We start from the raw sequence: 114,624 nt of genomic DNA on the forward strand, positions 1-114,624 counted from the left end.
GCGGGCCGGTGCTCGCGGAACATCCGCGCCGTACGCCGGAAGAACTCGGCCTTGTCGGCGGGCGGCAGCCGGTCCGGCTTGGCCAGGATGTCCAGACAGTGCTCGCCCATCTTGCGGTGCAGGTAGGGCAGCCAGCCGGAGAGCTCCGGTCGCCGGTCCACGAAGGCGAAGACCCGCTCGTACTGGTCGTGGATGTCGAAGTGCTTGCGGCTGGTGGTGGACAGGATGTTGCCCTGCCGGCGCTGCCGGTAGTTCAGGCAGATCCGGTCCAGGGTGGCGATCCGCCCGGCGCTGAGCATGACCGGGAAGGTCCAGGGGGTGTCCTCGTAGTAGCCGGGCGGGAACTCGAATCCGTTCTCGGCGACGAACTCCCGCCGGTAGACCTTGTTCCACACCACCATCAGCAGGTCGAGGATCCGCGGGTACTGCGCGGCCGTGAACGTGTCGTCCCCGGCCTCGGCGAGGACGTCGGCGAGCGCGTTGCGCCGCGTACCGCCCCACCAGTAGGTGCGCGCGTAGTCGAAGACCAGCACATCGGGGTCCCGCGCCTCGGCCAGCCGGTCGGCGACGGCCCGCAGCGCGCCCGGGGTGAGGGTGTCGTCGCTGTCCAGGAAGAACAGGTAGTCACCCCTGGCCCCGGGCATACCCGCGTTACGGGCCCGGCCGAGGCCCACGTTCTCCGGCAGGTGCAGCACCCGCACGCGCCGGTCCCGGGCGGCGTACTCGTCGAGGATCGCGCCGCAGCCGTCCGGGGAGCAGTCGTCCACGGCGATCAGCTCGAAGTCGTCGAAGGACTGGGCCAGCACCGAGTCCAGACACTCGCGCAGGAAGCCCTGCACCTTGAAGCAGGGCACGATCACACTGAAGCGGGGCACGGCGGGTCAGCTCCTGACGAGAGTCGCGGCGGCGGGGGCGGGGACGCGTTCGGCGAGCGGGATCACCGGCGGGAGCGCCTCCGGCGGCTCGCCGAGCAGTACCCGCCGTACCACGCGCTCGGCGGCCCGCCCGTCGTCGAACGCGCAGAACCGCTCGCGGAACGCGGCCCGCAGCGCGGCGGCCTCCGGGCCGGCGTAGGAGCCGTCGCGGAAGACGGCCGCCAGCTCCTCGGGGGTGCGGGCGACGGGACCCGGAGGCTCGGCCGGCAGGTCGAAGTACACGCCCCGGGTCTCCCGGTAGACGTCCCAGTCGTCGGCGTACACGACGATCGGCCGGTCCAGGTTGGCGTAGTCGAACATGATCGACGAGTAGTCCGTGACCAGCGCGTCCGCGGCCAGGCACACGTCCTCCGAGGAGCGGTGCGCGGTCACGTCGATGATCCGGTCCGAGCTTTGGGAACAGCCCAGGTCGTAGAAGTAGTGGGCCCGCAGCAGCACGACGACGTCCTCCCCGGCCGCCGCGCAGAACGCCTCCAGGTCCAGGCCGGCCTCGAAGCCGGTGTGGTGGTCGCGGTGGGTCGGCGCGTACAGGACGGCCGTCTTACCCTCCGGGACGCCCAGCTCGCGCCGGATGCGCAGGACGTCCTCGGCGGTCGCCGTGCAGTAGACGTCGTTGCGCGGATAGCCGTACTCCAGCTGCTCGTAGGAGCCGGGGAAGGCGCGCTCCCACATCTGGGTGGAGTGGGGGTTGGACGACAGATTGAAGTCCCAGCGGTCCACCCGGCCCAGCAGCTTGGTGAAACTGCCGGACTGCGCCGCGACCACCGGGTACGTCGACTGGTCCACGCCCATCGTCTTCAGCGGGGTGCCGTGCTGGGTCTGCAGATGCACGCTGCCGGGCCGTTTGACGACGCCCTCGGCGAAGTTGGCGTTGTTGATCAGGTATCTCGCGCGGGCCAGCACCTCCCAGTAGCGGCGGGAGCCGATCACCGCGTGCTCGACGTCCTTCGGCAGCGCGGCGACCTGGTCGGCCTCCACCAGGAACACCGACCGGATGTGCGGGGCCAGCTCACGGGCCTTGGCGTGGATCGCGGCCGGGTTGCAGGCGTAGCCGCGGCCCCAGTAGGCGCAGTACACCGCGAGCTGCGGATCGAGGGGGCGGCGCAGGTCACGGGCGTAGCGCAGCCGGGTGCGCAGCATGCGCGGGCGGCTCGGCAGCGCGGCCCGGCGCCCGGCCGCCCGGTTGACTCCGCGCAGCGCGCGGAAGGCGGTGTACGCGCCCGTCGCCAGCAGCCGGTGCTGCACGCCCAGACTGCCGCCCGGCGCCCGGTGGCCGCTCGGCCGGTGCTGGCGGTAGAGCCGGCCGGCCCGGCGGAAGAACGCCCGGTGCCGGGACGGCAGCCGCTCCGGCCGGGACGCCGTCTTCAGCACCACGGCGAACAGCTGCTCGAACAGCGGCCCGGTCCGCTGGCTGGGCAGGCCCCGCTCGGCCGCCCGCGTCAGCACCAGGTCCACCTGGTCCAGCAGGGCGTGCTGGTGCGGCCCCGGCAGATTGAGCCGGCTGCCCTGCCGGCGCAGCCGATGCCGTACGACGACCCGGCGCAGCACCGCGATCCGCTCGGCGGCGAGCGTGGTCAGCCCGCCCCAGCCGAGGTCGGTGAAGTGGCTCTCGGGAAAAGCCAGTTCGTGCTCGGTGAGGAAGCCGCGGCGGTAGACGGCGCTCCACGCCGGCAGCTGCACACCGGTCAGCCCCGGCAGCTCGCCAGGGGCGAACGGGCCCTTGGGGGCCTTGGCGAGCAGTGGGGCGGCCGGGTTCGTCGTCTCGCCTTCCCACCAGGGGACGCGCTCGTGCTCGACGTACAGCACGTCCACGCCGCCGGTCTCGGTCAGCCGGATGTCCAGTGCCGCGAGCGCGCCCGGCAGCAGCAGGTCGTCACCGTCGAGGAACAGCAGATAGGTGCCGGTCGCCGCCCGCATCCCGGCGTTGCGTGCCCCGCTCAGACCGGCGGACGGCGGGGAGTGGACCGGTGTCACCCGGGAGTCCCGCTCGGCGTACCCGGCGGCGAGCGCGGCGGCCGGGGCGTCGGGGGCGTCGCAGACCGGGATCAGCTGCAGGTCGGCGAAGGACTGGCCGAGGACCGAGTCCAGCGCCTGGGACAGCCGGCCGGTGACCCCGTGGGACGGGACGATGATGCTGAAGCGGGGCATTCTGTTCTTTCTGTCGTCTTGCGGACGCGGCCGGGCCGTCCCGCCGGACGCCAGGTGGACGGCCGGCTCGGGGTGGGCCGCGTCGAGCCGATGGGCATGGGAACTCCCGGAAGGACCAACGGTGTTCAGCGGCTGTCGGTGACGGGGCGGGGGCGGGAAGGTTGCGGCACGGTGGCCGACGGGGCGCGCACCGCCGCCGGCGCGGCCGGGGGCACCGGCCCGGGTCCGGCCGGCGGCACGACCTTCGCCGGTCCCTCCGTCCCGCCCGGCACCACCCGCCGTACGACCCGCTCGGCGGCGTGGCCGTCGTCGTACGGGCAGAACCGCTCCCGGAACACCGCCCGCAGCCGGGCCGAGCCCGGGCCGCACCAGTGACCGCCGGTGAAGATGTCGACCAGTTCGTCCTCGTCGCGCGCCACCGCGCCCGGCGGGAAGGCCCGCACGTCGAAGTAGGTGCCACGGGAGACCTCGTACGCCTCCCAGTCCGCGCAGTGCACGACGATCGGCCGGTCCAGGGCGGCGTAGTCGAACATGATCGAGGCGTAGTCGGTGAGCAGCGCGTCGGAGGCCAGGCACAGCGACTCCACGTTCGGCCGGTCGCCGACGTCGATGATCCGCGGACCCGCGCCGAGCCATCCGCCCTGCCCGGGGTGGGGGCGGGCCAGGATCACGAAGCGCGGGCCCAGACGGTCCGAGACCCGCTCCAGGTCCAGCGGCGGCAGCTGGGTCCTGCGGTGGTCGCGGTACGTGGGCGCGTACAGGATCGCCACCGCCCCCTCGGGGACGCCGAGCGACTCGCGCAGCCGGGCCACGTCCGCCTGCGTCGCCCGCCGGAAGACGTCGTTGCGCGGGGAGCCGTACTCCAGGGTCGTGTAGCCGCCCGGGAAGACCCGCTCCCAGACGAGGGTGGAGTGCCGGTTGCCGGACAGGACGTAGTCCCACTGGTCCACCTCCCGCAGCAGCGCCCCGAAGTCGGTGTCCCGGGCGGCGGCCGGACGCTCCAGCAGGTCGAGGCCCATGTGCTTGAGCGGGGTGCCCTGCCGGGTCTGGACGAAGACCTGGCCGGGGCGCTTGCGCAGCGCGCGCCCGAAGCCGGCGTCGCTCACCAGGTACCTGGAGCGGGCCAGCGCCGTCCAGTAGGCCGCCGTGCCGGAGCGCAGCCGCCGCGAGTCCGGCAGGGCGGTGTCCCGCTGCCCGGAGCCGGCGACCCAGGCGGTGCGGATGTGCGGGGCGTGCGCGTGGAACGCCTCCTCCAGCGCGCCCGGATCACCGCGTCCCCAGGAGGCGGCGAACACCGCCCGGTCGGCGCGCACCGGAAGCCGCGACTGGACGCGGTAGTGCAGCCGGAGCGCGCCCGCGCGCAGGGCGCGGGCCAGCTTCACCGCCGCCCTCCCCACGCGGCGGCGGACGGCCGAGGCCAGCCGGAGCACCCGGAACGTGCGGTGCAGTCCGTGGCGGACCAGGGCGTGCCGCGGCCGCAGGCGCGTCCCCGGCACCCGGTGGCGCCGGCAGTGGGCGCGGGCCCGGCGCAGGAAGGCGCGGTGGCTGCCGCGCGGCAACCGGCCCCGCCGGGTGAACACCACGGCGAAGTGGTCGACCATGCGGCGGTACAACTCCCCTCGCCAACAGTGCAGTTCGGGACGCTCCTCGACGTACGCGAACACCCGGTCGTACTGCTCGAAGAGGTCGAAGTGCCGGGTGCTGGTGGTGCCCAGGATGTTTCCCTGCCGGCGTTGCCGGTAGTGCACGCACACCCGGTCCAGGGTGGCGATCGACTCCGCCGTCAGCAGCACCGGGAAGGTCCAGGGGGTGTCCTCGTAGTAGCCGGGCGGGAAGGCGAAGCCGTGCTCCTCGACGAACTCCCGCCGGCAGGCCTTGTTCCACGCCACCATCAGCACCCCGAGCAGCTCCGGCCGGTCCGCCAGCCGGAAGGGTGCCGGGCCCCGCTCGGCGAGCCGTCCGGCGAGCTGGTTGCGGACCGTCCGGCCGTCCCAGTAGGTGCGCGCGTAGTCGTAGACCAGGACGTCCGGCTCGCCGGTCTCCTCGATCCGGTCGGCGATGGCCCGCAGCGCGCCGGGTGCGAGCGTGTCGTCGCTGTCGAGGAAGACCAGGTAGTCGCCACCCGCCTCGGCCAGCCCCGCGTTCCTGGCCCGGCCGAGCCCCAGGTTCTGATCCAGGTGCAGGGGCTTCACACGCGCGTCCCGGGCCGCGAACTCGTCGATGATCACCCCGCACGCGTCCGGCGAGCAGTCGTCCACGGCGATCAGTTCGAGATCGGCACACGACTGCGTGAGCACCGACTCCAGGCACTCGGAGAGATACGCCTGGACCTTGTACGCGGGGACGATGACACTGAACCGGGGCATGGTGCATCCATGGGTCGGCCGACGCGGGCGTTCTGCCCGGGAACGGCCGATGGAGTGAATTGGTTACGCCCCGTACGGCATGTGGGGGACGCCCGGTGAACGCCGGGGGGCGGGCCGTCACCGCCCGCCCCCCGAGGTTCCCTGCGCGCCTCGCCTACTTGACCGCGCCCGCCATCACTCCCGACACGAACTGCCGCTGGAACGCGAAGAACACCGCCAGCGGGATCACCATCGAGATGAACGCGCCCGGCGCCAGCACGTCGATGTTGTTGCCGAACTGCCGTACCTGCGTCTGCAGGGCGACCGTGATCGGCTGGGTGCCCGACTTGGTGAACACCAGCGCGACCAGCATGTCGTTCCACACCCACAGGAACTGGAAGATGCCGAGGCTGGCGATCGCCGGGCCGCCCAGCGGCAGCACCACCCGGGCGAACAAGCGCAGTTCACCGGCGCCGTCCAGCCGGGCCGCCTCCAGCAGCTCCCGGGGGATCTCCGCGAAGAAGTTCCGCAGCAGGAACACCGCGAACGGCAGACCGAAGCCGGTGTGGAACAGGATCACCCCGAGGATCGTCCCGAACAGGCCGACCTTGCCGAACAGTTCGGCGATCGGGATCAGCGCCACCTGCACCGGCACCACCAGCAGGCTCACCACGCCGAGGAACCACCAGTCGCGGCCCGGGAACTCCATCCACGCGAACGCGTAGCCCGCGAGGGCGCCGATCGCGACGACCAGGACGGTGGCCGGCACCGTGATCAGTACCGTGTTCACCAGGGAGTGGGTGATGTCACCGTTCTCCAGCAGCTTGCGGTAGCTGTCGACGGTGAGCTCGGACGGCTTCGAGAACACCGTCCACCAGCCGTGCGCGCTCATGTCCTCGGGCGTGCGCAGCGAGGAGATGAGCAGGCCGATGGTCGGCACCAGCCAGAACAGGCCCACCAGGACGAGGAACACACGGACCAGCCCGCCGTTCAGCGCACCGGTGATCCTCGCGCCGAGCGACCGACCGGTCCTCGCCGTCGACCCGGCGGGCGACGCCTTCCCGACCCTCGACACGGTCGCCGTCATCGCCGCACCTCCCGCCTGAGCCTACGGATGTTGAACAGCATCACCGGGATCACCAGCAGCAGCAGGAACACCGCGATCGCGCTCGCGACACCGGGCCGCCCCTCCGCGAAGCCCTTGCGGTACAGCTCCAGGGCGAGCACGTTAGCGTCGTCCTGCGAGGAACCGGGCGCGATGATGTAGACCAGGTCGAACACCTTCAGCACATTGATCATCAGCGTGACGGTGACCACCGCCAGGACCGGGGCGAGCAGCGGCACGGTGACCTTCCGGAACACCTGCCACTCGCTGGCGCCGTCCACCCGGGCCGCCTCCAGCAGTTCCCGGGGCACACCCGCGAGCCCGGCCGCGATCAGCACCATCGCGAAGCCCGCCCACATCCACACGTACGCCCCGATGACGGCCGGGGTGACCAGCGTCGGGCCGAGCCAGTCGAGACCGTGGTACGGCTCCGCGAAATTGCTCCCCGGAAGCCTGAGCCGGGCCCCGTCCGCCGCAGCGGGGAGGCTGAAGGTTCCGTCACCGGCCGCCTGTGTCGAGGCCACGACCCTGCCGTCCTTCACCGCCTCGATCCGCATCCCGGCATAACCCGGTTCGGACGGATCGGGGGCGCCCAGCCTTCCGACGCCCTTGCCGCGGGTGAAGTCCTGCCAGGTGGTGCCCGTGACCCTGCCCGGCTCCGCCCGGGCGGCCACCGCCTTGCGCACGCCGTCCGGCAGCTGGTCCGGCGCGACGCCGACGAGCGGCAGCGCGACCGGATGTCCGGCGTGCACCGTCGCCCTGGTGACGAAGCCCCCGCCCTGTGCCACGAGCGGCGAGTCACGGCCCGGGTGGGCCTTCGGGAACGCCGACGACCGCGCGAAGGTGTCGTGGACGCCCACCCACACGGCGTTGGCGACACCCTTGTCCGGGTCCTGGTCGTACACCAGCCGGAAGATGATCCCGGCCGCCAGCATCGAGATCGCCATCGGCATGAAGACGACCAGCTTGAACGCCGTGCCCCAGCGCACCCGTTCGGTCAGCACCGCGAAGATCAGGCCCAGCGCGGTGGAGACCGTGGGCGCGAACACCACCCAGATCACGTTGTTCTTCAGCGCGGTGCGGATGCCGTCGTCGGTGAAGAGGGTCTTGTAGTTGTCGACCCCCGCGAATCCGTCACCCGAGTTGTCGTAGAGACTGCGGACGACGGAGTACCCGATCGGGTAGACCACGAGCGCGCCGAGCAGCACCAGGGCGGGCAGCAGGAAGAGGGCTGCCACCACCTTGCGGGTGCCGGTCACGCTCTTGCGGCTCCTCGGTGCGGCGGGGCCCGGCGGGGCCCCGGCCGCCGCTGCCGACGTCATCGCCGGATCAGCTTCCGTTCCCGTAGGCCGCCGCCGCGTCCTTCTCCAGCCTGGCCTGGGCGCCCGCCACGTCCTTCGGGTTCTTCAGGAAGTCCTGGAGGTCCTTCCACTCGCCCTTGCCGGGGGTGCCGCCGAAGGCCTGCGGGGCCTGGTCGGACATGTCGAAGCGGAAGTCGTCGCCGGAGGAGATCAGCGCCTTGGCGATGGTGCGCTGCACCGCGTTCGGATAGGCCGAGTCCGGCACGTTCTTGTTCGGCGAGAGGTAGCCGCCCAGCTTCGCCTGGATGGTCGCCGCGTCCGGGGAGGCCAGGAAGGTGGCCAGGGCCTGCGCCGCCTTGGAGTCCTTCAGGATCACCGCCGCGTCACCACCGGAGACCACCGGCGCGGACGAGCCCACCGCCGGGAACGGGAACACCTTCGCGTCCGTGCCCACCTTCGCCTTGGTGTCGCCGATGTTGACCTGCGCGAAGTCGCCCTCGTAGACCATCGCGGCCTTCGGCTGCTCGCCGCCGGTGAAGGTCTGCGTGACCGAGGCCGGGAACTCCGTCTGCAGCGCGCCGTCCGCACCGCCCGCCACGAAATTCTTCTTGCCCCAGACCTGGGCGAGCGTCGTCAGGGCCCGCTTCACCGACGGATCGGTCCACTTGATCTTGTGCTGGGCGAGCTGGTCGTACTTCTCCGGACCGGCCTGGGACAGATAGACGTTCTCGAACCAGTCCGTCAGCGTCCAGCCGTCGGCGCCGCCGACCGAGAACGGGGTGACCCCGGAGTCGTACACCGCCTGCGCGGCGCTCAGCAGCTCCGGCCAGCTCTTGGGCTCCTTGGCGCCCGCGTTCTCGAACGCCTTGGCGTTGTACCAGATCAGCGACTTGTTGGCCGCCTTGTAGTAGACGCCGTACTGCTTGCCGCCGACGCTGCCGATGTCCTGCCAGCCCTGCGAGTAGTTCTTCCGCAGCTCCGCCAGCGCGTCCGCGCCGAGCGGCTTGGCCCACTTCTTCTCCACGGCCTGCTTGATCGCGCCCGGCTGGGGCAGCAGCGCCACGTCCGGCGGCTGACCGCCCGCGATCTTCGAGCCGAGGAAGTTGATGATCGGGTCCTGGGCGGGCACGAACGTCACCTTCGCGCCGGTGCGCTTCTCGAACTCGGCCAGGACCTTCTTGAAGTTCGCCTGTTCGGTGCCGGTCCAGACGGCGGCGACCTCCAGGTGCGCGCCGTCCAGCTTCGGCAGGGTGACGGTGGAGCCGGTCGGACCGGTGCTCTTGTCCCCGGTCTCCTTCTTGTCGTTGTCGCCGCTGGAGCAGGCGGAGAGCGCGAGCGCCCCCGTGAGCAGGGCGGCGAGCGCGGTGACGCCCCTGTGGGTTCGAATGGTGCCGCACTTGCTGTGCATCACTTCCCCGTTCGTCGTTCTCCGTTGAACGCTGTTGAACGTCAGAACTCTGTCCCGTGCGGTCCGGTCTACGCCGGGCCGTGCGAGGGCGGCAAGAGCGCCTGCGCCGTCCGACGGGCGATCGTGACCGGCTCGTGATCGAGGAGGTATGCGGCCCGGAAAACACGCGCCGCGGGGCGTGTGCCGAGGGGCGCGGCGGGTACCTGTGCCGGAACGCGCTTGTGCCGTCGGCCGGGTCGGCCGGGTCGGCGCCAAGGCCTTTCCCTCGGATCGGGCCGGCCGGGATCGTGGCGCCGCGACCCGGTGAGGTGCGGAAGAAAGGCCCTGGAGCAGGCCGGAAGAGAGGCCCTAGAGCAGGGAGGGCACCTCCACCGCCGAGACCTGCCGGGCCGCGCGCTCCACCGCGCTCGCCAGCAGGGCCAGGTCGGTCGGTCCGTTGCCCAGCTCCCGCACGGGCCGGCGGGTCGGGGGGTCGCCCATGCGCTGCCACTCCAGCGGGACGACCGTGGGCCGCTGGGTCGCGGTGCGCGGGATACGGCCCGCGACCCGGCCCGCCTGGAAGTCGGTGACCCGGCCGTCCGCGCAACGCAACCGCCCACGCCCCGGCGCCGGTTCGTCCGGCCCCGGCCCGGGGACGTCCAGGGTGACCCGCAGACCGGCCCGGCGCGCCGGTTCCGACTCGTCCGTATGGCCGCCGCTGCCGGCCGCCGCCACCAGGTGCACGCCGAGCCGGGCGCCCTCCCGGGCGACCGCCTCCAGCGCCCGCATCACGGACCCTGCGGCGGGCCGGCCCGGTGAGCCGAGCGGCGGGGACACCAGCGCGTCCAGATCGTCGACGACGACCACGAGCCGGGGCAGCGGCGGCGTTGCCTCGGCCCGCTGCCGGGCCGCCGCGCCCGGCCGCAGCCGCAGGGTGGAGCTGGGCGGGGTCTCTATGTCCCCGGTGGCGGACGTGCGCTGGGCGACGATCCGGCCGGGCACCGTCCGCCCGGCGTGCCACTCGGCGAAGTCCGCACGGCCCAGCAGTTCGGCCCGCCGCTTCAGCTCGGCGCTCAGCGACTGCGCGAACTCCCGCATCCGCACCGGGTCGTTGGCGGCCAGGTGGGTGGTGACATGCGGTATGTCGGTGCATACCCGCAGGCCTTCGTCGCGTCCGGCGCCGGCGCCCACCCCGTCCCGGCCGTCGATCAGCACGATGCCCAGCCGGTCGGGCCGTTCGGCGGCGGCCAGCGAGGCGACCACGGCCCGCAGCAGTTCGGTACGACCGCTGCCCGCCGGGCCCTCGACCAGCAGATGCGGGCCGTCGGCCACCAGATCGGCGGTGAGCGGCCCGCGCGGACCGGCCCCCAGCACCGCCCGGGCCCGGCCGCCCAGCGCCTCGGCGTCGTCCGCCGCGTCCGCCCAGCGCGCCATCAGTGACGCCGGAGTGGCCCGGGCCAGCCCCAGCTCGTCCAGCAGCCGTGCCGAACGCGGCAACGGGGTGGCCACCCGCGCGTGCCGCTCGCCGGCGGGTGCGTCCGGGCGCAGCGGCGCCAGCGCCCGCGCGAACCGCTCCGCCCAGGCGGCGGAGACCGCGTCCACGGCGGCGACCGTGCCGGCACCGAAGGGACCGCTCGGCGCCACCCGCATCAGATGCACCGCGGCGGCGACGTCCCCGCCGAGCAGCGCCACGGCACCGCAGTGCCGGAACGTCGGCGTCGCCTCGCACGCGGCCTCGTACGTCCGGTCCACGGGGGACGCGGGCGAGGCCGGCTCGGTCTCGGCGAGGCACACCACATGGATCCCGGCCCGCGGCCCGGCCACGGCCAGCCGCGCGAGGGCGTCCCGCAGCGCGGCCCCACCGGGGTCGCCGTCCACCACGACCACGACGTAGGGCCCGGCGAACCCGCCGCCCGGGACGCCGGCCGCGTCGTCTCTGGCCCAGGAGGGGCGTCGGCCGGGCGCGGCGGACGGGTCGGCGCCGCCCGGGGCGGGCGTGACGGGGTGCTGCGGTGCGGCGGCCGCGGCCGACCGGTCCGGGACGGAGGCCGGGGCGGGACGGGCCGCGCTCCTGCCCGTGGCCGCGTGGTCGTCTATCCGGCGCAGCAGCTCCTCCGCGCGGGCCGCCGCCTGTTCACGGTCGTAGGCGAGCAGCAGGCGGCAACCCTGGCCGTGGTTCGGCCTGACGTGCGGGAGCCAGCCCAGCCAGGACCACTCGGCCGCGCGCTCCTCCACCGGACGCGTGCGGTCCGCGCTGATCAGCACGATCTCCAGCAGATCGGGGGAGTGCAGCGCGGCGAGCTGGGCCAGCACCGCGCGGGCCAGCCCGGACAGCCGGGGGCGCGGTCCGGCCAGGCCCAGCGAGCCCGCCTCGCGCAGCGCCGCCGTCACCGGTACGGCGGGCAGCGGGCCCGAGCCGTCCGGCGCGCCCCGGTCGGCCGTGCCGAGCCGCACGGTCAGCGCTTCGGGGTGGCCGGGCTCCCGCTCCCACAGCCGGGGCCCGGGGCCCAGCGCGGTCAGCAGCAGCGCCGCCGGGTCCGGCCAGGTCTCCGGCTGGCGCGCGAGGCCGGGCGCCGGCGCCTCGGCGACGCGGGCCGACTCGTCCTCGTACCCCTCCTCGCCGGCCGGGTGCTCCGCGCGCCCTCCGGCCAGCCGCCGTGCCCACGCGCCGAGCCCGCGCCGGCGCGGGCCCTGCGCGGCCTCGGCCTCGCCGCTCCCGGCCGCCGTGCGGCGCTGGTCCCCGGGCAGCCCACCGACCCCGAAACGCCCCGCGTGGGTATCCCCACCGAAGGCCTCCGTGCCTGCCGGGCGCCGCTCGATACTGGGCGCCACGGCCTGCCCCGGCACCACCGAGGCGAGCCCCCGCGGCCCCTCGGCACCACCGGAGCCGATCCCGCCCCGCCCCTCGAAGGCCCCTCCGGCTTCCTCCGCGCGGGCCATCGGGGCTCGGGCCGCACCGCCACCACCCGCAACCGCCGACGGCGCTTGCGCCCCGCCGGGGCCACCCGCACCGGACGACGGCGGCCGCACGGGCGGTGCGGGCGGCGCGGGCGGAAACCCGGACCCGGCCGGAGGCCGGCCACCCCCCAGCGCACCCGGACCCGAACCGGCACCCGGACCGGCCTCGCCGCCCCGGGTCCCCCCGCCGCCCGCAAGGGCGACCCGCACGCTCCCCTCCCCGTCCGCCACCGTCCGCACCCGCGCCCCGGGCCCCCCGGACGGAGTAACGCGCAACGCGGACTCGCCGATCCGCAACAGCGCCCCCGCGGGGAACCACACCGCCCGCTCGCCCACGCGCGTGCCGTCGAGGACCGTCCCGTTGGTCGAGCCCAGGTCGGCCACCGAGACGCGCCCGTCGGCGGCGACGGTGACCGCGCAGTGCAGCCGGGACACGTCGGGATCGTCCAGCGGGACGTCGGCCTCGGCGGAGCGGCCCACGGTGATGCGGCCGCCGTGCAGCAGATGGACCCCGCCCGCGTCCGGACCGGCGACCACGTGCAGCTGGGTCGGCGCGTCGTCAAGCTCGGGGTGCGGCTCGGGGGCGGCGGGGGCGCCGAGGGACAGGACGGCGCCGTCGACCAGCGGGGGCTCGCCGAGGGTGCTGCGGCGCGGATCCAGCCGGTCCGCGCCGGCGTACAGCACCACGGGGGCGCCGCCCGCGTCACGGCCGGTGCCGCCCTCGCCGGCGCCGGTGACCGCCCCGGCCAGTGCCGAGGCGACCGCGGCCAGGTCCGTGCCCGTGGGCGCCGTGACCAGCACGTCGCGGCTCGCGGCGCGGCCCCGCTGCGGGGGCTGGCCGAGCGGGTCTACGACGGTCAGCCGGATCTGCATCGGCGTCAGCGGTCCCTTCTGCGCGGGTCTGCGCGGGCGCGGACTTCCCCCCACCCCACACGAGCACGTCGGCCAGTACTGGGAGGCATCCTTGCACCTGCCACCGACAACGCGCCCGGCACCCGGTGACAAGTGATCTTGATTGGTCGGCTCTGCCCCCAAAAGTGCCTGACAGGTGCGGCCCGCGCGATCAGTTGAGATCGGTCACGTCCGCCCCCGGCAACCACGGGACCGGACCCAGCGTCTTTCCTTCGAACATGCTCGGGAACGCATACGTAGTGCTCTGAGGCACGGCACTACAGTGGGTCGGAACACCGGAATGCGGAAAAGCAAGCATCAGCAAGCAGCAGGGAGCGCGTGACGTGCGGCCAGTCGGCAGCAAGTACCTGCTTGAGGAGCCGCTCGGACGCGGCGCCACAGGCACCGTCTGGCGTGCCCGCCAGCGCGAGGCCGCGGGCGCGGAGGCGGCCGTGGCGGGCCAGCCCGGGGAGACGGTCGCGATCAAGGTCCTCAAGGAGGAGCTGGCGAGCGACCCGGACATCGTGATGCGCTTCCTGCGCGAGCGCTCCGTCCTGCTGCGCCTCACCCACCCGAACATCGTCCGGGTCCGCGACCTGGTCGTCGAGGGTGATCTGCTGGCCCTGGTCATGGACCTCGTCGACGGCCCCGACCTGCACCGCTACCTGCGCGAGAACGGCCCCTTCAGCCCCGTCGCGGCCGCGCTGCTGACCGCGCAGATCGCCGACGCGCTCGCCGCGAGCCACGCCGACGGCGTGGTCCACCGCGATCTGAAGCCCGCCAACGTGCTGCTGCGGCAGTACGACGGCCGGATGCACCCGATGCTGACCGACTTCGGCATCGCCCGCCTCGCCGACTCCCCGGGCCTGACCCGCACCCACGAGTTCGTCGGCACGCCCGCGTACATCGCGCCCGAATCCGCGGAGGGCCGCCCGCAGACCTCCGCCGTCGACATCTACGGCGCCGGCATCCTGCTCTACGAGCTGGTCACCGGCCGCCCGCCGTTCTCCGGCGGCACCGCGCTCGAGGTCCTGCACCAGCACCTGAGCGCCGAGCCGCGCCGGCCCTCCACCGTGCCGGACCCGCTGTGGACGGTCATAGAGCGCTGTCTGCGCAAGTCGCCGGAGCAGCGGCCCAGCGCCGAGAACCTGGCGCGCGGCCTGCGGGTCGTCGCCGAGGGCGTCGGGGTGCACGCCAACGCCGCCCAGATCGCCGCCGCCGAGGGGGTTGGCGCCCTGCTCGCCCCGGACCCCGACCCGGCTGCCGTACCGGGCGTGCCCGGCGCCGCCGACCCCACCCAGGTGCTGCCGACGAACGCGCCGCCCGGGGGATACGACCCGAACGCCGCCACCAGCTTCCTGCCGCACACCGGCGGCCCGGCCGGCGCCGCCGACCCCACCGCCGTCCTGCCGAACACCGGCGCCGCGGACCCCACCGCGGTCCTGCCGCCGATGCCGCAGGGACAGCCCGGCGCTCAGGGGCAGCCCGACCAGCCGCACCCCTGGCAGTCCCAGCTGCGCGCCGCCCGCGACCGCAACGAGCAGACGCAGATCCAGTACCTCGACCCGAACGAGGACCCGCTGCGCCGCCGCCCCCAGCGGCAGGTGGCCCGGCCCCAGCAGCAACCGCGCCAGACCCCGCAGGGCCACCCCCGGCAGGCGCAGCCGCGTGGCCGGCAGCAGCAGGCCCCGGCCGGGTACGGCTATCCACAGCAGCAGCAGCCCCAGCAGTACGCCCCGCGGCAGCAGCCCCAGCGGTACGCGCCGCCCGCCCCGGAGCCGCAGCGGCCCGCGCGGGAGCCCCGGGAGCCCCGGCGGCGCAGCGCCAGCCCGATGAAGATCCCCGGCCTCGGCTGTCTCAAGGGCTGCCTGTTCACGATCGTCATCCTGATCGTGGCCGGCTGGCTGGTCTGGGAGCTGACCCCGTTGCAGCACTGGATCGGCACGGGCAAGGGCTACTGGGACCAGCTGAGCGAGTGGGGCGGCAAGGCGGCCCACTGGATCAAGAACCTGGCCGGCTCTTCCGGCAACTGAAACCGATCGGGCGAAGTACCGGAAACCGCTCGCCGGTTTGGGGATTTGTCGACATCTGGCGGGTGATTTCCGTCTCCGCGGTGAAGGTTGGCTCGTCGGACGCGTAGTTTTAACGACAACACGCGTCTGTAGGAGCAGCCTTGGCACGGAAGATCGGCAGCCGGTACACCGCGAACCAGATCCTGGGGCGGGGCAGTGCCGGCACGGTGTGGCTGGGCGAGGGGCCGGAGGGCCCCGTCGCCGTCAAGCTGCTGCGCGAGGACCTCGCCTCCGACCAGGAACTCGTCGGACGCTTCGTCCAGGAGCGCACCGCCCTGCTCGGCCTGGAGCACCCGCACATCGTCTCCGTGCGCGACCTGGTCGTCGACGGCAACGACCTCGCCCTGGTCATGGACCTGGTCCGGGGCACCGACCTGCGCACTCGGCTGGAGCGGGAGCGGCGCCTCGCCCCCGAGGCGGCCGTGGCGATCGTCGCCGACGTCGCCGACGCGCTCGCCGCGGCCCACGCGGCCGGGGTCGTCCACCGGGACGTCAAGCCGGAGAACGTGCTGCTGGACATGCAGGGCCCGCTCGGACCCGGTGGCGCGCACCCGGCGCTGCTGACCGACTTCGGGGTCGCCAAGCTGATCGACTCGCCGAAGCGGACGCGCGCCACGAAGATCATCGGAACGCCGGACTACCTCGCCCCGGAGATCGTCGAGGGGCTGCCGCCGCGCGCCGCCGTGGACATCTACGCCCTGGCGACGGTCCTGTACGAGCTGCTGGCCGGCTTCACGCCGTTCGGCGGCGGACACCCGGGCGCGGTGCTGCGCCGGCACGTCACGGAGACCGTCGTCCCGCTCCCCGGCATCCCCGAGGAGCTGTGGCAGCTGCTCGTGCAGTGCCTCGCCAAGGCGCCCGCCTCCCGGCTGCGGGCCTCGGAGCTGGCGGCGCGGCTGCGGGAGCAGCTGCCGACGCTGACCGGCATACCGCCGCTGGACGTGGACGAGCCGGACGTCTCCGAGGAGGCGGCGGACCAGCCTGCGCCGTCCGCCCCGGCCGGCGCCGAGCCGGTACGCCGGCGCGGGGCCGTCTCCCTGGTCCCGGGCGCCAAGCCGGACTCCAACCGGGACACGCACACCTCGATGCGGGTTCCGGGGCCCGACGAGCTGGCGGGCGGCGCCCACGGGACCGCTCGCGTCCCCCGGGCCGCCGGTGAGCCCCGGCCGGGCTCGGCACGGCACCGGGCGGTCGTGCGGCGCCGCCGGATCACGCTGGGCGTGGCCGGGGTGGCCCTGGCGGCGGCCGTGGGCGTAGGCGCCTGGCTGGCCTCCTCCGACGGCGGCGACCAGCCGGCCCAGGACACCCACAGCACGTCCGCGCCCTGACCGCCCGGGCGGCCCGCCCGCCGCGGGCTCGGCGCACCCTGCTCTCGCCGCCCGGCGGAGCCGTTACGCTGGACGCGTGGCAGTCGTCGATGTATCCGAAGAGCTGAAGTCCCTCTCCTCGACCATGGAGTCGATCGAGGCCGTCCTGGACCTCGACAGGCTGAGGGCAGACATCGCCGTGCTCGAGGAGCAGGCGGCCGCGCCGTCCCTGTGGGACAACCCGGACGAGGCGCAGAAGATCACCAGCAAGCTCTCCCACCTCCAGGCCGAGGTCAGGAAGGCGGAGACGCTGCGCGGTCGGATCGATGATCTCGCGGTCCTCTTCGAGATGGCCGAGGAGGAGGACGACCCGGACACCCGCGCCGAGGCCGAGACCGAGCTGGTCTCCGTGCGCAAGGCGCTGGACGAGATGGAGGTCCGGACGCTGCTCAGCGGTGAGTACGACTCCCGCGAGGCCCTCGTGAACATCCGCGCCGAGGCCGGTGGCGTCGACGCCGCGGACTTCGCCGAGAAGCTCCAGCGCATGTATCTGCGCTGGGCCGAGCAGCGCGGCTACAAGACCGAGGTCTACGAGACGTCGTACGCGGAAGAGGCCGGCATCAAGTCGACCACCTTCGCGGTGCAGGTGCCGTACGCCTACGGCACCCTCTCCGTCGAGCAGGGCACGCACCGTCTCGTGCGCATCTCGCCCTACGACAACCAGGGCCGGCGCCAGACGTCCTTCGCCGGTGTCGAGGTGCTCCCCGTGGTCGAACAGTCCGACCACGTGGAGATCGACGAGTCCGAGCTGCGCATCGACGTCTACCGGTCCTCCGGTCCGGGCGGCCAGGGCGTGAACACGACCGACTCCGCGGTCCGCATCACCCACCTGCCCACCGGCATCGTGGTCTCCTGCCAGAACGAGCGGTCGCAGATCCAGAACAAGGCCACCGCGATGAACGTCCTGCAGGCCAAGCTGCTGGAGCGGCGCCGCCAGGAGGAGCAGGCCAGGATGGACGCCCTCAAGGGCGACGGCGGCAACTCCTGGGGCAACCAGATGCGTTCGTACGTGCTGCACCCCTACCAGATGGTCAAGGACCTGCGCACCGAGCACGAGGTGGGCAACCCGGAGGCCGTGTTCAACGGCGAGATCGACGGATTCCTGGAGGCCGGCATTCGCTGGCGCAAGCAGCAGGAGAAGTAATTTTGTCGATATGACAACTGCCGTCCATGGGGCGGCAGTTGTCGTATGTCTGGGTTCTACATCACACTCACACGCTCCAACTCCCCCCAAACGCCCTCCCGGCGGACATTGCGCCCGCAACGACCTTGACGTTGCTCTGAAAAATCGCAAGGGTGAGGTTCGGCATGCGTACTTGCGGGGCGCATGTGAACCGGGGGATCGAGCCGACGTGTACGTCGTCATCAGCCGCCCCCCGTCGATCACGGCAAGCCCCACGCGACGCCTCTTTGACGAACAGCTACTGGGGGTAGCAAACACATGACGAAGAAGACGCGGATCCGGGTCGCGCGGATAGCCGCCGGCGCCGTGATCGCGGCCGGTGCGTCACTCACCGCGGCCGGCGCGGCTTCCGCCCTGGACCTCGGCGTCCAGGCGGGCCCGGTCAGCATCGGAGTGACCACGGACGGCGCCGACACCGACGGCACGACCGACGGCGGCACGGAGGGCTCCACCGAGGGCTCGATCGTCGGTGTGACCGAGGGCGGCACCGACGGTGGCACGACCACCGACGGCGGCACCACCACCGACGGTGGCACCACCACCGACGGTGGCACCACGACCGATGGCGGGACCACGACCGACGGTGGCACGACCACCACGGACGGTGGCACCACCACCGACGGCGGGACCACCACGGACGGTGGCACCACGACCGATGGCGGGACCACGACCGACGGTGGCACGACCACCGACGGCGGGACCACCACGGACGGTGGCACCACCACCGACGGCGGGACCACGACCGACGGTGGCACCACGACCGACGGCGGGACCACCACGGGCGGCGGCTCCGGCAACGGCGGCAACTCCGGCGGCGGCGACACCGGCAGCACCGGTGGTTCCGGCAGCACCGGCGGTTCCGGCAACACGGGTGGTTCCGGCAGCAGCGGCGGCGGTACCGGTGGCAACCACACCACCCCCGACGGCGGCAACGGCAAGACCGCTCAGGAGGAGGGCTCCTCGGCCCTCACCGACACCGGTTCCGACACCACCGCCCAGGGCGGCGGCAAGCAGCTGGCCGAGACCGGTGCCGGTCAGACCGCCTTCCTGCTCATCGGTGCCGCGACGATGATCGCGGGTGGCATCGGCTTCCGCGTCCTGCCGCGACTGGCCGGCGGACGGGGCGGCGCCGCCGCGTAGCGTTACGGTCACGCGCCGCGCGCGACGACCGCGAAGGGCCCGGAGCTCAGTGCTCCGGGCCCTCTCGTCGTCTTCAAGCCCGGCGGCGACGCGCTAGGCGGTCTGGTGCGCCAGCAGCGCCACCGCGGCGATCAGCATCGCCACCAGCGCGATCAGCGCCATCGGGTTCAGACCCGCGAGGAAGCCCTCCTGCTGCATCCGCTCGCGGTTGGCACGGCACACCGGGCACCGGCCCTCGCTCACGGGCGCCGCGCAGTTCGCGCACACCAAACGGTCGTACGTCATGCGCTCGCCCTCCTTGCACCGGCCATCACCCACTACAACGTTCACGGAAACGAGAACGTTCCCCCTCCACTGTGCCAGGTTCGGGTGGAGCGTGCGCGGGGCCCTGGAAGGACGGGGCGAGAAGCCGGCGGCGAAGGCGGCGCGGTACAAAAACGTACAAGTCTTGCCCAACCTCAACCCGCGACTGCACTTGCGCACCCGGTTCGCGTATGGTCACGCTCAACTACCCCCGGCGACCCGTGGTGCATCCGTGATCCGATTCGACAACGTCTCCAAGGTCTACCCCAAGCAGACCCGCCCCGCCCTGAGGGATGTCTCCCTTGAGGTGGAGAAGGGCGAGTTCGTCTTCCTCGTGGGATCCTCCGGCTCCGGAAAGTCCACCTTCCTGCGGCTCGTCCTCCGCGAGGAGCGGTGCAGCCACGGTCAGGTGCACGTGCTGGGCAAGGATCTCGCGCGTCTGTCCAACTGGAAGGTGCCGCAGATGCGCCGCCAGCTGGGGACCGTCTTCCAGGACTTCCGGCTGCTGCCGAACAAGACGGTCGCGGAGAACGTGGCCTTCGCCCAGGAGGTCATCGGCAAGTCCCGCGGCGAGATCCGCAAGTCCGTGCCGCAGGTGCTCGACCTCGTCGGCCTCGGCGGCAAGGAGGACCGCAGGCCCGGCGAGCTGTCCGGTGGTGAACAGCAGCGCGTCGCCATCGCGCGGGCCTTCGTCAACCGGCCCAAGCTGCTCATCGCCGACGAGCCCACCGGCAACCTCGACCCGCAGACCTCCGTCGGCATCATGAAGCTGCTCGACCGCATCAACCGGACGGGCACCACGGTCATCATGGCGACGCACGACCAGAACATCGTGGACCAGATGCGCAAGCGCGTCATCGAGCTGGAGAAGGGCCGCCTCGTCCGCGACCAGGCCCGCGGCGTCTACGGCTACCAGCACTGAAGCAAGTTCACGACGGAAAGGCTTGACCAGACGCCATGCGCGCCCAGTTCGTCCTGTCGGAGATCGGTGTCGGTCTCCGCCGCAATCTGACGATGACCTTCGCCGTCATCGTCTCCGTAGCCCTCTCCCTGGCGCTGTTCGGCGGCTCCCTGCTGATGAGCGACCAGGTCAGCACCATGAAGGGCTACTGGTACGACAAGGTCAACGTCTCGATCTTCCTGTGCAACAAGCACGACGCCGATTCGGACGTCAACTGCGCCAAGGGAGCGGTCACCGAGGACCAGAAGAAGCAGATCCTCACCGATCTGCACAAGATGACCTCCATCGTCGAGAAGGTCAACTACGAGTCCCAGGATGAGGCGTACAAGCACTACAAGCAGCAGTTCGGCAACTCCCCCCTGGCCGGCTCGCTGACGCCGGACCAGATGCAGGAGTCGTACCGGATCAAGCTCAAGGACCCGCAGAAGTACCAGGTGATCGCTTCCGCGTTCAACGGGCGGGGCGGTGTGCAGTCCGTGCAGGACCAGAAGGGCATCCTGGACAACCTCTTCCAGCTGCTGAACCTGATGAACCGGGCGGCGCTCGGCGTGATGGCGCTGATGCTTCTCGTGGCGCTGCTGCTGATCGTCAACACCGTGCGCGTGTCCGCGTTCAGCCGGCGGCGTGAGACCGGGATCATGCGCCTGGTCGGTGCCTCGGGCTTCTACATCCAGGCGCCGTTCATCGCCGAGGCGGCCGTCGCCGGTCTTATCGGCGGCAGCCTCGCCTGTGTCTTCCTCGTGGCCGGCCGGTACTTCACCATCGACCACGGGATGGCCCTGTCCACCAAGCTCACGCTCATCAACTTCGTGGGCTGGGACGCGGTGTTGACCAAGCTCCCGCTGATCCTCGCCACGAGCGTGCTGATGCCCGCGCTGGCCGCGTTCTTCGCGTTGCGCAAGTACCTGAAGGTGTGACGCATACCAAGAGGGGCCGTACGGGCATCCGACCGTACGGCCCTTCGCGTTGTCCTAGACTCACCGCCATGTCAGGCCGAGACCTGTTCTGTCAGCCCCGTCGCATCCGCCGCGGGGCCGCCCTGACATTGGTCTTCGCCGGGGCGCTGGTCACCGGCGCGGCCACCGGCTCCCTCCCGGAGCCCGAACCCCCCGCGCGCGCGAGCGTCGTCCGCCCCTCGGACACCGCGACCCGGCACGAGGCCGTGCGGCGGGCCGCCGCCGAGGCGATGGCCGACGGCAAGTCCGCGACGGAGGCCGCCGAGCGCGCCGTCAGCCGCAGCGGGGACCGGTGGGGCGCCGTCTACTCCGAGGACGAGTACGCGGAGTTCCAGCAGGCCCTCGACGGCCGCTACACCGGCGTCGGCCTGTGGGCCCGGCTGGAGCCGGACGGCCGGATCGGGGTGACCCGGGTGCTGCCCGGGTCGCCGGCGGCCGACGCCGGTGTCCGCCGGGGCGACAGGTTGCGCAGCGTCGACGGCGACCGGGTCGACGGCCGGCCGGTCACCGAGGTGCTCTCCTTACTGCGCGGCGACCCCGAGGACGCACCGGCCGGTACGACGGTCACCCTCGGTCTGCAGCGCGGCACGCGCGTGTGGACCGAGAAACTGCGCCGGGCCCGGCTGTCCACCGACCCCGTGACCGACCGCAAGGTGACCGCCGACGTCACCGTCATCAAGATCGCCGCGTTCACCAAGGGCTCCGCCGGCGCCGTCCGTGCCGCCCTGCGCGCGGCCCCGCCCGGCGACGGGATCGTCCTCGACCTGCGGGGCAACTCCGGTGGCCTGGTCACCGAGGCCGTGGACACCGCGTCGTCCTTCCTCGACGGCGGCCTGGTCGCCACCTACGACGTCGACGGCGCCCAGCGCTCCCTGCACGCCGCCCCCGGCGGGGACACCGCCCGGCCCCTGGTCGCCCTCGTCGACGGAGGCACGATGAGCGCGGCCGAGCTGCTCACCGGCGCCCTTCAGGACCGGGGCCGCGCGGTGGTGGTCGGCTCCCGCACCTTCGGCAAGGGCTCCATCCAGATGCCGACGAGACTCCCCGACGGCTCGGTGGCCGAGCTGACCGTCGGCCACTACCGCACCCCCTCCGGTCACGCCGTCGACGGCCGCGGCATCACCCCGGACCTGGAGGCGGCCTCCGGGGCCCTGCGGCGGGCCGAGACGGTCCTCACGGGACTGGGCGACGCCTCGTAGGACTTCGCAGGCCCCCGTTAATGCGCTTCCCCCGCACCCCCTCCGTGGTGCGAAAATGGGCGGCACTATGAGCAAGGGAATGTACGTACCGAAGGAGTCCCAGCCCAAGCAGGGCGGAGGGGCCGCGAAGGCCAAGGACGGCAAGCGCAAGATCGTCGCGCAGAACAAGAAGGCACGGCACGACTACGCGATCATCGACACCTACGAGGCCGGTCTTGTGCTCACCGGCACCGAGGTGAAGTCGCTGCGGCAGGGGCGCGCCTCGCTGACCGACGGCTTCGTCCAGATCGACGGGAACGAGGCGTGGCTGCACAACGCCCACATCCCCGAGTACAGCCAGGGCACCTGGACCAACCACTCCGTGCGCCGCAAGCGCAAGCTGCTCCTGCACCGCGAGGAGATCGACAAGCTGGAGTCCAAGGCGCAGGAGACCGGTCATACGATCGTGCCGCTCGCCCTGTACTTCAAGGACGGCCGGGCCAAGGCCGAGATCGCCCTCGCGCGCGGCAAGAAGGAGTACGACAAGCGGCAGACCCTGCGGGAGAAGCAGGACCGGCGCGAGTCGGACCGCGCCATCGCGGCGGCGAAGCGCAAGCAGCGGGACGCCTGACCGGGCCGCCGGGAATAGGCTGGCACTCGCGTGCGTTGGTCACGTACGATGGCACTGCACCCCACAGCGGGTGCGCGCCCCCTCTCCGGAGGGGATTGAAAAAACAACATGGGGATGATCGGTTTCGACAGCGGCTGTCGAAGCAGGGGAAGCGTGTCGAGGAAGCGGCCATGATCTCGTAAACCACAGGCCGAAAAAAATAATCGCCAACACCAAGCGCGATTCCTTCGCCCTCGCTGCCTAAGTAGCGACTTGCGAAGTGTCAGCCCGGGGCTGTTCCCGACCCGGATCCTGGCATCAGCTAGGGAACTAAACCTTGATCCCGGTCACGGGGTGAAGAGGGAAATCTAACAGTGACTGAGCCCGTCGGAGACTTGTCCGCGTGATCTCCGGGGCCGAGAAAATCGAAGCGGACTGCGCACGGAGAAGCCCTGTTTCCGCACCGGTGGACGCGGGTTCGATTCCCGCCATCTCCACTCATCCCATGTGACCGCAAGGCCCCGCCACACCAGTGGCGGGGCCTTGCGTCGTAATGATCCCGGCCGGCCTGATCCGAGAGGACGGCCCTAGGAACCGTGCCTGCCGTCGCCCGCCGTCGTCCGGATGAGCAGGGCCAGGCAGGCGGCGGCCGCCGGGGTGGTGAAGGCGGCGGTGGGGGAGAGGTGCTCGGCCGCCCAGCCGCCCGTCGCCGTGCCGCAGGCGATACCGGTCAGCAGGCCGGTCACCATCAGGCTCATGCCCTCGTTGAGCCGGTCGGCCGGGGTGCGCCGCTGGACCAGGGTCATCGCCGTCACCATGGTCGGCGCGGTCGCCATGCCCGCCACCAGCAGCGCCCCCGCCAGCACCGGCAGGGAACCGGTGAGCACGGCCGACAGCCAGGGCAGCGTCATCAGCGCGGCCATCACCGCCAGGCACCGGGTCAGTCCGAGGCCGGCCGGCTTCAGCGCCCCGTACCCCAGCCCCGCCGCGCACGAGCCCGCCGCCTGCAGCGCGAGCACCGCACCGGCCGCCGCCCGGTGGCCCTGCGCGTCGGCGTAGGCGATGGTGACGACCTCCATCGAGCCGAACACCGCGCCGGTGGCCGTGCAGCAGGCCAGCAGCGGCAGGATGCCGGGGGCGCGCAGCGGCGACGGCGCCTTCGAGCGGGCCCGGGGCGGCGGCTCGGTGGCCCGCCGCGCGGTGAACAGCAGCATGCCCGACAGCAGCAGCACCGCCCCGGCGAGCGTGCCCGCCTCCGGGAAGAGCGCGCCGGTCAGGAAGGACGCGAGGACCGGCCCGAGCATGAAGCACAGCTCGTCGGCGGCCTGTTCGAAAGCGTTCGCGGTGTGCAGCGCACCCGGGTCGTCGCGCAGCACATGGGCCCAGCGGGCGCGGGACAGACCGCCGACGTTGGGCGTCGCTGCGGTCGCCGCGTAGGCCGCGAACAGGGTCCAGTCGGGGGCGGCGTAGCGCACGCAGAGCAGCAGCGCGAGGCTGCCGAGCACGGAGACGAGCGTCGCCGGCACGGCGATCCGGGCCTGCCCGTGCCGGTCGACGAGCCGCGCGATCCACGGCCCGGCCAGCGCGGTCGCGGCGAGTCCGGTCGCGGTGACGGCACCGGCCAGGGCGTACGAGCCGCGGGCACCGGCGATCATCACGACCGCGCTCACGCTGAACATGCCCATCGGCAGGCGGGCGAGGAGATTTCCGGCGGTGAAGGCGCGGGTGCCGGGGAGGGCGAACAGACGGCGGTATCCGGTCGTCCGCCTCCCGCGCGCGGGTGGGTCCGCTGCGGGACGGTCGTCGGTGATCTGATGCGGCATGGCTCCACCGTCGCCCGGAGCGGACCGCGGGGTCCAACACCTGTTCGGCGCCGATTGACGCACCCGTGTTGTAGGTTCGCCGCCATGCCCGCCCCCGCCGACCTCGACCCCCGTCTGCTGCGCGCCTTCGTGGCCGTCGCCGAGGAGCTGCACTTCACCCGGGCCGCCGCCCGACTCCACCTCGCTCAGCAGGCGCTCAGCCGGGACATCCGCAGGCTCGAACGGGAGCTGGGCGCGGAGCTGTTCCTGCGGACCACCCGGCAGGTGACGCCGACCGCCGACGGCGAACGCCTGCTGCCGCACGCCCGTCGGGTGCTGGCCGCCCAGGACGAGCTGCTCGCCGCGTTCGGACAGCCCCGCCCGCTGTTCGTGGACCTCAACTCGCCGGGCCTGGCCACGGGCCGCCGGGTACTGCACCGGGCCCGCGAACTGGCCCCCGACTGCGAGCTCATGGCCCGCTACGAGAGCGGCCTCACCGGAGCCGCCGCCGAACTGCTGGCGGGCCGGCTGGACGCCTCCTTCGGCCGCTTCGCCGGTCTGGACGCGGCGCTGCGGTCCGGCCTGGAACAGCAGCCGGTGCGCTACGAGCCGATGGCCGTCGTCCTCCCGGAGGACCACCCCCTGGCCGCCCTTCCCCGCGTCCCGCTGGCCGCGCTGGCCGGACAGGAGGTGTACGCCAGTGCCGGCAACCCGCGCACCCCGGAGTGGACCGATCTGGCTGGCCGGCTCTTCGCGGCCCACGGCGTCCGGCTCGCGGCGCCCGGTCCCCTGGCCGTCGGGGAGGAGGAGTTCGAGCGGATCATGGCCAAGACCGGGCATCCGGTGCTGGCCGTGGTGGACTTTCCGCCGATGCCCCGGACGGTACGGCGACCCCTCGTCGACCCTGTCCCGCTCTCGCCCGTCTCCCTGGTCTGGCGCAAGGGGACGGCCCACCCGGGACTGGACGCGCTGCGGCGGGCGGCGGCCCTGATCTCCCGGGCGGAGGGCTGGCTGCGCCTCCCGGCCGACGCGTGGATCCCGGCCGCCGACGAACGGACGATGAGAGCCGGACGCTGACCTCCCGCCGACGCGGCGCGCGCGGGACGTCACACCGGCACCGGGACGAGCCGGTCGCGCCGAGACGGGCACGCGGCGGCGTACGGGGGGGTTCCGGCCGTAGGCCCGGGCGGGCACTGTGAGGGGGAGCGACGGAGCGGTTCCCTCCACGGTCCGCCGTACGTTCCCCGCACGGTTCCTGCCTAGGCGGTGACAGGCACATGGCACTGGGTACGGCCACGCCCCGGTACGAGCCCCGGTTCGATGCCGGACGGATCTGTCTGGACCTCCTCGCCACCGCGCACCCGGTCGAACGGCTGGCCGCCGTCGAGCCGTTGCGCGCCTGGCTGACCGGCGCCGCCGTGGTGCCGCCCGGTACCCCGCTGGCGCACGCCGACGCCTCCTGGCTCGTGCCGTTCCGGGAACTGCGCACCCACGTCGGGTGGTTGCTGCGCGTTCCGCGGGAGGCCGACGCGGGGCCGTACGAGCACGCGCTCGCCCGGCTCAACGAGACCGCCCGCGCCGCACCGCCGGCCCCGCGCGCCGTCCGCGGCGAGGACGGCACGCTGATCCGGGAGCTGACCGCGCCACCGCAGTGCGCGGCGCTGCTCGCCGTCCTCGCCCGGGACGCGCTGGAGTTGCTCACCGATCCCGCGGCGCGCGCGGCCGTGCGGGAGTGCGAGGGGGACAACTGCCCGCTCGTGTACCTGGACACCTCCCGGGGCCGGCGCCGGCGCTGGTGCTCCAGCGAGGTCTGCGGCAACCGGGAACGCGTCGCCCGGCACCGGCGACGGGCGGCACTCGCGCGGGCGTGATCGCCTGGACCCGCCGTCCGGAATGCCTCGTACGCGTGCGTCGCCCCTTTGCGCCCGTTCGTCGAGTCGAGTGATTTGCACAACAGTCGGTTTGTCGGCGAGGCTGCACGGGCAGTCCGGACGCTCCGCGGCGATGTGCCGGATTTGCAAAGAACATGCGGGGGGAATGTGCGCGCATGTCCCGCTCGTCACATCGGCCCCGAGAAAACTGTCACTTCGGTTTGAACACCGCGCCGCCGCCTTCCGTACCGGTGGGCGAGCGACCGACTGGGGGAACCCCCGGACACCGGAGGTGGGCGTGCGCAAGGATGCGGCCGTGGCCAATGAACGTGGATCGAGGGCCCGACATCGCATGTCCTCACAGCCCTCGGAACCTGATGAGGAGCTGATGCGTGCGCTGTACCGGGAGCACGCCGGACCCTTGCTCGCGTATGTCCTGCGCCTGGTCGCGGGTGACCGGCAGCGCGCCGAGGACGTCGTACAGGAAACGCTCATCCGTGCCTGGAAGAACGCCGGTCAGCTCAATCGGGCGACCGGATCGGTACGCCCCTGGCTGGTGACGGTCGCGCGCCGCATCGTCATCGACGGCCACCGCAGCCGGCAGGCCCGGCCGCAAGAGGTCGATCCGTCGCCGCTGGAGGTCATCCCCGCGGAGGACGAGATCGACAAGGCGCTGTGGCTGATGACGCTGTCCGACGCGCTCGACGACCTGACCCCGGCCCACCGGGAAGTCCTCGTCGAGACGTACTTCAAGGGGCGTACGGTCAACGAGGCGGCCGAGACGCTGGGCATACCGAGCGGCACGGTCCGTTCCCGGGTGTTCTACGCCCTGCGTTCGATGAAGCTGGCACTGGAGGAGCGGGGGGTGACGGCGTGATGAGCGGGTACGGGGGAATGCAAGGGTTCGGCACGGGTGGTCCGGGTATGTCTGGACCCATGAGCCCAGGTCAGGGATCTTCGGTGCCCAGCGAGCACGAGACCGTCGGCGCCTACGCCCTCGGGATTCTCGACGACGCCGAGGCAACCGCTTTCGAGGCCCATCTCGCCGGCTGCGAGTGGTGCGCCCAGCAACTGGACGAACTGGCCGGGATGGAGCCGATGCTGGCCGCGCTCGCGGACCTGCCGGGCTCCGGCAGCAATCCCGCGATCGGCGAGTCGCTGTCGGCCAGGCCCAGCCCGCGGCTGGTGGAGAGGCTGGTCGACGAGGTCGGCGAGCACCGCGCCAGGAAGCGCCGACGCGGCTTCTACCTGGTCGCGGCGGCGGCCGCGCTGATCATCGCGGGACCGCTCGCGGCGGTGGCGGTGAGCGGCGGCTCGGACGGCGGCAAGCAGGTCACCGCGTCCCCGGCCCAGGCCACGTTCCAGACCATGTCCGACAAGACCTCGGCCACGGACCCCGCCACCCACGTCAGCGCCACCGTCGGCATGGCCGGCAAGGAATGGGGCACCCAGGCGGTCCTCGAGCTGAAGAACGCCAAGGGCCCCCTGAAGTGCTCCCTGGTCCTGGTCGCCAAGAACGGCCAGCGGGTGACCATGTCCTCCTGGTCCGTCCCGAACTCGGGTTACGGCATCCAGGACGGCAAGACACCCGAGTCCAGGAAGCCGCTGTACATCGGCGGCGCGGCGGCCTTCCAGCCGAACGAGATCGACCATTTCGAGGTCGTGACGTTCGAAGGGAAGAAGCTGGTCCAGGTGAACGCGTAGTCGACGTAGCTTTGCCGGGTCCCCTTCGCGTACGGTTGACGGCTGCCCAGCACGTCAGAAGGGGGCCCGGTGGCCGCTCAGGTTCAGCAGTCCGCGGTCGGCTCGGTTCACGTACAGGATTCCGTACGTGACCGGGAGATCAGCGTCGAACAGGAACACCTGGACCGGGTGTACCAGCGGCTCGAGGAGAAGATCCACGAGGCCGAGTTCCTGATGAACGACGCGGCCAAGCGCGGCCAGGTCGGCACCCCGGGCGCGCTCGCCGAGCGCGACGCGCAGGTCTTCCGGGCGGGTGTCCACCTCAACCGGCTCAACAACGAGTTCGAGGACTTCCTCTTCGGCCGCATCGACCTGCTGCGCGGCAAGGACGGCAAGAAGGGGCCCGACGGCGCGTACACCGCGGTGGAGCCGGCCGAGGGCGCGCTGCGGGCGGACAACACCGCCGACATCGCCGAGACCCTGCACATCGGCCGCATCGGTGTCCTCGACGCGGACTACTCCCCGCTGGTCATCGACTGGCGCGCACCCGCCGCCGCGCCCTTCTACCGGGCCACGCCCGTCGACCCCGGGCGGGTCGTGCGGCGCCGGGTCATCCGCTCCAAGGGCCGCCGGGTCCTCGGCGTCGAGGACGACCTGATGCGTCCCGAGCTCACCGCCCGCCTCGACGGCCAAGAGCTGGCCGTGATCGGTGACGGCGCCCTGATGGCCGCCCTCGGCCAGGCCCGCAGCCACACCATGCGGGACATCGTCTCCTCCATCCAGGCCGAGCAGGACCTGGTCATCCGCGCCCCCGCCGCGTCCGTCACCTATGTGGAGGGCGGTCCGGGCACGGGCAAGACCGCGGTCGCCCTGCACCGCGCGGCCTATCTCCTCTACCAGGACCGCAGACGCTACGCGGGCGGCATCCTGATCGTCTCCCCGACCCCGCTGCTGGTCGCCTACACCGAGGGTGTGCTGCCCTCGCTGGGCGAGGAGGGCCAGGTCGCGATCCGCGCCATCGGCTCCCTCGTCGACGGCGTCGAGGCCACGCTGTACGACTCCCCGTCCGTGGCCCGTGCCAAGGGCTCGTACCGGATGCTCAAGGTGTTGCGCAGGGCGGCCCGGGGCGCCCTGGAGCTGGGGCCGGGCGGTGGCGCACCGGCCGGACGGCCCGCGCTGGACGGCGACACCGACACCGACGACGGCGACACCGGCGGCAGCCGGGGCGGTGTCGCGCCGCCGACCGTGACCGGGCCGCACGCCCGGCTGCGGGTGGTCGCCTTCGGGCGCCGCCTGGAACTCGAGGCCGACGAGCTGGAACGTATCCGCCGCACCGCCCTCGGCGGCACCGCGCCGGTCAACCTGCTGCGCCCGCGCGCCCGCAGACTGCTGCTGGACGCCCTGTGGGCCAGGTCCGGCGCGGGCTCCCGGCACACCGACCCCGAGCTGGCCGCCGAGCTGCGCTCCTCCTTCGACGAGGACGTCACCGGCGAGGACGCCTTCGTCGCCTTCCTCGACGCCTGGTGGCCCGAGCTGACGCCCGGATCGGTGCTCGCCGCCATGGCCGACGAGAGACGGCTGGGCCGCTGGGCCCGGAGGATCCTGAACCCCGGCGAGGTCCGCAAGGTCGCCCGCTCCCTGAAGCGGGACGGCCACTCGGTGCACGACATCGCCATGCTCGACGAGTTGCAGGCGATCCTCGGGGTGCCGGCCCGCCCGCGCAAGCGACGTGAACTCGACCCGCTGGACCAGCTCACCGGCCTCGAGGAGCTGATGCCGGTGCGCGAGGAGACCCAGCGGGAACGGGCCGAGCGGCTGGCGCAGGAACGCACCGAGTACGCGCACGTCATCGTGGACGAGGCGCAGGACCTCACCCCGATGCAGTGGCGCATGGTCGGCCGCCGTGGCCGGCACGCCACCTGGACGGTCGTCGGCGACCCGGCCCAGTCCTCGTGGTCCGACCCGGACGAGGCGGCCGAGGCCCGCGACGAGGCTCTGGGCACCCGCCCCCGGCGCCGCTTCCAGCTCACCGTGAACTACCGCAACCCGGCCGAGATCGCCGAGCTGGCCGCGCGGGTCCTCGCGCTCGCCATGCCCGGCTCCGAGGCGCCGTCCGCCGTACGGTCCACGGGGGTCGAACCGCGCTTCACGGTCGTGGCGGACACCCCGGCGGCCACCGTCCGGGCCGAGGCCGAACGGCTGCTCGGCCTGGTGGACGGCACGGTCGGCGTGGTCGTCGCGATGCACCGGCGCGAGGAGGCCCGCCGCTGGCTGGCCGGGCTCGGCGACCGGGTCGTCGCGCTGGGCAGCCTCGAGGCCAAGGGCCTGGAGTACGACGCGACGGTCGTCGTCTCGCCCGCGGAGATCGCCGACGAGTCCCCGGCGGGCCTGCGCGTGCTGTACGTGGCGCTGACCCGGGCCACCCAGCAGCTCACGGTGGTCTCCGGGGAGCGGGACGAGCCGGACGCGGCGGGAGTTCCGGACCTGCTCAGGGACTGACTTTCCACGAACATCCCGTGGGGGAATGGCTGTACGGCATCCGTTTGTTAGCCTTGAACGTGGCACCGGCCCGATCCAAGCCCCCGGGCCCAACCTTCGTCCCTCAGAGGGACCACTTGCCGCGAGGCGAGCATGGCGGGTCGGTGTCGTGAACGTAGGAGAGGCCCACGTCATCAAGTGACGTGGGCCTCTTTCTTTGGCTGATCACTTCTCGTATGGTGGAAGTCGTTTTCCGAAAGTGCACGCCGTCCGGGTCGCGCCTGTGAACAAAACGTCCGCAACCCAGGGCGACTACCACGTACTGATCGGTAGGTGCGACGATCGGACGGCACAATTCGCGACACGGTGAAAGCAGAGGAAGTCGGCCATGGCAACGGCGCCCAGCGTCTCCTACTCGATGACCATCCGGCTGGAGGTGCCGGCGAGCGGAACCTCCGTCTCCCAGCTCACCACCGCGGTGGAGTCCTCCGGGGGCTCGGTGACCGGCCTCGACGTCACCGCGTCCGGCCACGAGAGGCTCCGGATCGACGTCACCATCGCGGCCTCCTCCACCGCGCACGCCGACGAGATCGTCGAGAAGCTGCGCGGCATCGAGGGCGTCACCCTGGGCAAGGTCTCGGACCGTACCTTCCTGATGCACCTCGGCGGCAAGATCGAGATGGCGTCGAAGCACCCCATCCGCAACCGTGACGACCTCTCCATGGTCTACACGCCGGGCGTGGCGCGGGTCTGCATGGCCATCGCGCAGAACCCCGAGGACGCCCGCCGCCTCACCATCAAGCGCAACTCCGTCGCGGTCGTGACGGACGGCTCCGCCGTGCTCGGCCTCGGCAACATCGGCCCCAAGGCGGCCCTGCCGGTCATGGAGGGCAAGGCCGCCCTCTTCAAGCGCTTCGCCGGCATCGACGCCTGGCCGCTGTGCCTGGACACCCAGGACACCGACGCGATCGTGGAGATCGTCAAGGCCATCGCCCCCGGCTTCGCCGGCATCAACCTGGAGGACATCTCCGCGCCGCGCTGCTTCGAGATCGAGGCCCGGCTGCGCGAGGCCCTGGACATCCCGGTCTTCCACGACGACCAGCACGGCACCGCGATCGTCGTCCTCGCCGCCCTGACCAACGCCCTGCGGGTCACGGACAAGGCCATCGAGAACATCCGGGTCGTCATGTCCGGCGCCGGCGCGGCCGGCACGGCCATCCTCAAGCTGCTGATCGCCGCCGGGGTGAAGAACGCCGTCGTCGCCGACATCCACGGTGTCGTCCACTCCGGCCGCGAGGACCTGGTGGACGCCCCGGCCGACTCCCCGCTGCGCTGGATCGCCGACAACACCAACCCCGAGGGCCTGACGGGCACCCTGAAGGAGGCCGTGCGCGGCGCCGAGGTGTTCATCGGCGTCTCGGCCCCGAACGTCCTCGACGGCGCCGACGTGGCCGCCATGGCCGACGGTGCCATCGTGTTCGCGCTCGCGAACCCCGACCCCGAGGTCGACCCGGCGATCGCCCGGCAGACGGCGGCCGTCGTGGCCACCGGCCGCTCCGACTTCCCGAACCAGATCAACAACGTGCTGGTCTTCCCGGGTGTCTTCCGCGGTCTGCTGGACGCCCAGTCGCGGACCGTCAACACGGAGATGATGCTCGCAGCCGCGAAGGCACTCGCCGATGTGGTGACCGAGGACGAGCTGAACCCCAACTACATCATCCCCAGCGTCTTCAACGACAAGGTCGCGGGCGCGGTGGCCGGAGCGGTCCGCGAGGCCGCGAAGGCCGCCGGGGCCACGGTCTGACCACGCCGTGCCGTACGGCGCGGGGGCTGTGAGGATCACCACGGCGGCCCCCGCACCGGCGCGTCGTGGAACCACCTGATGCCGAGCGCGCTCTAGGGTGACGGCCGAGCAGGCGCTTTTCGTGTGACTCCCCAGGGTGTTCTCACGACTCCTACGGGTGCCGGATTGGCTTTCCCGCCGCAGGTAGGGGCAGGATGCTCCCCCAGGGACTCCGTCCCCGGGGGCACCCAAAGGGCGCGAGCGCATCGGCATCGCAGTGCCTCGGGCGGCACCGCCGCGTGGCACACCCCAACGGCAAGAAAAACACGGGAGTAACAACATGAACCGCAGTGAGCTGGTGGCCGCGCTGGCCGACCGCGCCGAGGTGACCCGCAAGGACGCCGACGCCGTGCTGGCCGCGTTCGCCGAGACCGTCGGCGAGATCGTCGCCAAGGGCGACGAGAAGGTCACCATCCCCGGCTTCCTGACCTTCGAGCGCACCCACCGTGCCGCTCGTACCGCGCGCAACCCGCAGACCGGCGAGCCCATCAACATCCCCGCCGGCTTCAGCGTGAAGGTCACCGCGGGCAGCAAGCTCAAGGAAGCCGCCAAGGGCAAGTAAGCGCTCCGCTTAGAGCGCCGTACGCCCGCAGCGCCGCGGGTGACTGCGGGCCGGCCCCGGCCGGCCGCGCAGTTCCCCGCGCCCCTTCCGGGCGCGCCTCGGCCGAAGACGCCGAATGGGCGGCCCCCCTGCACCAGGGGGGCCGCCCATTCGGCGTACAGCGGGTCAGCCGAGGCCGTCCATCCCGGTCAGCCGAGGGCCTTGCCGGGGAGTTCGACCTTGGCGCCGAGTTCCACCAGCTTCTCCATGAAGTTCTCGTAGCCGCGGTTGATCAGTTCGATGCCGTGCACGCGCGAGGTGCCCTCGGCCGCGAGGGCCGCGATGAGGTACGAGAAGCCACCGCGCAGGTCGGGGATGACCAGGTCGGCGCCCTGCAGCTTGGTCGGCCCGGAGACGACCGCGGAGTGCAGGAAGTTGCGCTGGCCGAAGCGGCAGTCGGAGCCGCCCAGGCACTCGCGGTAGAGCTGGATGTGCGCGCCCATCTGGTTCAGCGCGGAGGTGAAGCCCAGCCGGGACTCGTAGACCGTCTCGTGGATGATGGACAGGCCCGTGGCCTGGGTCAGGGCCACCACCAGCGGCTGCTGCCAGTCGGTCTGGAAGCCGGGGTGCACGTCCGTCTCCAGCGCGATGGACTTCAGCTGGCCGCCGGGGTGCCAGAAGCGGATGCCCTGGTCGTCGATCTCGAAGGCGCCGCCGACCTTGCGGTAGGTGTTCAGGAACGTCATCATCGAGCGCTGCTGGGCGCCGCGGATGTAGATGTTGCCGCTGGTCGCGAGCGCGGCGGAGGCCCAGGACGCGGCCTCCAGGCGGTCCGGCAGGGCCGCGTGGGTGTAGCCGCCGAGCTGGTCCACACCGGTGATGCGGATCGTGCGGTCGGTGTCCATCGCGATGATCGCGCCCATCTTCTGCAGCACGCAGATGAGGTCCTCGATCTCCGGCTCGACGGCCGCGTTGGACAACTCCGTGACACCCTCGGCGAGTACGGCCGTCAGCAGCACCTGCTCGGTCGCGCCGACGGACGGGTACGGCAGCCGGATCTTCGTACCCCGCAGCCGCTGCGGGGCCTCCAGGTACTGCCCGTCCGCGCGCTTCTCGATGGTCGCGCCGAACTGCCGCAGCACGTCGAAGTGGAAGTCGATGGGCCGGCCACCGATGTCGCAGCCGCCCAGGCCCGGGATGAAGGCGTGCCCCAGGCGGTGCAGCAGCGGACCGCAGAACAGGATCGGGATGCGGCTGGAGCCCGCGTGGGCATCGATGTCGGCCACGTTGGCGCTCTCGACGTGCGTCGGGTCGAGCACCAGCTCGCCGGGCTCCTCGCCCGGACGGACCGTCACCCCGTGCAGTTGGAGCAGGCCGCGTACGACCCGCACGTCACGGATGTCGGGAACGTTGCGCAGTCGGCTCGGCGCGCTGCCCAGCAGGGCGGCGACCATGGCCTTCGGCACGAGGTTCTTCGCACCGCGGACACGGATCTCACCCTCCAGCGGGGTTCCGCCGTGGACAAGCAGGACATCGTCGTTGACGGTCATGAATCTCGCGTTCCGATGAGTTGGGCAGGGGCCGGCCGATCACTGCGCGCAGGGGCCGGGAAGACAGGGTAATCGCCGATCACCCCCCGCCCGTAAGTCCACGGACCACTCCGTCGCGTCATGGGTGTGTCACAACACGAAACGTTCCCTTTCGGACACATGGGGTCACCGGGCGCGCCCCTGGGGCGGGCGGCGCCTGCCCGCGCCCTGAGCTGCGTTCACTCCGGTGCGCCCGATTGGCTCCCCACACCGGGGGAAGATGCGGGATCATGTCTGGCATGACCGAGGTGTCCTCGCTCACAGGGCGACTGCTCGTGGCCACGCCCGCCCTGGCGGACCCGAACTTCGACCGCGCGGTGGTGCTCCTGCTCGACCACGACGAGGAGGGCTCCCTCGGTGTCGTCCTCAACCGCCCCACGCCGGTGGGCGTCGGCGACATCCTGGAGGGCTGGGCCGAGCTCGCCGGCGAGCCGGGTGTGGTCTTCCAGGGCGGTCCGGTGTCGCTGGACTCGGCGCTCGGTGTGGCGGTCATCCCGGGCGGCGCGGACGGCGACCACGTCCCCCTCGGCTGGCGCCGGGTGCACGGCGCGATCGGCCTGGTCGACCTGGAGGCGCCGCCGGAACTGCTCGCCTCGGCCCTGGGCAGCCTGCGGATCTTCGCCGGCTACGCCGGCTGGGGGCCCGGCCAGCTGGAGGACGAGGTGACCGAAGGCGCCTGGTACGTGGTCGAGTCCGAGCCGGGCGACGTCTCCTCGCCGGCCCCGGAGCGGCTCTGGCGCGAGGTGCTGCGCCGGCAGCGCAACGAACTGGCGATGGTGGCCACGTATCCGGACGACCCTTCGCTCAACTGATGCGTGTGCGCTTCAGTACCCTGGGCGGTATGAGCACTCTTGAGCCCGAGCGCGGGACTGGTACGGGGACCCTCGTAGAGCCGACGCCGCAGGTGTCCCACGGCGACGGCGACCACGAGCGCTACGCCCACTACGTCCAGAAGGACAAGATCATGGCGAGCGCCCTCGACGGCACCCCCGTCGTGGCGCTGTGCGGCAAGGTCTGGGTGCCGGGCCGCGACCCGAAGAAGTACCCCGTGTGCCCCATGTGCAAGGAGATCTACGAGTCCATGAGCAGCGGCGGCGACAAGGGCGGCGACAAGGGCGGCAAGGGCGGCAAGTGACGGCCTCCCCGTCGACCCCCTCGGTCTGACCTCCTCGGTCTGACCTCCTCGGTCTGACCTCCTCGGTCTGACCTCCTCGGTCCGACCCCTTCGGTCCGGCTCCGCAAGGTCCGACCCCTCGGCCCGGTCTTTTCGCGAGGCCCCCGGGACGTGCGCGACACACGCGTCGTCCCGGGGGCCTTCGCGTTTCCCGGTCACAGAGTGGTGGAGACCTCTTGTCGTCATGTTCATGTACTCCGTAGCCTCCTGGGTGTTGTGCAGAGCGAAACAGTCATTGCGCATGTTGCAACGCACTTCTCCGGAGGAACGCTCCATGAAGCTGTCCGCCCCACTCGCCGCGCTGCTCACCCTCGTCGTCGCCACCGCCTGCGCCCCCCAGTCCTCCTCCAACTCCGCCTCCGACCGGGACGACACAAGCGGCACCCTGCGGGTGTGGCTCTTCCAGGAGGTCGGCAACGCGCCGAAGAAGAAGGTCGTCGACACGGTCGTCGGCGCCTTCGAGAAGGCCCACGAGGACACCGAGGTCGACGTCGAGTACATCCCCGTGGAGACCCGCGCCCAGCGCGTCAAGGCCGCCTTCAACGATCCGAAGTCCGCGCCGGACGTCATCGAGTACGGCAACACCGACACCGCCGGCTACGTCCACGACGGCGGACTCCTCGACGTCACCCGGGAGTTCGACGCCTGGGGCGAGGCCAAGGACACCGACCCGACCGCCCGGCAGTCCGTCACCGTCGACGGCAAGGTCTACGGCGCCCCCTTCTACGTCGGCGTCCGCGCCCTGTACTACCGCACCGACGTCTTCCACGACCTCGGTCTGCGGCCACCACGGACCCTGGCCGAGCTGGCCACCACGGCCCGCGCCATCCGCGCCGCGCGGCCCGGCCTGTACGGGCTGGTCGTCGGCGGCGCCTACACCTACGGCGCGCTGCCCTTCATCTGGGCGCACGGCGGCGACCTGGCGAGCGGCAAGGGCGGCGGTCACGCCTCCGCGATCGACAGCGCGGCCGCCCGCGCCGGCGTCAAGGCCTACACCTCGCTCTTCACCGACGCCAACTGTCCCCCCGCCAAGTGCGCGGGCATGGGCGGCAACGACACGGTGACCGCGTTCGCCGCGGGCAAGGCGGGCATGGCGATCGGCGGCGACTTCAGCCACGCGGCCGTGGAGGCCGGGAAGGTCAAGGGCAAGTACGCGGTCGTACCGCTGCCGGGCGTGGCCCCCGGCTCGATCGCCCCTGCGTTCGCCGGCGGCAACAACATCGGCGTCCTGAAGAGCACCACCCATCGCACACTCGCCGTGGACCTGATGGAACGCCTGGCCGCGAAGAGGACGCAGTCGGCCCTGTTCGACGCGATGGGCTTCCTGCCGACCTTCACCGACGTCCGGGACCGGGCGGCAGCGCGGCAACCGTTCGTGAAGCCCTTCGTGCGGACGCTGGCGGCCGGGGCCAGGTTCGTGCCCGCCTCACCCGCCTGGTCGCGCATCGACTCCTCGCTGGTGCTGCCGACGATGTTCCAGGAGATCGTCAGCGGCAGGAAGAGCGTGGACGCCGCCACCGAGGGAGCGGCGGCGAAGATGAACGACGCGTTCGGCTCGGCCGGATGAGGACGCGCGACGGCTCCCGGGCGCTGCCCTGGCTGTATCTCGCCCCCGCGCTCGTCGTCCTCGGCGCGCTGCTCGTCTACCCGGTCTACCAGCTCGGGCTGATCTCCCTCTTCCGGTACACCCAGGCCCAGGTCAGCGGCGGGCAGCCGGCCGCCTTCCGGGGGTTCGGCAACTACACGGACCTGTTCGCCGACGAGCGGTTCTGGCAGGTGCTGCTGGCCACCGTCGTGTTCGCGGCGGCCTGCGTCGGCTGCACCCTCGCGGTCGGCTGCGCGCTCGCCGTCCTGCTCACCCGGGTGCGCGTTCTGCCGCGGCTGGCGCTGACGCTGGCCGCGCTGGGCGCCTGGGCGACCCCCGCGGTGACCGGCTCCACGGTCTGGCTGTTCCTCTTCGACCCCGACTTCGGCCCCGTCGACCGGATCCTCGGTCTCGGCGACCACTCCTGGACGTACGGCCGGTACAGCGCCTTCCTGCTCGTCCTGCTCGAAGTGGTCTGGTGCTCCTTCCCGTTCGTGATGGTGACCGTCTACGCCGGCATCCGCGCCGTACCGGCCGAGGTGCTGGAGGCGGCCGCGCTGGACGGCGCCTCACCGTGGCGGATCTGGCGCTCGGTGCTCGCGCCGCTGCTCCGGCCGATCCTCACCGTCGTCACCATCCAGTCGGTCATCTGGGACTTCAAGGTGTTCACGCAGATCTACGTCATGACCAACGGCGGCGGTATCGCCGGCCAGAACCTGGTGCTGAACGTGTACGCCTACCAGCAGGCGTTCGCCTCCTCGCAGTACGGGCTCGGCTCGGCGATCGGCGTGGTGATGCTGCTGATCCTGCTGGCCGTGACGCTGGTGTACCTGCGGCTGCTGCGGCGGCGGGGGGAGGAGCTGTGAGGCGGCCGCGCCGGCTGTTCGCGGAAGCGGTGGCGCTGCTCGTCGCCGTCGTGGTGGCCTTCCCGCTGTACTGGATGGTGCTCAGCGCCTTCAAGCCGGCCGGGGAGATCGAGTCCGACCGGCCCCGGCCGTGGACGCTCTCCCCGTCCCTGGACGCCTTCCGGCGGGTCTTCGGGCAACAGGAATTCGGCCGGTACTTCGTCAACAGCCTGGTGGTGGCGGGCGGTGTGGTGATCGCCTCGGCGCTGATCGCCTTTCTCGCGGCCACCGCCGTCACCCGATTCCGTTTTCGCTTCCGGACGACCCTGCTGATCATGTTCCTGGTGGCCCAGATGGTGCCCGTGGAAGCCCTCACGATCCCGCTGTTCTTCCTCATGCGGGACTTCGGACTGCTCAACACCCTCGGTTCCCTGATCCTGCCTCACCTCGCTTTCTCGCTGCCCTTCGCGATCTGGATGCTGCGGGGATTCGTGAAAGCGGTCCCCGAGACCCTGGAGGAGGCCGCCTGCCTGGACGGGGCGAGCCGCGGGCGATTCCTCTGGCAGATCCTCTTCCCGCTCGTTCTGCCCGGCCTGGTGGCGACGAGCGTGTTCTCCTTCATCTCGGCCTGGAACGACTTCCTGTTCGCCAAGTCCTTCATCATCAGCGACACCGCGCGGTCGACCCTGCCGATGGCCCTGCTGGTGTTCTACAAGCCGGACGAGCCCGACTGGGGCGGCGTCATGGCCGCCTCCACGGTGATGACGGTTCCGGTGCTGGTCTTCTTCGTACTCGTACAGCGACGCCTGGTCTCCGGACTGGGCGGAGCGGTCAAGGAGTGAACATGGTGGATGTGATTCCGGCGCCCTCCGGTGGGGCGGCGTACGGCGACGGCTCCTTCGAACTGGGCCCGGACACCCGGCTCGTCGCGGGCGAGGGTGCGGCGGGGACCGAGCGCTGGCTGCGCGCCACGCTGGGCGCGGCCACCGGCCTGCCCCTCGCGCCCGGGAACGCCGGGGATGCCGGGGCCGCCGACAACGCCGGGGACGTCCGGCTCTCCATCGATCCCCAGATCACCCGGGAACTCGGCGAGGAGGGCTACCGGATGGACGTCACGCGGACCGGGGCCCACCTGGTGGGAGGCGGTCCGGCCGGCCTGTTCTGGGGCGCCCAGACGCTCCGGCAACTGCTCGGCCCGGACGCCTTCCGGCGCGCCCCGCTGCCCGGTGCCCGCTGGCGGCTGCCCCTGACGCGCGTCCAGGACTCGCCCCGGTTCCGCTGGCGCGGTCTCCTCCTCGACGTCGCCCGGCACTTCATGCCCAAGGAAGGGGTGCTGCGCTATCTGGACCTGATGGCCGCGCACAAACTCAACGTCTTCCACTTTCATCTGACGGACGACCAGGGATGGCGCATCGAGATCAAGCGCTATCCGAAACTGACCGAGACCGCCTCCTGGCGGACGCGATCGAAATTCGGACACCGCGCCTCACCCCTGTGGGACGAGAAACCGCACGGGGGTTACTACACCCAGGACGACATCCGGGAGATCGTGGCCTACGCCGCCCAGCGGCATATCACCGTCGTCCCGGAAATCGACGTACCGGGCCACTCGCAGGCCGCCATCGCCGCGTACCCCGAACTCGGCAACACCGACGTCATCGACACCACCGCCCTTACCGTCTGGGACTCCTGGGGAATCTCCTCCAACGTACTGGCACCCACCGACACCACCCTGCGCTTCTACGAGGGGGTGTTCGAGGAGGTGCTGGAGCTGTTCCCCGGACGGTTCGTCCATGTCGGCGGCGACGAGTGCCGCAAGGAGCAATGGAGCGAGTCGGTCACCGCCAAGACCCGCATCACGGAACTCGGGCTCGGCGACGAGGACGAGTTGCAGTCCTGGTTCATCGGGCACTTCGACGCCTGGCTCACCGCGCGCGGGCGCCGTCTCATCGGCTGGGACGAGATCCTGGAGGGCGGACTCGCGAGGAACGCGGCGGTCTCCTCCTGGCGCGGCTACGGAGGCGGCGTCGCGGCGGCGCGAGCCGGTCACGACGTCGTCATGTGCCCCGAGCAGTACGTCTACCTGGACCACCGTCAGGCGCCGGGCGAGGACGAGCCGGTGCCGATCGGCTTCGTGCGCACCCTGGAGGACGTCTACCGGTTCGAACCCGTTCCGCCCGGCCTCACCGCGGCGGAGGCCGAACACATCCTCGGCACCCAGGCGAACGTGTGGACCGAGGTGCTGGAGGACAGCGCGCGGGTGGATTATCAGACCTTCCCGCGGCTCGCCGCCTTCGCCGAAGTGGCCTGGAGCCGACTGCCCGCCCCGGCGGACCGGGACTTCGCGGACTTCGAGCGCCGTATGACCGCCCACTACCGGCGGCTCGACGCCCTCGGCGTCGCCTACCGGCCGCCCACCGGCCCCCATCCGTGGCAACGGCGCCCCGGCGTGCTCGGCCGCCCGATCGAGGGGCCACCCCCGAACCGGTAGGGAAAAAACGACTCAGGCTTCACCGGAGAGTGGCAATCTCCGCGCACCGGTGATGGCGTGCGAAAACGGACCATCTCCTCGGTGAGGTGGGCGAATGCCTCCTAGCGGACCCCCGCGTTCGGGCCTTGCGAAGATGTGCCAGAGTTGCCACGTCCGCCCTGTCAGCACGTACCGTACGGCAGCACAGGCGGGACCAGGTGGGGCAGCGGGAAGGGGCAGCCGGTTTGACCACGCACGCACCGCAGGCGGCGCAGGCCGTCACGCTGCCCACGACCCTGGACGAGGCCGTGGCGGCCCTGGCCGCCATGCCCGCCGCCGTCCCGGTCGCGGGCGGCACCGACCTCATGGCCGCCGTCAACAGCGGCCAGCTCCGGCCCACCGCGCTGGTGGGCCTCGGACGGATCAGCGAGATCCGGGGCTGGCAGTACCAGGACGGCCACGCCCTGCTCGGCGCGGGACTCACCCACGCCCGCATGGGCCGCCCCGACTTCGCGGCCCTCATCCCGGCGCTCGCCGCCGCCGCGCGCGCCGCCGGCCCGCCGCACATCCGCAACGCCGGCACCCTGGGCGGCAACATCGCCTCGGCCGCCCCCACCGGGGACGCGCTGCCGGTGCTGGCCGCCCTGGAAGCCACGCTGATCATCGTGGGCCCGGGTGGCTCCCGCCGGGAGATCCCGGTGTCGCACCTGCTGGCCGGCGTGGAGATGCTGCAGGGCGGCGAACTCATCGGCTACGTGCGCGTGCCGCTGCTGCACGCCCCGCAGGTCTTCCTCAAGGCCACCGGACGCACCGGCCCGGGCCGCGCGCTGGCCTCCGTGGCGCTCGTCCTCGACCCCGCCAGGCGCGGAGTGCGGTGCGCCGTCGGAGCCATAGCGCCGATGCCGCTGCGGCCGCTGGATGCCGAGCAGTGGGTCGCGCGCCTCATCGACTGGGACAACGACCGCGCGCTCGTCCCGGAGGCCCTGTCCGCCTTCGGCGAGTACGTCTCCGCGGCCTGCATCCCCGATCCGGCACCCGAGCCGGACGGCTCGGTGGCCGCGCTGCCGCCCGCCGTACTGCACCTGCGGCGCACCGTCGCCGCACTGGCCCGACGAGCACTGGGGAGGGCGCTGTCGTGACCGACGACCAGCACGGAGAGGGCACGCCCCAGGGCGGCGGACGCTGGAACCCGCTGCCCCAGGGCGACTACGACGACGGCGCCACCGCCTTCGTCAAACTCCCCGAAGGTGGCATCGACGCCCTGCTGTCCGGCGACAGCCCGCTCGCCGCGCCCGGTCACGGCTACGTGCCGCCGCAGATAACGGTCGCCCCCGGCGCCGGTGACCCCGCCGCCACCGGCACCTGGACGACACCCGTCAGCGGCGCGCAGTGGCCCGACCCGAACGCCGCGGCTCCGGCGCAGGCCGCGCAGAGCGACGACCGGTTCACCTACCGGCCGGGCGCCACCCAGCACTGGACGTTCGAGGACCCGGCGGCCGCTCCCGGCCACGACGTCACCGGGCAGTGGTCCATCCCGGTCGCCGGCGGCGACCTGCCCGACGAGTCGGGCGAGTACACCACGTCGGCACTGGTCGAGCAGTGGGGCGGCACCCCGCCGGCCACCCTGCCCGGCGGGGCGCCCGCGCCCTGGGCGACGGACGGCGCGGGCAACTCCTGGGCGCACCAGGCGGACCCGCGCACCCCGGCCCCGCCCGACCACCCCGGCGCCCACCCGGCCGACCCGGTGCCCGCGCCGGACGGAGCGGACGGACACCTCCCGGACGAGCGGTACGGACACGACCGGATCGAGCACGGCCAGGTCGACCACGGCCAGACGGACACCGGCCACGGGGACGCCGGCCACGAGGCCGCCGAACACGCGGAGGACCGGCACGCGGCGAGCGGGCTCACGGAGGCCGGCCGGGGTGACGCGCACGGCGCGGCCGTCGCTCGGGAACCTGCCGCCGGGCACGACGCGCCCCTGCCCGAGCCGCCCCACCCCGCCGCCACGCCGGAGACGGACGCCCACGGCCCCGCGGACGGCGCTGAGCGCCCCGCTGACGGCCCGGCGGGCCACGAGGAGCCCACGGAGCCGACGGCAGCGCCCCGGGCCGTCACGGCGGCGGACACGGATCGCGCGCCCGGCGCGGGCGACGCCGACTTCGACGACCGCGCGGACGACGACGCCCACGCGCGGGCATCCGAAGCGGACCCGCTCCCCGCGGCGGAGGACGCGTCCGAGGGCGTTCCCGACGGATCCCCTGACCGTGCCTCGGGCCAGGCCGCCGCGGCGGGCGCCGAACCCGACGCCGAGGACGCCGCGGACGACGCCTCCGAGGACCCGGCCGGCACCCCGCTCCCGCCGCACGACGACCACCCCCTCGCCTCGTACGTCCTGCGCGTCAACGGCGTCGACCGTCCCGTCACCGACGCCTGGATCGGCGAGTCCCTGCTCTACGTCCTGCGTGAGCGGCTCGGTCTCGCGGGCGCCAAGGACGGCTGCTCGCAGGGGGAGTGCGGAGCCTGCAACGTGCAGGTCGACGGCCGTCTCGTGGCCTCCTGCCTGGTCCCGTCGGTCACCGCGGCCGGCAGCGAGGTGCGTACGGTCGAGGGTCTGGCCGCCGACGGCCACCCCTCCGACGTGCAGCGCGCGCTCGCCCGGTGCGGTGCGGTGCAGTGCGGCTTCTGCGTGCCGGGCATGGCGATGACCCTGCACGACCTGCTGGAGGGCAACCCGGCGCCGAGCGAGCTGGAGACCCGGCAGGCGCTGTGCGGCAACCTGTGCCGCTGCTCCGGCTACCGGGGCGTACTGGAAGCCGTCAAGGAGGTCGTCGCCGAGCGCGAGGCCGGGCACGCGGACCCCGAGTCCGACGCGGACGCGGCACGCATCCCGCACCAGGCGGCCCCCGGCTCAGGCGGCGTCAACCCGTCGGCGTTCGAGGCACCCGGCGCCTTCGACCCGCCCCGGACCGCCCCCGGCGGCCCGCAGGGCGCCTACCACGAGCCACCGCGCGCGTACGACGACACCGCGGGCGCCTACGACGACACCGCGGGCCCGTACGGCGACGCCCCCGACGCCTACGGGGACGCCCCCGACGTCTACGGTGAGGCCCCCGACGTCTACGGTGACGCCCCGGACCCGTACGGCGTACCGGCGCCGCACGAGCAGCACTACGGCCAGGACGGAGGCCAGGCGTGAGCAACGAGGCCGGCATCGCGACCACCGCCACGGAACCCGCCCCGGAGGCCGAGCCGTCGCCGCACGGCATCGGCGCCTCCCTGCCGCACGCCGACGCCCGCGCCAAGACCGAGGGCACCTTCCCCTACGCGGCCGACCTGTGGGCCGAGGGCCTGCTGTGGGCGGCCGTACTGCGCTCCCCGCACGCGCACGCGCGCATCGTCTCCATCGACACCACCCACGCGCGCGAGATGCCCGGCGTACGGGCCGTCGTCACCCACGAGGACATCCCCGGCACCCCCCGCCACGGCCGGGGCACCCCCGACCGACCCGTCTTCGCCTCCGAGGTCGTACGCCACCACGGCGAACCCATCGCGGCCGTGGCCGCCGACCACCCGGACACCGCGCGGATGGCCGCGGCCGCCGTCATCGTCGAGTACGAGGTGCTGGACCCGGTCACCGACCCCGAGCACGCCTTCGAGGCCGAGCCGTTGCACCCCGACGGCAATCTGATCCGGCACATCCCGCTGCACCACGGCGACCCGGACACGGCCGGCGAGGTCGTCGTCGAGGGCCTGTACCGCATCGGCCGTCAGGACCCCGCGCCCATCGGCGCCGAGGCCGGGCTGGCCGTGCCCCGCCCCGACGGCGGGGTGGAGCTGTACCTGGCCTCCACCGACCCGCACACCGACCGCAACACGGCCGCCGCCTGCTACGGCCTGCCCGCCGACCGGGTGAAGATCGTCGTCACCGGTGTGCCGGGCGCCACCGCCGACCGCGAGGACCAGGGCTTCCAGCTCCCGCTCGGCCTGCTCGCGCTCAAGACCGGCTGCCCGGTCAAGCTCACCGCCACCCGCGAGGAGTCCTTCCTCGGCCACGCCCACCGCCACCCGACCCTGCTGAGGTACCGCCACCACGCCGACGCCGAGGGCCGGCTGGTCAAGGTCGAGGCGCAGATCCTGCTCGACGCCGGCGCGTACGCCGACACCTCGGCCGACGCCCTGGCCGCCGCCGTCTCCTTCGCGTGCGGCCCGTACGTCGTCCCGAACGCGTTCATCGAGGGCTGGGCCGTCCGCACCAACAACCCGCCCTCCGGCCACGTACGCGGCGAGGGCGCCATGCAGGTGTGCGCCGCCTACGAGGCCCAGATGGACAAGCTCGCCAAGAAGCTGGGCCTGGACCCGGCCGAGCTGCGGCTGCGCAACGTCCTCGCGACCGGTGACGTCCTGCCCATCGGCCAGACGGTGACCTGTCCGGCGCCGGTCGCCGAACTCCTCCAGGCCGTCCGGGACTTCCCGCTGCCCGCGCTGCCCAAGGACACCCCCGAGGACGAGTGGCTGCTGCCCGGCGGCCCCGAGGGAGCGGGCGAGCCGGGCGCGGTGCGCCGGGGCGTCGGCTACGGCCTGGGCATGGTGCACATGCTGGGCGGGGAGGGCGCCGACGAGGTGTCCACGGCGACCGTCAAGGTCCACGACGGCGTCGCGACCGTGCTGTGCGCGGCCGTCGAGACCGGTCAGGGCTTCACCACCCTGGCCCGGCAGATCGTCCAGGAGACCCTTGGTGTCGACGAGGTCCACGTGGCCCCCGTCGACACCGACCAGCCCCCGGCCGGCGCCGGCTGCCGCGGTCGCCACACCTGGGTGTCGGGCGGCGCGGTGGAACGCGCGGCGAAGATGGTCCGCGCCCAGCTCCTGCAGCCGCTGGCGCACAAGTTCGGCATGTCCACCGAACTGCTCCAGATCACCGACGGCAAGATCACCTCGTACGACGGTGTGCTCTCGACGACCGTCACCGAGGCGCTGGACGGCAAGGAGCTGTGGGCCACGGCCCAGTGCCGCCCGCACCCCACCGAGCCGCTGGACGCCGCCGGACAGGGCGACGCCTTCGTGGGGCTCGCCTTCTGTGCGATCCGCGCGGTGGTGGACGTCGACATCGAACTGGGCTCGGTCCGGGTGGTGGAGCTGGCCGTCGCCCAGGACGTGGGCCGGATCCTCAACCCCGCGCAGCTGACGGCACGGATCGAGGCGGGCGTCACCCAGGGCGTCGGCATCGCCCTCACCGAGAACCTGCGCACCCCGCGCGGGCTGATCCGCCACCCCGACCTGACCGGATACGCCCTCCCGACCGCCCTCGACGTGCCGGACATCCGGATCGTCAAACTGGTCGAGGAGCGGGACGTGGTGGCCCCCTTCGGCGCCAAGTCGGCCAGCGCGGTCCCCGTCGTCACGGCCCCCGCCGCCATCGCCTCCGCCGTCCGCGCGGCCACCGGCCGCCCGGTCAACCGCCTCCCGATCCGCCCGCAGGCCGCGGTGGTGACCGCCCCGTGAGCACCCCGCCCGACGACCGTCGTTACGAACCCCCGCCCAGTGTCGGCAAGCTGGCCCTGTGGATCCTGCTGTTCCTGGTGGCGGCCCTGGCCGTCGTGCTGGGCGGCATCTACTTCACCTGAGCCGCCCCGGGCCGCCCGGACGGAACGGGTCCGCGTCGTTCGGCGTCCTCGCTGATGACGGGCCGTTGTCAGTGGCGCGGCGTAGTGTGCTCGGCAATGGGAGCGCACCCATGCGAGGCCGGGCACGAGACGGCCCGAGCGCGGGCGCGCACGGGCATGCACGGGGAATCGCGGGGGAGCGATGAGCGGGACGGACGCCGGGAGCACGGCGATCACGCTGACCGAGGCGGAGCTGGACCGCCACGTCACGCACGCGCCGACCCGCGGTCTGCTCTCGGGCCCCGGCCTGCCCGACCGCACCGACGTGCTCACCTTCTCGCCGCTGCGCACGCACGGTCTGCGCACGCTGGCCGACGCCGCCGGCGGTCCCTTCCAGGTGGCGGAGGAGCTGCGCGGCCGGCTGGTGATCGGCGAACTGCTCAACCCGGCGGGCATGCGTCCCGAGTCGATCCTGCTCGACGGCGCCACGGGCGAGCTCACCACGGCCTATCTCTTCGAGCCGCCCGAGCCGCGCCCGTTCGCGGCCTCCCTGGACACGCTTCTGCGGTTCGCCGCGGTCACCGAGGAACTGACGGGCCTGCGCGGCCGTTTCGCCTCGCTGGCCGGGCAGTACGGCCCCACGACCGTGGCCGAGGCCTCCCGCCGACTCCTCGCGCTCTTCGAGCGGGGCAGTGACGGCCGGGTCCCGCCGTACTGGAAGGCGGCCGCGCTGATCCGCCCGCTCGCCCTCGTCGCGGGCCCCGGCACGGAATCAGGGCTCACCCTGGACGTCCCCGCGCGCGTCCTGGACCAGGAGTTCGGCCACGGCCGGGTGGCCCGCTTCGAGGAGGTCGACTTCCCCGCCACGCTGACCCACGAGCCGACGCGCCGCTTCCTGCGCCAGACGGGCCTGCCGGAGGAGGCGGTCCTCTTCCACGCCGACACGGACGTCCCCCTGCCGACCCTGCGCGAGTACGTCACCGACACCCGCGGCGACACCGGCCCACCGCGGGAACTCCCCGCCCACTGCGACCACTTGATCCGGCTGGGCGGTCTCGCCGAGGACACCAGCCTGATCCTCGACGGCAGAACGGGGGCGGTGCTGACGTTCAGCGAACCCGAGGCGACGCTCCACACCCTCAACACCGACGTCTCCACCCTCGCCTTCACCCTCTGGCTCCTGCACCACGAGCGCACCATCGACGAACACCTGAACCACGCGCTCACGACAGACGCCTACGACCAGTTGGCGGCGGCCATGCTCCACACCCTGAACACCCTCGACCCCACCCCCACCCTGCCCGAAACCACCTGGCACTACTGGACGGAACTCCTCCGCCAAGACCCCCACGAAACGCTCTGAGGGACCGCGGCGGACACGGCGGGCCGCCGCCACACCCGGCAGGATGGGCCCCTAGTTCACGGCCTTGCCGCCCAAGAGTCCGACCATTGCCCCGAATCCCAGATTGGCAAGTGTCGAACAAGTGTTCATTGCTGACTTGGCGGCCTCGGTGGGCTTCTCCACGAAGATGCCGATGTACAGGCTGGCCGCAAGCGCAAGCACGGTTATCACCGTGACGCAGATGAATACGAGTTTGAAGTGGACTGACACTGTGGTGACTGCTGTGGGGGTGTTGGCCACGGCTGGTACCGCAGTAGCCGCTTGAGTGGTGACACCCGAGTCCGAACCGGAGTTGGCGGCGTCTTCAGTCATCTGAGTCGCCTCCTGTGGCTCGCCGAGAGCTCTCGCCGGCGGGAGCCTGGGCGTCGCCTGTCGGCTCGCTTCTGATGCCCTCGAAGGTCGCCTTGATGAGAGCGTCCAGTTCCTCCGGGGAAGCCTTGGTTCCCTTGATTTCCAGAACCGCCTGGCGTCCATCCGGCCCTCTAACGATCAGAGACAGGTCTCTGGGGCGTCGGAAGATCGCTCGCAGGATGCTGCGCACCTTGGCACTGCTGAAGATGGCGACGGTAGTGAGTACGGACGCGGCAGTGAGTGAGATCCAGGGTTCCATCCCCCACCTTTCCCCGTGGTGTCGTGACGTTGTGCGGCGACGATGTCGGGATGTTGATTGTGCTCTCCCGCGCCCTTCATGGGGATCGTTTCGCAGTCTTCGGGGCGTAGCGCCATAGTGGCCCGCCCGTAACTGGGACGGGAACTGAGACTGACGAAGATCAGGGCGGCACCCCTCCGGGGGTGCCGCCCTGCTGTTTGGCCTGTTCGAGACGCCAGAGGCCATGGCGGGATTCGAACCCACGTAACTCGCTTTGCAGGCGAGCCCCTAAACCACTCGGGCACACGGCCGTGTCCTACTTCTCGTTCACGGCCCGGGAACCCGGCCGTGTTCGTGTGATGACCGTAGGCCCGGGGGAGCGGGGGGTTCAAGAGGGCCTCCGGGGTTGCAACGCGGCTGCCATGTGGCGTTCATGAAAGGGGGCGGGCGTACGACCAACGTCGTAGGAGGACCGGGACCTGCGACAGGAGTCAAAGCCGGTTGCGGGCCTTACCCTGACGAGCATGAGTGCCCTCGAATCCCGCGACGCCGCCGTCCTGGACCAGTCTCTAGAACCGGGAGCCGGTGTGCTGGGCCGGTCCTACCGGGCGCTCAGTGTCGGCATCGTCTCCGTCGTCCTGCTGATCGCCTTCGAGGCGACCGCCGTCGGTACCGCGATGCCCGTCGCCGCGCGGGAACTTGACGGCGTCGCCCTGTACGCCTTCGCCTTCTCCGGGTACTTCACGACCAGCCTCTTCGGGATGGTCCTCGCCGGACAGTGGTCCGACCGGCGCGGCCCCCTCGGCGCGCTGTCCACGGGCATCGGCGCCTTCGCCGCGGGACTGGTCGTCGCCGGGACCGCGCGGGTGATGTGGGTGTTCATCCTCGGCCGGGCCGTCCAAGGCCTCGGCGGCGGGCTGGTCATCGTCGCCCTGTACGTCGTCGTCGGCCGCGCCTATCCGGAGCGGCTGCGGCCCGCGATCATGGCGGCCTTCGCGGCCGGCTGGGTCGTGCCCTCGATCGTCGGCCCCCTGGCCTCCGGCGCCGTCACCGAACACCTCGGCTGGCGCTGGGTCTTCCTCGGCATCCCGGCCCTCGTCGTGTTCCCGCTCGCCCTCGCCCTGCCCCAGATACGCCGGCGCGCGGGCGGCCCGGTCGACGCGGCCGCGGGCAGCGCCTCCTTCGACCGCCGGCGCATCCGGCTGGCCCTCGCCGTCTCCCTGGGCGCAGGGCTCCTCCAGTACGCCGCCCAGGACCTGCGCCCCCTCTCCCTGCTCCCCGGACTGGCCGGCACCGCCCTGCTCGTGCCCGCCGTCCTCGGACTCCTCCCGCGCGGCACCTACCGGGCGGCCCGCGGACTGCCCTCCGTCGTGCTGCTGCGCGGCCTGTCCGCCGGGTCCTTCATCGCCGCCGAGTCCTTCGTCCCGCTGATGCTGGTCACCCAGCGCGGTCTGTCGCCGACGCTCGCCGGGTTCTCGCTGGCGGCGGGCGGCGCCACCTGGGCGCTGGGCTCCTGGCTGCAGTCCCGGCCGCGCGTGACGCCGTACCGGGAGCGGCTGATGACCGCCGGGATGGTGCTGGTCGCGGCCGCGATCCTGACCGCGCCCAGCGTGCTGCTGCCCTCGGTGCCCGTGTGGACCGTCGCCGTCGCCTGGGGTTTCGGCTGCCTGGGCATGGGTCTGGTGATGTCCTCCACCAGCGTGCTGCTGCTCCGGCTGTCCGCGCCGGAGGAGGCCGGGCACAACTCCGCCGCGCTGCAGATCTCCGACGCCCTGTCCAACGTCGTCCTGCTGGCGGTGACGGGTGCGGCGTTCGCGGCCCTGGGCGGCGGCAGCGCGTCCGCCGGCGCGGCGGACGCGGCCGGCGCGGCGTCGACGGCCGACGGTACCCATCCCGCCGCCTTCGCCGCCGTGTTCCTGCCGATGGCCGCCGTGGCGCTCGTCGGGGCCTTCGTGACCCGGCGGCTGCGGGAGCGCTGAGCGCCGGGAGCGCGAGGGCGGGTGTACGCCCTGGTCATCGTCAGGCGGGCGTACGCCCTGGTCATCGCCGGGGCGGCCGGGGAGAGGAGCCGTGCGACGGGGCGGCGGGGCGCCCGTGGCGGCTGTGACGTGGATCCCACCCGGGGGCGACCCGGGCTCGTCCGGGCGTCGACGGGAAGGCGGCGCCGGTAGGGTGGCCCGGTTGTCATACGTAGCCGCCCGACCTTGACGATCCCCGGAGACCGTGACTACCGCCCGCCCGTCACCGACCGACACCCTCTATGGAGGGCCTTCCGGGCCCACCCCTATGTCTGCTTCCTCTGCTTCCGCCACGCACTCCCACCACCTCTCTCCCGCCTTCCCCGGCCGCGCCCCCTGGGGCACCGCCAGCAAGCTGCGCGCCTGGCAGCAGGGGGCGATGGAGAAGTACCTCCAGGAGCAACCGCGTGACTTCCTCGCCGTCGCCACACCCGGCGCCGGCAAGACGACCTTCGCGCTGACCCTCGCCTCCTGGCTGCTGCACCACCACGTCGTGCAGCAGGTGACCGTGGTCGCGCCCACCGAGCACCTGAAGAAGCAGTGGGCCGAGGCCGCCGCCCGGATAGGGATCAAGCTCGACCCCGAGTACAGCGCGGGGCCGCTCGGCAGGGAGTACGACGGCGTCGCGGTCACGTACGCCGGTGTCGGCGTCCGCCCGATGCTGCACCGCAACCGGGTCGAGCAGCGCAAGACCCTGGTGATCCTCGACGAGATCCACCACGCAGGCGACTCCAAGTCCTGGGGCGAGGCGTGTCTGGAGGCGTTCGAACCGGCCACGCGTCGGCTCGCGCTGACCGGTACGCCGTTCCGGTCGGACACCAACCCCATCCCGTTCGTGACGTACGAGGAGGGGGCGGACGGCATCCGGCGGTCCTCCGCCGACTACACCTACGGCTACGGCAACGCCCTCGCCGACCACGTCGTGCGGCCCGTCATCTTCCTCTCCTACAGCGGCAACATGCGCTGGCGGACGAAGGCCGGTGACGAGATCGCCGCCCGGCTCGGCGAGCCGATGACGAAGGACGCGGTCAGCCAGGCCTGGCGGACCGCGCTCGACGCACGCGGTGAATGGATGCCCAGCGTGCTGCGCGCCGCCGACCAGCGGCTGACCGAGGTCAGGAAGGCCATCCCGGACGCGGGCGCCCTCGTCATCGCCTCCGACCAGGAGTCCGCCCGCGCCTACGCCAAGCTGATCCGGGAGATCACCGGCACGAAGGCCACCCTCGTCCTCTCCGACGACGTCGGTGCCTCGAAGAGGATCGACGACTTCAGCGCGAGCGATGACCGGTGGATGGTCGCCGTGCGCATGGTGTCCGAAGGCGTCGACGTGCCCCGGCTCGCGGTGGGGGTCTACGCCACGACCATCTCCACCCCGCTGTTCTTCGCCCAGGCCGTCGGGCGTTTCGTGCGTTCCCGGCGGCGCGGCGAGACCGCGTCCGTATTCCTGCCGACCGTCCCCGACCTGCTGACCTTCGCCAACGAGATGGAGAAGGAACGGGACCACGCCCTCGACAAGCCGAAGAAGGAGGGCGAGGAGGACCCGTACGCCGAATCCGAGAAGGAGATGGAGGAGGCGAACAAGGAGCAGGACGAGGACACCGGCGAACAGGACATGCTGCCCTTCGAGGCGCTGGAGTCCGACGCCGTCTTCGACCGGGTGCTGTACGACGGTGCCGAGTTCGGCATGCAGGCGCACCCCGGGAGCGAGGAGGAGCAGGACTACCTCGGCATCCCCGGACTGCTGGAGCCCGACCAGGTGCAGCTGCTGCTCCAGAAGCGGCAGGCCCGGCAGATCGCGCACAGCCGGAAGAAGCCGGACGAGGAGGCGGACCTGCTGGAGCTGCCGGCCGAGCGGCGCCCGGTCGTCTCCCACAAGGAGATGATGGAGCTGCGCAAGCAGCTCAACACCCTGGTCAGCGCCTACGTCCACCAGAGCGGCAAGCCGCACGGGGTCATCCACACCGAGCTGCGGCGGGTGTGCGGGGGGCCGCCGAGCGCGGAGGCGACGGCGGGGCAGCTGCGGCAGCGGATCGACAAGGTGCGGGAGTGGGCCACGCGGATGCGGTGACGTCGGGCCGCCCGCGCCGCCCCGGTGGGCGTAATCCGGACGAATGGCAGCAGGCCGGATCGAGGCTTGCCCGGATTCTGGACGGACACTTCCGCTCAGCGAACCGGCTTCGCTACTGTCCCGCTACGCACACGCCCCGTGGCAGCGCCGCCGCGGAGCGCAGCCGTGAAGCGACTCGGCCCGGCAGTTGCCGGGCCGTCCTGCCGATCGGCGGCCTCTGAAGCGCGTCGCCGACGGGACTCGGTGACGCATACGCCGCTCAGGGGCCGCCGGCCTCACCACCAAAGGAGTGGGCGTCGTGACCGCGGAGACTTCTCAGACGCTCGACCGGGGACTGCGCGTCCTCAAGCTGCTGGCCGACACCGACCACGGGCTGACCGTCACGGAGCTGTCCACCAAACTGGGCGTGAACCGTACCGTGGTGTACCGGTTGCTCGCCACGCTCGAACAGCACGCGCTCGTACGGCGTGACCTGGGCGGGCGCGCCCGGGTCGGACTCGGGGTGCTGCGGCTCGGCCGCCAGGTGCATCCGCTGGTGCGCGAGGCCGCGCTGCCCGCGCTGCGGTCGCTGGCCGAGGACATCGGGGCGACGGCGCATCTGACGCTGGTGGACGGCAGTGAGGCGCTGGCCGTCGCGGTGGTCGAGCCGACCTGGACGGACTATCACGTGGCCTACCGGGCCGGTTTCCGGCATCCCCTGGACCGCGGGGCGGCCGGCCGGGCGATACTCGCCGCACGCCAGTCGCCCTCCGCCGATCCGGGCTACACGCTCACGCACGGCGAACTGGAGGCGGGGGCCAGTGGGGCCGCGGCCCCCCTGGTCGGTGTGACGGGCGTCGAGGGCAGCGTGGGCGTGGTGATGCTGGCGGACGCGGTACCCGAACGGGTGGGGCCCCGGGTGCTGGAGGCGGCGCGGGAGGTCGCGGAGGCGCTGCGCTGACCCGGTCCCCCGGGAGGAACGAAAGTGGCGCAGGGACGGAGGGGCGAGGGGGCGTCACGTAGATTGACCTCGTGCTCTCACGTCTCACACGCTCCCAGGCCGTGGCCGTCTGCGCCCTGCCCGTCGTGGCCCTTTTCGTCACGGCCGGGTTCGCGCCGCTGCCGTTCTCGGTGGCGCAGCCCGGGATGACGGCGAACGTGCTCGGGGAGAACAAGGGCACCGCGGTGATCAGCGTGTCCGGGGCTACGACCCGCAAGACCGGCGGACAGCTGCGGATGACGACGATCGAGGCGACCGGGCCGGACGCCCGGGTGTCCCTCGCCGACGTGCTCGACAACTGGTTCCGCGGCGACCGCGCGGTCATGCCGCGCGACTCGGTCTACCCGAGCGGCGACAACGTCAAGGAGATCGAGAAGCACAACGCGGCCCAGATGCGGCAGTCCCAGGACGCCGCTGCCCAGGCGGCGTTGAGGTACCTGCACCTGAGCGGCGACAAGGTCAAGGTCACCCTGAGGCTCGCCGACGTGGGCGGACCCAGCGCCGGGCTGCTGTTCACCCTGGGGATCATCGACAAACTGGACGGCGACGGCAGCGGCGGCGACCTCACGGGCGGCCGTACCATCGCCGGTACGGGCACGATCACCGCCGACGGCAAGGTCGGCGCGGTCGGCGGGGTGGCCCTGAAGACGCAGGCCGCCCGGCGGGACGGGGCCAGTGTCTTCCTGGTGCCGAAGGCCGAGTGCTCGGACGCCAAGTCGGAGCTGCCCAAGGGGCTCAGACTGGTCCCGGTGACCACCCTGCGGGGGGCGGTCGACGCCCTGCTCGCCCTGGAGAAGGGCAAGGGACCGGTCCCGAGCTGCTAGGCCGTCACTCCCGGTCGGCCGCGTTCCTCTCGCTGTCCGCGGAGGCCTGTTCCACCAGCGGGATGACCCGCAGCGGAACGGGGTTCTCCATGACGATCGCCGTGGAGGCCCGGACGATGCCGTCGAAGCCGACAACCCGGTCGATCACCCGCTGGAGATCGGCGTTCGAGCGGGCCACCAGACGGCACAGCATGTCCCCGCCGCCGGTGGTGGTGAGAAGCTCCAGCACCTCGGGCACGGTCGCCAAGTACGCCCGCACGTCGGCGCCTTGGCCCTGCCGGATCTGGAGCGTGGCGAACGCGGTGACCGGGTAGCCCAGGGCGGCCGGATCCACCTGGGGGCCGAATCCGCGGATGACCCCATTCGACTGAAGCCGGTCCAGGCGCGCCTGGACGGTCCCGCGCGCCACTCCGAGCCTGCGCGACATCTCCAGCACGCCGACGCGCGGTTCCTGAGCCAGCAGCACGATGATCCGCCCGTCCAGCCGGTCGATCCCCATCGGAGCCCTCCCACGGTGGTCATCCTGTACAGAAAGGCCGCCGACCCGGCCGAAGCACTGAACAGATTGTCCATTGGATACGAGAACTATTGCGCACCTTGCAGAGCGGGGCCACCCTTCCGCTATGACGCAGACCACTCACCACACTCCCGACACCGCACGGCAGGCCGACCCCTTCCCGGTCAAGGGAATGGACGCGGTCGTCTTCGCCGTGGGCAACGCCAAGCAGGCGGCGCACTACTACTCCTCCGCCTTCGGCATGAAGCTGGTCGCCTACTCCGGCCCCGAGAACGGCAGCCGGGAGACCGCCAGTTACGTACTGGAGAACGGCTCCGCCCGCTTCGTGTTCACCTCGGTGATCCGGCCGAGCAGCGACTGGGGCCGCTTCCTCGCCCAGCACGTGGCCGAGCACGGCGACGGCGTCGTCGACCTGGCCATCGAGGTCCCGGACGCCCGCGCCGCGCACGCGTACGCGGTCGAGCACGGCGCCCGCTCCGTCGCCGAGCCCCACGAGGTCAAGGACGAGCACGGCACCGTCGTCCTCGCCGCCATCGCCACCTACGGCGAGACCCGCCACACCCTGGTCGAGCGCACCGGCTACGACGGCCCCTACCTGCCCGGATACACGACGGCCAAGCCGATGGTCCAGGCCCCCGCGCACCGCACCTTCCAGGCGATCGACCACTGCGTGGGCAACGTCGAACTCGGGCGTATGAACGAGTGGGTGGGCTTCTACAACAAGGTCATGGGCTTCACGAACATGAAGGAGTTCGTGGGCGACGACATCGCGACCGAGTACAGCGCGCTGATGTCCAAGGTGGTCGCGGACGGCACCCTCAAGGTCAAGTTCCCGATCAACGAGCCGGCGATCGCCAAGAAGAAGTCCCAGATCGACGAGTACCTGGAGTTCTACGGTGGCGCGGGCGTCCAGCACATCGCGCTGAACACCAACGACATCGTGCAGACCGTCCGCACGATGCGCGCGGCCGGCGTCGAGTTCCTCGACACCCCCGACTCGTACTACGACACCCTCGGCGAGTGGGTGGGCGACACCCGCGTGCCGATCGACACCCTGCGCGAACTGAAGATCCTCGCGGACCGCGACGAGGACGGCTACCTGCTGCAGATCTTCACCAAGCCGGTCCAGGACCGCCCGACCGTCTTCTTCGAGCTGATCGAGCGGCACGGCTCGATGGGCTTCGGCAAGGGCAACTTCAAGGCCCTGTTCGAGGCGATCGAGCGCGAGCAGGACCGGCGGGGCAACCTGTAGCCGAGGCGTCGCCGCTCCCGCCGGGCCCCGCTAAGGGGCCTCGGCGGGCAGCGGCTCCTCCGGTACGTCGCCCAGCGCGGCCAGCGCCTCGCGCGCCTCGGGCGCTCGCAGCGGGGAGAAGTAGGGGTTGATCCGGAGCGCCTCCTGCAGATGGCGCCGGGCCGGCCCGGACAGCTCCAGCTCGCCCTCGATGATCCCCCGGTGGAACGCGTACGGCGCGCTGCGCACCCCGCCGCCCTTCGTCTGGTCCGTGGCGACGGAGGCGTAGGTCAGCGCCTCCTTGTCGTCGCCGGCCCGGTGCAGCGCCCAGCCGAGCGCGTCGGCCACCTCGATGCCCGGCTGGCGCCGGTACTCCTCCTCCAGCCGCTCCACCGCCTCGAACGGGTCCCCGTGGTCCGCCTCGAACCGGCCGATCAGCAGCTCCTCGTCGACGCCGGCCGCCACCGCCTGCCGCACCCGCGTCCGGAACTGCGCGTACTGCGCCGTGGCGGACCGGTCCTGCCCCAGCGACTCGTACAACTCGCCCAGCTCCAGGATGTCCTCCGGGTCCGGCTGCCGGGCCAGTGCCGTCCGGTAGGCGGTCAGCGCCTCCGTCGTGCGGCCCAGCGCGGCCAGCGTCCGCCCCCGCCCGGTCAGCGCCGCCCGCCGGCCCGGTTCCAGGCGCAGGGCCGCCTCGAAGTGCCGCAACGCTTCCTTCAGGTCGCCCCGCTCCCAGGCCAGCTGCCCAAGCCCGGTCAGATAGGCGGCCTGCTCGGCGGGTGTGCGGGCGGCCGCCGCCGCGTCGGTCAGCTGGGCCACCGCGTCCTCGCGCCAGCCGCGGTCCCGGTAGACCGCCGCGGCCCGCGCCATCACGGCGGGCCGCTCCGCCGCGCCGGTGCGCAGCCCCAGCAGCTTGTCCAGGGCCTTGTGGGCCGCGTCGTAGTCGCCGAGCCCGTTGTAGGCGTCGATCACCGGCGGATACGAGGCCCACCGGCCGGGCGACGCCTTCAGCGCCTGCTCGGCGTACTGCTTCGCCGCCGGGAAGTCCCGCCGCGCCAGGGCCAGCGCCGCCAGACCGTCCAGCGCCTCGGTGTTGCGCGCGCCGCGCACCCGCAGCGAGGTCCGCAGCGCCTGTTCCGCCTTCGGAAAGCTCGCCGGGTCGGCCGCCTCGCGCCCCCGCTCGACGTACGCCGTGCCCAGCACCGCCCACGCACGTGCGTCCCGCGGCTGTGCCCGCACCCGCTGCTCCTGCTGCCCGATCAGCGCCGTCAGCTGGGGCAGCGCGGCCGGCACCCCGAAGGTCACCGCGGCCGGCGCCTGCACCCGGGGTCCCGCCGCGGGCGCCGGTGCCGTCCCGTGCCGCCGGTCCCGGGGCGACAGGGTCAGCACCGCGCCCGCGGCCACGCCGCCCGCCAGGGCGACGACCAGCACCCGGCGCGGCCACCGCAGACGGCGGCGCGGCGGAGGTGGCCCGGCGATCGGGGACGTTCCCGGCGCGCTCAGTCGGTTGTCCATGGCGCTCACTGTGCGTCAATATGACGAACGCATCCGGGCGGCCCAAGGGCGGCGCGTGTGGGGTTCACACCGATGGCCGCGAGTGCGAACCTGTGATCATGAGCCGCATCGAAGCACCTCGCGGTGAAGACACCGCGGCAGCCGCCGACCTCGTCGGCCGGCTCCTGGCCGGGCTGCCCCCCGAGGCCGTCCTGACCGACCCCGAGGTCACGTCCTCCTACGCCAACGACATGGCCAGCTTCTGCGCGGCCGGCGCCCCGTCCGTCGTGGTGCTGCCCCGCACGGTGGACCAGGTGCAACACGTCATGCGCACCGCCACCGAACTGCGGGTCCCGGTCGTGCCGCAGGGCGCGCGCACCGGACTGTCCGGCGGCGCCAACACCACGGAGGGCTGCATCGCGCTGTCCCTCACCAAGATGGACCGCATCCTGGAGATCAGCCCCGTCGACCGGATCGCCGTGGTCGAACCGGGGGTGATCAACGCGGCCCTCTCCCGCGCCGTCGAGGAGCACGGACTGTGCTACCCGCCGGACCCGTCCAGCTGGGAGATGTGCACGATCGGCGGCAACATCGGCACCGCCTCGGGCGGGCTGTGCTGCGTCAAGTACGGCGTGACCGCCGAGTACGTCCTCGGTCTGGACGTCGTCCTCGCCGACGGCCGGCTGATGTCAACCGGCCGCCGCACCGCGAAGGGCGTCGCCGGCTACGACCTCACCCGGCTGTTCGTCGGCTCCGAGGGCTCGCTGGGCATCGTCGTCCGCGCGGTCCTCGCCCTCCGCCCCAAACCGCCGCGGCAGCTGGTGCTGGCCGCCGAGTTCGCCTCCGCCACCGCCGCCTGCGACGCCGTGTGCCGGATCATGGAGGGCGGTCACGTCCCCTCCCTCCTCGAACTGATGGACCGTACGACCGTCAAGGCCGTCAACGCCCTCGCCCACATGGGCCTGCCGGAGAGCACCGAGGCACTGCTGCTGGCCGCCTTCGACACCCCGGACCCGGCCGCCGACCTCGCCGCCGTCGGCGCCCTGTGCGAGGCGGCCGGCGCCACCCAGGTCGTCCCCGCCGAGGACGCCACCGAGTCCGAGATGCTGTTGCAGGCCAGGCGGCTCTCGCTGACCGCGCTGGAGGCGGTCAAGGGCACGACGATGATCGACGACGTGTGCGTACCGCGCTCCCGGCTCGGCGCCATGCTCGACGGGGTGGAGCGGATCGCCGGCAAGTACGACCTGACCATCGGCGTCTGCGCCCACGCCGGGGACGGCAATACCCACCCCACCGTCTGCTTCGACGCCCGCGACCCCGAGGAGTCCCGGCGCGCCCGGGAGTCGTTCGACGAGATCATGGCCCTCGGCCTGGAGCTGGGCGGCACCATCACCGGCGAGCACGGCGTCGGGGTCCTGAAGAAGGAGTGGCTCGCCCGGGAGATCGGCCCCGTGGGCGTGGAGATGCAGCGGGCCGTCAAGCAGGTCTTCGACCCGCTGGGCATCCTCAACCCCGGCAAGCTGTTCTGACCCGGTGCCGGGGGCGTTCACCGGGCGAGCAGCTGGTCGAGCGCGTCGTCGATGCCCAGCCGGCCGCCCTCGGCGCCCGGCGGCACCACCCGCAGCGTCCGCTCCAGCCAGGCCGACACCTGCGGGACCGGCGCCTGGAGCAGCGCGTCCCCGTCGGGCGAGCTGAGCGCCATCAGCACGACGCCCCGCCCGTCGACCTTGGTCGGCCAGACCCGCACGTCCCCGTGCCCGCACGGCCGGAACACCCCCTCGACCAGCAGGTCGCGGGCGAACGTCCAGTCGACCGGGTGCTCGGAGTCGATGTGGAAGGTGATGTGGACGGCGTAGGGGTCCTCGGTGCGGTAGCCGAGCCGGACCGGGACCGGGATGCTGCGCTCCGGTGACAGGACGAGCCTCAACTCCAGCTCCCGTTGCACCACGGTGTGACGCATGGCCTGCGTTTCCTTTCCTCGTCGAATCGTGCCGGGCCGCCCGGTGGGTGCCCGTACCGGGGAGAGGGGGCCGGGGCCCGGCCGTTACGCGGGTTCGGAGAAGTTTTTTCGCGGACCGGCGCGTGTCGGCAACGGCGTTGCCCGGAAAGGAGTGGGTCCGGCCGGACTGGCGGTGGGGGATGCCCGCGTCTGATAGATGTGGAGGCTCCCACCCCACCCCCGAGCAGATACGGGACGACGGACATGAGCGCCCCAACCCCGGCCCCAGGTGACGACAGGCCCCGCGAGGGCTACTACCCGGACCCGTCCATCCCCGGTTACGTCCGGTACTGGAACGGCGCCTCCTGGGTGCCCGGCACCAGCCGGCCGGCGCCGCAGGACGGCGAGCAGCTCACCCCGCCCCCCGGTGTGCGCCCGGCGGCCCCGGCCGTCGAGGAGACCGGCCCCCACTTCTTCGACGAGGACCCCCAGCCGCCCTCCGCGGTCCCGGGGCACCCGGGCCCCGGCGACGCCGACCGGCCGGTCGACCCGAGGATCGCCGCCGCCGGTCCGGCCGCGGCCCGCGCCGACGGCACGGCACCGGTCCCGCCGGCGCGGGACGGCGAGCCCGATCCCGGCGGCACGTTCATCTTCAGGCGCCCGGTGCCGGGCCCGGCGGCCGTGACGGACGACGGCACGATGACCTTCCGCCCGGCGCCCGGACAACCCGGACAGCACGCGCAGGGCACCGGTTTCGGGGCGCCGGGCTCGGGCGAGGCACAGGGCACCGGCTTCGGGGCGCCCGGTTCCGGCCCGGGCACACCGGGTGGCACCGGCTTCGGAGCTCCGGGCACCGGCCCGGCGCCCGGAGCGGGCTTCGGCACGCAGGGACCGGTCGGCGTGCCGGCACCGTCCTCGCCCTCGGCCCCCGGCGCCACGCCCGGCACCCCGGCCGCCGGTCCCGGTTTCGGCGCCGGCAAGGCCGCCGCGGCCCGTGCCGCCGCACAGGCTCCGGCGGCGGCACAGCCCGGTCAGCCCGCGCCCCCGGCGCAGCACGCGCCGGCACCGCACGGCTTCCCGGCCGCCGCCCAGCAGCCACCGGCCGCCTCCGCCGTGGCGCCCTCGGTGCCGCGTCAGGGCGGCGCCGGGACGCCGCTGGCCGCTGGTGCCGGCGGCGGGCAGACCTCCTGGGCGCAGCAGGTGCACCAGCTGGCCGGGGGCGCCGACGAGCAGCCCGTGGCGCCGTGGAAGCCGCCGGTGGAGGACGTGTTCCAGGCGGCCGCGCGCCGCCAGGCGGCGGCCCGTCCCGCCGGACTCGGCAAGCGGTTCGCCGCCCGGCTGGTGGACAGCGTGGTGGTGGGCGCCGTGACGGCCGCCGCGGCCGTCCCCCTCGGTCTGCGGGCTGCCGACCACATCCAGCAGAAGATCGACGAGGCCCGGCTGTCCGGCCGTACCGTCACCGTCTGGCTGCTCGACGGCACGACCGGCACCAGCCTGGGCGTCGTCCTCGCCGTGCTGCTCGTGTCCGGGGTGGTCTTCGAGGTGCTGCCCACCGCCAGGTGGGGCCGCACCCTGGGCAAGAGGCTGTGCCGGATCGAGGTGCGTGACATCGAGGCGCACGAGCCCCCGGGTTTCGGTCCGGCGCTGCGCCGCTGGCTGGTGTACAGCGTGCCGGGGCTGCTCGGCATCGGGATCGTGGGCGTGCTGTGGTGCCTGTTCGACCGGCCCTGGCGCCAGTGCTGGCACGACAAGGCGGCCCATACCTTCGTGGCGGGCTGACCGCGGCGCCCGGCTACTCCGTACGGCGGCTCGCCGGATGCGCGGCCGTGATCTTCGGGTTCCACTCGGGCCATGAGCAGCGAACCGCCCCCCGGCTCCGGACAGCAGCCACCGGAGGACGACCCGTTCGAAAAGCGGCCCCCCTCGGAGGCGGGGTCGGGCTCGCCGTACGACGCCCCGTACGGCGGTGCCCAGCAGCCCCCGCCGCCCGGTGGCCAGCCCCCGCCTCCGGGCGGCCAGCAGCCACCTCCCTACGGAGGCGCCCAGCCCCCGCCGCCCGGCGGCGGCCCCTATGGCGGCGGTCCCTATGGGGGCAGCCCCTACGGCGGCGGTCCCTACGGGGGTGGTCCGTATGAGGGTGGCCCCCAGGGAGGCGGTCCCGGCGGCTACCCGGGTGATCCCCTGGCGGGCATGCCGCCGCTCGCCGACAGCGGCAGACGGACGCTCGCGCGGATCCTCGACATGATCCTCGTCGGCATCGTCGTCTGGCTGCTCACCTGGGCCTTCGGGGTGCGCCAGTACGACGTGAACGGCGACCACATCGAGGTCGGCAGATCGGTCGCGCAGTCCGTGATCGCGGCCGTCCTCTACGTCGCCTACGACACCCTCCTGATCGGCAGGACCGGGCAGACCCTCGGTATGAAGTGGCTGAACATGCGGGTGGCCAACCTGGAGAACGGCGCCACCCCCTCCCCCCAGACCTCGCTCATCCGCGCCCTGGTGCTGTGGGTGCCGTTCGCCTTCTGCTGCGCCTGCATCTGGACCGCGATCTGCGGCGGCTGGAGCTACTTCGACAAGCCCTACAAACAGGGTCTGCACGACAAGGCGGCCAAGACGGTGGTGGTCGGCACCCGTTGAACGAACGCGTCACGCGTGCGCGCGCGAGAGCGGCGGACCGTCACCCGACGGTTCCGCCGCTCATGTACTTCCCCTACGCGGCGAGGTCGGGCGCCGGTCACAGCCTCGTGGGCACGCGTTCCTCGTCGGTCACGGCCTCGGCGGGCGCCTGGACGGCTCGGGGAGCGGGAACCGTCATGGCCACCAGGAGCCCCAGGGCGAGTGCCGCGAGGGCGATGACGGCGATCCCCAGGCCCGAACTCGTCTGGGAGAGCAGCAGCATGGCGAGCGTCGAGAGGATCACGGTGCAGGAACCGTAGGCGATCTGTGCGGCGGTCGGACGAGGCATGGCAATCGTGTCCTCGGAAGTCTTCGGGATTCTTGAGGGGGGTGCCGTTCGACTCTCTTCGCGTGCATGCCCGAGCGAGGCGGTCGGTAAGCGTGACCTAACCCACGGTACGGATGCACAGGGGGCGCACGGAGTCATGGGCACGGCCAGCAGGTGGAACCCCGCGCCCGGCGAGGGGTGGTCCGCTGTTCGGCGGCGGGCCCCGGGGCGTTCGCAAAGCGAACGCACGCTCCGCATAGTGCACTTGTCCTGCTCAAGTCAAGGTCTGTCTTTTCTTCTAAACCTCTAGTCAAATGTCGTCACTTGATTACACGCGTTGATCGTGCGCGCACGGATTCCTCCAAGACCCGGGACCCCCTGTCCGTGTGCGCGGCGCGGGGGAGGAACTCAAGTGACCAGCAGATCCTGGATGTTCAGAACGGCCGCGATCGGTGTGACACTGGCGGCCGCGTCCGCCACGTTCGCGACGTTCGCCGTCGCCGAGGCGAGCACCACCGCCAGGCCGGCCGCCGTGAACCGGCACGACCCGGCTCCGGTGAAGCAGCAGACGCACGACCTCGACGGCCCGCTGAGCAAGACCCAGAGGGCTCAGCGTCAGGAGGCCCTGAACCAGGTCATATCGGGCAAGGCCAAGGCGAAGGAGCGCAACGGCTCCAAGGTCGTCCAGCTCAAGAGCAGGAAGGGCGACAGCAAGTACGTCGAGCTGAGTCGCGAGAAGACCGACAAGATCTTCACCATCCTGGTGGAGTTCGGGGACCAGAAGGACCCCAAGGCGGGTGGCACGGCCGGCCCGCTGCACAACCAGATCGCCGCGCCGGACCGCAAGAAGGACAACTCGACGGCCTGGCAGAAGGACTACAACAAGAAGCACTACCAGGACCTGTACTTCGGCACCGGCAAGAAGACCGAGTCGCTGAAGAAGTACTACGAGAAGCAGTCCTCGGGCCGCTACTCGGTCGACGGCGAGGTCACGGACTGGGTCAAGGTCCCCTACAACGAGGCCCGTTACGGCAACAACGCCTGTGGCGCCACCAACTGCCCGAGCGTGTGGAACGTCGTCAGCGACGGCCTGAACGCGTGGGTCGCCCAGCAGAAGGCGGCCGGCAAGTCCGACGCCGCCATCAAGGCGGACCTGGCCAAGTACGACCAGTGGGACCGCTACGACTACGACGGCGACGGCAACTTCAACGAGCCGGACGGCTACGTCGACCACTTCCAGATCGTGCACGCCGGTGAGGACGAGTCCGCGGGCGGCGGTGCCCAGGGCACCGACGCGATCTGGGCCCACCGCTGGTACGCCTTCGGCACCGACGCCGGCGCCACCGGTCCCGCGGGCAACAAGCTCGGCGGCGCGCAGGTCGGCGACACCGGTGTCTGGGTCGGCGACTACACCATCCAGCCGGAGAACGGCGGCCTCGGCGTCTTCGCCCACGAGTACGGCCACGACCTCGGTCTGCCGGACGAGTACGACACCAACGGCGGCGACAACTCCACCGGCTTCTGGACGCTCATGTCCTCCGGCTCCTGGCTGGGCACCGGCAAGGAGTCCATCGGTAACCTGCCCGGCGACATGAACGCCTGGGACAAGCTCCAGCTGGGCTGGCTGAACTACGACAGCGGCAAGGCCGGCGTCTCCTCCTGGCACAAGCTGGGCCTGGCCGAGTACAACACCAAGTACCGGCAGGCGCTGGTCGTCTCGCTGCCGGACAAGGCGGTCAAGACCGAGATCGTCGCCCCGGCGCAGGGCTCGGCCCAGTGGTGGAGCGGCAGCGGTGACAACCTCAAGAACACGCTGACCCGTTCCGTCGACCTCACCGGCAAGTCGTCGGCGGCCCTGACGCTGGACGGCTGGTACGACATCGAGAACGGCTACGACTACCTTTACACCGAGGTGTCGACCGACGGCGGTGCCAACTGGACCGCGCTGGACGGCACGGTGGACGGCCAGGCCATCCCGCGTGACGGCTCCGGCAAGCCGGCCCTGACCGGCACGGTCGACGGCTACAAGAAGCTGTCGTACTCGCTGGACGCCTACGCGGGCAAGAAGGTCGACGTCCGCTTCCGCTACCAGACCGACGGCGGTGTGGCGCAGAAGGGCTTCGCGGCCGACGAGATCGCGGTCACCGCGGACGGTTCGACGGTGTTCTCGGACGACGCCGAGAGCGCCGACGCCGGCTGGACCGCCACCGGCTTCTCCCGCATCGGCGCGTCCTTCACCAAGGACTACAAGCAGTACTACATCGCCGAGAACCGGCAGTACGTGTCGTACGACAAGACCCTCAAGGTCGGCCCGTACAACTTCGGTTCGGCCAAGCGCCCCGACTGGGTCGAGCACTACCCGTACCAGAACGGTCTGCTGATCTGGAAGTGGGACACCTCCCAGGCGGACAACAACACCAATGTCCACGACCACCCGGGTACGGGCGAGATCCTGCCGGTCGACGCGCACCCGACGGCGCTGAAGTACTCCGACGGCACGCTGCTGCGCAACCGCATCCAGGCCTACGACTCGCCGTTCAGCCTGGACCGCACGGACGCCTTCACGCTGCACAAGGCGGACAAGGCCACGAAGATCAAGTCGCAGAAGGGTGTGCCGGTCTTCAACGACCACACCAGCACCTACTACGACCCGTCCAACCCGACCGGTGGTGTCAAGATCACTGACACCAACACCAAGATCAAGATCATCAAGCAGGCCAAGGACGGCTCGACGATCGAGCTGGAAGTCGGCCCCGCGGTGAAGTAGCGGATATTTTCGCAGGTCAGAAGCGTATCGGCGGCAACCCCCTGGCGGGTTGCCGCCGATCGTGTTTAGGTGCGTCCTGTGCTTCGCTTATTGACACCGAACGAAACGGGGATGTGACCGCATGGCCGCAGGAGGCTTCTGCAAGCTGCCGAACGGCACGGTGGTGGTGGCGCTCAACCTGCCCTACGGCTCGGCCGCGGTGCGGGTGCTGGTGCACGCGCAGAACCGGGCCAGGGCCCTGACCAGGTTGCGGAACCTGGGCCTGCGGGCGATCTACCTGCGGGGCAACGCGGCGCCTCCGACGCCGGACGAGATCACCGCCGTGCTGCACCATCCCGACGGCCTGATATGGCGCACGGCGCCCGACAACGGTGTCACCGCGACGGAGCTGTGGCACCCCATACGCGCCCTGCTGCGCCGACCGGCGGTCGTCCAGGGCTGAGGGGGTGCGCGGTGCCCGTCGCTCAGCCGCCGACCATCGGCTTGCCGGTGAGTTCCACCCCGGCCTCGCGGAGCTGTTCCAGGGCTCTCTCGGTGGTTTCCGGGGCCACCCCCGCCGTCAGGTCCAGCAGGACGTGGGTGCGAAAGCCCTCGCGCGCCGCGTCCAGTGCCGTGGCCCGTACGCAGTGGTCGGTGGCGATGCCGACGACGTCGACCTCGTCGATGTGGCGGGCGCGCAGCCAGTCGGCCAGCGGGACGCCGTTCTCGTCGGCGCCCTCGAAGCCGCTGTACGCCGCCGAGTACGCCCCCTTGTCGAACACGGCGTCCACCGCGCCGGAGGCGACCGCGGGGGCGAAGTTCGGGTGGAAGCCCACGCCCTCCGTGCCCGCGACGCAGTGCGCGGGCCAGGAGCGGACGTAGTCGGGGTTGTCCGCGAAGTGGCCGCCCGGCGCGATGTGGTGATCGCGGGTGGCCACCACATGGCGGTATCCGGACCCCGCCGCCTGGCCGATCAGCTCGGTGACGGCGGCGGCCACGTCGGCGCCGCCGGCCACCGCGAGACTGCCCCCCTCGCAGAAGTCGTTCTGCACGTCTACGACGATCAAGGCGCGGCGCATGGTGGGTGTCCTTCGGCTGAGGGTTAAGTAACCGAGCCTAGACACTTACCGGCTCGTGCGGGAGGGGGCGTCGAGGGGCAGACGCGCATTGTCAGACAGGGCCTTAGCTACCCGAATCGCCCTGGACGTACTCCGTCGGAATGACGGGTTCCCCCCGGGACAGCTGGATCGCGGACAGGGGCAGGCTCGCGCGGGCGGCGATATGGCGCTCGCGCGGCACGTCCAGCGATTCGCGGGCGACCACCGCACCGCCCTTGACCAGCTGCACCAGCAGCTGCCGGTCGGCCAGCTCGTGCGGCACCGGTCCGGTGCCGACCACCTCGGCCTGCGCGATCCCCTCCTCGTCCAGCCGCCGGGCCGCCCACTTGCGGCCGCCCACGGACGTCTTGCCACTGCTGGACTTCTTCGCCACCGGCACCAGCGGCGCCCCGGGATCGGCCGTCGTCGCGCGGGCGACCAGCTTGTAGACCATCTCGGCGGTGGGGTGCCCGGAGCCGGTCACCAGCTGGGTGCCGACGCCGTACGCGTCCACGGGCGCGGCGGCCAGCGAGGCGATGGCGTACTCGTCCAGGTCCGAGGTCACGACGATCTTCGTGTTCCGCGCACCCAGCTCGTCCAGCTGCTGTCGCACCCGGTGGGCCACCAGCAGCAGGTCGCCGGAGTCGATGCGGACCGCGCCCAGCTCGGGTCCGGCCACCTCCACCGCCGTACGGACCGCCTCGGCGACGTCGTAGGTGTCGACGAGCAGGGTGGTGCCCCGGCCGAGGGCGTCCACCTGGGCCTGGAAGGCGTCCCGCTCGTTGTCGTGCAGCAGGGTGAAGGCGTGGGCGGAGGTGCCGACGGTCGGGATGCCGTAGCGGAAGCCGGCCGCCAGGTCCGAGGTGGTGGCGAAGCCGCCGACGTACGCGGCGCGCGCGGCGGCCACCGCGGCCAGCTCGTGGGTGCGGCGGGCGCCCATCTCGATCAGCGGTCGGCCGCCGGCGGCGGCGGCCATCCGGGAGGCGGCGGCCGCGATCGCGGAGTCGTGGTTGAGGATGGACAGGATCACCGTCTCCAGCAGCACGCACTCGGCGAACGTGCCCTCCACCCGCATGACCGGGGAGCCCGGGAAGTACACCTCGCCCTCGGGGTAGCCCCACACGTCCCCGCTGAAGCGGTAGCCGGCGAGCCACTCCAGGGTCGGCTCGTCGACGATCTTCCGCTCGCGCAGGAAGTCGAGGACGTCCGGGTCGAAGCGGAAGTTCTCCACCGCGTCCAGGACGCGCCCGGTGCCGGCCACCACGCCGTAGCGGCGCCCGTGCGGCAGCCGCCGGGTGAAGACTTCGAACACGCTCCGCCGTTCGGCCGTACCGGCCTTCAGCGCGGCCTGCAACATCGTCAGCTCGTACTGGTCCGTGAAGAGTGCCGTCGACGGAACATCCACCGGCAGCCCAAGGTCCGCTGTGTTCATGGCAAGGATGGTACCCCCATCTCGTCAGTGTGACGATTTATCGCGCGCGTGGCAGCATGGGCTGTGTGACGTCACCCGCGCCCGTAGAGATCGAACGCACCGAGTCGGCGGAGGAGGTCTTCGCCGTACCCGAACCCGACGTCCCCTGGGTCACCATCGTGCACAACGACCCGGTCAACCTCATGAGCTATGTGACGTACGTCTTCCAGTCGTACTTCGGCTACACCAAGGACAAGGCCACCAAGCTCATGCTCGATGTCCACCACAAGGGCCGGGCGGTCGTCTCCAGCGGTTCACGCGAGGAGATGGAGCGCGACGTGCAGGCGATGCACGGATACGGTCTGTGGGCCACCCTCCAGCAGGACCGGAAGTAGCGAACCCACTGAGATGCCCGGACATTTCGAACCGCTCCCCGGCGGCGGCGCGGCCGTCGCACTCGACGACGTCGAGGTCTCCATCATCCGCTCGCTGGCCGTCCAGCTGCTGGAGCTCATCGGTCCCGGCCCCGGCGCCGACGCGCCCGACGACCCGCTCGCCGAGCTGTTCGCCGACGGTCCGAGCGAACCGCCGGCCGACCCCGTCCTGCGCCGGCTCTTCCCGGACGCCTACATCGACCCGGAGAAGAGCCCGGACTCGGTCGAAGAGGCCGAGGAGCGGCGGGCGCACTCCGCCGAGTTCCGCCGCTACACCGAGAACGACCTCAGGGCGGGCAAGCGGGAGAGCGCGCTGGCGGTGATCCGCGCCCTGGACGCGCTCGCGCCGGTGGACGCCGGCGGGGCCGTGCTGAAGCTGACCCCGCCCGAGTCGCGGCAGTGGCTCGGCGCGCTGAACGACCTGCGGCTCGCGATCGGGGCCCGGCTCGACATCACGGACGAGGACGACTCCGATCTGCTCTTCCGGCTCCCCGACGAGGACCCGCGCAAGCCGATGGTGATGGCCTATCTGTGGCTCGGCGGCCTCCAGGAGACGCTGGTGACGACCCTTATGCCGTGATCTGCCCGGCCGTGTCCCCCCTGGGGCGCTCCCGAGTGTTCGCTCAGAGGACGCTCAAATCCGGATAACGATCCCGTCACCGTTGCGGCCTGTTTTGACGCGTTTGGGCGTTCTTTGTCCGCTTTTACCTATGCGATGCGCCACAACGGCCCCGCGTGATCAGTGTTGCGGCCGTGATAAATCTTCACGACCGCCCGGCCAACACCACCCATGTTCGGCCGGGTGCGCCACCGAGCCGGCGACCGCCGGCCAGGCACGAGCGGGCTCGCGAAAACCCGCTCAGCTCCATCATCCGGGGGGATCGAAACCCGATCCGAGGCCGACGACAGGCCCGGGTCGGCATGGAGAAAGGCGCACCACACATGACCTCAGCGCAGGTCGACCAGCATCGCGACGGCACCGAGGCCGGGACGGCCGAGGGCGGCGAGGGCGGCGAGGGTTACCAGCGCGGGCTCGGAGCCCGGCAGATCCAGATGATCGCCATCGGCGGAGCCATCGGCACGGGTCTCTTCCTCGGCGCGGGCAAGGGCATCTCCAAGGCCGGCCCCAGCCTGATCCTGGCGTACGCCGTCGCGGGCCTCGTCATCTTCCTGATCATGCGCGCCCTCGGCGAGCTGCTGATGTACCGCCCGGTGTCGGGTTCGTTCTCGGAGTACGCGCGCGAGTTCATCGGCCCCTTCGCGGGCTTCGTGACCGGGTGGACGTACTGGCTGTTCTGGGTGGTCACGGGCATCACCGAGGTCACGGCCGCGGCCGCCTACATGACGTACTGGTTCGACGTCCCGCAATGGGTCTCGGCCCTGATCTTCACGGTCGTGCTGTACGGCGCCAACCTGATCTCCGTGAAGCTCTTCGGTGAGCTGGAGTTCTGGTTCTCCATGGTCAAGGTCACCGCGATCATCGGCATGATCCTGATCTGCGTCGGCATCCTGACGGTCGGCTTCTCCGACGCCGGCGACACCGCCTCGGTGAGCCACCTGTGGAACGACGGCGGCTTCTTCCCGCACGGGGTCGGCAGCACGCTGATGACCCTGCAGATGGTCATGTTCGCCTTCCTCGCCGTCGAGCTGGTCGGTGTGACCGCGGGCGAGTCGAAGGACCCCAAGAAGGTGCTGCCCAAGGCGATCAACACCGTGCCGTGGCGCATCGCCGTCTTCTATGTCGGCGCGCTGATCATGATCCTGTCGGTCGTGCCGTGGACGCAGTTCCACCCGGGCGTGAGCCCCTTCGTGGCCGCGTTCCAGAAGATGGGCCTGGCCGCGGGCGCGGGCATCGTCAACTTCGTCGTCCTCACGGCCGCGCTGTCCTCCTGTAACTCCGGCATGTACTCCACCGGCCGCATGCTGCGCGACCTGGCGCTCAACAGCCAGGGCCCGAAGTTCTTCACCAAGCTGACACGCAGCGGTACCCCGCTCGCCGGCACGACGTTCTCCGCCGCGCTGATGCTGGTCGGCGTCTGGATCAACTACCAGTGGCCGGGCAAGGCGTTCGACTACGTCGTCTCCTTCGCGACCATCTCCGGCATGTGGGCCTGGATCGTCATCCTGGTCTGCCAGATCCGCTACCGCAGGAAGGCCGACCGGGGCGAGCTGCCGCAGAGCGAGTTCCGGGCGCCGGGAGCCCCGTACACCAGCGTGTTCGCGCTCCTGTTCATCCTCATGGTGATCGTGATGATGGGCATCGACAAGGACGCCCGCGTCTCGCTGTACTGCGCGCCGCTGTGGGGCCTGATCCTGGGCGTCGCCTACTGGGCGCTCAAGCGCCGCAACCCGGAGGCCGCGGCCTTCGCCAAGCGCTGACGCCTCCGCCGGACACCCTCCCCGGGACGTCCGGCCGCCGGGAGTACTCGTGGCACCCCCGCCGGCCGCCGCTCAGGACGTCCGCCATGTGGGCCGTCCCGTACCACACCTCGGTACGGGACGGCCCCTTTGCTTATCCTGACCCCCATGCTGACCCTCACCCAGGCCCTGTACGACCGGATCGTCGCCCACGCCCGCGAGGACCACCCCGACGAGGCGTGCGGCGTGGTCGCCGGCCCCGCGGGCACCGGGCGCCCCGAGCGCTTCATCCCCATGCTGAACGCGGCCCGCTCGCCCACCTTCTACGAGTTCGACTCGCAGGACCTGCTCAAGCTCTACCGCGAGATGGACGACCGCGACGAGGAGCCGGTGATCATCTACCACTCCCACACCGCGACCGAGGCCTACCCCTCCCGGACCGACATCGGCTACGCGGGCGAGCCCGGCGCCCACTACGTCCTCGTCTCCACCGCCGACGCCGACGGGCTCGGCGCGTTCCAGTTCCGCTCCTTCCGCATCCTCGACGGCGAGGTCACGGAGGAGGAGGTCGAGGTCGTCGAGGCCTACTGATCTCAAGGGGTGGTTGGAATCCGTCCGCGATGTGGACCTGCATTCCGGAAGGCGGACCGGGAATCGATACGATGAGCCCATGGTTCTGAACGACGTGAGCGACAAGGCGCCGGGCACGCTGCTCGTCGCGCGGCTGCACGTCGACCTGTGCAGGCTGAGCAGCGCCATCTGTTGACGTTCCCCGCCGCCGCACGGCCGTGAGCCGCGGCGCTCCCTCAGGGGCCACCGGGCCCCGGGGGTCCCCGGGCACGCACATCGAATCGACGAACCCTTCCGACAGGAGCCCGCAACCATGGCCATCGAGGTCCGCATCCCCACCATCCTTCGCACCTACACCGACGGCCGGAAGGCGGTCGAAGGCACCGGGGCCACCCTCGCCGAGCTGTTCGCCGACCTCGAGACCCGGCACGCGGGCATCCAGGCCCGCATCGTGGACGGCGACCAGCTGCGCCGCTTCGTCAACGTCTACCTGAACGACGAGGACGTCCGCTTCCTGGACGGCATCACCACCAAGCTGACCGACGGCGACAGCGTGACGATCCTGCCGGCCGTGGCCGGCGGCATGCGCTGATCGGCCGCTGAGCAGCGATGCGCTACGACTCCCCGCTGGCCGCGGTGGGCAACACCCCCCTGGTGCGCCTGCCGCGGCTGTCGCCGTCCCCCGACGTCCGGATCTGGGCCAAGCTGGAGGACCGCAATCCCACCGGCTCGGTCAAGGACCGCCCCGCCCTGCACATGGTCGAGCAGGCGGAGAAGGACGGCCGGCTGACCCCGGGCTGCACGATCCTGGAGCCCACCTCGGGCAACACCGGCATCTCCCTCGCCATGGCGGCCAAGCTCAAGGGCTACCGCATGGTGTGCGTGATGCCGGAGAACACCTCGCAGGAGCGCCGGGACCTGCTCGGCATGTGGGGCGCCGAGATCATCTCCTCCCCGGCCGCGGGCGGGTCCAACACCGCCGTGCGCGTGGCCAAGGAGCTGGCCGCCGAGCACCCCGACTGGGTGATGCTCTACCAGTACGGCAACCCGGACAACGCCGGAGCCCACTACGCCACCACCGGCCCGGAGATCCTCGCCGACCTGCCCTCCGTCACCCACTTCGTCGCGGGCCTCGGCACCACCGGCACCCTGATGGGCGTCGGCCGCTATCTGCGCGAGCACAAGCCGGACGTCCGGATCGTCGCCGCCGAGCCGCGCTACGACGACCTCGTGTACGGGCTCAGGAACCTCGACGAGGGGTTCGTACCCGAGCTGTACGACGCCTCCGTGCTCACCACCCGCTTCTCCGTCGGCTCGGCGGACGCGGTCACCCGCACCCGTGAACTCCTCCAGCAGGAGGGCATCTTCGCGGGCGTCTCCACCGGCGCCGCCCTGCACGCGGCGATCGGGGTCGGCAGGAAGGCGGTCGCGGCGGGCGAGAGCGCCGACATCGTCTTCGTGGTGGCCGACGGCGGCTGGAAGTACCTGTCCACCGGTGTGTACACGGCGGCCACCACCGAGGAGGCCATCGAGACGCTCCAGGGCCAGCTCTGGGCCTGAGGGCCCTCCCCGGCACGTCTCAAGCACGGGCCAGCCCCCTCCTATGAGGGGGCAATTCCATCCTATGGAGAGGCAAAGAATTCCCTCCGGTACTGCCGGTGCCGCGGAGGGCGGGATTACGTTCCTCCCGCACCCCTGACATGTCACGCTCAGCGCGGCATCGGGGTGCGAGTGTCATGCTCATGACTGCGCGGTCTCGCCGCCGCTACGCGCGTCACGGGCCTGCCCCACCCAGTGCGAATCCCCACTTCCGACGGAGGCAGTACCCCATGCGTGAGTCACGCCCGAGTGCGCGGAGGCGGAGTCTGCGAAGACTCGTCGCCGTCGCCTTCCCCGCCCTCGCCCTCACCGTCGCCGGACTCGTCGCGGCACCGACAGCGGGGGCCCAGCCCGCCGCCGCTGCCACGCCCCACACGACCAAGGCCACGCAGAACGCCAAGGCCCTGACCGACCCCAGGCGGCAGACCTTCCACGCGACCGGCAAGGCCGGCCAGAAGGTCCCCACGACCCGGCTGTGCGCCACCGCCGAGCCGGGCCACGCCTCGTGCTTCGCCCAGCGCCGCACCGACATCAAGCAGCGGCTCGCCTCGGCGCTCGCCGCCGCGGCACCCTCCGGCCTCTCCCCGGCCAACCTGCACAGCGCCTACGCCCTGCCCACCACGGGCGGTTCCGGTCTGACCGTCGCCATCGTCGACGCCTACAACGACCCCAACGCCGAGTCGGACCTGGCCACCTACCGCTCCACCTACGGCCTGTCCGCCTGCACCAAGGCCAACGGCTGCTTCAAGCAGGTCAGCCAGACCGGCTCCACCACCTCGCTGCCGACGAACGACAGCGGCTGGGCCGGTGAAGAGGCGCTCGACATCGACATGGTCAGCGCGGTCTGCCCGAACTGCGCCATCGACCTGGTCGAGGCCAACTCCGCGAACGACACCGACCTCGGCATCGCCGAGAACGAGGCCGTCGCGCTCGGCGCCAAGGTCGTCTCCAACAGCTGGGGCGGCTCCGAGGCCTCCACCCAGACCTCCGAGGACACCCAGTACTTCAAGCACCCGGGCGTCGCGATCACCGTCTCCTCCGGTGACTCCGCCTACGGCGCCGAGTACCCGGCGACCTCCCAGTACGTGACCGCCGTCGGCGGCACCGCGCTCACCACCGCCTCCAACTCCCGCGGCTGGAGCGAGTCGGTCTGGCACACCAACTCCACGGAGGGCACCGGCTCCGGCTGCTCGGCCTACGACCCGAAGCCGAGCTGGCAGACCGACACCGGCTGCTCCAAGCGCATGGAGGCCGACGTCTCCGCCGTAGCCGACCCGGCCACCGGCGTCGCGGTCTACGACACCTACGGCGGCTCCGGCTGGGCGGTCTACGGCGGCACCAGCGCCTCCGCCCCGATCGTCGCCGGCGTCTACGCCCTCGCGGGCACCCCGGGCGCGAGCGACTACCCGGCGAAGTACCCCTACTCCCACACCTCCAACCTGTACGACGTGACCAGCGGCAACAACGGCAGCTGCTCCCCGTCCTACTTCTGCACCGCCGGCAGCGGCTACGACGGCCCGACCGGCTGGGGCACCCCGAACGGCACCGCCGCCTTCACCGCCGGGGGCGGTGGCACCGGCAACACGGTGTCCGTCACCAACCCCGGCAGCCAGTCCACCACCACCGGCGGCTCCGTCAGCCTGCAGATCCACGCCACCGACAGCGCGGGCGCGGCCCTGACCTACAAGGCCTCCGGCCTGCCGGCCGGCCTGTCCGTCAACAGCTCCACCGGCCTGATCACCGGCACGGCGTCCACCGCGGGCACCTACCAGGTCACGGTCACCGCGACCGACTCCACCGGCGCCTCTGGCTCCACCTCCTTCACCTGGACGGTCGGCTCCGGCGGCGGCACCTGCAACTCCGCCCAGCTGCTGGCCAATCCGGGCTTCGAGTCGGGCGACACCGGCTGGACCGACAGCAGCGGCGTCATCACCAACGACTCCGGTGAGGCCGCCCACGGCGGCTCCTACAAGGCGTGGCTCGACGGCTACGGCTCCACCCACACCGACACGCTGTCCCAGTCGGTGACCGTCCCCGCCGGCTGCAAGGCCACGCTCACCTTCTACCTGCACGTCGACACCGCCGAGACCGGCAGCACCGCGTACGACAAGCTGACGGTCACCGCCGGTTCGAAGACCCTGGCCACCTACTCCAACCTCGACAAGGCCTCCGGGTACAGCCAGAAGACCTTCGACCTGTCCTCGTTCGCGGGTCAGACGGTCGCCCTGAAGTTCAGCGGGGCGGAGGACTCCTCCCTGCAGACCAGCTTCGTCGTGGACGACACCGCCCTGACGACCGGCTGAGCCCCACCCCGGTGGATCCCGCACGCGGAGCCGCTCCGCGTGCGGGATCCACGCGCGCGCGGATCCGTTAACGCCGGTGGTACGTCACATCCGTACCAGGCGGCCGACCGGCCGACCGGTCCGAAGGACGGCAGAAAGGCGGATCCCCATGCGCCGTACGACACCCCTCGCCCTCACGGCGGCAGCGCTGCTCCTCGCCGGCTGCGGCTCCCACGACGGTGGGGACAGCGGCAGCAACGGCAAGGTGTCACCGGCGCCCTCCTCCTCGGATACCGCCACCCGCTCGCCGGACCCGACCACGGGCAAGTGCGCGGACCAGGTGGAACTGAAGGCCGCCGACAACGGACGCACCGTCTGCGTGACCAAGGGCGGCGAGGTCCGGCTGACCCTGGACGGCACCAGGACCCGCCCGTGGAAGCCCGTCACCGCGAGCGGCACCGGGCTGACCGCCATCAACGCGGGCCTCGTGCTCAGGCCCGGCGACGCCACGGCCGCGTACCGGGCGGTGGCCGCCGGAACCGTACGTCTGTCGTCCTCCCGCCCCCTGTGCGCCGAGCCCACCGCCCCCGGCCAGGTCTCCTGCAAGGGCATCCAGGAGTGGCGGGCCACCGTGCGGGTGGGCTAGAGCTCGATCGTCGGGGGAGGGCCCTAACCGGCGAGGTGTCGGACCTGGTCCCACAGGACCGGGTCGACCACGCCCACCCGGCGCCGGAAGTCGCGCACCGGGACCTCGCGCAGCTCGTCGGTCTCCAGGAAGCTGGGGCGGCCGCGGGCGTCGCCGACCGAGCCGGGCGGCAACGGGATGACCCCGGCCCGCTCGTCGTGGTACTTGCTGGTGATCTTCGCGACCGTGGCCCGGTCGCCGCGCACGGTCAGCACCAGGCAGGGACGGTCCTTCACCACGGAGCGGTCCTCGTAGGGGACGTCGGCCCACCAGATGTCGCCCGGGGCCGGCCGTTCGGGGCGCGCGGCGCGCGTACCCGGCCGGCCCGGTGGCCGCAGCCGCCGCCCGCCGGGCCGGCGCCCGCGTCCCCAGCCGTCGACGAGTGTGGCGACCAGCGCGAGCAGTACCACCGCGGCGAGCGCCAGCCACCAGGACGTGTCCATACGACGACGTTACCGGCGCGCGCCGCGCATCGCGCGCCCTCTCGCTATTCGGATGCGCCCCGGGTCCAGCCGAACCGGTGACAGCACAGGTGAGTTCGCCCACAACGGCCCCTGGCGAAGGAGCGACCCGCCCTTTCGCGCCTTAGGCTCGACGCACCGCACGACCGTCGTTCAGCTCCCTTCGGAAGGCCCCGTTCCGAGGCCTCCCCGCCCGCCCACCGGTTTCCGCCAACGGAGGTTTCTGCTTCATGAAGCTCACCGTCGTCGGCTGCTCGGGGTCGTTCCCGTCCGTGGATTCGGCCTGTTCGAGCTACCTCGTCGAGGCCGACGGCTTCCGGCTGCTCCTCGACATGGGCAACGGCGCCCTGGGCGAGCTGCAGCGCCACTGCGGTCTGTACGACCTCGACGCGATCTTCCTCAGCCATCTGCACGCCGATCACTGCATCGACATGTGCGCGTACTTCGTCGCGCGCTACTACCGCCACGAGGGCGGCCGCTGCGCCCCGATCCCCGTCTACGGCCCCGAGGGCACCGAGCACCGGCTGACCACCGCCTACGCGGACACCCCCTCGGCCTCCTCCATGAGCGAGGTCTTCGACTTCCACACGATCAAGCCCTCCACGTTCGAGGTCGGACCGTTCACGGTGCACACCGAGCGGGTCTGCCACCCCGTGGAGGCGTACGCCGTCCGGATCGAGCACGCGGGGAAGTCCCTGACCTACTCGGGTGACACGGGTGTCACCGGGGTGCTGGACGAGCTGGCCCGGGACACCGACCTGTTCCTGTGCGAGGCCGCGTTCACGCACGGCAAGGAGAGCGTCCCCGACCTGCACCTCAACGGCCGTGAGGCGGGTGAGACGGCGGCCCGCGCGGGCGCCCGGCGCCTGGTCCTCACCCACATCCCGCCGTGGACCGACCCGCAGGTCAACCTCCGCGACGCCCGCGAGGCCTTCGGCGGCCCCGCACACCTGGCGGCGCCGCGACAGACGTACGAGATCTGACGCCACCGTCGCGCACGAAGGCCCCCGGAGCCACGGCTCCGGGGGCCTTCGTCATGCCGTCGCGGCCGGTCTCACGCCTTGGTGAGGTCCTCGACCTCCTCCTCGGGCTCGCGGCCCGGGGTCTTGAGGTCGAACCTGACGATGGCGAAGCGGAACGTCACGTAATAGATCGCGCCGAAGACCAGACCGATCGGGATGATCAACCAGGGCTTGGTCGCCAGGTGCCAGTTGAGCGCGTAGTCGATGAGACCGGCCGAGAAGTTGAACCCGGCGTGGACGCCCAGACCCCAGGTGACGGCCATCGACACCGCGGTGAGCAGGGCGTGCAGGACGTACAGCAGCGGCGCGACGAACATGAAGGAGAACTCGATCGGCTCGGTGACACCGGTGACGAACGAGGTCAGCGCGAGCGAGACCATCATGCCGAGCACGGCCTTGCGGCGCTCGGGGCGGGCGCAGTGGGCGATGGCGAGGGCGGCGGCCGGCAGGCCGAACATCATGATCGGGAAGAAGCCCGACTGGAAGAGACCGGCGGACGGGTCGCCGGCCAGGAACCGGGTGATGTCGCCGTGCACGACCTCGCCGGAGGAGTTCTTGAAGTCACCGATCTGGAACCAGGCCACCGTGTTGACGAACTGGTGCATGCCGACCGGGATCAGACCGCGGTTCACCGCGCCGAACAGTGCGGCACCGCCCGCCCCGAGACCGGTCATCCACTCGCCGAAGTGCGCGATGCCCTTGCCGATCGGCTCCCAGACCAGACCGAAGAAGACGCCCATCACGATGCCGACGAAGGCCGTGATGATCGGCACGAGCCGGCGGCCGTTGAAGAAGCCGAGCCAGTCGACGAGCCTGGTGCGGTGGAACCGCTGCCACAGCACCGCGGCGAGCAGACCCATGATGATGCCGCCGAGCACACCGGGGTCGTTGAACGTCGCCTCGACGATCTTGCCCTTCTCGATGTGCTGCTCGGTCAGCGGGAAGGCCTGGAGCACCTTGCTGTAGACGAGGAAGCCCACCACGGCGGCGAGGGCGGTGGAACCGTCCGCCTTCTTGGCGAAGCCGATGGCCACGCCTATGCAGAACAGCAGCGGGAGGGAGCCGGTCAGCGCGCCGCCCGCGTTGTTGAACACGGCGGCGACCTTGTCCCAGCCCAGGCCGTCCTTGCCGAAGATGTCGTCCTGGCCGAGCCGGACCATGATGCCCGCCGCCGGCAGGACGGCGATCGGCAGCTGCAGGCTGCGGCCGACCTTCTGCAGGCCCTGCAACAGGCCCGATCCCCGCTTCTTGGCCGGCTTTGCCGCCGGGGCCGCCGTCTCGGTGGCGGTGCTCATACTTCCTCCATCGGGTGGTGGTCTACACCACTCAGTGGTGTAGACCTGTTGTAGCACGATGAAGGGCGTATAAGGAACCACGAGATCCGCTACCGGGGCGCTACGCGCAGTACCCGTCCGCGGGCCCGCGCCGGAGCGTGCCGAAGGCCCCCGTTCCGGACGGTCCGAGGGCCCCGACTGCCGTGCGGCGTCAGACCTTTGTGACGTCCTCGACCTCCTCCGTGGGCTCCCGCCCCGGGGTCGTCAGGTCGAACCTCGTGATCGCGAACCGGAAGACAAAGTAGTACACCGCCGCGAAGCACAGCCCGATCGGGATGATCGCCCACGGTTTCGTCGCCAGATGCCAGTTGATGACGTAGTCGATCAGGCCGGCCGAGAAGCCGAAACCGTCGTGCACCCCGAGCGCCCAGGTCACCGCCATCGACACCCCCGTGAGCACCGCGTGGATCGCGTAGAGGAACGGGGCGATGAAGAGGAAGGAGTACTCCAGCGGTTCGGTGATGCCGGTCACGAACGAGGTCAGCGCCACCGACAGCATCAGGCCGCCGACCTCCTTGCGGCGCTCGGGCCGCGCGCAGTGCGTGATCGCCAGCGCGGCCGCCGGCAGCGCGAACATCATGATCGGGAAGAAGCCGGAGGTGAACTGGCCGGCGTGCGGGTCGCCCGCGAGGAACATGTTGATGTCGCCGTGCACCGGCTTGCCGCCCGGCGGGGTGTAGGTGCCGAACTGGAACCAGATGGGCACGTTCAGGAACTGGTGCAGGCCGATGACGAGCAGCGCCCGGTTGGCGACGCCGAAGATGCCCGCCCCCCAGGCGCCGGTGTCCCGCAGCCAGTGGCTGAAACTCTCCAGACCGCTGCCGATGGGCGGCCAGATCCACAGGCACAGCGCGGCGAAGAGGATGGCGACGAACGACATGATGATCGGCACCAGCCGGCGGCCGTTGAAGAAGCCGAGCCAGTCCACCAGCCGGGTGCGGTGGAAGCGGGCCCAGAAGAACGCGGTCAGCAGACCCATCACGATGCCGCCGAAGACACCGGGGTTCTGGAAGGTGAAGGCCGACACCGTCCCGTCCCGCACCTGGCAGCCGACGTTCGCCACCGCCCTGGAGCCGCCGGGGCAGTCCTGCGGGAACTGGTGCAGCACGCCGTAGTAGACGAGGAAGCCCGCCACCGCCGCCAGCGCCGTGGAGCCGTCCGACTTCTTGGCCATGCCGATCGCCACGCCCACGCAGAACAGCAGCGGCAGCCCCAGGGAGCCGTCGAGCAGGGCGCCGCCCGCACCCAGCATGACCTTGGAGACGGTGGTCAAGCCCAGGCCGCCCTGCCCGACCACTCCCGGCTGGGCCAGCCCGATCAGCAGGCCCGCGGCCGGCAGCACCGCGATCGGCAGCTGAAGACTGCGGCCCATCTTCTGCAGGCCCTGGAACAGCCGGCTCCAGCGGGCGCGGGCCGGACCGGCCGTCGTCTCGGTGCTGCCTGCGCTCTCGGCGCTCATGGGCGTCCTCCGGCCGCTCTACTCGGACGCGGTTTGGCGACCGTCCCCGCGGTGGTGTAGACCAGTTGCCCGGACGGTTCCGCTGTCGTGATCGCCATCATTCGGCAAGGACGGCATGACCGCTCGCGAAGATGGGCCAACTGTGGGTTACTGCGACAAAGCGGTTCGGATCAGGGAGAAGGAACATGGCCACCAAGGCTGAGAAGATCGTCGCCGGGCTCGGCGGCATCGACAACATCGAGGAGATCGAGGGCTGCATCACCCGGCTCCGCACCGAGGTGTCCGACCCCTCGCTGGTCGACGAGGCCGCCCTGAAGGCCGCCGGCGCCCACGGTGTCGTCAAGATGGGCACCGCCATCCAGGTCGTCATCGGCACCGACGCGGACCCGATCGCCGCGGAGATCGAAGACCTCATGTGAAGGCGCAGGGCCACCACCCGTGGCCCTGCGGTTCACCGGTAAGGGGCTCTTCCCGCCGCGGGAGGAGCCCCTCACGTCACTCCCGATAGGCTCGTCGCCATGTCTCGCATCGACGGCCGTACCCCCGAACAGCTCCGCCCCGTCACCATCGAACGCGGTTGGAGCAAGCACGCCGAGGGCTCCGTCCTCGTCTCCTTCGGCGACACCAAGGTCTTCTGCACCGCCTCCGTCACCGAGGGCGTCCCGCGCTGGCGCAAGGGCAGCGGCGAAGGCTGGGTCACCGCCGAGTACTCCATGCTGCCCCGCGCCACCAACACCCGCGGCGACCGCGAGTCCGTCAAGGGCAGGATCGGCGGCCGGACGCACGAGATCTCCCGGCTCATCGGCCGCTCCCTGCGCGCCGTCATCGACTACAAGGCGCTCGGCGAGAACACCATCGTCCTCGACTGCGACGTCCTCCAGGCCGACGGCGGCACCCGCACCGCCGCGATCACCGGCGCCTACGTGGCGCTGGCCGACGCCATCGCCTGGGCCCAGGGCAGGAAGCTGATCAAGGCCGGGCGGCAGCCGCTCACCGGCACCGTGAGCGCCGTCTCCGTCGGCATCGTCGACGGGGTGCCCCTGCTCGACCTGTGCTACGAGGAGGACGTGCGCGCCGAGACCGACATGAACGTCGTCTGCACCGGCGACGGCCGCTTCGTCGAGGTCCAGGGCACCGCCGAGGCCGAGCCCTTCGCCCGGGGCGAGCTGAACGCCCTGCTCGACCTCGCCGTCACCGGCTGCACCGAGCTGGCCGCCCTCCAGCGCGCCGCCCTGGAAGCCACCCTCGCCAAGTAGCGGCGGCGCACGGACCTGCCCGGGGGAGTAAAGGGACGACCAAGACAGCCCGTACACACGGGCAACCCTTCCCCCCTTTCCCGGCGTCCTAGGGATACGGGCGCCCGGCTCATCGCCGTGCGCCCGGCCAGCCGCACCAGGGGAGGACACCCACCATCATGGCCGCCAGCCGACGCAGACGCCGTGGCGTCACCACCATCGCCGCCGCCATGGCCGCCGCCGCACTCACCGTCGGACTCACCACCGGCTGCGACGCCGTGAACAAGGCCATGGACTGCGTCCAGACCGCCGACACCATCGCCGACGGCGTCACCGACCTCCAGCAGGCCGTGGAGAGCGCCGCGAACGACCCGACCCGGGCCGACGCCTCCCTCGACTCCATCGAGAAGAACCTCGCGAAGATCGGCGACAAGACCGACGACACCGACGTCAACAAGGCGGTCGACAACCTGCGCACCGCCGTCGGCAACGTCCGTACGGCCATCAAGGACGGCGACAGCACCCCCGACGTCAGCCCCGTCACGGACGCGGCCGGCGAACTCACCAAGGTCTGCACCTCGTAACGGGACGCCCCCCGCGGCCCCTCAGTACTCCTCGCCCCGCCGCCGCTCCCGCTCCGCGCGCCGCCCCCGGTGCAGTTCGTGCCGCTCCTCGCGGCGCGCCTGGTGCAACTCCTGCCGGGAAGCCCTGCGCTCCAGCTTCTCCTGGCGGCGCTGCTCCTTCAGCCGTTGCCGCTCCGCCCGGGTCGCCTTGCGCTCCACACCGACCCCGCCCCAGAACGCGAAACCGCCGATCACCACCCGCGGCGCACCCGGATCCGGCGGCCCCTCGTCCCGGGGGTGCTCGAAGGCACCCATCACACCGACACCGCGCACGACGACCTCGACGCCGGGCGGGACGACGACCTGCAACCCGCCCATGATCGCCACACAGTTGACGTGGACCTCGCGGTCCGCGAAGTCCGCCTCCCGCAGGTCGATCACCCCGCCACCCATGAAGGCGAAACAGCCGAACCGCTTCGGCATCGTCCAGCGGCCCTTGCGCTCGAACCCCGACAGAATCGCGATCCCGCCCGACGAGGACCCCTCACCCCCGACGATCCGGCCCGCCCAACCCCCCTCGGACACCGGACCCTTGACGAAGGAGACCGGAGCGGACGCCACGGCGCCGGCCACCGGCAGATCACGGGTGAGCGGCGCCAACTCGCCATACGTGCGCGCCTTGTACGCCGCCTCCAGCCGCTCCTCGAACTCGGCCATGTCCAGCCGGCCCTCGGCCACGGCGTCCCGCAGGACTTCGGCCACCTGGTCACGGTCGGCGTCGGACGCCCGGAGCTCCGGGACTGCGTCGTCGGTCATGACAGCAGCCTACGAGACGGCCTTCTCCGCGTACATCCTGGCGATGACGGCCTCGATGTCCGGCTCCCGCACCGACAGATCCACCAGTGGATAGCGCGCCGCCAGCTCCGCGACCAGCGGCGCGGCCGACTGCCCCGCCGGGAACGCCAGCCACTGCCGGGGCCCCTCCACCCGCACCACCCGCGCCGACGCCACCCGCACCGGCGGCAGTTCCCGCTCCAGGTCCACCACCAGCGTCCGTTCGCTCTCCCCGGCCTCGTGCAACCCCGCGAGCGCACCGTCGTACACCAGCCGGCCGTGGTCGATCACCATCACCCGGGAGCACAGCTGCTCGATGTCCTGCAGATCGTGCGTGGTCAACAGCACGGTCGTCGCGCGCTCGGTGTTCAACTCCCGCAGGAAACCCCGCACCTTGGCCTTCGACACGACGTCCAGACCGATCGTCGGCTCGTCCAGGTACAGCACCTCCGGATCGTGCAGCAGCGCCGCCGCGATGTCCCCGCGCATCCGCTGCCCCAGCGACAACTGCCGCACCGGCACGTCCAACAGGGCGCCCAGCTCCAGCAGTTCCACCAGCCGGTCCAGGTTCTCCCGGTACCGGTCGTCCGCGATGCGGTACATGCGGTGGGCCAGCCGGTACGAGTCGATCAGCGGCAGATCCCACCACAGCGTGGTCCGCTGCCCGAACACCACCCCGATCCGGTGCGCCAACCGCCTGCGCTCACGTGCCGGATCGATCCCCGCCACCCGCAGCCGCCCCGCGCTCGGCGTCAGGATGCCGGTCAGCATCTTGATCGTCGTCGACTTGCCGGCCCCGTTCGGCCCGATGTAGCCGACCATCTCGCCACGCGCCACGGTGAACGACAGCGAGTCCACCGCCCGCACCGCCCGCCGCTCCCGCTTGAGGAACCCCGTCTTCCTGCGCACCTCGAAGACCTTCTCGACACCCTCCAGCGCGATGAAGGCACCCTCCGCCCCCCTGCCGTCCTCGGCCCGGCCCAGCCCACCGTCCGCCATACGTCAGCTCCCTGTGCTCCGATACGAACGAAGTCCCGCCCGCCACGCCAGCCCCGCCAGCGCACAGCACCCCACCGCCACCAGCGGCGGCGCGAACGCCACCCACCCCGGCAGCCCCACCGGATACGGCCGCCCCAGCACATAGCTCGCGGGCAGCCAGTTGACGAAGGCCAGCGGCAGCACGAACGTCACCCCGCGCACCAGCTCCCGCGCGAACACCGTCGGCGGATACTGCAGCAGCGTCGTACCGCCGTAGGTGAACGCGTTCTGCACCTCCGAGGCGTCCTGCACCAGGAACTGGAAGGCCGCTCCCGCCACGAACACCGCGCAGAAGATCCCGCAGCCGCTCACCACCGCCACCGGCATCAGCAGCACCTTCGACGGCGTCCACGCCACATCCAGCCGGGCCACCGCCCAGCCCAGCACCAGCAGACCCTGCGTCACCCGGCCCAGCCGCCGGAGCGCGAACTGGTCCGCCGCCACCTGCGCCAGCACCGGCGCCGGACGCACCAGCAACGTGTCCAGCGTCCCGTCCCGCACCCGCCGCCCCAGCCGCTCCATCGACCCGATCACCAGATCGGCCAGCCCGAACGCCGTACCGGACAGCCCGTACAGGAACGCCACCTCCGGCAGCGACCAGCCACCAAGGGCGTCCACCCGGGAGAACATCAGCATGATCGCGACGAAGTCGAAGAAGGTCGCCGCGAAGTTCCCGAACGTCGTCATCGCGAACGAGGCGCGGTACGCCATCGTGGACCGGATCCACATGCCGGCGATCATCCGGTACACGCGCACGCTCTCCGCCGGCCGGCCGGGCTCACCCACCCTGCACCACCACCCGCCGCGTCGCCGCCGACTGCAGCAACCGCCCCGCACCCAGCAACACCACCGCCCACGCCCCCTGGAACAGATACGTCCCGAGCGGATCCGCCTGCCCCAGCAGGATCGCCGCGGGCGCCTGGAGCAACCCGGACCACGGCAGGACCCGTACGACCTCCCCCAGCACCCCCGGGAAGACGTTCAGCGGAAGCAGCATGCCCGAGCAGAAATACCCCGCGAGCCATGAGATCTGCGACACACCCGCGCCGTCCAGCAGCCAGAACGCGCTGAGCGCCAGCAGGAACCGGATCCCGAACCCCACGAGCATCGCCAGCAGCACGGCGACGAGGAAGGCGACCCAGGTGCCGACGTCCGTCGGCAGATACACCGGGAAACACAGGGCGCCGAAGACGAACGGCACCAGACCCCGCCCGAGCAACTGGAAGAACGCCCGCCCCAGGTCCGCCGCCAGCCACCACATCTGCAGGTCGGCGGGCCGGTACAGGTCGATCGCCACGTCCCCCGTACGGATGCGTTCCATCAGCTCGCCCTCCACGCCCCCACCGCCGATCGCGAGCGTCGACAGGAACGCCTGGCCCAGCCACACATAGGTCACGACCTGCGCCTGATCCCACCCGCCCAGGTGCGGCCGCTCGTCCCACAGCGCGCGATAGGTGTACACGAGGATCAGCCCGAAGACGGTGTTGGTGAAGACCCCTGCCGCAGTGGCGGCCCGGTAGGTCGCGTACCGTCTGAATCCCCCTACCGCGACGGCCACGTACAACCGTCTGGCGCCCACGACAGTCGACCTCCCAGGACCGCTCGACACCGAAGCGCAGGAGCCTAGTCCGGAGGCCCGGCGGCCGGCCACGCATTATCCGTGCCGGAAGCGTGCCGGAATCCGGGAACGGAACGCCAGGTGCGAGAGTCTTCATTCAAGGGGCGCAGAAGGCGTACGAGGCGTACGGGAAACGTACGACGCGAAACAGGAGTCCGTGCACGACATGAGCGACGAGCCGCAGCCGCAACAGCCGAACGAAGGCGTTGCGCCGGAAGAGCCGCTGCCGGCTGAAGGGCCCGGTACCCCGGGGGGCCGTGAGGAGACGGCTGCCCGAGGGGACGAGGGAACGAGGAAGGCCGAGGGGGGAGTGCCACAGGCGAGGGCCGAGGGGCCGCGCGACAGCGCCGGCGACACCCGGCAGGGTGAGCGTCCGCGAGCACGCGAGCGCGCCGACGACCGGACGGCTTCCGTCGCCCGCGCCCGCCAGGCATCCCGCGACGCCCACACGCCCCACCCCCGAACCCCGCCCCCGGGCGGGGCGCCCGCGCGCGGCGAGGCCCCGGCCTCCGCCGGAAGCGACCGGGCCTCCGCCTCCGGCGGGACCGACCGGACCTCCGGCGGGACCGACCGGGCTTCCGGTGGGACCGACCGGGCTTCCGGTGGGACCGACCGGGCTTCCGGTGGGACCGACCGGATCTCCGGCGGAAGCGACCGGACCTCCGGTGCGGGCCGGGCGTCGGCGTCCGGCCGGACCTCGGCTCCCGGCGGGGCCCCCGCCCCCGGCGGCTCGGCCGGTGCCGTGGCCTCCGGTGGCGCCTCCGCGCCCGGGGGACGTTCCGCGTCCGCTGACGGCGGCGCGGCCAAGCGCCCCTCCGTCCCGGGCGGGACCTCGGCCGGTCGCGATGGCTCGGCGGCCGGCGCCGCCGGTGGCGGGACCACCGGCAGCGGGAAGCCGCAGGCGACCGGGAACCCCGAGAAGTCTCAGTCGGCCGAGAGCACCCAGGTGCTGCGGCGTATCACCCCGCCCCGGGGGGCCGCCGCGGGCACGCCCTCCCAGGGCAGCGGCGACAGCCGCGCCCCGGAGACCACACAGGTCCTGCGACGCGTCAACGCACCGCGCGCGGGCGAGCCGAACACCGGCAGCGGCGCGCCCCGGCCGGGCGCCCCGAACCCCGCAGGCCGGCCGGCCGGGGCCGCCCCGGCGTCCTCCCCGGGCGTCGCGGGCGTCGCGGGCGCCACCGGCGCCGGAGCCAAGGTGCCCCGCCAGGCCTCCGAGCCGGGGCGGTCGCCGCAGGACGCGACCACCGCCCTCGCCACGGACAGCGCGGCCGGCCCGGCCCCCGCCGGCGACGGAAAGGGCAAGAAGCCCAAGCGCCCCAAGCGCAAGGGCTGGCGACGGCTCTTCCCCACCTGGCGCATGGTGCTCGGCACCTTCGTGCTCGGCATAATCCTGATCATCGGCCTGTTCTTCCTCGGCTACTCCATGGTCAACATCCCGCCGGCCAACGCCCTCGCCATGAAGCAGAGCAACGTCTTCCTGTACGCCGACGGCTCCCAGCTCGCCCGCGACGGCACGGTCAACCGCGAGAAGGTCGACCTCTCCCAGATCTCCAAGGCCGCCCAGCACGCCGTACTCGCCGCGGAGGACCGCGACTTCTACACCGAGTCCGCCATCGACCCCAAGGCGATGCTGCGCGCCGGCTGGAACACGGCGACCGGCAAGGGCAAGCAGTCCGGCTCCACCATCACCCAGCAGTACGTGAAGAACTACTACCTGGCCCAGGAACAGACGGTCACCCGCAAGGCCAAGGAGTTCTTCATCTCGATCAAGCTGGACCGGCAGAAGTCCAAGGACGAGATCCTCGAGGGCTACCTGAACACCAGCTTCTTCGGCCGCAACGCCTACGGCATCCAGGCCGCCGCCCAGGCCTACTACGGCAAGGACGCCGCCGACCTCGACCCGGCCCGCGCCGCCTACCTCGCCGCGCTCGTCAACGCGCCCAGCGAGTACGACGTCGTCGCCCACCCCGAGAACAGGAAGTCGGCCCTCGCCCGCTGGAACTATGTCCTGGACGGCATGGTCAAGAAGGGCTGGCTCACCCAGTCCGAGCGCACCGGCCTGAAGTTCCCCATGCCCAAGCAGCAGACGGTCTCCACCGGCCTGTCCGGCCAGCGCGGCTATCTCGTCGAGGCGGTCAAGCAGTACCTGACCGCCAACCACATCATCGACACCGACCAGCTCGCGGCCGGCGGCTACCGCATCACGACCACCATCCAGAAGCGCAAGCAGGACGCCTTCGTCAAGGCGGTCGACGACCAGCTGATCTCCAAGCTGGACAAGAAGAACCGCAAGGCCGACACCTACGTCCGGGCCGGCGGCGCCTCCGTCGACCCCAGGACCGGCAAGGTCGTCGCCATGTACGGCGGCATCGACTACGTCAAGCAGTACACCAACGGCGCGACCCGCGGTGACTACCAGGTCGGCTCCACGTTCAAGCCCTTCGTGTTCACCTCCGCGGTGCAGAACGGCTCGACCACCCAGGACGGCCGCGCCATCACCCCGAACACCGTCTACGACGGCACCAACAAGCGGACCGTCCAGGGCTGGAGCGGCACCCCCTACGCCCCGGAGAACGAGGACCAGAAGTCGTACGGCCCGATCACCGTGCGCAAGGCCACCGACCTGTCGGTGAACTCCGTGTACGCGCAGATGGCCGCCGACGTCGGCCCGACCCAGGTCAAGAAGACCGCGGTCGACCTGGGCATCCCCGCCGGCACCCCCGACCTGTACCCGTCCCCGTCCATGGCCCTCGGCACCGCCACCGCCAGCGTCCTGGACATGGCGGAGGCGTACGCCACGCTAGCCAACCACGGCAAGCACGGCACGTACACCCTGGTCGAGGAGATCACCAAGGCCGGCACGGACCAGGTCAAGCTGCCCGGCCGGCAGGTCGAGCAGGCCGTCAGCCGGGAGGCCGCGGACACCACCACCTCGGTGCTGAAGAGCGTGGTCGACAGCGGCACCGCCACCGCCGCGCAGGCCGCCGGCCGACCGGCGGCCGGCAAGACCGGAACCGCCGAGAGCGACAAGGCCGCCTGGTTCGCGGGCTACACCCCCGACCTCGCCACGGTCGTCGCCGTCATGGGCCAGGACCCGGTCACGGCCGCGCAGAAGCCGCTGTACTACGCCCTCGGCCAGCCCCGTATGAACGGTGGCGGCCCGCCCACCGCCATCTGGGCCCAGTACACGCGCACGGCGCTGGAGGGCAAGCCGGTCAGCGACTTCGACCTCCAGCTCCAGCCGGGCGCCGACCGGGTCGAGGAACCCCCCGCCACCGGCACGGCGACGCCCGGAACCAACGGCGGCCAGGACACCGGCGGCACCACCGACGGCGGCCAGGACGGTGGCGCCACGACCGCGAGCCCGACCGACGGCGGCACCGGCACCCCCACCGACGGCGGTACGACGACCGACGGCGGCGCCACCACCGGCCAGAGTCCCACCGGCGGCGGCCCCACCACCACAGGCGGCGGACCCACCACCGGCGGCGGCACGGCGACCGGCGGAGGCACCGCCACCGGCGGCGACCAGACCGGCGGAGGCACCGACGCGGGCGGCGGGACTCCCGGCGGTGCCGACGCCGGCGGCACCGCGGGCACCACCGCCGGGGCCCCGCAGCTCACCGGCCGACGGCAGTGAGCGGGACGTGACACCTCAGTGACCGCTGGTCGCCTTCAGCCCCACCACGGCGACCAGCAGCAGACAGACGAAGAACACCCGGGCGGCGGTGACCGGCTCACCCAGCACCACCATGCCGAGCACCGCCGCACCGGCCGCGCCGATGCCCACCCAGACGCCATAGGCGGTACCGATGGGCAGAGACTTCGCGGCGTACGACAGCAACACCATGCTCGCGACGATGCCGGCACCGGTGAACAGACTCGGGACCAGCCGGGTGAAACCCTCGCTGTACTTCATCCCGATCGACCAGCCGACCTCCAGCAGACCGGCGACGACGAGCAGAACCCAGGCCATGACAGGCACCTCCGAGACGGACGACGACTCTTCCTGCGGTGCGTCGTCTTTGCCTTGGACCCGGTACGGCGCGTCTCGTCGGGCTCCTTTCGAACATAGCAAAGGAACGCGGAAGGGGCCGGTGACGGTGGTCACCGGCCCCTTCCGCGATCGTGATCGTCAGAGATACAGCCCCGTGGAGTCCTCCGACCCCTCGAACCGGTCCGCGGCGACCGCGTGCAGATCACGCTCGCGCATCAGCACATACGCCACGCCCCGCACCTCCACCTCGGCCCGGTCCTCCGGGTCGAACAGGACGCGGTCACCAGGCTCCACGGTCCGTACGTTCTGGCCGACCGCGACGACCTGGGCCCACGCCAGCCGCCGCCCGACCGCCGCGGTGGCCGGAATCAGGATGCCTCCACCCGACCGCCGCTCGCCCTCACCGGTCTCCTGCTTGACCAGAACGCGGTCGTGCAGCATCCGGATGGGCAGCTTGTCGTGCTGGGGGATGCCGTGCTCGTTTCTGTTGGCGCTCACGTCCCTGAACCTACCTGCCTCCACCGCGCCTGTACGCGACCGGGTGCCCGCGGGCTCAGCCTCTGCGCCGCCGGGACCGGAGCGTGAGCAGCCCCACGACCCCCACGGCGACCAGCGCGACCGGCACGACCCGCTCCAGCCGGGGCGCCCCGCTCTCGTCCACGAACCGCGCCCGCACCTCGCTCACGGCGCGGTTGACCTGCACGTACGCCCGCCCGAGGGTGTGATCGACGTTCGCGACCACCTTGGCCTTCGCGTCCCCGACGATCGTCTTGGGGTGCACCCGCACCCCGATCTCGTCGAGTGTCTCGGCCAGCACTTCGCGGCGGCGCCTGATGTCCGCCTCGATCTGCGCCGGGGTTCTCGTGTCCGACGTGTCCGCCACCGTACGGCCTCCGAAGTCTCCTGATGCTGTTCCGGACAGTCTGTCAGCTCATCGCCGCGCCGCACCGCAAGGCCCCCCGGTTACGCTGGCCCGATGAGCGAGCGACTTCAGCCGGGGGACCTGGCCCCCGCCTTCACCCTCCCCGATGCCGACGGCAACGAGGTCTCCCTGTCGGACCGCAAGGGCCGCAAGGTCATCGTCTACTTCTACCCCGCCGCCCTCACCCCAGGCTGCACCAAGCAGGCCTGTGACTTCACCGACAACCTCGCCCTCCTCGCGGGCGCCGGCTACGACGTCGTCGGCATCTCCCCGGACAGCCCGGAGAAGCTGGCGAAGTTCCGCGAAAAGGAGTCCCTCGGGATCACCCTGCTGGCCGACCCCGAGAAGACGGTCACCGAGGCCTACGGCGCCTACGGCGAGAAGAAGAACTACGGCAAGACCTACCTGGGCGTCATCCGCTCCACGGTGATCGTGGACGAGGAGGGCAAGGTCGAGCGGGCCCTGTACAACGTCCGCGCCACGGGCCACGTCGCCAAGATCATCAAGGACCTGGGGATCTGACCCCTCCCTGCACCGCCGACGGCGGCTCCCACCGGCCCACCCGGTGCGAGCCGCCTTCCCTTTTCCGCCGTGACCGCCCGGCAAGCGCTTCGTTACTCCATACGAGTAACGAACACCCGACCGGAATGGAGCCCACCGATGGGGGCGGACACCTACCCCGAACAACGCCTGCACCAGGCAGCCCACGAAGCACGAACCCTGACGGAAGCCCTGGAACGCCTGGGAGCGGACCCGAGGGGTCCGGCACGGAGATACGTGCTCGCGCGGATGAGGAAGCTGGGGGTGGACGTCTCGCACTTCGAGCGGGAGGGGGTGAAGTGGACGCGTGAAGTCCTCGAACCGGTGGTGGCGGCATCCGTGAGCGTCAACGAGGTGGTGCGCCGGCTCGGACTGGACTCCGTGGGCGGGCACCAGGCCAACATCGCCCGTCGGATCAAGGCCTACGGCATGGACACCTCGCACTTCACGCCCGTGGTCCGGACCGAGCGAATGCGGAACAACCAGCGCCGCCGAACCCCCGGAGAGATCCTCGTCGAGGACACGTCGGCGCACCCATGCCGCGTCCCGAGCCGTCGGCTCAAGCGCGCCATGAGGGAGCTGGGTGTGGAGGAACGCTGCGCCCTGTGCGGTGTGGAACCGGTCTGGCTCGGCCGACCCCTCCCGCTGGAGGTCGACCACGTGAACGGCGACTGGCGCGACAACCGCCTCGGGAACCTCCGCCTGCTCTGCCCGAACTGCCACTCGACGACGGATACTTACCGCGGACGCGGCAAAGGGCGTTCCCGGGCCGGTGACGCATGAGCCAGGCGGCCACGCACACAGGGGAACGGTCGGCCGAGACGGCCGCGCGGTGCTTCGGCCCGGACGAGGACACTGCCCGGTCGGCCTCGAGGGAATTACGGGCGGCCGTCGAAGCGTCCGTGTCGATCGCGCAGGTGCTTCGCCACCTGGGGTGCGCGAACAACGGATGGCAGCGATCACGGGTTCGTCAACGGATCGCCGACGAGCGGCTGGACACCTCGCACTTCCTCGGCCGAGCACATGCGCGAGGCAAGCCAGGAACGCGGGCGAGAGGGCCCGAAGAGGTCCTGGTGCCGCACGTCGGCGGACACCGGGTCGCGGCCAAGCGGCTTCGCAGCGCGCTCGTCCAAGTCGGCGTACCCGAGCGATGCGCCGGCTGCGGGGTGGGCACCGAGTGGCTCGGAAAGCCGATGACGCTCGAGGTGGACCACATCGACGGGAACTGGCGGGACAACCGCCGGGAGAATCTCCGGCTGCTGTGCCCGAACTGCCATGCGATCACTGCCAGCTGGTGCAGAGGAGGTCGACGAGCGTCCCACCTCGACCAGTAGAGTAGGCACGGCTGAGGGCCCGTACCCCAGCTGGCTAGAGGGCGCCGGTTTAGGTCCGGTGTGTCGTGGGTTCGAGTCCCACCGGGCCCACGAGCGGGGCGGCCCCGCGCCTCGCATCCGGGGCGCGGGGCCGCCTCATCGCACTCAGCCCAGCAGCTCGCGCACGGCCGGTACCAGCGCTCGGAATGCCTTCCCCCGGTGGCTGATCGCGTTCTTCTCCTCGGGGGTCAGCTCCGCGCAGGTGCGGGTCTCGCCGTCGGGCTGGAGGATCGGGTCGTAGCCGAAGCCGTTCGTGCCCGCGGGCGCATGCCGAAGGACTCCCCGCAACCGGCCCTCCACCACCCGTTCCGTGCCGTCCGGCAGGGCCAGCGCCGCCGCGCAGGCGAAGTGCGCGCCACGGTGCTCGTCCGCGATGTCGGCGATCTGGGCGAGGAGCAGGTCGAGGTTGGCCTTGTCGTCGCCGTGCCGGCCGGCCCAGCGGGCGGAGAAGATGCCGGGGGAGCCGTTCAGGACGTCGACACAGAGACCGGAGTCGTCGGCGACCGACGGAAGGCCCGTGGCCCGCGCGAGGGCGTGGGCCTTGAGCAGGGCGTTCTCGGCGAAGGTGACGCCGGTCTCCTTGACGTCGGGGATGTCCGGGTAGGCGTCGGCGCCGATCAGCTCGTGCGGCAGGTCCGCCTCGGCGAGGATCGCCTTCAGCTCGGTGAGCTTTCCGGCGTTGCGGGTGGCGAGGATCAAGCGGGTCATACGGTCAGTATTCCTGGCCGCCGGGCGGGGAGGGGAGCCGCCCCGGCGGCCGTCTCGCCCCGACTACAGCTGCGCCTGGCCCGCGCCCGCCAGTACGCGCAGGTCGAACGTCTCGGCCATCTTGGCGAAACCCGAGTCGCTGGGGTGCAGATGGTCGCCGGAGTCGTACTCGGGGCGCAGTCGGCGTGGGTCGTAGGGGTCGCGCAGGGCCTGGTCGAAGTCGACGACGGCGTCGAACACCCCGCCGTCCCGGATCTCCGCGTTGACCTGCCGGCGTACCGCCTCGCGGGCCGGGCTCCAGCCGCGGCGGCCCTCGAAGGGCATCAGGGTGGCGCCGACGACCCTGAGGCCGTGGGCGTGGGCCTGGCGGACGAGGGTGCGCAGACCGCCGGTGATGCGGTCGGGGTCGGCCAGGCCGGGGTTGCGCAGGATGTCGTTGATGCCGAGGTCGATGACGACGACCTCGACGTTGGTGCGGGAGAGCGCGTCGCGCCCGAAGCGGTCGAGGCCGCTCTGGCTCTCGGGGGGCCGGCCGAGGCCGTCGGTGAGGAGCTGGTTGCCGCTGATGCCCTCGTTGACGACGCTGTAGCGCGGCAGTTGACGCCCGCTCGCCAGGGCGGTGCGCAGCCGGCCGGTGAGGATGTCCGGCCAGCGGTGGTTGGCGCCGACGGTGGAGGTGACGCCGTCGGTGAGGGAGTCCCCGAAGGCGACGACGGTTCCGTCGGCCTCGTTGCTGAGGACGTCCAGGGCCGTCAGATAGCGCCAGTACGGGGTCTGTTGGGTGTAGGGGATGCCGGTGGCGTCCTCGGTGCGGTCGCCGACGGCGACGTAGGAGATCTGCCGGGCGCGCGGGTGGTAGGTGACCGGGCCGGACGGGGTGGGGGAGTAGGTGGTGACCAGGATGTCGCTGTCGCGCGGAATGACCACGCGCACGGCGTCGCTGACGATCAGACGGCCGGCGGGTATGACGGCGCGGGGGCTGCCGTCGAAGGTGAGGCGCCGCATGGTGTCCGAGTCGGCGGCCGCGGTGCCGTCGCCCGTGGAGAGGGCGAGGGAGGCGTGGGTGATGGTCAGCGGGGACTGGCCGTAGAGGTTGGACAGGGTGATGCGGGCACTCGTTCCGCCGATGCCGGCGTGGACGACGTTGCGGACCGAACGGCCCGCCATGCCGTCGGCCTCGGTGCCCGGTTCGCCGCCGACGGGGGCGGTGGCCCAGGAGCCGACCCAGCTGCCGGTGGAGACGGGGGCGGCGGAGGAGCCGTGGTGGGGGCGGTTGTCGGCGATGGTGCCGCGGGGGGTGCCGTCGTCGGCGGCCACGGTGACGTAGAGGGCGGCGGACAGTGCGAGGACGAGTGCGGCGAGCGCGGCCGCCATGGCACCGTGTCGCGCGGGGGACGTATCCGCGCCGTCATGACGCTTGGTCACGCTTGTGTTGTTCTCCTCAAGAGATGGGAGCCTGGGGCTCCGATCAGATGAATCCATGATGGGTCATGGGTCGGGAGGGTTTGACTTGGGCCCCGGTCCGGCCGGGGTCTGACAGGGCCCTGCCCAAAAACCCCCTTCCATGCAGACGCCGGGAACTTCCGTTGCGTTCCCGGAGTCGGTCGGGAAGGGACAATTGTGTGCGGGATCACCGAACGGGTGGAGCTGATGGAACCTACCGAGACGGGAACACCGAAGGCCGCGGCCGGGACGTCCGGGCCGGGAGCGGCCGGGGGGGCGAGGCGTGCGCCGGGGGCGGCCGGTGTCGGCGGTGGCGGGCGGGGGGCGTCGTACCGGACCATGACCGCCTTCACCCCGGCCGACGAGGAGCGCCAGGCCGGAGTGCGGCGCATGAAGCTCACGGCCGCCGGGCTGCTGCTGTTCGTGGCGGTGGTGTACGTCCTGGCCAAGCTGGCCTCGCACGAGGGGGCCGGCGCCTGGGCGGAGTATGTGGCGGCGGCCGCCGAGGCGGGCATGGTGGGCGCGCTCGCGGACTGGTTCGCGGTCACGGCGCTGTTCCGGCACCCGCTGGGGCTGCCCATCCCGCACACCGCGATCATCCCCACCAAGAAGGACCAGCTGGGCGTCTCCCTGGGCGAGTTCGTCGGGGAGAACTTCCTCTCCCAGGACGTCGTACGGCAGCGGCTGCGCGCGGTCGGCATCGGTAGCCGGCTCGGTGCCTGGCTGGCGGAGCCGGAGCACGCGGACCGGGTGACGGCGGAGCTGGCGACCGCGCTGCGGGGCGCGCTGACGGTCCTGCGGGACTCCGATGTGCAGGCGGTCGTCGGCGAGGCGATCACCCGGCGGGCCGACGCGCAGGAGATCGCGCCCGGTATCGGCAAGATGCTGGAGAGGGTCGTCGCCGACGGCGGGCACAAGCGGGTGGTGGACCTGGTGGTGGTTCGCGCGCACGACTGGCTGGTGCTGCACCGGGGTGACGTGATGGTGGCGGTGGAGGGCGGGGCGCCCGGCTGGACCCCGCGTTTCGTGGACAAGCGGGTCGGCGAGCGGGTCTACAAGGAGTTGCTGCGCTTCGTCACCGAGATGCGGGACATGCCCTCCCATCCGGCGCGTGGCGCGCTGGACCGGTTCCTCACCGACTTCGCCTCCGATCTTCAGTCCGACACGGACACCCGGGCGCGGGTGGAGCGGCTCAAGGGTGAGGTGCTGGGCCGGGGGGAGGTGCAGGACCTGATCGCGTCCGCCTGGACGGCCGTACGGGGCATGATCGTGGCGGCGGCGGAGGACGAGCACAGCGAGCTGCGCAGGCGGGTGCGGGCGGCGCTGCTGTCCCTGGGCGCGCGGATGGCGAGCGAGCCGAAGGTGCAGGACAAGGTCGACAGCTGGGTGGAGGGCGCGGCGGTGCATGTCGTGACGACGTACCGCAGGGAGATCACCTCGCTGATCACCGACACGGTGGCGGGCTGGGACGCCGAGCACACCACTCGCAAGATCGAGGCGCACATCGGCCGTGACCTGCAGTTCATCCGGATCAACGGCACGGTGGTGGGCTCGCTGGCGGGACTGTTGATCTACGCGGTGTCGCGGGCGCTCGGGGCGTGACCGGCGGGCCGGTGTGGTCGGCGGGGTGGGTGGGGTCGGCGGTCTCGTGTGACGCGGGGTTTCGGGCGTGGCCTGAATTCGCAGGACAGGGGCACCCGTCTTGCCGTCCCCCCGCCCATGAGGGGGCGTCCTTCGAGGAGGAGGGAGCCCATGACCGCAGCCGAGGCACCGTCGCCGGAGACCGGCCGGACCATCACCACGAACATCCCCGCCCGGCTCGACCGTCTGCCCTGGTCCCGCTGGCACTGGACGATCGTGATCGGCCTGGGCACCGTGTGGATCCTCGACGGCCTGGAAGTCACGGTCGTCGGAAACATCGCGAGCCGGCTGTCCGAGCCGGGCAGTGGTCTGTCGATCTCCTCCGGGCAGATCACCGGTGTCGCGGCCGCGCTGTATGTGGCGGGCGCGTGCATCGGTGCCCTGTTCTGGGGCCGTCTGACCGACCGCTTCGGCCGCAAGAAGCTCTTCATGATCACCCTGGTGGTCTATCTGGCGGCCACGGCGCTGACGGCCGTGTCGTGGGAGGCCTGGTGGTTCTTCCTGTTCCGCTTCCTGACCGGCTTCGGCATCGGCGGTGAGTACGCGGCGATCAACTCCGCGATCGACGAGCTGATTCCGGCGGACTACCGCGGCCGGGTGGACCTGATCATCAACGGCAGCTTCTGGCTCGGCGCGGTCGGCGGCTCGCTGCTGTCGATCGTGGCGCTGAACACCAACCTGCTGGCCGCGAACGTCGGCTGGCGGCTGACCTTCGCGCTGGGCGCCGTACTGGCCCTGGTGATCCTGCTCGTACGACGGCATGTCCCGGAGAGTCCACGCTGGCTGCTGATCCACGGCAGGGACCGGGAGGCGGAGGAGATCGTCACCGACATCGAGCGGCGGATCGAGGAGGAGAAGGGCGAACGGCTGCGGGAGCCGGAGGGTGAGCTGGAGATCCACCAGCGCAAGAGCGTGTCCTTCATGGAGATCGCGCGCACGGTCTTCGGCCAGTACCGCAAGCGCGCGGTGCTCGGGTTCTCCCTCTTCATCGGCCAGGCGTTCCTCTACAACGCGATCACCTTCGGTTTCGGCGCCATCCTGACCAAGTTCTACAACGTGCCGTCCGACCACACCGGCTACTACTTCGCGGTGATCGCGGTCGGCAACTTCTTCGGGCCGCTGCTGCTGGGCAAGCTGTTCGACACGGTGGGCCGGCGCGTGATGATCTCGTCGACGTATCTGCTGTCCGGTCTGCTGCTGTTCGGCACGGCCTGGCTGTTCGGTCGCGGTTCGCTCAGCGCGACCACGCTGACCGCCTGCTGGTGCGTGGTGCTGTTCTTCGCCTCGGCGGGTGCGTCCAGCGCCTATCTGACGGTGTCGGAGATCTTCCCGATGGAGACGCGGGCGATGTCCATCGCGTTCTTCTACGCCCTCGGTACCGCGGCCGGCGGCATCAGCGGTCCGCTGCTGTTCGCCGACCTGACGAGCACGGGCAAGGTCGCCGACACGGTCCTCGCCTTCTCGATCGGCGCGGCCCTGATGTGTGCGGCGGGCCTGGTCGCGGCGTTCCTCGCGGTACGTGCCGAGCGCCGTTCCCTGGAGGACATCGCCCGCCCGCTGACGGCGGCGGCGAGCCGGGCCAAGGCGGTGACGCAGAAGGCCAGGCCGTCCCGCCCGGCCTCGGGCTCGGGCCCCCAGGGGCCGTCGGTGCCTCCGGCGGCGAGCACCCCCTGACCGGCGCGGACGGGGGCCCGCCGGGCCCGGGGGAGTGGACCGTGACGGTCAGGCGCCGGTCGTCGAGCCCGGCCGGACGATCATCAGGACCGTCACGGTGGCCCACAACAGGTTGAACACCCCGGTGAACATCGCGAGCCGCGCGGTCTGCCGTGCCGTACCGCCGGCCTCCACGAGCGCGGTCTGCCGTGCCGTACCGCCGCCCTCCACGAGCGCGCTCTGGGCCGGCAGCACCAGCGCGCCCAGGACGAGGACGGCGAGGGCCGTCAGCGCGATGGAGGCGATCAGCCAGGCGTCGCCGAGCACGCCCATCCGGCTCGCGGTGGCGAACCCGAAGACCGGTACGACGACGCCGACGACGGCGTAGACCCGGCAGATCCGGTGCAGCAGTCGAAGGGTCCCGCCGGGATCGGCGCCGTCCCCGGCGAGGGCTCGGCGGGCGGCGGGCGGGAACATGCTCGCGGCGACGGTCACGGGTCCGACGGCGACGATCGCGGCGAGGACGTGGACGGCGAGGAGAAACTTGGTCACGGCGGCGACGGTAGGGGGAGGCCGGAGCCCGGAGAAGTGGCGGGAGTGCCAGGGGTCGACGGATTCCCGCCAGTGCCTACCCAGCCCCTGGTTCTCGCCGGCCCTCGCCGGTTGGCGGATGGGGCTGCCGCCTACGATCCCGGCATGCACACCGTGGTCGTCCTGGCGCTGGACGGGGTCATCCCCTTCGACCTGTCCGTCCCGATCGACACCTTCGGCCGGGCGCGACTGCCCGATGGCCGGGTGCCGTACCGGGTGCGGGTGTGCGCGGTGCGGGAGGAGGTGAGCGCGGGCGCCTTCACGGTACGGGCGCCCTACGGCCTGGACGCGCTCGCCGAGGCCGACACCATCATCCTGCCGGGAGTGGCGGAACCACCGGAGGTGCTGCCGCCCGGCGTCGCGGAGACGCTGCGCGCGGCGGCGGCGAGGGGCACGCGCATCGCGTCGATCTGCGTGGGCGCGTTCCTGCTCGCGGCCACGGGCCTGCTCGACGGCCTGCGTGCGACGACCCACTGGATCGCGGCCCCGGACCTGGCCGCGCGCTACCCGGAGGTGACCGTGGACCCGAACGTGCTGTACGTCGACAACGGCCGGTTCCTCACCTCGGCGGGCGCGGCGGCGGCGATGGACATGTGCCTGCACATGATCCGCAACGATCTCGGCTCGGCGGTCGCGGCGCACGCGGCGCGGATGTCGGTGATGCCGCTGGAACGGGAGGGCGGGCAGGCGCAGTTCATCGTCCACGAGCTGCCTCCGGCCCCGGCCGGCGCGACCCTGGAGCCGCTGCTGCACTGGCTGGAGGAGCACTGCGACCGGGAGCTGACCGTGGAGGAGGTGGCGGCGCGGGCGGGCATGAGCACGCGCACCCTCAACCGCCGATTCCGCGAGCAGACCGGTACGACGCCGGTGCGGTGGCTGCACCGGGCGCGGGTGCGGCGGGCGCAGCATCTGCTGGAGACCACGTCCCACCCCGTCGAGCGCATCGCCGTACAGGCCGGTTTCGGCTCGCCCACGGCCTTCCGGGAACGCTTCCGCAAGGTGGTGGGGACGAGTCCGCAGGCCTACCGAAGGACGTTCCGGGCGGCGGCGGGCTGAGCGGAACGGTGGACGAGCGCGGGCGACACGGCGCGCTCCGCTGTGTCAGCCCTGTCGCCGGCTCCGTGATGTCGGCTCCGTGATGTCGGCTCTGTGATGTCGGCTCTGTGACGGCAGCCTCTGTGATGTCAGCTCTGTCGGTCGGCGACGGCCCAGGAGGCCAGGGCGACGGCGCCGGCGACGCCGAGGACGGACGGCCAGGCGCCGACCTTCTTGGCGAGGGGGTGGGACCCGGCGAACGCGGCCACGTAGGCGGCGGTCAGCGCGCCCGCGGCCTTGCCGCCCGCCCGCGCGCGCCACTGCTGTGCCGCCGCGGCTCCGGCGACGGCCAGGACGGCCCCGCCCAGCGGCCGCTTCTTCGTCCAGCGTGCGACGCCGTAGCCGCCGACGAGTCCGGCAGCGGCGACAGCCGCACTGGGAACCCTGGCCATGAGTACCTCCTGTATGCCTATTGCCCGTACTGCCCCGGTATCGACCCGAGGTCTGCCCTGAGGCTAACCCGCGGGCGGTGAGGCCGGTCGAACCTGAGTCGAGGCTTGTCAGGTTTCCACTGGACGGGTGGCGTCGCACACCGCACACGGGCACGGGTCGCCCCACGGACGCCATCACGCCACATGCCGCACATTGGCCGAACTACCGCCCATGCGCGCCGCATTACGGGGTACCGGGCTTTTCGGTGTCCCGAAGTGTTCTGGAGGAGGAACCCGCGCGATGACCGTGACGACCCCGCAGCCGATGAGAACCATCCCCGCCTCGCCCACGCCCCTGCGTCCCTGTGTCCAGACCGTGGCCGAGGACGCCGGCTGGCTGCAGCTGACGGACGCGGTGCGCGAGGCGGGCCAGTACGCGACGAGCGCCGAGGCCGAGCGGGTCACCCGTATCGTCCTGTCGGCTCTGGGCGGCCATGTGACCGGCGACGAGCGGGTGGCCCTGGCCCAGGCGCTCCCTCGGGAGGCCGGCCGGATGATCGCGTCCCAGATCCCGGCGCCCCAGCCGCTGCCGGCCCGCGAGTTCGTCGAGTCGGTGGCGGCCCGCATCGAGGGCTCGACGCCGGCGACGGCCCGCTGGGACGTCAGCTCGGTCCTGAGCGTGCTCTCGGCCCACCTGGGCGAGCCCCTGACGACCCGAGTCCTGACCCAACTCCCCCCGGGCTACGCCCTCCTCTTCGGCCGAGCCCAACTGTCCCCGGCAGCCTGACCCTCCGCCACTCCCTCCCCCCTCGGGCGCCGCACGACTTCGCTGCGGCGCCCGTCCGCATTCGAGACAGCACCCGCTCCCCTCTGCAGGACCGGCGCCGAATCCAGGCTGTGACTCCGTCTGCCGGTCAGCGAATCTGCCTTCCCGGTCGACTGGGACCACCCCCTCGGCGCATGATGACGACGTCCGTCGACGTCTGAGCGGGTGTTGATCGAAAAGGCAGGTCATGGTCAGGGAGTGGCAGTTCGAGGTCCCCATCGCCGGCAGCAAGCGACTGCCCCCCGACGCGCGGTACATGGAAGCGCTCAGCAGCCAGGGATACGGCTTCGAGGCGGCTATCGCCGACCTGGTCGACAACTCCATCGACGCCGGTGCCGGAAACGTCGTCGTTCATTTCCTACGGGATGGCGACCGACTGGTCTCCTTGGTGGTCGTCGACGACGGCAAGGGCATGGACGACGCCGACCTGGACGTGGCCATGACGGTGGGTGGGCGCCGCGGATACGACAAAGGGTCCCTCGGGATGTTCGGCACCGGATTGAAGTCCGCCTCGTTGAGTCACGCCGACTCCGTGACCGTGGTGACCCGCACCAAGCGAACTCGTCCGGTGGGCCGACGCTGGCTGATGGAGCACGCCGGCCAGGGGTTCGAGTGCGACATCATCGATCCGGTCTACGCCCAGGACTTCATCGACTTCTACCAGGGGCGCCCGATCGGCTTTCAGGGGACCATCGTGCGATGGGACGGCGTCAAGGACTTCCCGAAGCACGGTGGGGGAGGCCAGACGGACCGGTACCTGCACCGCACGGTCAACAAACTGGGACTGCACCTGGGACTGTTTCTCCATCGCTTCCTGGCCCGGGACGACTTCCACATCACCATCTCCGTCCAGGACGTCCGGACCGGTATCGAGTACGCCAACTACGGGGTGGAGTCACTTGATCCGTTCGGATACCCGGTCTCGGGCGACGCGGAGTATCCGAGCACGTTCGTTGCCGAGATCCCCGCCCTCGGACCGATAGGCCTCCGTGGCCATATCTGGCCCGCGCGATCCTCCCTCGACGAGTACAAGGCCTTCGGAGCGGTCATCGAACGGGAGGGGTTCTACTTCTACCGGAACGACAGGCTCGTGCAGGCCGGCGGTTGGAACAACTACCGGCAGCCGGAACAGCACCTGGCTCTGGCTCGTGTGGCCGTGGAGCTCCCCGACGATCCCGCAGGCGAGGTCTTTCGGTTGACCGTCAAGAAGGAGGGAGTGCAAGCCTCCCCCGACTTCACGACCGCCGTCGAGAACGCCAAGGACGAGCACGGACGCACGTTCGGGACCTATCTGGCAGATGCCGAACGAGCCTATCGAGAGGCGAGGAAGCGCGCCGGAGTCACGCGCAAGGCCGCGATCCCGCCCGGGCGCGGTATGGATCCGCAGGTGCGGCAGGTCATCGAGGAGGAGCTTCCCCTGCTCGACGAGGAACCATTGCAGTTCCGCTGGCAGAGGCTTCCCAACGACCGGTTCTTCGAGATCGATCAGGAAGCCAACGTGCTTCTTCTCAACCAGCGCTACCGCGCAGCGTTGCTCGGTGGCCGCAACGGCACGTTGAACGACGCGCCCATGGTCAAGTCGCTCGTGTATCTGCTGATGCAGGACGCCTTTCAACGTGAACGCATGGGCAGCCGCCTGAAGGACAACATCGAACTCTGGCAGTCCGTCCTGGTCGCCGCCGCACGCGCGGAACTCGATCGGGTGGCCGATTGATGGGAACCGGGACGGACGGATTCGAGGATGGCCCGGTCGGGGTCGGCCCGGCACCCAGCGCACCCGCCATCGAGCTCCCTTGGACCACGGTGGAGCACTACCTGGGACGCGGCCTGGGGGCCGGCTACCGCCTCTCGGCCGCCGGTGATCCCCTGGTCTCGTACGAGATTTCGGACGGGGGGCGGGGCATCGCCCTTCACGTCGAACTCGACGGACGTCACCACGCCCCGCGTTCCCCGCTGTCTGCGGTCCGTATCGACCGCGTACTCCACGAGGGCCGGCGGATGGCACGCCTCACGACCTCCGAACCGGAGCTGATCCGCGACTTCCACGACCTGTTGTTGACCGTTGCCGATCGCATCGTCGTCGGTGGTCAGGACTTGTCACGGGCTTTCGACGACACGGTCCACGGCTGGAGCGCGTTGCTCGGAAGACCGCGCGGGTTGTCCCTCGAGCGGCGTCTGGGCTTGCACGGCGAACTCGCCGTCCTCGTGCGAGTGGCCGAGACCATGGGGTGGAAAGCGGCACTGGACGCCTGGGTGGGGCCGATCCGGGAAGAGCACGACTTCGCCTTGGGTCCGGCCGACCTCGAGGTCAAGACAACGTCCTCGGAGCGCCGCAGGCACACCATTCACGGCCTCGGGCAACTCACGGCGACGCCGGGGAGACCGCTCTGGTTCGCCTCCTATCGCCTGACCCGTGGCGGGGCCGGAGGGCGCACGCTGCCGGAGTCGGTGAAAGCCGTGCGTGACGCGGCCGCCGCCGAGAGCATCGCCTTGGGTGCGCGCCTGGACCGCATGCTGCATGCGGCCGGTTGGGACGCCGAACAACCGGACGACGAGCGATGGACGCCGCGGGACAGCCCGCTCGTTCTGCGTGCCCTCTCGATGCCTCGTCTCACTTCCGGCGATCTGCCCGACGGCGTGACCGGACGGATCGACAAGGTGGTCTACGTGGTCGATGTCACGGGACTGCCGGCCGCCGAGGGGCCGCCGATCGTCGACCTTTCCGATCTGCCGCTTCCCTGACCCGACCGACCCGACCTCCCCGCCGCTCGACGCCCCTCCCGGTACCCGAGGAAGAACATGACCAGCAGCCCCAACGAGGACCTTCTCCTGCAGTTGCTCACCGCAGCGCTGTCGGACATGGGCAACAGCCGTCCCAAGAGATTCGAGCGTGCACTCGCCTACCAGGCGGAGAGCCTCTCTCCGGCAGCCGAGGAACTCGCCCACGAAGACCTCGTCCGCGGGGCGCTGGAGAAGTGCAATGCAACGCACCCGTTGGTCGAGGTGTGGCGCAGGAAACTGACCGACTGGGACTTCGTCCAAGGCCCGATGTGGTCGCAGAACGCGGAGCGAACCCAGTCGCGCCGCGACGACGTCTACGGTCTGCTCGGCCTGACCGAGGGAATGCGCAAGCTGCTCGACGACCTCGTTCCGGTCTCCCGGGCCGAGGGGCCGGTCGTCATCAGCGACGACTTCATCCCCTGGTACACGCCGCAGTCGGTGCAGGGGCGCGCCTGGTACTGGCCCGCCTACCGCTCCTACCTGGAGGCAAAGGGGTGGTCCTCGGAGGCCGTGGCCGGCCTCGACGTCTCCACCGACGCGGTGGTCGAGCGATTGGCCGATCCGACGCAGCCGGCGGTGTACCAGTCGAAGGGCCTGGTCGTCGGGTACGTGCAATCGGGGAAGACCGCCAACTTCGCCGGTGTGATCGCCAAGGCGGTCGACGCCGGATACCGCCTGATCATCGTCCTCGGTGGCACCCTCAACATGTTGCGCGCACAGACGCAGCGGCGCCTCGACATGGAGTTGGTGGGTCGGGAGAACATCCTGCGGGGAGCGAGCGAATACGAGTCCGACTACGCCAACGACCCCGCATGGATTCAGGGGAGGTTCACGAGTTTCGGTGACCTTCCCTCGGCCCGTGGTGCGGTCGACGTCGTGCGGCTCACCACTCGAGATGACGACTACAAGAGCCTGCTGCAGGGGATCACGGCACTCGAATTCGAGAAGCAGGAGCCCGCCCTGCCGCTATACGATCCCCGCAATCTGCATCGGTCCAAGGCGCGACTCATGGTCGTCAAAAAACACAAGACGGTCCTGGCCAGGCTCGTCAAGGACCTGAAGAAGATCAAGACGCCGCTGTCCGAGATCCCGGTCCTGATTGTCGACGACGAGTCCGACGAGGCGTCGGTCAACACGTCCAACCTCGCCAAGCCCGACGCAGAGCGCAGTGCCATCAACCTCAAGATCTCGGAGCTGCTGCAATTGCTCCCACGTGCCCAGTACGTGGGGTACACGGCCACTCCGTACGCCAATGTATTCGTCGATCCCAGCAACGCAGAGGAAATCTTCCCCAAGGACTTCATCGTCTCCCTGCCGCGTCCCGACGGATACATGGGAGCCCGCGACTTCCACGACCTCGACTCGCCGATTCCGGAGGAGGAGCGAAACTTCGCGAACTCCAACGAACTCGCGCACGTGCGCAACATCTCTGTGCACGAGGGAAACGGTGACGACGACTTCTGTCTTCAGCAGGCCATGGACATGTTCGTCCTGACGGCGGCCATGAAGCTTTACCGGGAAGATCGAGGTGGTCTGGGGGATCGTTATTTTCAGCACCATACGATGCTGATCCACGAATCCGTTCGCACCGAGGTCCACCGCGAGCTACTGGGCAAGGTGACCGGGATGTGGTGGAACTCCGGGTACATGGGGCCCGACGGCCACCGGCGCCTGCGCGATCTTTTCGAGAGTGACCTGGCTCCCGTGTCGGCCGTCCGTGCGGAGGGGCAGGCCGTCCCCGCCTCGTACGACGAACTCGCCCCCTACGTGGGGCCTGCCGTCACTCGTATCGGTGGTGACGACAACCCCATCATCGTCGTCAATGGCGACAAGGATATCGAGACCGGGGAGGCGGACTTCGACAAGCGCTCCATCTGGAAGATACTTATCGGCGGTCAGAAACTCGCGCGTGGATTCACCGTGGAAGGACTGACGGTTTCCTATTTCCGGCGCCGAGCGGGGAACGCGTCCACGCTCATGCAGATGGGACGTTGGTTCGGGTTCCGCGAGGGGTATCGGGACCTGGTGCGTCTGTTCCTCGGCCGTGCCGAAATCGTGGGGTCCAAGGAAATCGACCTCTATGCCGCATTCGAGGCGATCTGTCTGGACGAGGAGCTTTTCCGTACGGAGTTGGCTCAGTACGCGACGATGATCGACGGTAGTCCGCAGGTCACCCCGGACCAGGTGCCGCCTCTCGTCTCCCAGCACCTGCCGTGGCTGAGACCGACCAGCCCGAACAAGATGTACAACGCGCGTCTGGTCGAACTCCGGTCTCCCGGTCAGTGGCAGGAGCCCACCGCCTATCCCGTCAGAGCGGCCGATCTCCGACACAACACCAATCTCTGGACGCCTGTCCTGGAGGCGTTGTCCCCCAGGGTCGAATCGCTCGCCTACCATTTCCCGCCCGAGGGCGACCGCGGGGCCGTCACGCACCGCTTCGACGCACTCGTCGGAAGTCTCACGCCGGGAGATTTCCTGGACTTGGTCCGTGCCGTGCGGTGGGGAGCGCCGTCGCAGTTCGCGCCGCATCTCGCCTATCTCACCGAGATCAACGCCGCCGGCTCCTCTGACATCGACGACTGGCTCGTGATCGCACCACAACACACGAAGCGCGGTCAGCGTCTGATCCTGGGTGGCGAGGAGCGTTCGTTCGCCTGGTTCGGCCGCGAGCGAAGGCGCGATCCCCTATTCGGTGCCATCAGCGAGCCCAAGCATCGAGCGGTTCCGCACCGCATCGCGGGGAGTCTCGTCGATTCGGGCGACCGGAACACCGAAGGTCTGGTGGCACCCCGCAGAGGGGTCGTCGTCGTGTATCCGGTGGTGGAGCCGCAGCACCGAACCGAGGCACTGCAGGCCGGTCGACTCGCGCCGGAGAGGATCACCATGGTCTTCTCCTTCGTGGCGCCCTCCACCGCTCGTCGTGCCGATGGGCGGGTGCTGCGCTTCACGACGATCGACTCCGCCCGGGAGGGGCAGGCGATCATCGATGCCCAATGAGCGAAACGTCCGTGGTCGGACGCGACCGACCGATATCCTCGATCACGGAAATCCACCGGCCGGCCCGGTGCCGAGCGGAGCGTTCCTCGGCCGGGGTGACGGGACGGTGACACCAGCATGGTCGGGGGAGACGTGTCGCTCACTGTCGAGCGTGGCGCTGCGCCGAGACCGGGCCGTCTCACCTCCCTGGAGGTCTGCGCCGGAGCGGGAGGACTGGCGCTTGGTCTGGAGGAGGCGGGGTTCGATCCGGTACTGCTTCTGGACAATCGGTCGGTCGCGTGTGAGACGTTGCGCGCCAACCGTCCCGGCTGGGATGTCCGGGAAACGGACCTCGCCGACTTCGACCCGGCGGACGATCGTCAGGTGTACGACGTCCAATTGCTCTCCGGGGGCCTGCCTCGTGTGAAGTCCCCCGCGGCCAACGCTCGTACCCGAGGCGACGATGCGGAGCTGGCCGTATTGAGGGCAGCCGTCGACCTGGTCTACGGCGTCCAGCCGTGCGCGATCCTCCTGGAGAACGTGCCGGATCTGATCAAAAAGGATGAATACCAACCTATTCGCACGTTCGTGGAGGAAGAGCTCGATCACCTCGGCTACGGGATTCGGTGGCACGTGCTGAACGCCAAGGACTTCGGTGTGCCGCAGACCCGCGAGGTCGGCTTTCTCGTCGCCTTCAAGGACGGCTTGATCGATCGATTCGAGTGGCCCGAGCCGGAACCGGGCCCGCCCCCGACCGTGGGCGAGACGCTGCGGGAGTCCATGGCCGCCCGAGGGTGGCCCGATGCGGCCAGGTGGGCGGCTCAAGCCGATGTGGTCGCACCCACGATCGTCGGTGGCTCCTGGGATCGTGGCGGGGCCGATCTCGGTCCGACCGGGGCCAAGCGCAAATGGGAGCGGATCGGGGTGGACGGCGTGACCGTGGCGGACCGGGTGCCGGGCGCCGAGTTCCGCTGGGACCCGGCCGCCGGACGCAGCGGACGCGTCCCGCTCACCGTCGAGCAGGTGGCGCTGATCCAGGGGTTTCCGCCTCGGTGGCGCATCGCGGGGCGCAAGACGGCACGGTTCCGGCAAGTGGGCAACGCCACACCCCCGCCACTCGCTCGCGCGGTGGGCGAGGCGATCGCGTCGACCCTGCCGGCCGGCGGAGCATCGTGGCCGCGGCGACGGTCGTGAAGGTCGAGTCGGCGTGGTGCCCGGGCCGATAGACTTCCCCACCATGACCAGCGCACCGCCCGACGAACCACAAAGAGGGCCTTTCCGTATCGTCGACCTCTTCGCGGGCCCCGGTGGGTTGGATCTGGCGGCTGAAGTCCTGGGCATTCCGTCGATCGGAATCGAATGGGACGACGACGCCGTCGCCACTCGTCTGGCCGCGGGATTGGAGACCGTGCACGGCGATGTGCGGCTCTTCGGGCCCGACCATCCCGACTTCGAGGATTGCAACGTGCTGGCGGGAGGGCCTCCTTGCCAGACGTTCTCCATTGCCGGAAGCGGCTCCGGGCGTAAGGCGTTCGATCTCGTCACGGGGTTCATCCACCGCACGCACGCGTGGTACGAACGGGAGAGGGCGGGGGAGAAGGGCGAGACCTGGGAGGACATCCAGCGCGAGCTGGACAAGCTCGACGACGAGCGCACCGGATTGGTCCTACAACCGCTTCGGTGGATCTTCGAGGCGATGCTCCGGCCTCGCCACGGACAGGACGAGTCGCGTCCGTTCGACGTCATCGTCCTGGAACAGGTTCCCTCCGTCATCGAAGTCTGGCACGAGTACGAGAAGGTACTGCGGGCCGTTGGGTATCACGCCAAGGCGAAGGTCTTCCACACGGAGCAGTACGGGGTTCCGCAGACACGTAGGCGCGCGGTACTCATCGCCCGGCGCGGCCCGCTACCCGAGCACTTCCTTCTCCCGACGCACCAGCAGTACCGCAAGGACGCCCCGGCCACCGACACCCTCTTCGGCGGGCGCGAGCCGTGGGTCTCCATGGCGGCGGCCCTCGGGCGGGTGTACGAAGGCGTGGGCGTGGAGAAGGCGAAGCGACGCACCAGGCCGTTCTGCGTCGTCTCCAACTACGGGAGCGGTGGCGATCCCAAGGCCCGAGGCCGCCGAGAGTCGGACAAGCCGTCCGCGACCATCACCGGCAAGTGGAAGCGCAACCGGATCGTGGGACTCGACGCTCGCGAGACGGAGATGGATCGCCTGAGCAACGAGGAAGCCGGCGTCTTCCAGAGCTTCCCCTACCGCTATCCCTGGCGGGGCAACGACCAGGCGCAGCAGATCGGGAACGCCGTACCGCCGCGGTTCGGCGTGCACGTCCTGAGCGCCGCCCTCGAACTCGGCGTTCCCGGTGAGTCCGCATGGGAGAAGTTGCTGCGGTGGCGACCGGCGGAGCCCGCAGACACCTGCACCGGCGAGGTCGACGACTCCGTGTGAGGCGCTGCCGCAGGCTTCGCTAGGCCATCCAGGGCGGCAGGTCCTTCTCCAGGCTGACGCCCTGTCGCTGCACGGGCAGGCTGGGTTCAGGGCTGGGTTCGCTCGGGTGTGTACGGCCGCGACGGCGGAGCGGCGCCTCGGCCAGGAGTTTGTCGAAGAGGGGAACGAGAGCCTCGACGGACGCTTGCGGGACCCGGCCGTCGTCCGGTCCCTCCGGCAGGCGCTCCCAATGAACGGGCGGCGCCTCCTCCGACTCCGTGATCCAGTCGTGGAGTTCGTCGTACAGCCGGGGTGCGTCGGGCGCCAAGACGTCGTAGACCAGGGTGCTGCCGGCGGCATTCACCGCGGAGGACAGTGCGTTCACGTGGTCTCCGGGGCGTGCTGCACGCGTCGAGAAGAGCCGCTCGAAAACGCGTACCAGGGCCTGTGCGGTCGGTCGGTGATCGATGACATCCAGGCGCAGCGTGGTGTTGAGGACGTCCTGGGTCGTGCACGCGACCCGCACCGGCCCGTAGTCGGGTCCGTCGCGGAAGAGTTCGGCGGCCCACCACAGGCGGGAGAAGCACTGCGTGTAGTGGGGGCCGCAGAACCGTGAACTCTGTGCCACCTCCGCCTGCTTGTGGCGCCAGACCACGTAGTCGGGAGCGACGAGCATGGCCAGATGATTCCAGAGCCTGCCGTCTGCGGCCTCGGCGCGCGTCATCCGGAGGGTGGCGTGAAGACGCGGCGCCAGCCAACCGTCGGCACTGCTGCGGTTGTCGTCGAAGCGTGTCATCGCTTGTTCGACGAGCTCTCGGATCGGCGGGGTGCGCCACCGGACGGCCTCTGTGTCGCGAAGTGGCGTGCTCGCCTTGCGAAGGGCCACCTGCGGGGGGTTCTCCCGGCCCGACTGCATGCCACGGCTCAGATACTTGGCCACGGCCGTGTCGGGCAGCAAACCGAGCACCTGTGGGATGTCGAACGGTACGCGGCGCCCCATCAGTCGATGCTCCTTTCGGCGCGGTCGACCGTACGCACCGCGTGGGACAGTTTCTTCGCGATCTGCGCGCGACGGCCGGCGGCATATTGGATCCCCGTCTGCAACTCCGACCAACCGAAGCCCTTCGTACGACGTTCGTCGATCTCGTACAGTGCGTCGGTGAGCTGCCGTCCGGGCAGCACATCGGGCAACATCGCCCGCAACACGGCGTCCCGCCAACCCGTCGGCATCACAGGGGTGCCGTCCTCGTCCTGGTCCAGATCCGCCGCGGCAGTGTGGAACATCGCCGTCCACGCATCCTGAGCGATCTGCGAGGCCGTGACCTCCCGGACGATCCGCTCCGACGGGCTGCCGCCACGACCTCGGAGAACCTCGACCAGGCCCTCCACAGCGGTGGTGTTGAGATAGACCGTGGGCATGTCGCCGGAGGTCTCGACAATCCACGGCGCATCCTTGAAGGGCCGCAACCACGGGTGAGGGCCGTCGCGGAAGTCCGTTTCCACGATCTCGATCTCCCGCTGACGTACCGGCGTGGCCTCCTCCAGGTCGACGTACCAGTCCTCCTCGGAGGAGCCCACCAGACGCCCGGGGATCCCCTCCACACCGGCGACGACCAGCAGGGACAGCGTCGCGCGCCGCAAGTGGGCAGCACGCGGGAGAGTGATCGAGCCTGTCGCGGAGCCGTCCGGCATCCGACGCAGGTGCGCGGTCGTTCGCGCGTTGGTGGCCTTCTCGGTCACTACCGCGAGGCAGGCCACGTCCTGCCAAGGACCGTCGCGCAGTTCGGCCTCGGGGAGGGCGGCACGAACCTCCAGGGTGGCCTCCTCCCAACGGGCGCGCCCGGTTTGGTGGAGGGCGACCACCCGTTCCGCCGCCGAGACATGCGTGTAGGGCAGAGGCTTGCCGTCCACGGAGACCGAGACGACGTCGAACGCGACGTCGCCCAGGAGCGTCGGGTAGGGGAAGACAGGCTTCACGCCACACCTCCACGGGCCTTGGGCACGTCGACCAGCAGGCGGGCGTAACCACCCCTGACCGGATGGCTCGCGGGGTCGGTCACGCCGCTGAACACCGCGGTTCGTACACCGGGTTCGACGATGATGGCCCCCTCCTCCGCGCGGCAGGTGTCGGAGCCGACGAGCAGTTCCCACTCCACGGTCGGGCGGCCGCCCGACCGTACGTCGAACTTGGCGACGGGAGCCAGGATCCACGGGTCGTCGGCATCCGGCAGCTTCAAGTGGACGGTGACGTGCCAGGCACCACGGTCGTCGATCCTTGCCTCGACGTTGCGCACCGTCGGAAACGACTGCGTGCGGCGACCCCCGAGTCCGGCACCCGTATCGAGCTTCAGCAGTTCGCGCAACGCCTCCGGACCCCCGACGCGCGTGATCTCGCGCTTGCCCATGAGCGAGCGGACCGTCTGGTCGATCGCCGATCGGAACTCCTTGATCCTGGTGAGCGCGCCGCGTTGATAGGTCGTGGTGAGTTCCTCCGTGCGATCCCACCGGTCATGCTCGGGCGGCTCCGAGGCCCTGAGGAAGGCCTCGGCCAGGGCCACGTCCTCCCCGCCTCGCCCCGTCGCGTAACCGGCCAGCAGAACTGCCTGGAAGGGAGGCGTGCCCAGGGGCAGGTCGCGCGGACGTTGCTCGGTGATGGTCATGCGATTACCGCGCATGCAGATCACCTGGTTGATGCGGGTGTCGTGATCGTCGGCGGGTGTGAGCAGCAGTACGGCCGGGTGCTCACGCCCCTTGTCCCGGGGTCGCCCCTGGTCCTTCAGCGGGGTGACGATGAGAGGGACGTCGGCACGCACCACCTGGTCGGCTGCCGTCAGCTCCTCGACGGTGTCCCCGTCGAGGTACGCCTGCAGAGCCCTGCTGAGCGCGGGGTGATGGGCATGCGGGTCCACTCGCCGCTCGGGGAGATAGACCTCGCCGTTGCGCAGGGTGGTGACGCGTGCTTCGAGCAGCGGCCCGGCCGAACGACCGCCGATCATCGCCGCCCAGAAGTCGTCCGCCAGCGATCGGACGAGTTTGTCGTGCATCTCCTGGAGCGTCTCCGTGGCTCCCGAGGCGTCGTAGGCGCCTACGACCAGGAACGACGTACCAGGTTCGTCTCCTGCGCGCCGCAGATGCAGGCGGCCGAGTGTCTCGTCGTCGGCCCACCAGGACCGTGAGACGCCCTGGTGATCGATCTCGGTGTCGGGCTCGCCGAGCCAGGCGGGCCCCGCGAAGGCCTGCCCGTCCATTTCGTGCCAGGGAAGGTCCAGGCGTCCGACGACCCGGCCCGTGGTGCGACCCTCGTGTGGTTCGGAGAGAGTCGAGTTGATCAAGACGAGACCGAAGCGACTGGTCGCCCAGAGAGTTGCCTTGCCCAAACCGTAGGAACCGCCGGCGCGTCCGGCCGTGACCTTGTGACTGTCGAGCTGACGGCGGACGACCGCGGCGAAACGACCGTCGCTGTACTCCGGCCCGGTGAGACCCGCGGCGTTGTAGTCGTCGACACGCAACAGGCGTAGTCGACGTTCTCGGGAGAGATCGCTCAATGCCGCGCGAAGGCTGCGCGAGACCTTCTGGCTGCCTCGTGAGGCCTCTTCGTAGTGGGGCAGCAACTCGTCCCACCGTAGGGCGTCGAGAAAGGCATCGAGGTGAGCCCCGTCCAGTTCCTGCAACGTGTAGTGCACCCGTACCGGGGTGCGGGTGTCGCATCGCTCGTCGAGCGAGTTCTGTGTCGCCTCACGCGCCAGTACCGATAGATCCGCATCGAAGGCGAACGCCGCCGCGTTGCCGTACTCCCGGCCGCCGTCGGCGTGTGCCGGACGATGGTGCCAGCGAATCGGTCGGTCGATCGGCACGTCCACCGTCCTTGTCACGAGGGAAGCGAGGTCGGTACCCAGGATTTCGGCGATGCGTGCCTTGGCCTCGTCACGCGGTTCGGCGCGACCGGTGATCCATGCCGAGACAGCGGCACGAGTCTTGCCGAGGCGGACGGCCAGGTCGGCCTGTGACATGTCGGCTCGAAGCAACTGGCGTCGCAACCATGGCCCGAAGGCCTCACTCTGCGCGGCGGAGGGGGGCGGATCCGGCATCGTGCGTCGCGCCTCCCGGGCCTGCCCGGCCGTAGCTCTGGGTGGATGCCCAGGCTAGCAGTTCGTTTGACGACGATGAGTACGTCAAAAAGAATCTGACAGGGGCGTCGCCGCGGAACTTCCCCGGGGGTGCGCCTCCTTGGTCATCCCTTGTCGGTCCGCTGCCTTCGGCTCGCCACCAGGGCCATCACACGAACCGCGGCCACGACCGGGTCCTCGTGTTCCCAGACCCGTACGGCCAGCCAACCGGCGGAGGCCAGCCGCTCGTCGGTGTCCCGATCGCGTCGTTGGTTGCCTTCGATCTTCGTACGCCAGAAGTCCGCGTTCCTCTTGGGCCAAGTCGCGTGTTCCGGACAGCCGTGCCAGAAGCAACCATCCACGAACACGGCGACCTTGGCCGGACCGAAGAGGACATCCGCTTCCCGCCGCACCCCCTTGAGGGGCCGACGATGCACGCGATATCTGAGCCCCGCCGCATGCAGGGCCCGTCGCAGCGCCAACTCGACCTTCGTGTTCCGGCTCGCCTGCCGGCTCATCCGGGCACGGGTCTCAGGAGTGGTGTCCACCGTCCGCAATTCTTCCGTTCACCGTCGATCCGTCACCGGCGACACTCCTGGCGAGCCTCGACACGACTGCAGCCACCCCTGTTCCCCTCGCTTACAGGCCGTGACAGTCCGCATAGTTCCGTTCGACCCCGCACCAACACCCCGCCCCCCGCTGAGGCGGCCAGGGCGTGGCGCGGCCGCGGGCTGCCAGGGTGGTGGCGTACTGGGGTAGCAGGGTGGGGTCCGCCGGGGAAGAGCCCTCCGAGGCGGCGAAGGCCTCGTAGGACGGGACCGTGCCCGTCACGATGCCGAGGTTGGGGGTGCCCGAGGTGGACAGTTCGCGCAGCGAGGACTCTATGGTCGCCAGGTGTTCCTCGTGGGAGGGGTACTCCGTGGTCAGCGACGGGTACGCCGAGATCAGTTCCGCCAGTTCGGCAGCCGGCCAGTGGAGCATCGCCACCGGGAACGGGCGGGACAGGGCCTCGCGGAAGGCGCCGAGCTCCGCTCGCAGGCGGGCGATCTCGGCCTCGATCTCCGCCGGGTTCTCCGAGCCCAGCGACCACACCCGCTTCGGGTCGTGAAGCTCGTCCAGGGAGACCTGGGACACCGCGGACGCGTGCAGGGTGTCGGCCAGGGCGTCCCAGTCGTCGTGCGGAAGGCCCTGCATCCGGCGGACGCGGTGCCGGCCGTAGAGCAGCGGGTGGGTGGTGGCAGGGGGCTCGGTGCCGTCCGGCAGGAGCAGGCGCGCGCCCTCGGTGAAGGTCTCCGCCGCCGCGTCCAGCTCGTCGTGCGACTCCAGGGCCTCGGCCACGATCACCCAGGGCGCCGGGTCGAGCGGGGCGGCCGCCCGGATGCCCTCGATGATCGCCCTGGCCTCCGCCTCGTGGCCGTACTCCCACAGGTTCGACGCCTTCAGGGCACGGATCAGCGAAGGGTTGTCCAGTCCCTCGGCGGACGACAACAGGCGGTCGTAGAGCGCGGTGGCCGCGGGTCGGTCGCCGGACAGTTCCAGGTGGGCCGCTGCCCGCAGGAGCAGGGCCTCGGCGTCCTCGGGATACAGTCCGGCGGTCCGCTCCAGGCGTGCCGCCTCGGCGGTGTGGTCGACGTTCTCGGCAGGCGTGTCGGGGCGCATGGGGGACACCGTACTGCCGGGCGATGACAAACGTGAGGGAGAGGCGGTCCCCTTACCGTCCCCGGGGGACGGGTGCGGTCCCCGGTACGGATATCTTCTGTGCGACATCGACACGCGGAGCCGGCATGCAGAAGACGAGTCAGTTGGCCGCCGTCACACCCCCGGAAACCGCTGACGCGCCGGAATCCGCTGACGCGCCGGGCGCCGCCGACACATCGGGCGCCGTCCCGGGGCCGGGTGGCGCGCGCTCCGAGCCGCCCCGGTACTGGCCGCTGCTGCTCATCGGCGCCGCCGTCGTCCCCGGCACGGTCGTCGTGCTGCTCGGACACTGGGGGGACACCCCGGCCGTCCAGGCATGGCGGACCGTCTGCCTGGCCGTGACCGTGCAGGCGCTGCCGTTCCTGCTCCTCGGTACGGCCCTGTCGGGGGC

At 71.4% G+C, this 114,624-nt stretch carries 100 protein-coding genes, 2 tRNA genes, 1 other RNA gene and 1 riboswitch (2 of these 104 running past the window's edge); of the genes, 65 read left to right on the forward strand and 38 right to left on the reverse strand.

Annotated elements, in window-relative coordinates; all coding sequences use genetic code 11:
- From ACIBA9_RS09635 to ACIBA9_RS09665, 7 genes are all read right to left on the reverse strand, one after another.
- Positions 1-875 carry the start of a CDP-glycerol glycerophosphotransferase family protein gene (locus ACIBA9_RS09635; RefSeq protein WP_399361351.1) on the reverse strand. The gene continues 1,330 nt to the left of window position 1, outside the view, so only the first 875 of its 2,205 coding nucleotides appear in the window; its start codon is at positions 873-875; the stop codon falls past the left edge of the window.
- A gap of 6 nt (positions 876-881) precedes the next feature.
- Entirely contained in the window at positions 882-3,083 is a 2,202-nt protein-coding gene (locus ACIBA9_RS09640; RefSeq protein ID WP_399361353.1) for a CDP-glycerol glycerophosphotransferase family protein, read from the reverse strand.
- A 125-nt stretch (positions 3,084-3,208) separates the two neighbouring features.
- The gene (locus tag ACIBA9_RS09645; RefSeq protein WP_399361355.1) at positions 3,209-5,449 is read right to left on the reverse strand and encodes a CDP-glycerol glycerophosphotransferase family protein; all 2,241 of its coding nucleotides are present in this window, start codon (positions 5,447-5,449) and stop codon (positions 3,209-3,211) included.
- Positions 5,450-5,603: 154 nt separating this feature from the next.
- Entirely contained in the window at positions 5,604-6,515 is a 912-nt protein-coding gene (locus ACIBA9_RS09650) for a carbohydrate ABC transporter permease (RefSeq protein ID WP_399361357.1), read from the reverse strand.
- Complete coding sequence (locus ACIBA9_RS09655) at positions 6,512-7,855, reverse strand: carbohydrate ABC transporter permease (RefSeq protein ID WP_399361359.1); 1,344 nt, start codon at positions 7,853-7,855, stop codon at positions 6,512-6,514. Before ACIBA9_RS09655 ends, ACIBA9_RS09650 begins: the two co-directional genes overlap by 4 nt.
- A 7-nt stretch (positions 7,856-7,862) precedes the next feature.
- Positions 7,863-9,242, reverse strand: a complete 1,380-nt coding sequence (locus tag ACIBA9_RS09660) for an ABC transporter substrate-binding protein (RefSeq protein ID WP_399361361.1) — start codon at positions 9,240-9,242, stop codon at positions 7,863-7,865.
- 348 nt (positions 9,243-9,590) lie between these two features.
- Entirely contained in the window at positions 9,591-13,052 is a 3,462-nt protein-coding gene (locus tag ACIBA9_RS09665; RefSeq protein WP_399361363.1) for an FHA domain-containing protein, read from the reverse strand.
- 362 nt (positions 13,053-13,414) lie between these two features.
- On the opposite strand from ACIBA9_RS09665, the gene ACIBA9_RS09670 reads away from it, so the two are divergent.
- The 4 genes from ACIBA9_RS09670 (at position 13,415) to ACIBA9_RS09685 (ending at position 18,832) form a co-directional block, all read left to right on the forward strand.
- On the forward strand, positions 13,415-15,103 hold the full coding sequence (locus ACIBA9_RS09670) for a protein kinase (protein ID WP_399361365.1): 1,689 nt from the start codon (positions 13,415-13,417) through the stop codon (positions 15,101-15,103).
- Positions 15,104-15,243: 140 nt separating this feature from the next.
- Complete coding sequence (locus ACIBA9_RS09675) at positions 15,244-16,470, forward strand: serine/threonine-protein kinase (protein ID WP_399361367.1); 1,227 nt, start codon at positions 15,244-15,246, stop codon at positions 16,468-16,470.
- A gap of 76 nt (positions 16,471-16,546) precedes the next feature.
- On the forward strand, positions 16,547-17,653 hold the full coding sequence (prfB, locus tag ACIBA9_RS09680; RefSeq protein WP_399361369.1) for a peptide chain release factor 2: 1,107 nt from the start codon (positions 16,547-16,549) through the stop codon (positions 17,651-17,653).
- 297 nt (positions 17,654-17,950) lie between these two features.
- Positions 17,951-18,832 carry a hypothetical protein gene (locus ACIBA9_RS09685; protein ID WP_399361371.1) on the forward strand — a complete coding sequence of 294 codons (882 nt, stop codon included), beginning with the start codon at positions 17,951-17,953 and terminating at the stop codon, positions 18,830-18,832.
- Positions 18,833-18,925: 93 nt separating this feature from the next.
- Here the strand turns inward: ACIBA9_RS09685 and ACIBA9_RS09690 are convergent, their stop codons facing one another.
- Positions 18,926-19,117, reverse strand: a complete 192-nt coding sequence (locus tag ACIBA9_RS09690) for a hypothetical protein (protein WP_362154630.1) — start codon at positions 19,115-19,117, stop codon at positions 18,926-18,928.
- A gap of 250 nt (positions 19,118-19,367) precedes the next feature.
- On the opposite strand from ACIBA9_RS09690, the gene ftsE reads away from it, so the two are divergent.
- From ftsE to ssrA, 5 genes are all read left to right on the forward strand, one after another.
- Positions 19,368-20,057, forward strand: coding sequence for a cell division ATP-binding protein FtsE (gene ftsE / locus ACIBA9_RS09695; protein ID WP_020940379.1), 690 nt, complete (start codon positions 19,368-19,370; stop codon positions 20,055-20,057).
- A 35-nt stretch (positions 20,058-20,092) separates the two neighbouring features.
- Positions 20,093-21,013: a permease-like cell division protein FtsX gene (ftsX, locus tag ACIBA9_RS09700; RefSeq protein WP_362154627.1), complete on the forward strand. Its 921-nt coding sequence runs from the start codon at positions 20,093-20,095 to the stop codon at positions 21,011-21,013.
- A 68-nt stretch (positions 21,014-21,081) separates the two neighbouring features.
- The gene (locus ACIBA9_RS09705) at positions 21,082-22,251 is read left to right on the forward strand and encodes a S41 family peptidase (RefSeq protein WP_399361374.1); all 1,170 of its coding nucleotides are present in this window, start codon (positions 21,082-21,084) and stop codon (positions 22,249-22,251) included.
- Positions 22,252-22,318: 67 nt separating this feature from the next.
- Complete coding sequence (gene smpB / locus ACIBA9_RS09710) at positions 22,319-22,861, forward strand: SsrA-binding protein SmpB (protein ID WP_362154622.1); 543 nt, start codon at positions 22,319-22,321, stop codon at positions 22,859-22,861.
- A 110-nt stretch (positions 22,862-22,971) separates the two neighbouring features.
- Positions 22,972-23,340: a transfer-messenger RNA gene (gene ssrA / locus ACIBA9_RS09715) on the forward strand.
- Positions 23,341-23,427: 87 nt separating this feature from the next.
- On the opposite strand, the gene ACIBA9_RS09720 is transcribed toward ssrA, so the two are convergent.
- Positions 23,428-24,663 carry an MFS transporter gene (locus ACIBA9_RS09720; RefSeq protein ID WP_399361376.1) on the reverse strand — a complete coding sequence of 412 codons (1,236 nt, stop codon included), beginning with the start codon at positions 24,661-24,663 and terminating at the stop codon, positions 23,428-23,430.
- A gap of 84 nt (positions 24,664-24,747) precedes the next feature.
- On the opposite strand from ACIBA9_RS09720, the gene ACIBA9_RS09725 reads away from it, so the two are divergent.
- The 7 genes from ACIBA9_RS09725 (at position 24,748) to ACIBA9_RS09755 (ending at position 33,079) form a co-directional block, all read left to right on the forward strand.
- On the forward strand, positions 24,748-25,719 hold the full coding sequence (locus ACIBA9_RS09725) for a LysR family transcriptional regulator (protein ID WP_399361378.1): 972 nt from the start codon (positions 24,748-24,750) through the stop codon (positions 25,717-25,719).
- Between the two features lie 200 nt (positions 25,720-25,919).
- Complete coding sequence (locus ACIBA9_RS09730; RefSeq protein WP_399361380.1) at positions 25,920-26,513, forward strand: CGNR zinc finger domain-containing protein; 594 nt, start codon at positions 25,920-25,922, stop codon at positions 26,511-26,513.
- Between the two features lie 292 nt (positions 26,514-26,805).
- A complete protein-coding gene (locus ACIBA9_RS09735; protein ID WP_030167252.1) occupies positions 26,806-27,390 on the forward strand; it encodes a sigma-70 family RNA polymerase sigma factor in 585 nt (194 codons plus the stop codon).
- Between the two features lie 47 nt (positions 27,391-27,437).
- Positions 27,438-28,217, forward strand: a complete 780-nt coding sequence (locus ACIBA9_RS09740) for an anti-sigma factor family protein (protein WP_399361382.1) — start codon at positions 27,438-27,440, stop codon at positions 28,215-28,217.
- Positions 28,218-28,286: 69 nt separating this feature from the next.
- Positions 28,287-30,695 carry a HelD family protein gene (locus ACIBA9_RS09745; protein WP_399361384.1) on the forward strand — a complete coding sequence of 803 codons (2,409 nt, stop codon included), beginning with the start codon at positions 28,287-28,289 and terminating at the stop codon, positions 30,693-30,695.
- 367 nt (positions 30,696-31,062) lie between these two features.
- On the forward strand, positions 31,063-32,478 hold the full coding sequence (locus ACIBA9_RS09750) for an NAD-dependent malic enzyme (protein ID WP_393899541.1): 1,416 nt from the start codon (positions 31,063-31,065) through the stop codon (positions 32,476-32,478).
- Between the two features lie 319 nt (positions 32,479-32,797).
- The gene (locus ACIBA9_RS09755) at positions 32,798-33,079 is read left to right on the forward strand and encodes an HU family DNA-binding protein (protein ID WP_014673024.1); all 282 of its coding nucleotides are present in this window, start codon (positions 32,798-32,800) and stop codon (positions 33,077-33,079) included.
- A gap of 188 nt (positions 33,080-33,267) precedes the next feature.
- Here the strand turns inward: ACIBA9_RS09755 and murA are convergent, their stop codons facing one another.
- Positions 33,268-34,608 (reverse strand): UDP-N-acetylglucosamine 1-carboxyvinyltransferase, encoded by a 1,341-nt coding sequence (murA, locus tag ACIBA9_RS09760; protein ID WP_362154603.1) that lies wholly within the window; start codon positions 34,606-34,608, stop codon positions 33,268-33,270.
- A 278-nt stretch (positions 34,609-34,886) separates the two neighbouring features.
- Here murA and ACIBA9_RS09765 point away from each other — a divergent pair, with 278 nt between their 5' ends.
- The 11 genes from ACIBA9_RS09765 (at position 34,887) to ACIBA9_RS09815 (ending at position 47,690) form a co-directional block, all read left to right on the forward strand.
- On the forward strand, positions 34,887-35,459 hold the full coding sequence (locus tag ACIBA9_RS09765) for a YqgE/AlgH family protein (protein ID WP_362154759.1): 573 nt from the start codon (positions 34,887-34,889) through the stop codon (positions 35,457-35,459).
- Between the two features lie 29 nt (positions 35,460-35,488).
- Complete coding sequence (locus ACIBA9_RS09770; RefSeq protein WP_362154601.1) at positions 35,489-35,782, forward strand: DUF3039 domain-containing protein; 294 nt, start codon at positions 35,489-35,491, stop codon at positions 35,780-35,782.
- Positions 35,783-36,095: 313 nt separating this feature from the next.
- Positions 36,096-37,388 carry an extracellular solute-binding protein gene (locus ACIBA9_RS09775; RefSeq protein ID WP_399361387.1) on the forward strand — a complete coding sequence of 431 codons (1,293 nt, stop codon included), beginning with the start codon at positions 36,096-36,098 and terminating at the stop codon, positions 37,386-37,388.
- Positions 37,385-38,272 carry a carbohydrate ABC transporter permease gene (locus ACIBA9_RS09780; RefSeq protein WP_399361389.1) on the forward strand — a complete coding sequence of 296 codons (888 nt, stop codon included), beginning with the start codon at positions 37,385-37,387 and terminating at the stop codon, positions 38,270-38,272. Before ACIBA9_RS09775 ends, ACIBA9_RS09780 begins: the two co-directional genes overlap by 4 nt.
- Positions 38,269-39,093: a carbohydrate ABC transporter permease gene (locus tag ACIBA9_RS09785; RefSeq protein WP_399361391.1), complete on the forward strand. Its 825-nt coding sequence runs from the start codon at positions 38,269-38,271 to the stop codon at positions 39,091-39,093. Before ACIBA9_RS09780 ends, ACIBA9_RS09785 begins: the two co-directional genes overlap by 4 nt.
- A 2-nt stretch (positions 39,094-39,095) precedes the next feature.
- The gene (locus tag ACIBA9_RS09790) at positions 39,096-40,742 is read left to right on the forward strand and encodes a beta-N-acetylhexosaminidase (RefSeq protein WP_399361393.1); all 1,647 of its coding nucleotides are present in this window, start codon (positions 39,096-39,098) and stop codon (positions 40,740-40,742) included.
- A 224-nt stretch (positions 40,743-40,966) separates the two neighbouring features.
- Positions 40,967-41,860, forward strand: coding sequence for an FAD binding domain-containing protein (locus tag ACIBA9_RS09795; protein WP_362154596.1), 894 nt, complete (start codon positions 40,967-40,969; stop codon positions 41,858-41,860).
- Positions 41,857-43,920 (forward strand): 2Fe-2S iron-sulfur cluster-binding protein, encoded by a 2,064-nt coding sequence (locus ACIBA9_RS09800; RefSeq protein WP_399361395.1) that lies wholly within the window; start codon positions 41,857-41,859, stop codon positions 43,918-43,920. The genes ACIBA9_RS09795 and ACIBA9_RS09800 overlap by 4 nt, the downstream gene beginning before the upstream one ends.
- Positions 43,917-46,226: a xanthine dehydrogenase family protein molybdopterin-binding subunit gene (locus tag ACIBA9_RS09805; protein ID WP_399361397.1), complete on the forward strand. Its 2,310-nt coding sequence runs from the start codon at positions 43,917-43,919 to the stop codon at positions 46,224-46,226. Before ACIBA9_RS09800 ends, ACIBA9_RS09805 begins: the two co-directional genes overlap by 4 nt.
- Positions 46,223-46,348: a hypothetical protein gene (locus ACIBA9_RS09810; protein WP_399361399.1), complete on the forward strand. Its 126-nt coding sequence runs from the start codon at positions 46,223-46,225 to the stop codon at positions 46,346-46,348. Before ACIBA9_RS09805 ends, ACIBA9_RS09810 begins: the two co-directional genes overlap by 4 nt.
- Before the next feature lie 181 nt (positions 46,349-46,529).
- Complete coding sequence (locus tag ACIBA9_RS09815; RefSeq protein WP_399361401.1) at positions 46,530-47,690, forward strand: SUKH-4 family immunity protein; 1,161 nt, start codon at positions 46,530-46,532, stop codon at positions 47,688-47,690.
- A gap of 51 nt (positions 47,691-47,741) precedes the next feature.
- Here ACIBA9_RS09815 and ACIBA9_RS09820 read toward each other — a convergent pair whose 3' ends face one another.
- The 3 genes from ACIBA9_RS09820 to ACIBA9_RS09830 all read right to left on the reverse strand — a co-directional run bounded on the left by ACIBA9_RS09820 (position 47,742) and on the right by ACIBA9_RS09830 (position 48,629).
- Positions 47,742-48,041, reverse strand: a complete 300-nt coding sequence (locus tag ACIBA9_RS09820; protein WP_399361403.1) for a hypothetical protein — start codon at positions 48,039-48,041, stop codon at positions 47,742-47,744.
- Positions 48,034-48,339, reverse strand: a complete 306-nt coding sequence (locus ACIBA9_RS09825; RefSeq protein ID WP_399361405.1) for a hypothetical protein — start codon at positions 48,337-48,339, stop codon at positions 48,034-48,036. Before ACIBA9_RS09825 ends, ACIBA9_RS09820 begins: the two co-directional genes overlap by 8 nt.
- A 218-nt stretch (positions 48,340-48,557) precedes the next feature.
- Positions 48,558-48,629 (reverse strand) — tRNA-Cys (locus ACIBA9_RS09830).
- 213 nt (positions 48,630-48,842) lie between these two features.
- On the opposite strand from ACIBA9_RS09830, the gene ACIBA9_RS09835 reads away from it, so the two are divergent.
- The 4 genes from ACIBA9_RS09835 to ACIBA9_RS09850 all read left to right on the forward strand — a co-directional run bounded on the left by ACIBA9_RS09835 (position 48,843) and on the right by ACIBA9_RS09850 (position 54,207).
- Positions 48,843-50,297, forward strand: coding sequence for an MFS transporter (locus ACIBA9_RS09835; RefSeq protein WP_399361407.1), 1,455 nt, complete (start codon positions 48,843-48,845; stop codon positions 50,295-50,297).
- Positions 50,298-50,604: 307 nt separating this feature from the next.
- Positions 50,605-52,404, forward strand: a complete 1,800-nt coding sequence (locus ACIBA9_RS09840) for a DEAD/DEAH box helicase (protein ID WP_399361409.1) — start codon at positions 50,605-50,607, stop codon at positions 52,402-52,404.
- A gap of 298 nt (positions 52,405-52,702) precedes the next feature.
- Entirely contained in the window at positions 52,703-53,344 is a 642-nt protein-coding gene (locus ACIBA9_RS09845; protein ID WP_362154575.1) for a helix-turn-helix domain-containing protein, read from the forward strand.
- 71 nt (positions 53,345-53,415) lie between these two features.
- Positions 53,416-54,207, forward strand: coding sequence for a S16 family serine protease (locus ACIBA9_RS09850; protein ID WP_399361411.1), 792 nt, complete (start codon positions 53,416-53,418; stop codon positions 54,205-54,207).
- A gap of 4 nt (positions 54,208-54,211) precedes the next feature.
- On the opposite strand, the gene ACIBA9_RS09855 is transcribed toward ACIBA9_RS09850, so the two are convergent.
- Entirely contained in the window at positions 54,212-54,706 is a 495-nt protein-coding gene (locus tag ACIBA9_RS09855) for an Lrp/AsnC family transcriptional regulator (RefSeq protein WP_362154570.1), read from the reverse strand.
- A 124-nt stretch (positions 54,707-54,830) separates the two neighbouring features.
- Between ACIBA9_RS09855 and hppD the strand changes: the two genes are divergently transcribed.
- A complete protein-coding gene (gene hppD, locus ACIBA9_RS09860; protein WP_399361413.1) occupies positions 54,831-55,976 on the forward strand; it encodes a 4-hydroxyphenylpyruvate dioxygenase in 1,146 nt (381 codons plus the stop codon).
- Positions 55,977-56,006: 30 nt separating this feature from the next.
- Here hppD and ACIBA9_RS09865 read toward each other — a convergent pair whose 3' ends face one another.
- Positions 56,007-57,470 carry a tetratricopeptide repeat protein gene (locus ACIBA9_RS09865; RefSeq protein WP_399361416.1) on the reverse strand — a complete coding sequence of 488 codons (1,464 nt, stop codon included), beginning with the start codon at positions 57,468-57,470 and terminating at the stop codon, positions 56,007-56,009.
- Between the two features lie 92 nt (positions 57,471-57,562).
- Between ACIBA9_RS09865 and ACIBA9_RS09870 the strand changes: the two genes are divergently transcribed.
- On the forward strand, positions 57,563-58,978 hold the full coding sequence (locus ACIBA9_RS09870) for an FAD-binding oxidoreductase (protein ID WP_399362080.1): 1,416 nt from the start codon (positions 57,563-57,565) through the stop codon (positions 58,976-58,978).
- 17 nt (positions 58,979-58,995) lie between these two features.
- Here the strand turns inward: ACIBA9_RS09870 and ACIBA9_RS09875 are convergent, their stop codons facing one another.
- Entirely contained in the window at positions 58,996-59,409 is a 414-nt protein-coding gene (locus ACIBA9_RS09875) for an SsgA family sporulation/cell division regulator (protein WP_399361418.1), read from the reverse strand.
- A 243-nt stretch (positions 59,410-59,652) separates the two neighbouring features.
- On the opposite strand from ACIBA9_RS09875, the gene ACIBA9_RS09880 reads away from it, so the two are divergent.
- Together ACIBA9_RS09880 and ACIBA9_RS09885 are read left to right on the forward strand one after the other, a co-directional pair.
- Positions 59,653-61,167, forward strand: coding sequence for an RDD family protein (locus ACIBA9_RS09880; protein WP_399361421.1), 1,515 nt, complete (start codon positions 59,653-59,655; stop codon positions 61,165-61,167).
- 72 nt (positions 61,168-61,239) lie between these two features.
- Positions 61,240-62,025, forward strand: coding sequence for an RDD family protein (locus tag ACIBA9_RS09885; protein WP_399361423.1), 786 nt, complete (start codon positions 61,240-61,242; stop codon positions 62,023-62,025).
- Positions 62,026-62,122: 97 nt separating this feature from the next.
- Here ACIBA9_RS09885 and ACIBA9_RS09890 read toward each other — a convergent pair whose 3' ends face one another.
- Positions 62,123-62,353: a hypothetical protein gene (locus ACIBA9_RS09890; RefSeq protein ID WP_399361425.1), complete on the reverse strand. Its 231-nt coding sequence runs from the start codon at positions 62,351-62,353 to the stop codon at positions 62,123-62,125.
- Between the two features lie 391 nt (positions 62,354-62,744).
- Between ACIBA9_RS09890 and ACIBA9_RS09895 the strand changes: the two genes are divergently transcribed.
- Together ACIBA9_RS09895 and ACIBA9_RS09900 are read left to right on the forward strand one after the other, a co-directional pair.
- Positions 62,745-65,099: an immune inhibitor A domain-containing protein gene (locus ACIBA9_RS09895; RefSeq protein WP_399361427.1), complete on the forward strand. Its 2,355-nt coding sequence runs from the start codon at positions 62,745-62,747 to the stop codon at positions 65,097-65,099.
- A gap of 121 nt (positions 65,100-65,220) precedes the next feature.
- Positions 65,221-65,541: a hypothetical protein gene (locus ACIBA9_RS09900; protein WP_362154548.1), complete on the forward strand. Its 321-nt coding sequence runs from the start codon at positions 65,221-65,223 to the stop codon at positions 65,539-65,541.
- 22 nt (positions 65,542-65,563) lie between these two features.
- On the opposite strand, the gene ACIBA9_RS09905 is transcribed toward ACIBA9_RS09900, so the two are convergent.
- Positions 65,564-66,157 (reverse strand): isochorismatase family protein, encoded by a 594-nt coding sequence (locus ACIBA9_RS09905; protein WP_399361429.1) that lies wholly within the window; start codon positions 66,155-66,157, stop codon positions 65,564-65,566.
- Positions 66,158-66,260: 103 nt separating this feature from the next.
- A complete protein-coding gene (locus tag ACIBA9_RS09910; RefSeq protein WP_399361431.1) occupies positions 66,261-67,607 on the reverse strand; it encodes a nicotinate phosphoribosyltransferase in 1,347 nt (448 codons plus the stop codon).
- A 56-nt stretch (positions 67,608-67,663) separates the two neighbouring features.
- On the opposite strand from ACIBA9_RS09910, the gene clpS reads away from it, so the two are divergent.
- From clpS to ACIBA9_RS09955, 9 genes are all read left to right on the forward strand, one after another.
- Entirely contained in the window at positions 67,664-67,981 is a 318-nt protein-coding gene (gene clpS, locus ACIBA9_RS09915; protein ID WP_201815795.1) for an ATP-dependent Clp protease adapter ClpS, read from the forward strand.
- A 13-nt stretch (positions 67,982-67,994) separates the two neighbouring features.
- Entirely contained in the window at positions 67,995-68,600 is a 606-nt protein-coding gene (locus ACIBA9_RS09920) for a DUF2017 domain-containing protein (protein WP_399361433.1), read from the forward strand.
- Positions 68,601-68,962: 362 nt separating this feature from the next.
- Positions 68,963-70,399, forward strand: a complete 1,437-nt coding sequence (locus tag ACIBA9_RS09925) for an amino acid permease (RefSeq protein WP_399361435.1) — start codon at positions 68,963-68,965, stop codon at positions 70,397-70,399.
- A 147-nt stretch (positions 70,400-70,546) separates the two neighbouring features.
- Positions 70,547-70,969 carry a M67 family metallopeptidase gene (locus ACIBA9_RS09930; protein WP_362154537.1) on the forward strand — a complete coding sequence of 141 codons (423 nt, stop codon included), beginning with the start codon at positions 70,547-70,549 and terminating at the stop codon, positions 70,967-70,969.
- Positions 70,970-71,048: 79 nt separating this feature from the next.
- Entirely contained in the window at positions 71,049-71,144 is a 96-nt protein-coding gene (locus ACIBA9_RS09935) for a putative leader peptide (RefSeq protein WP_362154535.1), read from the forward strand.
- A 117-nt stretch (positions 71,145-71,261) separates the two neighbouring features.
- Positions 71,262-71,540 (forward strand): MoaD/ThiS family protein, encoded by a 279-nt coding sequence (locus ACIBA9_RS09940; RefSeq protein WP_362154532.1) that lies wholly within the window; start codon positions 71,262-71,264, stop codon positions 71,538-71,540.
- Between the two features lie 17 nt (positions 71,541-71,557).
- Positions 71,558-72,508 carry a cysteine synthase gene (locus ACIBA9_RS09945; protein WP_362154529.1) on the forward strand — a complete coding sequence of 317 codons (951 nt, stop codon included), beginning with the start codon at positions 71,558-71,560 and terminating at the stop codon, positions 72,506-72,508.
- 269 nt (positions 72,509-72,777) lie between these two features.
- Entirely contained in the window at positions 72,778-74,850 is a 2,073-nt protein-coding gene (locus ACIBA9_RS09950) for a putative Ig domain-containing protein (protein WP_399361438.1), read from the forward strand.
- 148 nt (positions 74,851-74,998) lie between these two features.
- Positions 74,999-75,475, forward strand: a complete 477-nt coding sequence (locus ACIBA9_RS09955) for a hypothetical protein (protein ID WP_399361440.1) — start codon at positions 74,999-75,001, stop codon at positions 75,473-75,475.
- Between the two features lie 23 nt (positions 75,476-75,498).
- On the opposite strand, the gene ACIBA9_RS09960 is transcribed toward ACIBA9_RS09955, so the two are convergent.
- Entirely contained in the window at positions 75,499-75,957 is a 459-nt protein-coding gene (locus ACIBA9_RS09960; protein ID WP_399361442.1) for a type II toxin-antitoxin system PemK/MazF family toxin, read from the reverse strand.
- A gap of 248 nt (positions 75,958-76,205) precedes the next feature.
- Here ACIBA9_RS09960 and ACIBA9_RS09965 point away from each other — a divergent pair, with 248 nt between their 5' ends.
- Positions 76,206-76,958: an MBL fold metallo-hydrolase gene (locus tag ACIBA9_RS09965; RefSeq protein WP_399361444.1), complete on the forward strand. Its 753-nt coding sequence runs from the start codon at positions 76,206-76,208 to the stop codon at positions 76,956-76,958.
- A 71-nt stretch (positions 76,959-77,029) separates the two neighbouring features.
- Here the strand turns inward: ACIBA9_RS09965 and ACIBA9_RS09970 are convergent, their stop codons facing one another.
- Both ACIBA9_RS09970 and ACIBA9_RS09975 read right to left on the reverse strand, forming a co-directional pair.
- Entirely contained in the window at positions 77,030-78,292 is a 1,263-nt protein-coding gene (locus tag ACIBA9_RS09970; protein WP_399361446.1) for a PTS transporter subunit EIIC, read from the reverse strand.
- A gap of 190 nt (positions 78,293-78,482) precedes the next feature.
- Entirely contained in the window at positions 78,483-79,790 is a 1,308-nt protein-coding gene (locus tag ACIBA9_RS09975) for a PTS transporter subunit EIIC (protein WP_399361448.1), read from the reverse strand.
- 185 nt (positions 79,791-79,975) lie between these two features.
- On the opposite strand from ACIBA9_RS09975, the gene ACIBA9_RS09980 reads away from it, so the two are divergent.
- From ACIBA9_RS09980 to ACIBA9_RS09990, 3 genes are all read left to right on the forward strand, one after another.
- Positions 79,976-80,209, forward strand: a complete 234-nt coding sequence (locus ACIBA9_RS09980) for a PTS glucose/sucrose transporter subunit IIB (RefSeq protein WP_353602427.1) — start codon at positions 79,976-79,978, stop codon at positions 80,207-80,209.
- Between the two features lie 99 nt (positions 80,210-80,308).
- Entirely contained in the window at positions 80,309-81,046 is a 738-nt protein-coding gene (gene rph, locus ACIBA9_RS09985; protein ID WP_399361450.1) for a ribonuclease PH, read from the forward strand.
- 158 nt (positions 81,047-81,204) lie between these two features.
- Positions 81,205-81,609: a hypothetical protein gene (locus ACIBA9_RS09990; protein ID WP_399361452.1), complete on the forward strand. Its 405-nt coding sequence runs from the start codon at positions 81,205-81,207 to the stop codon at positions 81,607-81,609.
- A 21-nt stretch (positions 81,610-81,630) separates the two neighbouring features.
- Here the strand turns inward: ACIBA9_RS09990 and ACIBA9_RS09995 are convergent, their stop codons facing one another.
- The 4 genes from ACIBA9_RS09995 to ACIBA9_RS10010 are packed head-to-tail and all read right to left on the reverse strand — an operon-like array spanning position 81,631 to position 85,039.
- Positions 81,631-82,404, reverse strand: coding sequence for a DUF1707 domain-containing protein (locus ACIBA9_RS09995; protein ID WP_399361454.1), 774 nt, complete (start codon positions 82,402-82,404; stop codon positions 81,631-81,633).
- Positions 82,405-82,413: 9 nt separating this feature from the next.
- A complete protein-coding gene (locus ACIBA9_RS10000) occupies positions 82,414-83,421 on the reverse strand; it encodes an ATP-binding cassette domain-containing protein (protein ID WP_399361456.1) in 1,008 nt (335 codons plus the stop codon).
- 3 nt (positions 83,422-83,424) lie between these two features.
- Positions 83,425-84,201 carry an ABC transporter permease gene (locus ACIBA9_RS10005; RefSeq protein WP_399362082.1) on the reverse strand — a complete coding sequence of 259 codons (777 nt, stop codon included), beginning with the start codon at positions 84,199-84,201 and terminating at the stop codon, positions 83,425-83,427.
- Between the two features lie 37 nt (positions 84,202-84,238).
- On the reverse strand, positions 84,239-85,039 hold the full coding sequence (locus tag ACIBA9_RS10010) for an ABC transporter permease (protein WP_399361458.1): 801 nt from the start codon (positions 85,037-85,039) through the stop codon (positions 84,239-84,241).
- Positions 85,040-86,024: 985 nt separating this feature from the next.
- On the opposite strand from ACIBA9_RS10010, the gene ACIBA9_RS10015 reads away from it, so the two are divergent.
- Complete coding sequence (locus ACIBA9_RS10015) at positions 86,025-88,721, forward strand: transglycosylase domain-containing protein (RefSeq protein ID WP_399361460.1); 2,697 nt, start codon at positions 86,025-86,027, stop codon at positions 88,719-88,721.
- Between the two features lie 15 nt (positions 88,722-88,736).
- On the opposite strand, the gene ACIBA9_RS10020 is transcribed toward ACIBA9_RS10015, so the two are convergent.
- From ACIBA9_RS10020 to ACIBA9_RS10030, 3 genes are all read right to left on the reverse strand, one after another.
- Entirely contained in the window at positions 88,737-89,057 is a 321-nt protein-coding gene (locus ACIBA9_RS10020) for a DMT family transporter (RefSeq protein WP_393738200.1), read from the reverse strand.
- A 37-nt stretch (positions 89,058-89,094) separates the two neighbouring features.
- Positions 89,095-89,167, reverse strand: a riboswitch (guanidine-III (ykkC-III) riboswitch).
- Positions 89,168-89,216: 49 nt separating this feature from the next.
- Complete coding sequence (locus ACIBA9_RS10025; RefSeq protein ID WP_393899556.1) at positions 89,217-89,519, reverse strand: GroES family chaperonin; 303 nt, start codon at positions 89,517-89,519, stop codon at positions 89,217-89,219.
- 112 nt (positions 89,520-89,631) lie between these two features.
- Positions 89,632-89,961, reverse strand: coding sequence for a DUF3618 domain-containing protein (locus tag ACIBA9_RS10030; RefSeq protein ID WP_399361462.1), 330 nt, complete (start codon positions 89,959-89,961; stop codon positions 89,632-89,634).
- A gap of 93 nt (positions 89,962-90,054) precedes the next feature.
- Between ACIBA9_RS10030 and bcp the strand changes: the two genes are divergently transcribed.
- The 4 genes from bcp (at position 90,055) to ACIBA9_RS10050 (ending at position 91,964) form a co-directional block, all read left to right on the forward strand.
- On the forward strand, positions 90,055-90,522 hold the full coding sequence (gene bcp / locus ACIBA9_RS10035; RefSeq protein ID WP_362154491.1) for a thioredoxin-dependent thiol peroxidase: 468 nt from the start codon (positions 90,055-90,057) through the stop codon (positions 90,520-90,522).
- 138 nt (positions 90,523-90,660) lie between these two features.
- Positions 90,661-91,323, forward strand: coding sequence for an HNH endonuclease signature motif containing protein (locus ACIBA9_RS10040; RefSeq protein WP_399361464.1), 663 nt, complete (start codon positions 90,661-90,663; stop codon positions 91,321-91,323).
- Positions 91,324-91,733: 410 nt separating this feature from the next.
- A complete protein-coding gene (locus ACIBA9_RS10045; protein WP_399362085.1) occupies positions 91,734-91,874 on the forward strand; it encodes an HNH endonuclease in 141 nt (46 codons plus the stop codon).
- A 15-nt stretch (positions 91,875-91,889) separates the two neighbouring features.
- Positions 91,890-91,964 (forward strand) — tRNA-Leu (locus tag ACIBA9_RS10050).
- Between the two features lie 54 nt (positions 91,965-92,018).
- On the opposite strand, the gene rdgB is transcribed toward ACIBA9_RS10050, so the two are convergent.
- Both rdgB and ACIBA9_RS10060 read right to left on the reverse strand, forming a co-directional pair.
- Entirely contained in the window at positions 92,019-92,621 is a 603-nt protein-coding gene (gene rdgB, locus ACIBA9_RS10055) for an RdgB/HAM1 family non-canonical purine NTP pyrophosphatase (RefSeq protein ID WP_399361466.1), read from the reverse strand.
- A 63-nt stretch (positions 92,622-92,684) separates the two neighbouring features.
- Positions 92,685-93,995, reverse strand: a complete 1,311-nt coding sequence (locus tag ACIBA9_RS10060; protein WP_399362087.1) for an SGNH/GDSL hydrolase family protein — start codon at positions 93,993-93,995, stop codon at positions 92,685-92,687.
- 276 nt (positions 93,996-94,271) lie between these two features.
- On the opposite strand from ACIBA9_RS10060, the gene ACIBA9_RS10065 reads away from it, so the two are divergent.
- The gene (locus ACIBA9_RS10065) at positions 94,272-95,666 is read left to right on the forward strand and encodes a DUF445 domain-containing protein (protein ID WP_399361468.1); all 1,395 of its coding nucleotides are present in this window, start codon (positions 94,272-94,274) and stop codon (positions 95,664-95,666) included.
- A 150-nt stretch (positions 95,667-95,816) separates the two neighbouring features.
- Positions 95,817-97,379, forward strand: a complete 1,563-nt coding sequence (locus ACIBA9_RS10070) for an MFS transporter (RefSeq protein ID WP_399361470.1) — start codon at positions 95,817-95,819, stop codon at positions 97,377-97,379.
- A gap of 48 nt (positions 97,380-97,427) precedes the next feature.
- On the opposite strand, the gene ACIBA9_RS10075 is transcribed toward ACIBA9_RS10070, so the two are convergent.
- Positions 97,428-97,910 carry a DUF2269 family protein gene (locus ACIBA9_RS10075; RefSeq protein WP_399361472.1) on the reverse strand — a complete coding sequence of 161 codons (483 nt, stop codon included), beginning with the start codon at positions 97,908-97,910 and terminating at the stop codon, positions 97,428-97,430.
- Between the two features lie 144 nt (positions 97,911-98,054).
- Between ACIBA9_RS10075 and ACIBA9_RS10080 the strand changes: the two genes are divergently transcribed.
- Positions 98,055-99,005 carry a GlxA family transcriptional regulator gene (locus ACIBA9_RS10080; protein WP_399361474.1) on the forward strand — a complete coding sequence of 317 codons (951 nt, stop codon included), beginning with the start codon at positions 98,055-98,057 and terminating at the stop codon, positions 99,003-99,005.
- Positions 99,006-99,133: 128 nt separating this feature from the next.
- Here ACIBA9_RS10080 and ACIBA9_RS10085 read toward each other — a convergent pair whose 3' ends face one another.
- Positions 99,134-99,436, reverse strand: coding sequence for a hypothetical protein (locus ACIBA9_RS10085; protein WP_362154472.1), 303 nt, complete (start codon positions 99,434-99,436; stop codon positions 99,134-99,136).
- Between the two features lie 280 nt (positions 99,437-99,716).
- Here ACIBA9_RS10085 and ACIBA9_RS10090 point away from each other — a divergent pair, with 280 nt between their 5' ends.
- From ACIBA9_RS10090 to ACIBA9_RS10115, 6 genes are all read left to right on the forward strand, one after another.
- Positions 99,717-100,202 (forward strand): DUF2267 domain-containing protein, encoded by a 486-nt coding sequence (locus tag ACIBA9_RS10090; RefSeq protein ID WP_393899497.1) that lies wholly within the window; start codon positions 99,717-99,719, stop codon positions 100,200-100,202.
- A gap of 226 nt (positions 100,203-100,428) precedes the next feature.
- Positions 100,429-101,955: an ATP-binding protein gene (locus tag ACIBA9_RS10095; RefSeq protein WP_399361477.1), complete on the forward strand. Its 1,527-nt coding sequence runs from the start codon at positions 100,429-100,431 to the stop codon at positions 101,953-101,955.
- Positions 101,956-102,044: 89 nt separating this feature from the next.
- Positions 102,045-102,983 (forward strand): PD-(D/E)XK motif protein, encoded by a 939-nt coding sequence (locus ACIBA9_RS10100; RefSeq protein ID WP_399361479.1) that lies wholly within the window; start codon positions 102,045-102,047, stop codon positions 102,981-102,983.
- A gap of 57 nt (positions 102,984-103,040) precedes the next feature.
- Positions 103,041-106,019, forward strand: a complete 2,979-nt coding sequence (locus ACIBA9_RS10105) for a Z1 domain-containing protein (protein WP_399361481.1) — start codon at positions 103,041-103,043, stop codon at positions 106,017-106,019.
- Positions 106,020-106,151: 132 nt separating this feature from the next.
- Positions 106,152-107,192, forward strand: coding sequence for a DNA cytosine methyltransferase (locus tag ACIBA9_RS10110; RefSeq protein WP_399361482.1), 1,041 nt, complete (start codon positions 106,152-106,154; stop codon positions 107,190-107,192).
- Positions 107,193-107,235: 43 nt separating this feature from the next.
- Positions 107,236-108,450 (forward strand): DNA cytosine methyltransferase, encoded by a 1,215-nt coding sequence (locus ACIBA9_RS10115; protein WP_399361484.1) that lies wholly within the window; start codon positions 107,236-107,238, stop codon positions 108,448-108,450.
- 19 nt (positions 108,451-108,469) lie between these two features.
- Here ACIBA9_RS10115 and ACIBA9_RS10120 read toward each other — a convergent pair whose 3' ends face one another.
- The 5 genes from ACIBA9_RS10120 to ACIBA9_RS10140 all read right to left on the reverse strand — a co-directional run bounded on the left by ACIBA9_RS10120 (position 108,470) and on the right by ACIBA9_RS10140 (position 114,194).
- Positions 108,470-109,396: a DUF6339 family protein gene (locus tag ACIBA9_RS10120; protein ID WP_399362088.1), complete on the reverse strand. Its 927-nt coding sequence runs from the start codon at positions 109,394-109,396 to the stop codon at positions 108,470-108,472.
- A 32-nt stretch (positions 109,397-109,428) separates the two neighbouring features.
- Positions 109,429-110,406 carry a hypothetical protein gene (locus tag ACIBA9_RS10125; protein ID WP_399361486.1) on the reverse strand — a complete coding sequence of 326 codons (978 nt, stop codon included), beginning with the start codon at positions 110,404-110,406 and terminating at the stop codon, positions 109,429-109,431.
- Positions 110,403-112,517 (reverse strand): helix-turn-helix transcriptional regulator, encoded by a 2,115-nt coding sequence (locus ACIBA9_RS10130; RefSeq protein WP_399361488.1) that lies wholly within the window; start codon positions 112,515-112,517, stop codon positions 110,403-110,405. Before ACIBA9_RS10130 ends, ACIBA9_RS10125 begins: the two co-directional genes overlap by 4 nt.
- 143 nt (positions 112,518-112,660) lie before the next feature.
- Positions 112,661-113,083, reverse strand: coding sequence for a very short patch repair endonuclease (locus tag ACIBA9_RS10135; protein WP_399361490.1), 423 nt, complete (start codon positions 113,081-113,083; stop codon positions 112,661-112,663).
- 91 nt (positions 113,084-113,174) lie between these two features.
- Entirely contained in the window at positions 113,175-114,194 is a 1,020-nt protein-coding gene (locus ACIBA9_RS10140; protein WP_399361492.1) for a hypothetical protein, read from the reverse strand.
- Positions 114,195-114,319: 125 nt separating this feature from the next.
- Between ACIBA9_RS10140 and ACIBA9_RS10145 the strand changes: the two genes are divergently transcribed.
- Positions 114,320-114,624: the 5' portion of a permease gene (locus ACIBA9_RS10145; RefSeq protein ID WP_399361494.1), read on the forward strand. The gene runs 778 nt beyond the window's last position; 305 of the gene's 1,083 nt are visible here — the first part of the coding sequence; its start codon is at positions 114,320-114,322; its stop codon lies beyond the right edge, outside the window.

The organism is Streptomyces sp. NPDC051452 (assembly GCF_044454765.1).
In the GTDB taxonomy this organism is placed as follows: domain Bacteria; phylum Actinomycetota; class Actinomycetes; order Streptomycetales; family Streptomycetaceae; genus Streptomyces.

Bases quoted from the DNA above. Each gene is read 5' to 3' on its own strand.
- ACIBA9_RS09910 (WP_399361431.1), bottom strand. From the start codon at position 67,607: ATGAACACAGCGGACCTTGGGCTGCCGGTGGATGTTCCGTCGACGGCA.
- ACIBA9_RS09825 (WP_399361405.1), bottom strand. From the start codon at position 48,339: ATGGAACCCTGGATCTCACTCACTGCCGCGTCCGTACTCACTACCGTC.
- ACIBA9_RS10095 (WP_399361477.1), top strand. From the start codon at position 100,429: ATGGTCAGGGAGTGGCAGTTCGAGGTCCCCATCGCCGGCAGCAAGCGA.
- rdgB (WP_399361466.1), bottom strand. From the start codon at position 92,621: ATGACCCGCTTGATCCTCGCCACCCGCAACGCCGGAAAGCTCACCGAG.
- ACIBA9_RS09720 (WP_399361376.1), bottom strand. From the start codon at position 24,663: ATGCCGCATCAGATCACCGACGACCGTCCCGCAGCGGACCCACCCGCG.
- ACIBA9_RS10060 (WP_399362087.1), bottom strand. From the start codon at position 93,995: ATGGCGGCCGCGCTCGCCGCACTCGTCCTCGCACTGTCCGCCGCCCTC.
- ACIBA9_RS10130 (WP_399361488.1), bottom strand. From the start codon at position 112,517: ATGCCGGATCCGCCCCCCTCCGCCGCGCAGAGTGAGGCCTTCGGGCCA.
- hppD (WP_399361413.1), top strand. From the start codon at position 54,831: ATGACGCAGACCACTCACCACACTCCCGACACCGCACGGCAGGCCGAC.
- ACIBA9_RS10070 (WP_399361470.1), top strand. From the start codon at position 95,817: ATGACCGCAGCCGAGGCACCGTCGCCGGAGACCGGCCGGACCATCACC.
- ACIBA9_RS10065 (WP_399361468.1), top strand. From the start codon at position 94,272: ATGGAACCTACCGAGACGGGAACACCGAAGGCCGCGGCCGGGACGTCC.
- ACIBA9_RS09645 (WP_399361355.1), bottom strand. From the start codon at position 5,449: ATGCCCCGGTTCAGTGTCATCGTCCCCGCGTACAAGGTCCAGGCGTAT.
- ACIBA9_RS09970 (WP_399361446.1), bottom strand. From the start codon at position 78,292: ATGAGCACCGCCACCGAGACGGCGGCCCCGGCGGCAAAGCCGGCCAAG.
- clpS (WP_201815795.1), top strand. From the start codon at position 67,664: ATGGGCTGTGTGACGTCACCCGCGCCCGTAGAGATCGAACGCACCGAG.
- ACIBA9_RS10045 (WP_399362085.1), top strand. From the start codon at position 91,734: ATGACGCTCGAGGTGGACCACATCGACGGGAACTGGCGGGACAACCGC.
- rph (WP_399361450.1), top strand. From the start codon at position 80,309: ATGTCTCGCATCGACGGCCGTACCCCCGAACAGCTCCGCCCCGTCACC.
- ACIBA9_RS09905 (WP_399361429.1), bottom strand. From the start codon at position 66,157: ATGCGCCGCGCCTTGATCGTCGTAGACGTGCAGAACGACTTCTGCGAG.
- ACIBA9_RS09940 (WP_362154532.1), top strand. From the start codon at position 71,262: ATGGCCATCGAGGTCCGCATCCCCACCATCCTTCGCACCTACACCGAC.
- ACIBA9_RS09855 (WP_362154570.1), bottom strand. From the start codon at position 54,706: ATGGGGATCGACCGGCTGGACGGGCGGATCATCGTGCTGCTGGCTCAG.
- ACIBA9_RS09965 (WP_399361444.1), top strand. From the start codon at position 76,206: ATGAAGCTCACCGTCGTCGGCTGCTCGGGGTCGTTCCCGTCCGTGGAT.
- ACIBA9_RS09950 (WP_399361438.1), top strand. From the start codon at position 72,778: ATGCGTGAGTCACGCCCGAGTGCGCGGAGGCGGAGTCTGCGAAGACTC.
- smpB (WP_362154622.1), top strand. From the start codon at position 22,319: ATGAGCAAGGGAATGTACGTACCGAAGGAGTCCCAGCCCAAGCAGGGC.
- ACIBA9_RS09685 (WP_399361371.1), top strand. From the start codon at position 17,951: ATGACGAAGAAGACGCGGATCCGGGTCGCGCGGATAGCCGCCGGCGCC.
- ACIBA9_RS09990 (WP_399361452.1), top strand. From the start codon at position 81,205: ATGGCCGCCAGCCGACGCAGACGCCGTGGCGTCACCACCATCGCCGCC.
- ACIBA9_RS09835 (WP_399361407.1), top strand. From the start codon at position 48,843: ATGAGTGCCCTCGAATCCCGCGACGCCGCCGTCCTGGACCAGTCTCTA.
- ftsX (WP_362154627.1), top strand. From the start codon at position 20,093: ATGCGCGCCCAGTTCGTCCTGTCGGAGATCGGTGTCGGTCTCCGCCGC.
- ACIBA9_RS10040 (WP_399361464.1), top strand. From the start codon at position 90,661: ATGGGGGCGGACACCTACCCCGAACAACGCCTGCACCAGGCAGCCCAC.
- ACIBA9_RS10020 (WP_393738200.1), bottom strand. From the start codon at position 89,057: ATGGCCTGGGTTCTGCTCGTCGTCGCCGGTCTGCTGGAGGTCGGCTGG.
- ACIBA9_RS09690 (WP_362154630.1), bottom strand. From the start codon at position 19,117: ATGACGTACGACCGTTTGGTGTGCGCGAACTGCGCGGCGCCCGTGAGC.
- ACIBA9_RS10115 (WP_399361484.1), top strand. From the start codon at position 107,236: ATGACCAGCGCACCGCCCGACGAACCACAAAGAGGGCCTTTCCGTATC.
- ACIBA9_RS09955 (WP_399361440.1), top strand. From the start codon at position 74,999: ATGCGCCGTACGACACCCCTCGCCCTCACGGCGGCAGCGCTGCTCCTC.
- ACIBA9_RS09960 (WP_399361442.1), bottom strand. From the start codon at position 75,957: ATGGACACGTCCTGGTGGCTGGCGCTCGCCGCGGTGGTACTGCTCGCG.
- ACIBA9_RS09770 (WP_362154601.1), top strand. From the start codon at position 35,489: ATGAGCACTCTTGAGCCCGAGCGCGGGACTGGTACGGGGACCCTCGTA.
- ACIBA9_RS10090 (WP_393899497.1), top strand. From the start codon at position 99,717: ATGACCGTGACGACCCCGCAGCCGATGAGAACCATCCCCGCCTCGCCC.
- ACIBA9_RS09660 (WP_399361361.1), bottom strand. From the start codon at position 9,242: ATGCACAGCAAGTGCGGCACCATTCGAACCCACAGGGGCGTCACCGCG.
- ACIBA9_RS09655 (WP_399361359.1), bottom strand. From the start codon at position 7,855: ATGACGTCGGCAGCGGCGGCCGGGGCCCCGCCGGGCCCCGCCGCACCG.
- ACIBA9_RS09750 (WP_393899541.1), top strand. From the start codon at position 31,063: ATGGCAACGGCGCCCAGCGTCTCCTACTCGATGACCATCCGGCTGGAG.
- ACIBA9_RS09980 (WP_353602427.1), top strand. From the start codon at position 79,976: ATGGCCACCAAGGCTGAGAAGATCGTCGCCGGGCTCGGCGGCATCGAC.
- ACIBA9_RS09815 (WP_399361401.1), top strand. From the start codon at position 46,530: ATGAGCGGGACGGACGCCGGGAGCACGGCGATCACGCTGACCGAGGCG.
- ACIBA9_RS09880 (WP_399361421.1), top strand. From the start codon at position 59,653: ATGAGCGCCCCAACCCCGGCCCCAGGTGACGACAGGCCCCGCGAGGGC.
- ACIBA9_RS09755 (WP_014673024.1), top strand. From the start codon at position 32,798: ATGAACCGCAGTGAGCTGGTGGCCGCGCTGGCCGACCGCGCCGAGGTG.
- ACIBA9_RS09790 (WP_399361393.1), top strand. From the start codon at position 39,096: ATGGTGGATGTGATTCCGGCGCCCTCCGGTGGGGCGGCGTACGGCGAC.
- ACIBA9_RS09775 (WP_399361387.1), top strand. From the start codon at position 36,096: ATGAAGCTGTCCGCCCCACTCGCCGCGCTGCTCACCCTCGTCGTCGCC.
- ACIBA9_RS10140 (WP_399361492.1), bottom strand. From the start codon at position 114,194: ATGCGCCCCGACACGCCTGCCGAGAACGTCGACCACACCGCCGAGGCG.
- ACIBA9_RS09945 (WP_362154529.1), top strand. From the start codon at position 71,558: ATGCGCTACGACTCCCCGCTGGCCGCGGTGGGCAACACCCCCCTGGTG.
- ACIBA9_RS09865 (WP_399361416.1), bottom strand. From the start codon at position 57,470: ATGGACAACCGACTGAGCGCGCCGGGAACGTCCCCGATCGCCGGGCCA.
- ACIBA9_RS09740 (WP_399361382.1), top strand. From the start codon at position 27,438: ATGTCTGGACCCATGAGCCCAGGTCAGGGATCTTCGGTGCCCAGCGAG.
- ACIBA9_RS09640 (WP_399361353.1), bottom strand. From the start codon at position 3,083: ATGCCCCGCTTCAGCATCATCGTCCCGTCCCACGGGGTCACCGGCCGG.
- ACIBA9_RS09780 (WP_399361389.1), top strand. From the start codon at position 37,385: ATGAGGACGCGCGACGGCTCCCGGGCGCTGCCCTGGCTGTATCTCGCC.
- ACIBA9_RS09875 (WP_399361418.1), bottom strand. From the start codon at position 59,409: ATGCGTCACACCGTGGTGCAACGGGAGCTGGAGTTGAGGCTCGTCCTG.
- ACIBA9_RS09885 (WP_399361423.1), top strand. From the start codon at position 61,240: ATGAGCAGCGAACCGCCCCCCGGCTCCGGACAGCAGCCACCGGAGGAC.
- ACIBA9_RS09920 (WP_399361433.1), top strand. From the start codon at position 67,995: ATGCCCGGACATTTCGAACCGCTCCCCGGCGGCGGCGCGGCCGTCGCA.
- ACIBA9_RS09650 (WP_399361357.1), bottom strand. From the start codon at position 6,515: ATGACGGCGACCGTGTCGAGGGTCGGGAAGGCGTCGCCCGCCGGGTCG.
- ACIBA9_RS10025 (WP_393899556.1), bottom strand. From the start codon at position 89,519: ATGCTGCACGACCGCGTTCTGGTCAAGCAGGAGACCGGTGAGGGCGAG.
- ACIBA9_RS09765 (WP_362154759.1), top strand. From the start codon at position 34,887: ATGACCGAGGTGTCCTCGCTCACAGGGCGACTGCTCGTGGCCACGCCC.
- bcp (WP_362154491.1), top strand. From the start codon at position 90,055: ATGAGCGAGCGACTTCAGCCGGGGGACCTGGCCCCCGCCTTCACCCTC.
- ACIBA9_RS10000 (WP_399361456.1), bottom strand. From the start codon at position 83,421: ATGGCGGACGGTGGGCTGGGCCGGGCCGAGGACGGCAGGGGGGCGGAG.
- ACIBA9_RS09890 (WP_399361425.1), bottom strand. From the start codon at position 62,353: ATGCCTCGTCCGACCGCCGCACAGATCGCCTACGGTTCCTGCACCGTG.
- ACIBA9_RS09665 (WP_399361363.1), bottom strand. From the start codon at position 13,052: ATGCAGATCCGGCTGACCGTCGTAGACCCGCTCGGCCAGCCCCCGCAG.
- ACIBA9_RS09995 (WP_399361454.1), bottom strand. From the start codon at position 82,404: ATGACCGACGACGCAGTCCCGGAGCTCCGGGCGTCCGACGCCGACCGT.
- murA (WP_362154603.1), bottom strand. From the start codon at position 34,608: ATGACCGTCAACGACGATGTCCTGCTTGTCCACGGCGGAACCCCGCTG.
- ACIBA9_RS09725 (WP_399361378.1), top strand. From the start codon at position 24,748: ATGCCCGCCCCCGCCGACCTCGACCCCCGTCTGCTGCGCGCCTTCGTG.
- ACIBA9_RS09900 (WP_362154548.1), top strand. From the start codon at position 65,221: ATGGCCGCAGGAGGCTTCTGCAAGCTGCCGAACGGCACGGTGGTGGTG.
- ACIBA9_RS09925 (WP_399361435.1), top strand. From the start codon at position 68,963: ATGACCTCAGCGCAGGTCGACCAGCATCGCGACGGCACCGAGGCCGGG.
- ACIBA9_RS10085 (WP_362154472.1), bottom strand. From the start codon at position 99,436: ATGGCCAGGGTTCCCAGTGCGGCTGTCGCCGCTGCCGGACTCGTCGGC.
- ACIBA9_RS09730 (WP_399361380.1), top strand. From the start codon at position 25,920: ATGGCACTGGGTACGGCCACGCCCCGGTACGAGCCCCGGTTCGATGCC.
- ACIBA9_RS09820 (WP_399361403.1), bottom strand. From the start codon at position 48,041: ATGACTGAAGACGCCGCCAACTCCGGTTCGGACTCGGGTGTCACCACT.
- ACIBA9_RS09705 (WP_399361374.1), top strand. From the start codon at position 21,082: ATGTCAGGCCGAGACCTGTTCTGTCAGCCCCGTCGCATCCGCCGCGGG.
- ACIBA9_RS09975 (WP_399361448.1), bottom strand. From the start codon at position 79,790: ATGAGCGCCGAGAGCGCAGGCAGCACCGAGACGACGGCCGGTCCGGCC.
- ACIBA9_RS09840 (WP_399361409.1), top strand. From the start codon at position 50,605: ATGTCTGCTTCCTCTGCTTCCGCCACGCACTCCCACCACCTCTCTCCC.
- ACIBA9_RS10080 (WP_399361474.1), top strand. From the start codon at position 98,055: ATGCACACCGTGGTCGTCCTGGCGCTGGACGGGGTCATCCCCTTCGAC.
- ACIBA9_RS09935 (WP_362154535.1), top strand. From the start codon at position 71,049: ATGGTTCTGAACGACGTGAGCGACAAGGCGCCGGGCACGCTGCTCGTC.
- ACIBA9_RS10005 (WP_399362082.1), bottom strand. From the start codon at position 84,201: ATGATCGCCGGCATGTGGATCCGGTCCACGATGGCGTACCGCGCCTCG.
- ACIBA9_RS09930 (WP_362154537.1), top strand. From the start codon at position 70,547: ATGCTGACCCTCACCCAGGCCCTGTACGACCGGATCGTCGCCCACGCC.
- ACIBA9_RS10105 (WP_399361481.1), top strand. From the start codon at position 103,041: ATGACCAGCAGCCCCAACGAGGACCTTCTCCTGCAGTTGCTCACCGCA.